We start from the raw sequence: 113866 nt of genomic DNA, 5'->3' as shown, positions 1-113866 counted from the left end.
TGTTGATGATTACGCGGAACAAACACGGGAAAATAAGTCAGCCTGGCGCAGTATGGATGGTAAACAGGGTGGTGATCCCCATAAACTGGCTGAAGCACTGATACATTTGGCTGGACTGGATACACCTCCCGCGCGCTTCGCTGCTGGTGCTGATGCGGTTGAAACATTAGAAACTAAAGCCAGAGTGCTTCTTGCGCAAGCAGATGCATATAGGGAATTATCCTCCTCTCTTGGTCTCGATGAGTAATATGGTAGAAAAATAATCGTCGCGGTGTCGCCATTATTTACCGTAAGTACCTTAATCTTGTACGCAGAGATTTATTATCGCTGTGTACTAAGATCATTAGAATTACAGTTGATAAAATCGATTATATTTCAGAATCCTCCGTTAATCACGCGTTCATTCAATTGGTCAGGCAGGTCAATATCCCATATGCAACCGCTATCCTGAGTATTCAATTGTAATACCGGATGAGATTTTAGCAATTTACGAGCACCATCATGTCCTTGCAATTTAAGAAGTTCCAGTTTCATTTCTACTGGAAATCCAACCGGATGACCTGGTTTTTCATGGTAATACGGCCGCACGATTTGCCCTTCACATACGAGCCCTGCGACCATTTTATAGGTTTGCTGTGCAATACTGGGCAAGTCTGCAAGTGAAATTAACCAACCATTACAGGATTTATCTGCCTGTATTCCTTCCGCTATGGAGTCCCCCATACATAAGCTATTTACCATCACAAATGGGGCGTTTAATTTCTGGCAAATAGACTTTAACTGTTGTGATTCAGACCTGATAACCACGGTGACCTTCAGCCCTGTAAGCAGGGCGTTGGTAAGGCTGCGCTGAAAAATGGTTTCAGTAGTGCCAGGAATAAGTTCCAACAGTTTATGCCGCCCGGTCGCCTTATGGTATCGACGACTCAACCCTGCTGCCAGCAAAATTATTCCCGGGTTAACCATCAATATTGACCTTTTTTGCTTACTGTTTAGATTTCCCGGCAACGGATTCTGGTGTCACCGAACTGATGTATCACATAGTGAGTAAAACCGAATTTTTCAGGCGGTTCCGTGCATCATTTGGGATACAGCGATTCCAATTAAAAAAAACACTGAGTTAATTGAATATGCTTATTTATTTACAGGCAGGGGATTAAAGAAAAAATCATATCGTTGATTTGAATATTTTTCATGAAAGAAACTATGCAGTAATCAAAAAAATATCTTAAATAATTAAGGTATTCAAGATTTACATACATCTTGCAAATTTTTTCAAAATGTTAAAGAACCTTGGTCATATCACTCTTATGGATTAAATGCCCGGATAATAATCCCACCTGGGCATTCCTATAATTTTCAGTCTATTTTAAATTTGTTACTCAGTCTGACGGACATTAAACCATCCCGTCGTGGTATCAATGACATCCCAAAGTTTATGAGGGATTGCGAGCTGCGTTACATCGGAAGCAGATATATCGAGAGCAATCGGGCCTTTAGCTTCATCACTCACAAATTGAACCCAGTCAGGATTCAGCACCAATCCCTGACCGACTGCAGCCAGAGAGAGTCCTGTCTCTATGGCTGCCGCAGCGTGATCGGGTGTCTTGATTTGACCCGCTGCAATGAGTGGGATGCGATCTGCAAGATGGTCCCGCATTATTTCGATGATTTTGGGGCCCTTCGGCGCGTCCACCGGCCTCGCTTCTAATGCATTTCCCAGTGACACATGCAAGTAATCGATACCACTAATAATTAAGTTATCGACAAGTTTTAATGATTCCCCGATACGCAAACCATCTTCAAGATGCGATTCATCTAATGTTATTCGGTATCCTAGCAGGAAAGGTGCAATGGCATGTTCGGCAATAATCTTACGAACTTCCGCTACGACGGCGAGGGGAAAGCGCATACGGTTTGCAAGAGAACCACCCCAGCGATCGTTTCGCTGATTGAAATGAGGTGAGAAGAAATTCTGAAGCAAGAAACCATGAGCACCGTGGAGCTCTACACCGTCAAAACCTGCTTCGATAGCACGGCGTGTTGCATCACCAAAGGCTTTTACAACCGCCTCGACTTCATGATCAGCAAGTTCACGCGGTGTAACGGAGGGGGCTGATGGACCAGCATCTCCAGGTACAGGGCTCGCCGCGACGATATCAGATACGAGTTCGGGACTGGTTTTCACGCCGGCGTGAAAGATCTGTAGGATCGCCGGTGCACCACCACTTTTCGCTGCAGAGGCAAGACGCTGTAAGCTTGGGATAAATTTGTCATCGTAGGCAGCAAACTCACCGGTAAATCCGATGCCATTTTCCTGAACGTGCGTGCAACCGGTAATTACTAGTCCTACATCTTTCACGCGTAAGCGGTAATAGGCTTCCTCTTCGTCAGAAACCGTGCCGTCGTCATTTCCAGACCAGGTGGTCATAGGAGCCATGACAATGCGGTTTCGTAAAGTAATACCTTTACCGAGAGAATATTGTTCAAGAAGTACTTTTTTGTTCATTTAATCGACCTTCATAATTAATAGCCACAGAAGCTTACCCTCCGTTAAAAAGGGAAATTAAAGCCAGGCTCTACTCAGATTATTAGCAATGTAAATTCACTGATTCAGGTTTCGTTAAATGAGCCTTCAGAATTGTCAGAGGCTCAAGTGACGAAATATTTGCGTTATAACTCTCGAAGAGCTTGAGCACTGGAATCGACATATCGTTCGCGTTGAAGTGACCCAAACCGACCATAGGGATATTCATCCGGTGCAGGTGCACTCACGGCATCCAACTGACTGGCCAATTCAGGAGAAAGCTGAAGTTCTGCGGCGGCGAGATTATCGTAGAGCTGCTCAATTGTGCGAGCTCCGATTATTGTTGAAGAAACTGCTGGCCTGCTGTTGATCCAGCTCAGTGCGACCTGGCTCGGGGTCGCACCGATTTGGTCAGCAATCAGTCGCACTGTATCAAGCGTGGCCCAATTTCTTTCCGACTCAGCAAACTTTTGCCCGATATACTTGAACATTGGATTGCCATTGGTATACCTCATACCTGATTGAGGTTCAGCGTGGCGAATATATTTACCGCTCAAAAAACCTCCTGCTAAAGGCGACCAGGGTAATAACCCTATCTCGTTATATACAGCAGCAGGAACGAGTTCGTATTCAATCTCACGGCACAGCAGGCTGTATTGTTGCTGAAGCGTGATAGGCATTTGAAGCCCCATTGCTTTTGCTGTTGAAAGCACGAGCTGAAGTTGCCAGCCTGTAAAGTTGGAAAGCCCGATATAGTGAATTTTCCCCGCACGTACGGCCGCATCGAGAAAAGAGAGGGTCTCTTCGACTGGAGTCAGAGGATCCCATCCATGCATCTGATAAAGGTCAATCGTTTCGACACCCAGACGGTTTAGCGACGTGTTAAGGGCTCGGTTAAGGTGGGCACGAGATGAGCCGGCATCATTGACATCCTGGCCGGTTCCGAATCGGGCCTTTGTCGCGACTACCAGGCGGCTCGTTTTGTCCGGGCGATTTGCACGCCAACGTCCGAGAAGCGTTTCTGATGTACCTCCACCGTAGACATCGGCAGTATCAATCATGTTGCCGCCCGCATCAAGAAACGCATCTAGGATAGCGAATGCTTCATCTTCTGGTGTTTCTGTGCCAAATCCCATGGTACCAAGGGTCAAATTCGAGACCGAAAGACCCGAGTTACCAAGTTTGCGATATTTCATAGTCATATTGCTCCGAAATTTGAGTGCAAAAAAAGACACCGAAAGGTCAGTGAAATCGGGATTAGCTGCTTGCTAGCTGACTCTTGAAAAAGGGAGCAAGTTTTTTAGCTGCTTCCGCTGCACCCGCTCCATCGTACAGGTCCATGTGTGTCGCACCGGGGATGATAAACAGTTCCTTTTGCGTCGATGCGGCGATGGCATTAAGTTTTTGGCTGTGCCACAGAGACCCAGCCTTGCTACCGGCTACCATTAGGAGTGGCTGAGTAATGTAGACATCTGCCCCTTCAAAGCCGGTAAATGACGCGAGTGTACTGATGCTTGTCATCAGCATCTGATTAGTCGAAGTTGGGTATCTTCCCCGGGCCGTAAGATAGTAGTCAGCGGCTTCCTGAAGATCACGAGGCGCGGTCGTGTCGCTGAGTTTAGGTACGTAGTTGACATAGACTGGTGCGCCACCCGCGGCTTCGGCCGAACGTTGCTTAGCGACAGCCTCCAGAGTAGGGATGAGTTCAGACTCAGCCGTTTTGCCTTCCCAGCCTTTTCGGGTTGCGGCGCCCACATCTACTGCACTTACCGTTGCCAGCGCCTTGATTCGGCGTTCGGACATGGAGGCTTTCACTGTTATTCCGCTGCCGGCACAGACTCCTAACGCACCGATGCGATCGCTGTCAACGTAAGGTAATGTGGTCAGATAATCGATAGCGCTGTAAAAATCGACGACGCGTTTCATGGGGTCATCAACAAACCGTGGTAAACCGCCGCTTGCACCCTGATGGGAAGCATCGAAGGCCAGAGTTACGAATCCTTCTGCGGCCAGTTTGAGTGCATAAAGTCCTGCGGTCTGTTCCTTCACTCCGCCCCCGGGATGAATCACAACGATCGCGGCATATTTTCTGTCTTCGCTAAACGCTTTTGGAAGATAGACATTGCCTGACATCATGATTTCATTGTTTTTGAACATCACACTCCGGATGGTAATTCCATCCACTTGTGTGCTTATCCCGGATATACGTGGTGTAGGATCAAGTGTGGCTAATGCATTACCCGCCATCAATAGCCCGGCAGAGGCTACTGAACCTGTAAGGATGAAGTTACGGCGACTGAGTCCACCTGCTGGCTTATTCATTTAATGATCCTTCTTTCACCTGATGCTGTTACCGCCACTTAAAGGGGAGATTCAAGTGTTCATCATAATCTCTTTCGCATTAAGAAATTAGAGGTTTAATTTTGCATAGGCTTAGAAGGGTATTTTCTTAATCATGCCCAGTGAACTGAGTCGTCAGTTCGCTGGGTTTAAGAGGGGGAGGTCAGGCGCGATAGCGCAGTGCTTCCAGTACCAGGGCAAAGGCGGGTGAATGCTGGCGGCGGTTTGGGTAGTAAAGATGATAAGCGGTGCGCGGTGGAGACCAGTCGGCGAGAACCTGTATCAACTGACCCTCTTCTAGCGCAGTGTCCACAACATCTTTTGGCAGATAGGCAAGACCCAGTCCATCCAGGGCGGCCTGCCGCATCATACCTACGCTGCTGAATGTACCTCTTCCTTCGATACGGATTTTAAGCTCAACTCCCTGCTTATAGAATTCCCATGTATAGAAGCCTCCATGAGTCGGAAGTCGTAACTTAATACAACTATGGTCACTTAAGTCACGTGGGGTAACTGGAATTTCTTTATCTGCGAAATAGGAAGGTGACCCCACTACGGCAAAATTAAAGTTTGGTGCAATCGGAACCGAGATCATGTCTTTATCTACCTGCTCACCCAGCCGGACTCCCGCGTCGTATCGTTCAGCAACAATATCCTTCAATCCGTACTCACTGATAATTTCAATATTAATATCCGGATAGTCCAGAAGTAACATTTTGAGTTTTGGCCAAAGAATGGTCTCTGCAGCATGCTCGACGGCAGTAATCCGTACGATGCCAGCGGGTTTATCTCGCATCCCGCTGAGTGCGGCGATCTCATTCTCAATTTCGTCAAAATGCGGGCCGATACGGTTTAGTAAATGTTCACCGGCCTCCGTCACGGAAACACTCCGGGTCGTGCGGGTAAGTAACCGTAGACCCAGTTGTGCCTCAAGAGTGCGTACGGTGTAGCTCAGCGCTGACTGGGAGATGCCGAGCTTTGCTGCGGCCTTAGTAAAGCTTTGCTCGCGAGCTACGGCTATAAATGCCTGATAATCTTTCACATTTTTACGACGCATTGATTATCCTAATTCAAAAAACCATGCAGATAATATTACTATAACGGGTATCGGCTCTGTTAAATGAAAATTGAGGCAAACAAACTTAGCACTCATACACTTGTAACTGACAACAAGTCGCTACTGAAAGGATCAGCTTTACGTGCCAACAAACGGATGAGCAAACAATTGTTGTACAGCAAGACGACAAACTGAATTCACCAGTCAATAAGCGCTGTGCGGTATCGTTTTCAGCCATATGCGTTTTCAGTTCCTGTTCGACCTCCACATTCTGTTCGGTGAAGTAGGTTTTGTAGGTAGAGCCGCATAAGCAACCGCGCTATGGAACGAATGCTTGCCGAGACCGATGAACGTAACTTTTTTGCATAATGATCCCCTTCAGAAAGAAAAACACCCTGTTAGCGTAACGCTCGCAGGGTGGGGGGCCCCATCTCATTAAACCGGGTGGGCACATTTTTATCAGACATGAAAAAGGCGACCGAAGTCGCCCGGCATTACACTTCTCAGACAAATCAGAACTGGTAAACAACACCGACCGCAGTGACGTCATCGGTACTAATACCGGCTTCACGGGTAAAGCTGTTTTCATCAACCAGGTTAACCATGTAGTCAACAAACACATTGATGTTTTTGTTGAAGTAATAAGTCGCACCGAAGTCGACAAACTTGATCAAATCCTGGTCGCCGTAATTTTGACCGGAAGCAGAACGACCCAGATTTTTACCTTTGTTCACGTTATAAGCAACAAATGGTTGCAGGCCGAAATCAAACTGGTAGCTGGCATACAATTCTATGATTTGAGATTTGTTGGCGTAACCGTACGCACTGTCATCAGAGATTGAACCGAAGCGTGAAGCATTATAAGACTGGGTATACATCGCCGCTAAATAAACGCCATTCGCATCATATTTAACCGCACCCGAATAGGCTTCAGCGCGTTTACCATTACCCATAATGCCGGACGTACGGCTATTTTGTTCGATGGTACGGTTCGAGCTGCTCATTGCACCGACAACACTGACGCCTGCGCCGATATCATAGGTGGCAGACATGCCATAGCCGTCACCATTCTGGCGCAGTACGCTACGAACACCAGGCTCACCGCCGCCATCATTTTTACCCTGATACTGAATTGCAATATCCAGGCCGTCGATCAGGCCATAAAAACCGCTCTCACGGTAAGTCGCGACTCCGTTTGTACGGCTGAACATGAACTGGTCCGAACCGTAGGTCATGGCGTCAAACTCAGGCTGCATATCGGTAAAGCCCAAGGAATCATACAGCACACCACGGTTACGACCGTAGTCGAATGAGCCGTAATCGCCGAACTTCAGGCCAGCGAATCCGTAACGGGTTCTTGGCGTGGAACTCTGGCTTTCTGGGTTGTTGGCATCAAACTGGGACTGCCACTGACCATAACCAGTCAGGTTGTCAGAGATTTGTGTTTCACCACGAAAACCCAGACGAACGTATGTCTGATCGCCATCCATGCCCGGATCCTGAGAGAAATAATGCTCGCCGGAAATCAAACCGGTGATATTCAGTTTGCTGCCGTCTTTATTGTAAACTTCCGCTGCGTGTGCTGTACCAGCAAGCAATGCAGATGACATCGCTAAAAATATTAATTTATGCTTCATCATAATAACCCTCAATGTTTTGATATATAGCCGCTGCATATTTATTGAGCCTTGGGCAAAATAAAATCTCGGACCTTTACTATCACTACTGATCCCTTTATTGGTTATTTCTCAAGGCAGCGATTACGCTGCGCATTTGATGTATCACTTTTAAAAGCAGGGTGTAAATAAATGTTTTGATTTGTCAGCACAGATTGATAAATAAATCGCAGGTTAACTCAAATAGCACATATTGATAATAAAAGTTTGGAGGCAATCGGTTAGTTTGATTTGCTTCATTATTATTGGATTTTCATTGGCGTATTTTATTTTAATTATATGCTTTTCATATGGCCGAATATTTTGGTATTCGGTCTTTTTTCATTTTTTGAATATTTCAGGATAAGAAAAACTTATACTTTTTCAGGCGAAAACAGTGTCGATTAAACGCATTAGTGTTTGATTTTCTATGGGCAATCATTTATTTGTGCATTTTACCTGATTTTTGGTTGAGGATATCAACTTAGATGTCTTAGGCTCGCACGAGAAATAAAATTGTTGAATTTAATTCGAAACTGTCAAAAATGTTATCTGCGCGTCACGTTGAGGACAGGTGGGGGGGGTATAATAATAGAATTACGTTGTAATAAATACGGACGGCATTAGATTAATTTAGAGTGGTCAATGTATATTAGCGCATTATCGAAGGGGTTTAGTCTAATCAGACTAAATAATGAGTAACAGGAGCCAGGAATGAGTAGTCAGAATGATATTACCCTCAGGAAAGAGGGTGGCTCGGCATACAGTCGACGCTCTCTTTTAAAGTCCAGTGCATCATTAGCCGCTCTCCCTCTTTTGGCGATGGCGTCGTCAAGTGTGCTCGCCGCCGGAAGTCAACAAATAACGGGCCAAAATGTGCTTAGTACGGACGACGAGAAAACTGAGGCATTCATCAAGAGCATGGCAGACCTCATGGCTCATTCAACTCGTACGCCGATTCTCAGGTGGCCGAATGAATACAATATGGAATATGAGGAAATTTTCTTCCCTGCTATGGATGGCGTAACGATTGAAGGATGGTTCATTCCTGCCAATTCGGACAAATTGCTTATTATGAATCATCCCATGCCGTGCAACCGATATGGTTACCCTGGGCATATGGATCCGTGGAAGAATTTTGGCGGCTTTGAAGTAAACTTTTTACCTGAATACAAGATATTACATGATGCTGGCTACAACATTATTACCTACGACATGCGTAACCATGGGCGTAGTGGTACAGGCAGCGGCGGTATTGTTGGCCATGGCGTGCTTGAATATCGCGATGTGATCGGATCGCTTCGCTACGCTAAATCCCGGTCTGATACCAAGGACATGAAGACAGCTCTCTATAGCAGATGCCTCGGAGCAAACTCAACAATTGTGGGAATGCACAAACACCCCGAGGAGTTTAAACAAATCAAAGCAATGATTGCCTTGCAACCTTCGTTACCTGCAGTTTTCGTGGCAAAGGCAGTCGAAAACCTAGAAATTACAGATGGATACGAAAGGCTTGACGCAGCATTTTACAAAAAAACCGGTTACCATCTTGTGCAAGTCTTTCCAATGGAATATGCAAAATCTGTCACAGTTCCAACTCTGGTAGCACAAGTTCGTCGTGACTTTACGACGAAGGTATCGAGTGTGCAGGAAATCTATGATCTGATGTCATCCAGTGACAAGAAAATGTTTTGGATCGAAGGTACGGATCAACGTTTCGAGGGCTACAACTATTTTGGCAGAAATCCTCAACTCGTGCTCGACTGGTTTTCAAGCCATATGGACGCCGTCTGACAGGCTCGGATCCCGCTTTTTAACGCAAGTTCAGTTCAACGTTTCTCTGTTAATTGAGTCTGGTACTTATGGCGGTGCTACCATGAGTACACATAATGCAGGAAGGACAAAAGTCTGAAAGATGGGTTTTAGTATTTAAAAATCGAAATAGTTAATTCAGTTAATTCAATATATTTATGAACAGAGGTATCAAATGAGTATTAGTAAATTGGCTGTGGCGTTTCTAATTCTTGCTGGTAGTTGTCAAAATGTTATTGCTGCTGATTTAAAACAGTCCTGTGAAGGGAAACAGCGTATCGGCGTAGTATCCGCGCAGGGGGCAACGACTCTTTCCACACTCGAAAATGTACTTTCACAAAAAGCATCGAAGGCAGGAGCCGAGTGTTACAAGATTATCGCAGCAGGGGGGAATAATAGGCTGTCTGGTGTGGCGGTCATTTATAAGTAATGCATTACCTTTTTTTAAAAATTTGAAAATGTCAGTCATTCTCCAATTTTTACCCTGGTTTATTATTTTGGGGAATGCTGTGCCATCCATATCTTTAAACCTTTTCCTGATGGTAATTAAAAGGGGGGATTCGAGGAAGTTATGGCTAAAAAAAATGATGTTGTTCACGTCGAGATCATTACGGATATATTGACATGGATCGATATTAATATCTGCGTACCTTTAAAAATAAATGATGTGGCAGAAAAGGCTGGTTATTCAAAGTGGCATTTCCAACGAATTTTTCATCGGGTAACTCAGCGAACGCTTGCTAATTATATCAGGGATCGTAAGCTTGAGTTAGCTGCATGGGATTTAAGTAATACAAATGATGATATTTCTTATATATCATATAAATATGGATTTGATTCACAACAGTCTTTTACCCGAACTTTTTCGAGGAAATATAATATACCTCCATCGGCATATCGAAAATATAATCTTTCCAGATCAATTCCTGAAGAAATTTCAATTTGACTCATACTGTAATGAGGTGCATACAGATCTCCTGGCTGACAAAATAGTCTTGAACAGCATAATGTAGCCAAGTATGCCTGGGAGTAGGGTATGATGCATCGACTTCGCCGCCTGGGAACTCAATACCTTCCACACGTTATTGAAATTTTTCTTCGAAGTCAGAATGTTGTCGGTTTTTGTATCGCGGTTCTGTATCCGGCGTGTTTTTTATGATGGTATATTATCCTTTGGCGAAACTCTAAGAGTGAAACCAAAGGTGTTAATGCCCTTTTCACTTCTTGCGAATACCTCCCCCCCGTGCATAATCGCAATTGCTTTAACGATAGCAAGTCCTAGGCCGTGGTGCATATCACTGTCTTTGCGTGAAGCATCAACGCGATAGAAACGTTCGAAGAGACGGGAAAGATGCCTGGTGGCAATCGTATCCCCGACATTCATGACGGCGACATGAACAAAACCATATTGGGCATTTATACTTACAGTGACGGTGGTGGAGGGAATCGCGTGACGCGCACTATTTTCAAGCAGATTGGCCAAGGCGCGATGAAAAAGGCGGCGGTCGACAATGGTTTGCACGTTACCTACAATATCCAGCTTAAGTTCGCGATCATGGAATGATGGTTCTACATATTCAGCCGTTTTCAGGGCTTCTTCCCGAAGAGATGTATTACTCAGTTCAGCCGCGCTTTTCCCAGCCTGCGCATGGGATAGGAACAACATATCATTTACAATTGACGTCATGCGAGCCAGTTCTTCAAGGTTAGATTGTAGTAGTTCCTCCAGTTCATGGACACTGCGTTCACGTGCAAGAGCTAGTTGAGTCTGGCCAAGTAGGTTGGTGAGAGGTGTGCGTAACTCATGTGCAACATCGGCATTGAAACTCTCTAATTGCTGCCAGGCGATTTCCTGACGTTCGAGTACGCCATTAAAAGCATAAGCAAGAGACTGTAACTCTGAGGGAAGCGCCGATGAATTAAGCCGCTGACCTACATTCCCTGGAATCAGAAAGTTTGCCTGCCTGCTCAGATCACGGGCGGGACTCATGCCGATGCGAGATATGGCATAACTCAATATTGCCACCAAAATCAATCCCGCTAATGAGATCAAAATAAGTGCGTGGGAGAATTCGCTCAGTGTACTGAAGTAAGGTGTTGAATCGATTGCGACGACAAAACGAATCTCTGGGCGATTGCCAAGAGACTTCAATGTTTCCACATATAAATAAAGCGGGCAATGCTTCTCTTCGCCTGGCATGGTCGAAAAACCATCCTTTAAACGTTCACTTCTTAAATCAGCCAGTAAAGAACCTCCGATTTGGTAATGACTATCGTCACTTATAATCGAATATTTAACCTTATGTCCTTCATTATCGCTGAGTGTCTTAAGTTTTTCTTGAATTAAGTGCCAGTTCGCCTGCGATCCCTGAGTCTCAATATAGGGTGCTACAAGAGAGTTTCGAAATAGCAATTCATTATGCATTTGATTTTCAAGTGAGGAAGAAAGCGAAGCTCTTTGAAAAAGTGCAAGAGTAGATAATATTATCACCATTAGTAAAACAAACATTAGCGCTAAACGGCTTGAAATAGAATGTTTCATCGGATTTTAAACCTTGAGCTTAATTGCGATATGTCCGTTTCTCTAACACATATCCCATTCCGCGGACGGTGTGAAGAAGTTTGATGGTATAGGGGGTATCAATCTTAGTTCTCAGCCTTTTGATGGCAACTTCTACCACGTTGGCATCGCTATCAAAATTCATGTCCCATACCTGTTCTGCGATCATCATTTTTGAAAGGATTTCTCCATGGTGGCGAGCCAGTAAGCTTAAAAGCGCAAATTCTTTAGCAGTCAGATCGATGCGATCATCGCCACGTACTACCCTGCGTGCTAAAAGATCTATATGAAGGTCGTCAATATCAAACTGTGCAGTGTCACCATTTTCGTTTGCGCGACGCCGTACTAAAACTTGAATCCTTGCAACCAGTTCAATCAGGGAAAAAGGTTTCGGCAAATAGTCATCAGCACCACGACGCAATCCCTTGACTCGCTCATCTACAGAGCTGCGCGCTGACAGCATTAGCACGGGCGTTTTTTTAATGGCACGAAGTCCTTCTAAAACACCGTATCCATCAAGATCAGGAAGCATCACATCTAAAATAATAGCATCATAGTCATATTCGACAGCAAGATAGAGGCCTTGTTTCCCATTGGGTGCCACGTCAACAGTATAGCTCATTTCACATAGAGCACGGCTAATGTAAGAAGAGGTTTTCTCTTCATCCTCAACCAACAATAATCTCATGGTGACCTCCGTTATTCAGGGGTTGTTGTTTACAACAATACTAGTCAGTATATTAACTGGGTTTAAGCATTAAAATAAAAGAGAACGATATCTCGTTGTCTATTAAATTTATATAACTGACTCTAAGTGAAAAATTAAGTCATCACTTTTTAAAGTCTACCATCTTACGATACGGTATTGCTGCTACTAAAACTAAAGTTGTTTAATTAGGCAATAAATTTATCATATCAGGCAAGTTATAATTTGATACAAAGAGACATATTAGTCATTTGAAAAATGGGATTTTTTTTCCTTTACCCTTTTGAAGGGAAAATCCAGGTTGCCGGGGCACATAATGGTGATCTGATGCGTAAAGTCTCACTCTTCTCACTGAGGCCACTGGGTTATTGCAGAAAGAGGATATAGCCGGTGGTGTCGTTTACATGGATGACATACATCCATCCACCCAAGATATGACGGTTCATGCCTGCGTACTGGGTTTAACTAATTCTTTACTGGAGCATTTCGCATGACTAAATCACCCATTGAGCAAAATGAAGCGAATGATGTAGCAGGGTTGGATCGCCGGGAATTTATCAAAGTCGGTTTGGTTATGACAGCGGCAGCTTTATCGCCGGGGAGCGCAGCAGGTACAGCAATTGGTACCGCAAACATTGACATTAAGAGAATTCTCGTTATCAACGCGCACCAAAAATATCCGGGCATCAGTGAGGGAAGACTTAATCGTTCATTGGTTAATTTAATTAAAGAAGAAATGGTGAAGAAAGGTTATGAGGTCCAGGAAACAAATATCGAGCAAGGTTATAATGTTAACGACGAAGTCAAAAAGCATATTTGGGCAGATATCATTATAACCCAGTCTCCGGTCTTTTGGTTCGGAATGCCTTGGATCTACAAAAAATATGTTGATGAAGTTTTTACTGCCGGGATGCTACAGAAAAGTTTTATATCAGGAGATGGGAGGATCGCCGATGACTCTAGCCGACAGTACGGTTCGGGCGGAAAATTACAGGGTAAGAAATACGTGCTGTCTTTGACAATGAATAGTCCAAAACAGGCGTTTGATGACAAAAATCAAAAGCTGCATGCAGGTTTATCCGTTGACGACGTGTTTCATTCAACAACGGCTGTTTATAAATTCTGTGGCGTTGATGTTCTACCGATATTTGGGTCTTACGATGTAATACAGTCCCCGCAGGTGAATAATGACATGGAGCGCCTAAAAAAGTACCTAGCTTATCTATAATAGACTATATGGGAATTGCTGCTTATCAGATTATTTATTTGATTATAAGAAAGTAAACTTTGAAATCGAATTAACTGACGGCTTGTAAACGTGGTCGTCCCGAATTATAGGTGAGTAATATGATAGAGCTGACACGTCGTAAATTAGTCCTTGGTACTCTGAGTACGATACTGTTAACTACAGTGTCACGAAGCTTTGCTGCTGAGATGGTTTCTGCAATCGGTAAGGCAGATTTTATGAGTCATGTCGATCCAGAACTGCGAGCCGCAGCGATGGAGCTCATGCCGCTGACAGAAACGTTATCCAAAATGTCGACGTCAACGCTCGGCCAAATTAGGGCATCTCTGGATAAATTGTCGCCAGCTCAGGATCCATCAGTAAAGGTTACTAAACGTATTGTGCCGGGAATTCGCAATCAGCCCGAAGTGGTGGTTTATGTCATCAATGATAAGCCTGGCACTCGCCGACCGGCTATATTACACACCCATGGCGGGGGATTTGTCCTAGGTACAGTTGCACAAGATGTGCATCGATTGCAGGCGATGTCGATTGCTCTTGATTGTGTGATCGTTTCAGTCGAATACAGACTGGCCCCGGAGGTTACCTATGTGGGTTCTGTTGAAGACAACTATGCTGCGCTTAAGTGGGTGTTCGATAATGCGGATGTGTTGGGTGTCGATACCCGTAAGGTGGCCGTAATGGGCGAAAGTGCGGGCGGTGGTCATGCTGCGCTGCTCGCCATCAAAGCCCGCGATCGTGGAGAGTTTCCATTAGCATTTCAGCTACTCGTCTATCCAATGCTGGATGATCGGACTGGAAGTGTCGGTAAGGTACCCTCTCACATCGGTCGCATCATCTGGACCCCGGCGGCAAACAGATTTGGCTGGGCTTCTTTTCTCGGCGTTCAACCGGGCACTGCGACAGTTCCCCGCGCTGCAGTTCCTGCACGAACTGATGATTTCACCCGCCTGCCTCCCGCTTATATATGTGTAGGTTCGGTCGATCTTTTTGTTGAGGAAAACATCAGTTATGCGGGCAAATTGATAGACGCCGGTGTGCCAGCAGAGCTATTGGTCGTCCCCGGCGGGTTTCATGGCTTCGATTTAAGTTCACCCGAAGCGCATATTGTAAAAACTTTTAATAACGCTAAATTGGCGGCTTTGCGTAAAGCATTCTCGATAGCTTAGCGACACGCTTAACGTCAGTCGAACTGAAGTTCACCCAGGGAGTGTCGTATCTTGCGGCATACTCTCGATTAAACCGGGATATGCTCTCTTGTCAGACTTCATTATTGATAAAAATCCCGGTTAGGAAAAGTAAATTAGTGTCAGGGAATTATGAGTCTGTTCTCGATAAGTGCTCTTTCTGGAAAATAAAAAACCAAATCTGCCCTGTTAATATCTATTCTGACAAAAATGTTATCGTGACGTCATGCTGAAGTCAGGTGTCGGGAGTTAATATGTTTATTACCGGGATTACTCTTGCCCGGCATACTTAAACAAGGTGGGTAACGATAATGATTAAGATATCAATGATGGTATTAATGCTTTCTACAGTAGCAACAAACAGTTTTGCTGCCAATAAAGTGAACAATTTTGAAGGATCAAATCGAATTGGAGTCGTATCCGCTAGCGGTGCTACAACGCTTTCTGAGCTGGAAAGTAAGTTGTCAGAAAAAGCAGTACAAGCCGGTGGGGGGTCTTACAAAATTATTTCTGCCGGAGGTGCAAACAAGTTACATGGAGTAGCATTGGTTTATAAATGATGGCTCTTGTAAAGTATGTGCAGGGCGATATTAATCGGCCCTGTACATATAGCTAGAATGACTTTCACATTGAATTTAGTGGGGGGGGGGTAATACATTTAATATTGTAAAGGGAGATGTTATGCCAGATTCTTGCGCAATGTTTTCCTGGATTAAGGTTCTATTAATTTCACCGATCATGCTCTTTTGGATAATGATATTATTAATCATATCAGTGCAGTGTCATTACTGAACGTTGCGTTCATAAACAATAAGTCTGGCAGTAATAAACTCATGATAGTCCTTAGCTGAGATTAAAACTATCTGCGCATCATGTTGAGATAAGTAACTGTCCCTTAAAGGGGCCACTATCAATGTGGCCGCTCCAGCACGAAGAGGAATAAGTCATCATGAACCTTAAAATCGTCTTATTCATCGGCGGCGCGATGGTTGGTGTTATCGGGTTACCGATATTCCTGAGTAATGCTAACAATAATAACCGGAGCGTGGCCACTTTGCCGCTGATGCCCGAAGTCGGGGTAGTCACTCTTAAGACCAGATCTGTCACGTTGACCACAGAACTGCCTGGACGCACTGCTGCATTTCGTTCGGCCGATGTGCGACCGCAGGTCAGCGGTATCCTGCAGCATCGTCTGTTCACCGAGGGCGACGTCGTCCGGGCCGGTCAGCCGCTCTATCAGGTCGACGCAGCGCTGTACCGTGTTGACTATAATCGCAGCACTGCGGCGCTGGCACGTGCTAAAGCACAATGGCGCGCTGCGTCACAACTGGTGCAGCGTTATCGCCCGCTGGCGGAGCGCAACGTCATCAGTCGCCAGGCCTATGATGATGCCCTTGCGACCATGGACCAGGCTGATGCCGATGTAAAATCAGCTGAGGCGGTGCTTGAAGGGGCGCGTATCAACCTGGTGTATACCAAAGTATTGTCGCCCATCGACGGTATTATCGGACGCTCTTCGGTAACTGAAGGGGCATTGCTCACTGCGCAGCAGGCGCTGGCTATTGCGTCAGTTCAGCAGATTGATCCGATGTATGTCGACGTCACCCAGTCCAGCGTACAACTGCTGCGTTTGCAAAAAAGCCTGGCGGAAGGCGTGTTCAAGCGCGGTGATGGCGAGGTCAGCGCAGAGGTTACGCTGACGCTGGAAGACGGTAGCCGGTATGAGCAGACTGGCAAACTGCAGTTCGCTGATATTACCGTGGATCAAACGACAGGCTCCATGCTACTGCGCGCGGTGTTCCCCAATCCTGACCGAAAACTGCTGCCCGGCATGTTCGTGCGTGCGCGGCTGGTGGATGGAGTAGCACGTGACGGCTTATTGGTTCCGCAGCGCGGCATTACCCGCGACCCGCGTGGCGAGCCCACGGCGTTGGTGGTGAACGGTAACAATCAGGTGGAACTACGCGTGCTCAAGACCGACCGAACCGTTGGTGACCAGTGGCTGGTCACCAACGGTTTGGCGGAGGGAGATCAGGTGATTGTGGAGGGAGTACAGCAGGTTCGCCCAGGTGTCAGGGTTAATGCCAGGGAATGGGGCAGCCCCAATGGCTCCCATGCTGACCGCAGCATAGACGAGAAGGTAATGCCCCATGGCTAGATTTTTTATCGATCGACCGGTTTTTGCGTGGGTCATTGCCATTGTTATGATGCTGTGCGGCGCATTGTCGATAGCCAGTCTGCCAGTGGCCCAGTACCCGAGTATTGCCCCTCCTGCCATTGGCATCCAGGTCAACTATCCCGGGGCATCGGCGAAAACGCTGCAGGATACGGTGGTGCAGGTTATCGAGCAGCAGATGAATGGCTTGGACCAACTGCAGTATATCTCTTCCGAGAGTAATGCCGATGGCAATATGACGATCACCCTGACCTTTGCACAAGGAACTGACCCCGACACGGCGCAGGTGCAGGTGCAAAACAAGCTATCGCTGGTGCAGCCGCTGCTGCCGAGAGAGGTGCAGCAGCAGGGGATACATGTTACCAAGGCGACGGCCAATTTCATGATGGTACTGGGGTTTATCTCCACTGACGGCTCAATGAACCGGGCCGATATTGCGGATTATGTGGCGTCGTTCGTACAGGATACAATAAGCCGTACCCCGGGGGTGGGGGATTTTCAGCTCTTCGGCGCGCCTTATGCCATGCGCATTTGGCTTGACCCGGACAAACTGTTGAATTATAGCCTGACCGTCACCGATGTTTCGGCGGCGATCGAGGAACAAAACGTCGAGATTTCCTCCGGACAACTCGGCGGTTTGCCTGCTGAGAACGGACAAGAACTTAACGCCACCGTGATAGGGCCATCGCGCCTGCAAACGCCGGAAGAGTTTGGACGAATTTTGCTCAAGAGCAATCAGAACGGCTCCCGCGTGCTGCTGGCCGACGTTGCAACTATCGAGCTGGGCGCGCAGAACTACGCAATTGATAGTTGGTATAATGGTCAGACCGCGGTCGGTCTTGCCATCCGTCTGGCCACCGATGCGAACGCGCTGGAAACCGCCGCCGCAGTGCGCGCCACAGTTGACACGCTCAGGCCATTTTTTCCACCTGGGCTGGAGGTTGTCTATCCGTACGACACCTCTCCGTTTGTGCTCCTGTCGATCAAAAGTGTTGTGCAAACCCTGTTCGAGGCGATCGTTCTGGTGTTTCTGGTAATGTGGTTGTTTCTGCAAAATATTCGCGCCACGCTTATCCCAACGCTGGCCGTGCCTGTGGTACTGCTTGGCACCTTCGGCGTGCTGGCGGCCTTCGGTTATTCCATCAATACGTTGACCATGTTTGGTATGGTTCTGGCAATCGGGCTGTTAGTTGATGACGCCATTGTTGTGGTGGAAAACGTCGATCGCATCATGCGCGAGGAGGGACTGTCGCCCAAACAGGCCACCCGCAAATCGATGGATCAAATTACCAGCGCACTGATCGGCATTGTCTTAGTGCTATCGGCGGTGTTTGTACCCATGGCTTTTTTTGGCGGCTCCACCGGGGTTATCTACAGGCAATTTTCTATTACCATTGTTTCGTCGATGGTGCTCTCAGTGCTGGTGGCCAACGTCTTTACCCCGGCCTTGTGCGCAACGTTGCTTAAACCAGCGGCGTTTGGTGAGCATGCCGCTAAACAGGGATTTTTTGGCGGCTTCAATCACCATTTTGACCGTGCCAGCCGAGTCTATGTGGGCATCGTGACGCGTGGCCTCGGACGGCCCAGACGCCTGATTATTATCTACCTGGCGCTGGTGGTTGCTGCCGGCTGGCTGTATACCCGTATCCCGACCTCGTTTCTGCCGGAGGAGGACCAAGGTTTGCTGTTCGCCCAGATCCTTGCTCCGGCCGGTGCCACGGCACAGCGGACCCAGGAAACACTCGATCGTGCTACTCGCTATCTACTTGAGGAAGAACAGGACAGTGTCAGGTCAGTGTTCGGCATTTCCGGCTTCAACTTTGGTGGCCGGGGCCAGAACGCCGCACTGATGTTTATCCGACTGCATGACTGGAGTGACCGTGCCAAAGCTGAGCAGAAGGTTGCGGCCTTAGCTGTCCGACTGAACGCCCGCTTTGCGCGGGACTTCCGCGATACACGCATTATCGTGGTATCCCCACCTGCCGTGCGGGAACTTGGCAATGTTTCGGGATTTAATTTCCAGTTGATGGATCGTGCCGGACTAGGCCATGCCCAACTGCTGGCTGCCCGCGATCATTTCCTGGCCGAGGCGCGGCAAAGCCCCCTGTTGACCAACGTTCGGTCAAACGGCCTCGAGGACGCGTCGCAATACCAACTGCTGATCGATCGTGAAAAAGCGCGGGTGTTGGGGGTATCCATCGCCGAAGCCAACCGTACCCTGTCGGTTGCCTGGGGTTCGTCTTACGTGAACGATTTTATCGATCGCGATCGCGTCAAGCGCGTCTATATTCAGGGCGCTGCGTCGTCGCGTATGCAACCACAGGACCTGGATAAATGGTATGTGCGCAACGCTGCCGGGGGGATGGTGCCGTTCTCGGCCTTTGCCTCGGCGCAGTGGAGCTTCGGTGCGCAAAAGCTGAACCGCTATAACGGTGTGCCTTCATTTAATCTGCAGGGGGGAGCCGCTACAGGATACAGTTCCGGTGACGCCATGGCAGAAATGGAGCGTATCGCAGCCGCTATGCCTGAGGGGATTGGTTTTGAATGGACCGGACTGTCATTTGAGGAGCGGCTTTCCGGCGCTCAGGCTCCTGCGCTGTATATTATTTCGCTGATCGTAGTATTCCTTTGTTTGGCGGCCCTGTATGAAAGTTGGAGCATTCCGACGGCAGTGATGATGGTCGTCCCCCTTGGGGTGATAGGCGCGCTGTCGGCCACGCTGCTGCGGGGTCTGTCCAACGATGCCTATTTCCAGGTAGGGTTGCTGACCACTGTTGGCCTGGCGGCCAAGAACGCTATCCTCATCGTGGAGTTTGCCAAGACGTCTTTTGAATCCGGTGCATCCCCTGTTGAGGCCGCCATCCATGCCGCCCGGCAACGGTTAAGGCCGATCCTGATGACCTCATTGGCATTTATTCTGGGCGTAGTGCCGCTGGTGATTGCTAACGGTGCCGGAGCAGCCAGCCAGAACGCTATTGGAACCGGCGTTCTGGGCGGCATGTTGACCAGTACTTTCCTGGCGATATTTTTTGTGCCGGCTTTTTTTGTCTTCATGCTGCAATTATTCAAAGTGCAACGCACAGGCGAACGGCAAGATAAATAAGATTTTTCGATAGGAGAGTGTGAATAATCTTTTTAGTGATTTCGACCGTATTTCTTATGGGGATGTTTGTATGTTTCTATTTTTTTACTCATCTTATTCTTATCAAGCTTTGAATATTAACTTGATATGATTTTTTCAATTCAACTTAAGAAAAACAACCTGGAGATAATCACTTTAGGCAAAATTAGCATCAAAACAGGCAATGTTTTTTTCAAGCGAGGGGGCAATAATGAAGCTTGATATAGCTATACATAGAAACCGTCCCCCTGATTTTCTGTAGAAAATCTATTTATATATCAGGTGGTTAAAATGATAGAGCAGGGATAGGAACGAGATGTACGAAACCTTGGAAGGGAGGCGCTTCTTTAGGGGGCAGTTTTCAACGTTATCATTTCGTTACCTGCATTATAACTTCTGGAGAAATTTATGAATGAAGACAAATCAAAGCGGGCGTTGAGTCGCCGAGCTTTTCTCTCTCATACCGCACTTGTCAGTGCTGGTATAGCCGTGAGCTCTTTGCCCTGGGGAGCTGTGGCATCGTCTTCGGTAACTTCTACCCTGGCTCAAAACAACGCCAGTAATCAGGTCGTTGATAAGATGACAAAACGCCAGCTTGGTAATCTTACCGTTTCAGCACTCGGTGCGGGTTGCATGAGCATTAGTGCGAACTATGGTCCTGCTGCCGATAAAAATCAAGGGATCCGCACGCTCCGTGAGGCTTATGACAAAGGGGTAACGTTCTTTGATACTGCCGAGGTTTATGGTCCGCATACCAGCGAAGAATTGGTCGGCGAAGCATTATATGAAGTACGCGACAAGGTTATTATTGCCAGCAAATTCGGATTTGATATTGAAGCCGGCGGTCTTAACAGTCAGCCGGCACATATACGCAAAGTTATCGAAGGTTCCTTAAAACGCCTTAGAACAGATCATATAGATCTTTATTACCAGCACCGTGTTGATCCCAATGTGCCAATTGAAGATGTTGCGGGTACGATTAAAGATTTAATTAAAGAAGGGAAGGTATTGCATTTTGGGCTTTCTGAGGCCAGCGCGGCAACGATTCGTCGTGCGCATGCTGTTCAGCCCGTGTCTGCTGTACAAACTGAATATTCAATGATGAGCCGCGAACCGGAACATAATGGTGTGCTGCAAACTTGTGAAGAATTGGGGATCGGGTTTGTACCTTGGGGACCCGTCGGCATGGGTTATCTTACGGGCTCAATGAATGCGCAAACTCACCTCGATCCGAAAACTGATTTACGTTCAACTTTTGAACGCTTTACACCCGGTAACCTGGCGGCAAACCAACCTTTGATTGATTATTTACGTGCACTTGGCAAGAAAAAGAATGCCACTCCGCCACAAATTGCGCTGGCTTGGTTACTCGCCCGCAAACCATGGATTGTACCTATCCCAGGTACACGCAACGTGGATCATCTTCATGAGAATCTGGGAGCGCTGAACATCCATTTCACCCCATCTGAAATGAGTGAAATCGATGTGGCTTTATCTAAACTCACCATACATGGTGGACGTATGAACAAAATGCAGATGGGTTTTGTCGACCATAGCTCGTAAGTGAGACAGGGCATTACCTCATGGTGTGTTACGGATGAGGATATGTTCAAACGCTAGTCAAAAAATTTTGTGCTTAAGATAAAACCTCACAAGTTTAATTGAGTCATTCATTTTCGGTGTGGTTTTATCTTTTCTTAAACCTATTACCAATACTGTTGGAAATTTAAATGTTTAAAAAGAACCTTTTGCTCACGCTGACCGTATGCGCATTGATCTTTGCATCCGCAGCACAGAGTGCTGAAGTAACACCTCACGCCTACGTGATTGCAAATTATGATATTAAAGACCACACCATATATCAAAAGTATATGGACGTGGCAGGTCCGTTGGTACAAAAGTACGATGGAAAGGTGACTGTATTTAATGAGAGTGTAAAAGCGAAAGAAGGGCGACCGCATTCATTATTTGCAATAGCAGAGTTCCCGAGTATTGAGGATGCCGAACGTTTCTACAATTCACCCGAGTATACTGAGGCGAAAAAATTTAGAATCGCCTCAACCGAGGGCTGGGTCATCATTACTAAATGATAATGGGCCGTCTGTTGAAAATAAATAATTAACAGTTATTTTGAAAAATCAGGACCTGAATCAGGTCGTTTAAAAGAGGTTTTTATGGCCGGAATCAGTATCTGGAAGCTTGTTATCATCGCAGGTATCGTCATTATGCTCTTTGGTACCAAAAGGCTTAGAAGTTTGGGAGGTGACCTCGGTGCGAGCATTCGGGATTTTAAAAAATCTTTCGCAAGTGAAAATAATAGTTCTGAATCAGTTGAAGAATTAAAGGCCCCCGTTCTGAGCCTGAATGGTAATGATAAGGTAGATCCAGAACGTCAGAAATAAGGCCCGGGCGGTTGAATTATTGACGTCTTCCCGCTTCATCTATAGCCATGATAATTGAATTGGGCTCCATCACTCAGAATATTAATATATCAATATTTCCTGGCAGGATATCATTATGCAGAGTCTGGATCTCACTGTTATTGATCAAGCCCGGGAATGGGTCAAGACTGGACCTATATGGCTCTGTACTGTCTTAAGCACCTACGGCTCCTCTCCACGGTCACCAGGTGCGATGATGGTCGCGGATACCCGGGGAAACTATTGTGGATCGCTATCCGGTGGCTGTGTTGAGGAAGATTTTCTGGCCAGGTTGGCCAGCGGGGATTACAGGAAAAGCAGCCAGGTTGTCCGGTATGGCGATGGTGGCTTAACCCCTAATCGCGCCTTACCCTGTGGGGGGATATTAGATATTTTGATAGAATATCTTTCACCCGATGGGGGTAACAGCTCAGCCTATCTCAATCAATTGGGGTCGGCTCTGAAAGAAGGCCATTCACTTTCTAAAGAAATCCACCTACCGGAGCCCTGTTGTAGCCTTGCACCGACTGCGTATCGGAGCAGTACTCAGGTTGAGTATGATAACGACCGTATTGTAATGATCGTTGCTGCCCCGCCAAGGTTAGTCATTGCCGGTTTGTCTGCCGTTGCTATTTATTGTGCAAACTTTGCCGTTTCACTTGGTTTTGAAACCATCGTTTGTGAAAACCGACCGGACGCGCTACAGAATTTTGCTGACAGTCTGGTTGACGGGGTCATGTTGAGAGCAGAGTTTCCAGCCAACTTTATTGAGAAAGGGGGATGCCATGCTAATACCGCCGTGGTGGCACTGACTCACGATCCGCGCATGGATGATTTAACGTTGATGGAAGCTGTCTTTACCGAAGCATTTTATCTTGGTGCAATGGGGTCGGAACGTAACAGCAGCAGAAGGCTGGAGCGGCTTAAAAATATTGGCGGGCTCAACGAGGAGGATATTCGCCGGATCCACGCTCCCATAGGGATGCAGATTGGGAGTAAAACGCCGGCGGAAATCGCTTTGGCGGTAATGGCCGACGTAGTTCATGTGAAGAACAGCCAAAGAAAAGCGTGAAAGAGCTTGAGTCGCCCTTTCACGCTAGTGTCAGAGTAGCTTATCCATGGTCAAGGGCAAATCCCGAACGCGTTTGCCCGTGGCGTGAAAAACAGCATTGCTGATGGCTGCTGCCACGCCAACGATCCCCACTTCCCCCACGGCTTTTCCCCCTAATGCGCTGGCCTGGTAATCTGGAACCCCTACGCTGATGACTTGAATATCAGGCACGTCCGCATTAACGGGTACCACATACTCTGCCAGGCTGGCGTTTGTGATACGTCCGTCCCTTGGATCGTGCATGCCTTCTTCCAGCAGGGCCTGCCCGAGACCCATGACCATTCCACCTATCCATTGGCTTTCCGCCAATTTAGGGTTGTAGACCCGGCCACAGTCAAAAGCACCCAACATACGTTTTACCCGGACGGTCCCAAAATCTTCATCAACGGCCACTTCCACAAATTGTGCGCTCCAGCTATGGGAAGAGGTGTCAAATGCCCCAGGCATCTGGATCTGGGTAAAAGTATGAGCTGCATCATAGCGTTCCTGTTCAGTAGCGCCGGGCTTGTAGGTGTTTTCCTTTACGTCCATTGATTCATGACCGGTAAGCGCTATCAGTTGACTGAAACTTATGCCTTTTCCCGGACGTCGCAATAAAGAAATCTGTCCGTCACCGATCGTCACATTACTTCGTTGTGCTTGATAAAGAGGGGAGTCAGGCTGTGAAATTGCGAGCGTGATCAGCCTTTCCTTAACCGCAACGGCCGTTTTATGCACTGCACCGGTCAACACGTTAGCTAACTGCGAGCCGCCTGCAACCGGAGAGCGGGGGAGCCTGGTATCGCCAAGACGAACAGTGATCTGGTGCGAGGAAACTCCCAGAACCTCCGCGGCCGTCTGGGCCAGGATGGTATAAGTTCCGGTGCCGATGTCAGTACCACCGCTTTCCACTACAATCTCGCCGTTTACGTGAAGTATTATACGAGCCTCGGCAGGTGAACGTATGACCGGGTAGGTACCCGCAGCCATTCCCCAACCGATAAGCTCCCTTCCTCTACGCATTGACCGAGGTGCTGCAGTTCGTTTACTCCAGCCAAAAGCATCTGCGCCGGCTGCATAAGCTTCCCGAAGTTGACGTGTGCTCCACGGCGTTTTGGATTTATAGTCGTGATTAGCCCAGTTAAGCAAGCGCAACGCCAGCGGATCCATGTTCAGTTCATAGGCCAGTTCGTCCATGGCGATTTCCAGGGCGAATGCGCTGGGATTTTCACCTGGAGCACGCATCCAGCCGGGATTGACTGTGTTTACCGGAATAATGCTGTGCCGGGCCCAGACGTTGTCGCAAGCATACATAATCGGTGTAACGTTGTTTGTCGGTTCAAGATGAACGTCATCAATGGACGTCTCATTCCAGCCATTATGTACGATTGAGACTAAACGACCATCTTTATGGGCACCCAGCGAGAGTTCTTGGCGCGTCCGTGGCCGCCCGCCATAGCCGGTGAACGTTTGCTGACGGGTCAGTGATACTTTTATCGGGCGATCAAGTTCGCGTGAGGCCAGACAAGCTAGGGCGACGTGGGCATGAGGTGACACCTTGGATCCAAATCCTCCGCCAGTGAAAGGGGAAATGATTCGAACCTTTTCAATACCGAGCCCCATCCATTCTGAAATTACCTGTCGCGCGCCGCCAACCCACTGAGTGGGTTCCCAGACAGTTATCTCTCCATTCTTCCAGGAAGCAATGCAGGCATGAGGTTCAATGGGAGTATTGTATTCACGGGGTGTGGTATAGACACCTTTGATAACCACTGGCGCAGTGCTCAGAGCTTGTTCTGCATTGCCCCACGCTACATTCAATGCATCAATCAACTGCGGCTTGGTTCTGGGATCTTCAGGTTGCAAAATGGCCGGTGTGGCGTGATAAAAGATTTTGACAAGGCTCGCAGCATACGTGGCTTGTTCAAATGTTTCGGCGATGACAATTGCGACATGTTGCCCGTTAAACTTAATCTGCTCATCCTGTAATGGAGTATATGCCTCGGTTGCGGCCCCCCCTTTGAGGAAGACTTTGGCCGGATTGAGTTTCAACTTGTCCAAATGAGAGTAGACGGCCACCACGCCGGGAGAAAGTCGGGCGGCTTTGGTGTCTACTCCGGTAATGGTACCGCTGGCAATCGTGGATTGTACTATCACCCCGTAGGCCATATTTTCCTGATTATGTTCTATTGCATAGCGCGCCTGACCCTGGATCTTCAGCAGGCCATCCGCACGTTCTCTCCCTATACCCAGTGCCTGATATTTGATTTCACGTGACAGGGGGGCTGTCGGAATCCCAGGGCGAGCTTCCGCAGCGCTTGCCGGTCTCAGCCGAAGACCAGTACCTACAACTGCGCTCATAATTGCACTGGCTTTGAGAAGAGTTCGGCGCGATTTGTTGAATGTGTTTTTACTGTTCATGCCACTCCTCCTGCGGTCAGCAGGGCGCGGGAGATAACTCGTGGGGCAAGGGTAATTTTAAATCCGTTATCTGTCCGGGCGGTGGCATCTTTAGTGATAAGGGTTGCTGCCTGACGCAGGGTTTGTTCGTCAAATATTTGTCCTTTCAATGCTTGCTCGACCACGGTTGCCCGCCACGGTACAGTCGCTACACCGCCCAAGGCAATACGGATATCACGCACTGTTTTTCCATCAACCTCCAGTTCAACACCGACAGCGGCACTGGCGGCGGCGAATTCATATGAGGCGCGGTCACGGACTTTAAGATAATGAGAGTGCTGGATTGCGGGCGTCAGAGGAATTTCCACTGCGACGATGAGCTCTCCTGCTCTCAGATCATGCTCCAGGTCTGGTCTCTCCACAGGCAGCAGGAAAAAATCGCTGATTTTCACTGTACGAGTGGCTCCGTCCTGGTTTTGCAGTATGACGTTTGCGTCGAAGGCAGTCAGCGCGACGGCAAAATCACCTGGATAAATGGCAATACATTGTTCACTGGTGCCAAGAATTGCGTGATTACGGTTATTACCGTTCATTGCCGAACAACCTGACCCAGGGGTTCGCTTATTGCATGATGTATAGGCTGTGGGATCACGAAAGTAGCTGCAACGGGTACGTTGCATCAAATTGCCTCCGATGGTGGCCATATTCCTCAGTTGAGCAGAAGCTGCGCGCCAGAGGCTTTCAGACAGGACCGGGGCACTGTTTTTTATCTGAGGGTTATTGGCAACCTGGCTCATTTTTGCCAGAGCGCCAATGCGTATGCTTTGTGAATTTACCACTATGTCGGAAAGGCCGTTCAGGAAAGTAATATCGATGAGTTCTGCCGGTTGTTCGACACCGCATTTCATCAAGTCAATCTGAGTTGTTCCTCCAGCCAGAAAACGGGCACCGTTTCTGATCTGGGCACCAGTAGCGGCATCAATGCTGTTGGCACGGATATAGTCGAAATCATTCATACAGTATTCTCCTTCTCAGACATACTACTGGCTGCTTCTCGCACAGCTGCGACGATGTGAGAATACGCGCCACATCGACAGATATTGCCGCTCATGTATTCTCGGATTTCATCGTCAGAGCTTGCATGTCCTTCTTCGATACAAGCAACAGCCGACATGATTTGCCCCGGCGTACAGTATCCGCACTGAAATGCATCATGTTTTAGAAATGCTTGCTGCACTGCATGCAACGTGCCGTCGGGTTTCGCCAGGCCCTCAACCGTTGTAATAGCTTTTCCCCCGGCCTGAAGAGCAAGGGTTAAGCAACTGATCACGCGGGTACCTTCTACGTGAACAGTACAGGCACCGCATTGCCCAAAATCACATCCTTTTTTCGTTCCCCTGAGTTCTGTGGACTCCCGCAGGACATCCAGTAGAGTTGTGCGGGGATCGATTCTGAAGTGCATTTCTTTACCGTTAATTTTGAGTTGTAAAGGATAGGAACCAGGCATCTTTGTGCTCCTTTTGCAGGTGATTAACTAAGCAACACGGGTTCTTTACCGAGAGATGTTGCTCACATTGCTTGTACTAATTTTAAAAAAGTTAACAAAAGAATGGGGATGTTTGTTAACCCGAAATAAGAGGTGTCTTTGCAACAATTTAGGCCGGGGACCAGCTAAACATACCGTCAATGGCCGTTACTCTTAGACGTAGAGTGCAGTACTTACTGCAATGTTTTTACACTGCAGCGAGCAAAAACATCTGTCGCGTAAAAAGAAAAGTAATTGGGCTATATTTTTTTTATTAATATAATCGATATATACGGTGCTATTTTTTGATTGCAAGCCCAGGCAGTGGAATGTCAATTATGAAAAAATACACTGTCACAAATTGGTGCTCGCCCCATCCGATACTTATGACTCTCTCCTTCAGGGTCTTCATATCCGAATGAGATGCCAAATAGCAGCCGGAAATCCGAAGACACGTCGAGTTTTTTTCGTACGGTGTCTGAAAAGAAACCCAAAATTGTTTGGGGAACGCCGGCGAGACCTTGAGAAGTCAGTGAGAGAAGGAAATTTTGTGCGTACATGCCAATATCAGCTGCCACACGCACGTTATCCCCCACGGTTGGCATAAAAAGAAAGGCAACATGTGGTGCATTGAAAAAACTCAGATTTCTTCGGAAAGCAAGATCCCGGCCTTCTTTATCATCGCGAGTAATACCCATCGCTTCATAATAGACTTTGCCCTGATCCGCGCGACGTTCACCATAGATGCCATGAAAGGCAGAGGTATCAAATGAGAAATCTGGCGTGTAGTGCTCATCATCCGCATCAGCCAGCATTGCCCGGCTGAGGGCAGCTTTCGTGTTTCCTGAAACAATGTGTACCCGCCACGGCTGGGTATTGCAGTTAGAGGGGGCAAGCTGAGCATCGGCTAATATGTCATGCAAGACGGAGTCTTTGACTGGTGTTGGCAGGAAAGCTCGTGAAGAATGGCGTAAACGAACTACATCTTTAAATAACATCGACATTATTTGGCTCCTTAAGTGCCAGGGTCTTCAGACGTTCGGTATTTTTGTGGCTGCACCAGGCAAAATGTGAACGTCACCGGACTTTACGGTTTATAACCGCATGAGAAAGAGTATCTAATTAATCGTTATCTCTTTCACAGATACTGCTTAACCAAAAAATAGGTTCCTGCTAAAAGTACTGGTTTCAGTTTATAGAGTCTTCGTTTATATATAACCTAAGAGTTACCTATACTTCTTGTCTCATTTGATGTAAAAATTGCCTAAAATGACATTTCTGGTTTGAATAGTAATGTTAAGTAAGGTGTGTTGACTTTTATTGAATTACTGTCGTTAAATAAAATATGTGTATGATATGTAAAATTAATATAATGGCTGGTGAGTAGATGTTAATTTCGCTTGTTAAGCTATGCACAGAGTTTTTGTAATTACATCTTTAGCCCCGCATCACTATATCTATTAAATAGGAAATTTTGATGTAATTCAAAACAAAACGTTAGACCGGATTATATCCACATAGTCACTCCATAAGCCAATAGCTGCTCGATGAATTCACCGAATGGTGATAGACCGCCTGCAGTCCAATGCAAAGTTGAATTGGTTCAGGTTTAAGAATTAGTGCCAACGGAGAACTACCCTCCTATTTTTAGCATCAGGCGTCGTCCGATAAATTTTGGAGCCATTTGTAATGTGCTGAGAATATTAGAAAAATACCTTCATCTGAACCAGAAGAAAGATGTATGTCACTAAAACCGTATAACCATGTAAATAAAGAAGTGCTTAGGCGTTAAAATTTACAAGGGAATAATTATTTTAATGTGTGCCAGGAGTTATTATGCCATTTATGAAATATAAAATCGGAATATTTACTAAAAAAATTCGCGAGAAGCCCTGATTATACCAGTGATATCATCATTAATAATATGTGTAGTGGTGTTTTTTTTGAATTTAGTGTTTTTCCCAAGTAAGTAGTCTGTAAATTCAGGGGTGAATAATTTAGGGTGGTTATTTGATAGTGTACAACTTATAATGCTTGATTTTATATTTTGGCATCTTAAAACTCTAACGCTAAACGCTAATTTTCGGTGGTGGTTTAATTGGGGGCTAATCGTCTGGATCATATCGGCGGCATTTGATTTGATGGATGAATTCATCATTCATCATTCATCATTCATCATTCAGCCTCAGTGGGTGGGATAGTTCATTGAGGACTTTACTAAGTTGTTGGGCATGCTAGGAGTCTCCTTTGGCATTTATTCTCTTGTGCAATATATCAATGATAAATATGCTAACGCCAGTATTGATTCATTCCGTGACGAGCTGACCCTGTTGTCGAATCTACGCTATTTTAGAAGTGTTACAGTTGAATTGCAAAAGGTAAATTATTGTTTGCTATTAATTGATATTGATTTATTTAAAAACATCAATGACAATTATGGCCACGATATTGGAGATGAAGTCCTCAAGTGCTTCGGAAAACTACTAAGTGATCTCCATAGTGATAATGTGATGGCGGCAAGAATTGGCGGTGATGAGTTCGCAGTAATATTGCACTCCCCATTAATAAAAGATGCAGGGTTAATCGCCGAAAAAATATTAATCTCTACTAGAGAGTTACTGATTATGGACTATATTCACTTCACAGTAAGTATTGGAGTAGGTTACAAAAAAGAAAAGGAAACAATAGATGACCTAATCAAACGCGTAGATGTTGCCCTTTATTAGGCTAAGTCTTGTGGCAGAGATAGAATTGAATGGGTAATACGTTAGCTAATGTTTAAATTTATCAATATAGTATTTCATGTGCCTTTGTAATTGTAATGAATTTAGTTGATATTTAATTTTTCACAGTATTGATTTAGTGAGATTTTGATATGTGTAAGCGTAGGTTGATTTCATTCAGAATGATCTCAAGGTCAATGTCTCGCGTGATAAATTTTTCCCTGAGGTACTATTTAATCCCGGATTTGTTAACCATGTGAACAAAGATTTAGCACTCATTGTCATGAATTCTTCAGAACGGTGTTTTTCATTTTAATTTGTTTATTTATCTCCATCTATTTGGTTGTGGATAAGGTATTTAAATCAATCAAAGATTTATTTTTTTAATTATTATTCTGGCATTGATGTAAATGTTAACGTTAAGAGAACCTACATTACTTGGCTAGGACTTTACTTATATTGCTTTAAATCCAGATGTAGCAGTTCTACGAGGGTATATACGCGGAATACATTTCGGTGGCGGGTTTCCAGCGGGATATGCTGATGGTTAACGATGACGTGTCTGATACTGTCAAACAGCCGTTCAAGACCGCGCTTTTTCTGCGGATCCGGCACGATATAAAAAACGTAAATCCAGTCTTTACGGGTCCGGGCCAGTAAATGGCTGGCGATGATCGACTGATAACGGGCTCTGGTTTTCAGGCGTCGCTCGGTCTCAATGGCGATCACCGTGCCGCCGGGGAGGGTAATCAGTCCGTCTGGGCGGTGACTGACCTGGTAACGACTGAGGAAGGTCGTGCGATCGCCATTTATCCACCCGGATGCACCTTTTTGCTCAAGGATGATCCGGGCTGCCTGATTATCAAGGTGATGCTCCAACGTCCAGCCGGTGATTTTTGATGGCTCAAACCGTGCCGGAAAAAGTGCATCGTCGGGGGTTAACACTACGGCCAGTCCGTCACTGGTAATGCCCCATAATGAAATTTTCATCGTGCGCGATACCAGGACATGCTTTTGTATCAAGCCCATACCCTCGACTTTTGAAAGCAGGGAATACAGCGATTTATGATCCCGGAAGCCGAACAGCAGTATCAGCGTTTTAAAGTCACTGTACGTTTCCTCTTTTAGAAAATTCAGTAGTCGTTGTATTTTTTCGCGGTGTCGCGTCTGGCGTTCACAGTATGCGGTGATCAGCATCATTCCCCCTTTAAAAATCCAGCAATGACGGGTTTTCTTCTTTATCGGTATTCGGTGTTGTCGTATTTTTTTCATCCGTATCAAAAAAAAGATCGGATTGAGTTGCTGTGATATCCGGTGTTGATGCGGGTCCGGGGTAAGTTTCCTCCTCGCTAAAATCCAGGGTAATGTTTACCGTTGCGGCGGTGGCGGCAATCGCGGGCGACACGGCACAGATCTCCAGTTCGCGTTTTTTCACCCTGATGGGCGAAATCAGAGAGGCAGACGGGAGTGTTTTTGTCGTGAAGATGAAGCTGACAAAATCGGGTAGATTCAGGATCATATTGCTGTCGGTAAAGAAACGCTCGGCCTGCCTGATGGTGCGTTCACTGTCGATAGTTTCTGTCAGCACGGCGCCGGTTTTCGCTTTGCGGACCTCATCATCGACTAATATGGTGCCGGACATCCTTGCCACCCATTCTGCGGTATCCGGGTCCATGACGCGATATACCAGTTTGAATTTGGCGTTTTCAACGACCGCGCCGACAACGGCGTCACCTTTCAAATCTGCCGGGCAGTCTTTTAAATCGGCAATCGACTGATGATCCATAATAATGTGAACACCTTTATCGCGTGCCGCGCCTAAACCTTCCAGCGCGGGCCTGGATAAATGGTATTTCAGTTCGGAAAGATAAATAGCAATGGGGCGGGGTACTTTTTTCACCCGCTCGCGCCTTTCTGCCAGCTGGTACAGGCGAACCAGCAGCATGCGCTGCGCGGTAATGATTTTGCTGTTGCGCATTGAGCCAATCACATAACAGCAACCGCCTTCCTCAAATATCGTATTAAGCGAAAATCCGGTGGGGGCATTAATGGCATTGAGCAGGGCCAGCTCTTCGATTTTCCCAAAAAAGGCTTTTATCTTATCTGCAATACCCTGAACGTAGTCTCCGTTATACACATCCCGAATGGTTGAGGCAGTATTTCGGGTGACAAATTGTGCGGCTATCCGGGCCGCCTTCCGGTCATCAATGCGATAGAAGTCCGACTCCTGACCTTTCTCTGCCAGACTGAAACCGGCAACAAAAAGCTCTTCCAGTTCATCGGCGGTGATCTCTTCAATCAGGTTAAACTGGTATTGGGTTTTTCGCAGGTCAATCAGGGCAAAAGGTTTAGCGGCATCCTCACAAGCTTTGCGGTAAAGGTGGGGTGCCCATTCATCATCCTTGGGGTCCATCACAAATACCCCTTCACCGGCCAGAATACTTTGATAAAGTAATATCCCGGTGGCAACGCCCTTACCGGCGCCGGTGGTGCCGATAATATCCGCGTGTTGTTTTTGCCAGTCTTTTAACGGCAAATACATCGGGTGAATATCGCGGTCAATGCCGATAAATAACCCTTTGTTCAGGTCGATATAATCCAGCGGGTCATAATGCAGCGTTTCCGGCAGCAGTGATTTCACCGTGCGGACATCGGTGCGTAATTCCCGTTCAAGCGTGGTTTTTCTGACGAGGCGCTTCTTTATTTTGTCTAATTCAGGGGTTAATACCCTGCGCAGCAGAATATGCAAAATAAAACCCGTTACGGTAAAGGCAATCAGCACAGGCCATGCCCGAACGGGAATGCTGGCGACTACACGGCCTTTATAAAGCCACTGGAAAATCCAGATAAGTGCCGGGGCCATGGTACCGGAAAGAAAACACAGTAGGGAAAAAGCGATAATCAGCTTTTGCCACAACGGGGCTTTTTGCCTTTCATCGCTTTTCATCGACGCGAAAAACGGCATCGTCAGCCCCGATAACAGCGCCAGCATCAGCTGATGCTGTTGCATAAAAACCATGAAGCTCAGCGCGCCATTCACTATCGGCGACAGTGAAACGGCCAGCTTATTCAAAATCACGATGCCTCCTTCGTCAGCGGTTCGCCCCATGACATCGCCCCATCAGTTCGCCCCACGGTGTCGGGCGAAAAGGCGGGGCGAACGTCCGGGGTAAAGAAGGTGGCCGCATTGCGGCCATGTACCGGGAAGCATGCTTCCCGGTACGACACAGCGTGCGGCAGTACATGCGGGCTGGACGCCCTTATTGCCTGTCGCATGGGGGTAATGTCGCGGCTGGACGCCGCACCAAAACCCCCAACGTCAACGGCGGCACACCGTCGCCCGCTACGCGCGACCACCCCCTTTAAGACGGTCGCTTTCGCCTTTTTCTTCCCTTTGCTCGTTCCTCGCAGCGGGAATAAAAGGGAAGCTGACCTTTAAAGAGGGTGGTCGCGCCACGCTACCGGCTTTTGGCCGGAGACTTAGCCGCGACGGTGTGCGGGGCGATGCCCCCCAAATAAACCGCTGTCGTGGTCGACAGCTTTTCGCTCGCTGGGGCGGCGAAATTTATTCGGCGCCCCCCGGCCGGCAAAATCCGCGTGGGCGCGGCTGTTTGCCGGTGAGGCGCGGCGCCTGAACTATTTTCGCTCCTTAACCCGCGAAAATAATTCTGTCCGCTGCCTCATTTTTACGGCCGCATTTCTTCACTCCTTAATCCGCGAAAAATGTGGGGCCTTAAAAACATGAAAACCGGCACGCCTTAAGCCTGATTCGGCTGAAATATTTTGGCGCTATAGGGGACCTGCGAATAAAATTAATGCAGGGATTAATAGTGGCTCTCGCGGATTTCCCTGATGATGTCGGAATAACACTGACGACTTTCTTTAATACTGGTTTCATCAAGCGTAAATCCTCGCCGGTTAGCTTCTTCTGTCAGCGTTATTCTGTCGGTGCCGTTCAGCGTTTGCAGTAATTGCAATAACCGGCAGACAACCCGGTAGTGATAAATTTCATAATAAAGGCCGCATCCGTGCATTGCCTCATTTTCAATGTGCTCAATAACACAGCCTGCGCTCATGGAATCCCCGCGCTGATGTGTCCAGGGATGCTGAATAAAACCCGGTTTGGTCATAAAGATAACCTCCGCTAATTAACCACGCACGCGGCCAAATTTACTGATAATCTGGCTGATAATTACCGGGTCTGCCGAATCACACTCAAGTAAGAACGATTTTCTGACATCGGCAGTATGGTCCGGCAAAAAACCGTGCTTGTTCTTTTTGATGATATTAAAGAATGCACGTTCGGCCGAATGGCATTCATTGCCGCCGCCGTTCCCGGTGGCTTTACCGTACATGCATATCACCACTTCACAGGCGTCAGCGGCCATGACGGAAGTTGAATATGGCACCATAATGCAGAGTAATAATGCGGAGAATATTGCTTTTTTCATTTCGGTCACCTTCATATTTAAACGTGTGTTGCGTAATTCGATAAGTTATTTATTGAAGCCCTTTGCTGAATACACCTCTCATGTCTTTGAGATGAAGGGGTTTAAAATAAACATCACTCATGCGGCGTATGTCACCGTGAATATCAATGCTGACTATCACATCAACGCTCTTAAGCACCTTGCGTAACAGCACGTTGAAAGGCATGTTCCGGCAGTCGGGGTTTTCATAGCAGCGGTCAATTAACCCTTCAATACATTCTTCCGGGCTGCCCGCATGCAGGGAAGTCATTAATCCCTCATGCCCGGAACCGACGATTTTCAGTGCATCCCAGGCTTCCCGACCGCGAATTTCAGCCAGTAATATCCGGTCAGGGTTCATACGATAATTGGCGCGTATCAGTCTGCCGGGCGTGACAATGGCATTATCCCCGGCGTCCGCCGGATAAAAGAGATGGACATAATTGGTGTGGTGATAGAACCGGATTTCGGGATTATCCTCAATGGTGGTCAGCCTGAGGTGCCGGGGAATCGAGTGCAGCAGCGTTTTCATATAGGTTGTTTTACCGGATCCGGTTTCACCGACGATAAAAATCGTCTTGCCGTATTCCACCGCTTTTTCCATAAAGCGGGAAATATCCCCACCTTGAAAATAGCGGGTCAGTTCACCATCTTTGCCTTCCGTTCGCTCCTGACCGCTTACCCGGTTATAAAATCCCGCATCAATCCATGACTGATGTGTTTTCTGCCCGAATGAGGGTTTGCGCAGCGTAATAGACACGGTATTGCGCTCACAGGCCGGGGGAATAATGGCCTGAATGCGCTCGCCTGTCTCAAGCGTGGCGGAAAGGATCGGCGAGGTGTCGTCGATATTATCGTCCTGCCACGACGCCAGCGCTCTGGCAAAGGCGTAACACTGACGCAGCGTAACCGGGGCTTCGTGTCTTCGCCATTCCCCCCGGATTTTGGTATGCAGTTCACCCGGCCGGTTAACGGCAATTTCCGTCAGGCCGTCCTGCGCAATAAAATCACCAAACAGCTGGTTTTTCATAAAATCCAGCGACAGGTTTTCAGCGTTCATACCACCTCTTTTTCAGTCGTAGCTGCCAGACGGATGAGAAATCAATGTCGGTGCCGGTCATGATCCCGATGACATCACCCTGATTCAGGTACAGGGTGGGCGGGATATTGATGCTGCTGTCCAGCGTCGTTTTCGCCATTTCCGCCGTGGCGGCGCGGGTGTTTTCGGTGTAGTCGGTATTGCGGTCTTTCCCCGGGGCAGCATCCGACGCCGCAGCAGCCACGTCCTGCACGGTACTGAGCATCAGGGCATTGCCGAAGCGCTCCCAGAAATGCTCGTCGATCCAACCTGAGATCCCCGCCTCGCCGAGCGGGCCGCTGGCCTGCGTATCAGTAAGCGGGATTTGCAGGCTGCCGGGCTCAGGCGTACGCAGCTCAGTCCACAGCACAAACATCCGGCTGCGTCCGTGTTGCAGCGCCCCGGTGCGGTAGATGCCACGGGCGACCGTTCCCGCCGGGATCAGCGTCACATGGTTGCTGGCGCTGTAAACATCTTCACTGACCAGGCAGGAAATATGCCCCCCGACATCGGACACGAAGCGCCACATCATCGAACACGGGATATAGCGGTCCACCGGGATATAGAGATCAGGATCGAGGCCCAACCGTCTGACGCCGGTGACACGGGCGACGCCCGGATTGTCGTTGTTAGCCGTTTCCGGCGCGGCAGTATCCGTGCAGCGAAGGCTGCCATCCTTTCCCTTGGTCAGTACTGACGGGCAGGATGTGTACGTCGTGGATGATGACCCACTGTCGGATGTTTCTGCGTGGCTGCGCGTTTCACCCGGGGACTTGCGTGCAGTATCGCCCGGCATTATTCGGGCGTTGTTCACCCCGTCAGCCAGCGCGGCTGCCTTGTTCAAGGCGGGTGGGGCCGGTGGCTGCGTTGGTGCGGGAGTAACGGTCTGGCTGACAGGGTCTGTTCCGTCCTGTGTGTGTGGCCCGAACAGGCCAAACGGGTTACTGTCCATGCCCAGATTTTGACGCTCATGCAGCGTCTTCCCTGAAGAGGGCTGCGGCGCGGTGTCGGCTTCTTTCTCATTACCCCCTTTCAATGCACTGAAAAGACGATCGCCGCCGGATGCCAGGACGATCACCAGAGGCAGACTCAGCAGGCTGACGATCAGCGTGCGGCGACCGGATACCTTACGAAAACGAGTCACTTCCGGCTGGCCGGGGGGGGTTCTTTGCTCCGGCTCCTGATACGCCATTGCCGCACGGGCGCGTTCGCGGGCTTCCGCTTCCCGCTCTGCGGTGGTTTTTTCCGGTTCGTCCGGGACAGGTTTATCGGTCATTTAGCCTCCAGCGTAACGGACGGTGAAACAGTGTCGCTGCGGGTTATCGGGATGCGCCCGAATCCGTCGTTTTCGATCCCCACCACCGAAGTGCCGTAACGCAACACCAGTTGTGGCGCTGCCGGCACCACCATCACGATGTAGTTACCCTGCTTAACCGTCCGGGGCGTGACTGCCTGCTCCCGTCCGTTAACCACCCGGAAAACGGAAGGCAGGGCTCTGATGGGGGAAAATCCCAGCCAGGTGAAGCGGCCATCGTCCCAGGCAAAATCCGGTGCGATGGAGGCCGAACCGGCGGCGACCCGTTTGGTGTAGCGCCAGTTGCGTGGCATGCTCGCCTGTCCGAATGCCGCCGTTATCTGCTGCTTCTCCTGTCTTTCCCGCTGCTGCGCCTGACGCGCGGCGCTGGCGGCGGCGGATTGCTGGAGAACCTCGGCCGGATAGTGGTAGCGGATAACGAACGCCTGCGCGGGGGAATCGTGGTCCAGCACGTTCAGCTCCAGGCTGTAATCACGCTTTGAGGTCACCACAAACAGGTTGGTCTTCCAGTCCTTTGCCGTGGGCAGGAACACCTGGCTGACGTTGTTGCCGCTGGCGTCCGTCACCGGCTGGGTGATGGGGTTCGGGCTGACGCCCACCCGGTTATCACTTTTCGTTACCGTCCAGCCTTTTGGAAAACCGGCTTGCGCATCAATCACAGCTTCATCGTCGTCAAACAGCAGCGTGGTGACGTAGCCAGGGCGGGTGTTCACCACGGTGGCGTTCTGGCTGTTATACGATACGTTCTGCATCCGGCTGTCATAGCCGCTGCCGCGCGGGGTGGCGACGCTCCATGTCGCGCATGACACCATTAAGCCCGTCAGGAGCAGGATGTTTTTCAGCATCATTCGCTCCTCAGTTCTTTATCGCGCTGGTAGCTGGTGACGATAAAGCCCAGCGGGTTCACTTCACGCTGGCTGTCCGTCAGTTGCTGATGCGGGACATAACGGTAAGTGAGGCGGATATTCCAGAAGTCCGTTTTCACTGAATTATCAGAAATACGGCGGAGAGTGCGCTTAATACGCAGTGTTGCCAGACTATCCGGTCCGGTAGCAGGCGCATGCACATTAGAAATAATGTCGATATAGACGACATATTCGGCTTTATTAAAAATAACGTCCGGAGCCTGGTCGCCGTTAAACCCCTCCAGATAATCCCGGTTCACGCTGTCGCTGTTAAATAACTGTACGTCGTCATAATCACGCTGGAGGGAGAAATAATTATACCCTTCGCGGAGTCTGACATAGTGTGCCGCCAGTGAATGGGCCAGTGCTTTTTCAGACGCCATATCCCGCTCTTTAATGCGGGTCATATACTCATAACGACCGGTTTGTTTATCCACCGACCACAATTCAATGTCAGTGGTTTTCAGCGGCAGCAGAATAAGAATGGCCGTAATTGCCAGTGCAGCCAGAATCAGCCCGGCAGCGGCCACCCGCCAGGCGGTTTTGCGGGAACGCTCTTCCTTTTCCAGCAGGATGGATTCAAAAGAGCGCGAGACATTAATGATGTGCCGAATATCAGACATGGTGAGTGAGCTCCTGAATTATGGCGGGGGAATTCACCGGCTGGGGATCGCCGGACACCGGCGGGAGGTCGCCCTGATGCTGAGCGCAGCCCGTAAGCGCGCACAGCACCAGAAGCAAGATGCTGAATTTCATGGAAGCCTCTTATCGGATAAATGCAGGAAGGCCGCACCGCTGGCAGAGGCCATGGCGTGACGGAGAAAAGAAATTAGCGGTCGGGAGGATTAACGGTGACGCTGCTGATTCTGGCGTTTCATGCTTTCGATGGCGGTGGCACGTTTCTGCCAGGCGTTCACGGCTTTGCCCGCACCTGCGGCAATGAACCTGCCGGTTGTCGCGGCTGCTGCCATGCCACCTTTTGAGGTCAGTCGGCCCCCGGCCTGTATGCCGGGTCTGGCGGCGTCGGCAGATTTGCTCACCAGCCCGCTCAGTCCGCTCATGGCTGCACCCTGTAACACGGCCTGAACGGCGGCACCGCTCAGCGCAGTGGCTATTTTCGCTGAAAAATACACCACGACGCCTGCGGCAATCCCGGCCAGCAAACATTGCGCCGCCAGGGTCACCATATTGCTTTCAGCAGACGTTGCTGTGGCGGCATCCAGTATTGTATTCAGGTAGTTGATGGCGATCCGGACAGACAGGGCAGAGAACATGATCGTTAAGATTGCGGTAAATAGTGTTTTCAGCCAGTTATCAAACATGGGTTTAAGAAAACCGTACAGCAGGCAGAAAATAAAGAGTGGGGCGGTGGTGGTCATTAACAGAATGGTGATTTCGGCGAGCAGGTTGACAAAGGTTGCAGCCAGTAACAGAACGATTGCACCGCCCCAGACCAGCACCTCGGCAAAGCCGCCATTCACTTTGACGTAGGTGGCGGTATCGAGATTAAACAGCGTTTGCCCCAGCGCTTGTGCCTTTTCCCACACCGTGTCGAGCAGCGCCCAGACATTATCATCGCCACTGATGCCGTCCTTAAGCCCTTCAATGGCCGCAATGATGGTATCCAGCCAGCCATCGCGGTTTAAAACGAAGGTGGTGATCAGCAACATGCGGCCCACATCCCAGACAACATCTTCAACCGGTGTCTGGAGTTTGCCGCCAAGCGTCTGATAACCGCGATACGTAATAAATAGGGTGAAGGAACTGACGATAATCGCACTGATTAGGGTGCCGTAGGTAGAAGACTGACCTTCTAACACGGCGTTAAGTCCATCCATGATGTTTTTGTCCATACCAACAAAAATACCACCGGACATGGTGCCTCTCATTAGTCAGGAACAGACAGGGGATAAAACAGGGAGGGATCCCTGTTTTTGTTGGTGGGAATATTACTGAGTGACGGATTTTCTTTTTTGGGCTTCCTGCTGAAACAGCGTCTCGAATTTTTTCCTGATGCCGGGTTTGCCGGTCTGGGCAAACATGAGTGCTGCCCGGTGCGCAAACTCGCAGTTGTCGCTTGCCTCGCCATCCTTGAGGCATTGCGTATAGACCTTATAGGTTTCATCGGGATGTCCTTTATACCAGGCTTCTGATTTCGTCTCTTTACAACCGGATAAGACGAGAATGCCTGACATGACGCATAAGGTTAATACGGGTTTTAACATGTTAACCTCCCTATAGAGAGTTCAGATCGGCAACGGGCGCAGTTAATTGCTGTTGCTCAAAGGCTTTCTGTTTTTGCTGTTCCAGCAGCGTTGTTCGCTGTTCAGCCTGTTTGACTGACATTTCCCATTGGCTAGTCAGCGCATTTAATTGTACGCTTTTGGCCGCGATGGCGTTAGCCAGGTCCTGCGACTCTTTGGAATCCTGCGCATTAGCAATACGGTCTGATAAATCTGATATATCACCGAGCGTGCCTGTGATCTTGTTTTCAACCTCAGATGTATTTTCTATCGCTACGGCCTGATTCAGGATCATCTGTTTGCAGCTGTCCAGATAGCGTTGTGAAGCGCTGGAGGGGTTACAGGTATCGAACGATTTATATTTGTTATACAAGCTATTCAGTTCCGACGAATATGACCCGTTTTGGTTGCTCAGCAGGTCATCGAGTGAAATACCGTGCTGACGAAGATTATCAATATCGGTTTTCAGGCTTTTGGCCTCGCGGAGAAATGCCTGAACGTCCCGCACGCCCGTTGCTGTGGCTAATTGCTGCTTGTAGGCATCCAGTTCACTTCTGTAATGGGTGACGGTTTCCTGCCACTGCTGGAGTTTCTGGATCCACTGATTCATGGATTCGGTATTCTGTACGGCGTCGAATACCGGTATTCCGGCGCTCATCGCCTGGGTGGAAATAAACAGCGACAACGCCAGTATGATATCTCTGAACCGCATTTTCATTACCTCCGTCATGAATATTACAGGGCTTGTTCAAGGAAGGCGGCTTTCCAGTCATCAGGCTGCAGTCCTTCCTGATACAGGGTGTCGAACAGTTTCAGGTTGTCTTCGCTCCCGCTCAGCATTTTGGTAAGTTTCCCGAGGCCCGCTAAATCCATTTTCGCCATCGCCACAAAAGGCCGGTTTTCACCTGCTCGTAACGGCGTTTTCAGGACCACCATGTAGCGCTCATCCGGATCGAGGTTTCTGACGATGTCGTACACGCTTTCCGGCACTTTCATCTTTTCCACGTAATCCGCCCGGCTGGCCTTCGGGTTGGCAAGAAAAATCTGCGTGCTGCACTGCTCAATAATCGCCGGGGCAATTGGATGTTTGACGATTTCGTCAGGCGACTGCGTGGCGGGGATGAAGATGCCGTTCAGCTTGCGGATCACTTTCAGCATATTGAGCGAGAAGCGGGAAAATTCGACATCGGCCAGCCATTTCCAGAACTCGTCCATGAACATCACCAGACGGCGACCATCCAGCAGGCTGGTGACGCGGTAAAGCAGATAAAACGTGATGGGGCCGCGAATATCTTCATCATCGAGAAATTCCGTACCGTCGATACCTACGTTATCAATGTTGCTGATGTTGAAGGTGTCCTCCTCATTGTCGAATACCCAGCCGAACTCGCCGCCCTGTGCCCACTGTTTAAGGCGAATACGTAGCCCGTTGATACGGGCGTCAGGGGTTGGCGGCTCCGGCAGGACTTCCAGCAGCCGGGTGATCCCGAACTTGCGGTATTCCGGCGGGTAGTCGAGCATGATGGTATCTACGGCGGCACTGATCCGCTCCTCATCGCGCGGATCGAGCGGCTTGCCGTTGCGGCCGCACAGCATGCGCACCAGTCGTTTGATAAAGCTGATATTCCGCCGGGTCGGCGCAAGCTTAAACGGGTTAAACCCGGTGGGAGTGCCGGTACGGATACGGAAGTAGCGTCCGCCCATCTGGCGTATCGCCATCTCCGCCGCCCGGTCCTTGTCGAAATACACGGTGGTCAGCTGCTTAAGGAGGGCTGATTCAGAGAACGTCGCCGGATTGCGGTACTTCTGCATCAGTTGCTGCATCATGGTCATCAGCATCGTTTTCCCTGAGCCGGTTTTACCGATAATCGCCGTGTTACCCGGCGTTTTTGCGTTGAAGCCATCCCGCCCGCTCTGGCTGTCGTGCAGGTTCAGGTAATACCCGCCACCGCCAGGGGATTTGAGGATGGCGATGGCATCGCCCCAGGGATTGCCGTTTCGTTTATGAGGATGAAAATTGTGCAGGCTCGCCAGGTCGGCAAAGTTCTGGCTGCTGACGGCCACCAGACGAGGGCGCAGCGTATAGTTACCCGGCAGTTGCGCCATGTACGCGGCGGGCAGCGACAGCGTGGACAGCGTCGTCATGATGCCGAGGTCGGCGAAAGGCTGTGCCAGCGCGTTGGCATCCTTCACCACCTGCTCGGGGCTGTCTGAAGATACCAGCAGGGAAAAGTGGTATTTCCCGCAGGAGACATGCCCGGACTGGAGCAGGTCGCGCAGGACAATCAGCTCTTCACGCTGCGAAATGGCGTCGTCATCCGCCGAACTCAGGCGCTTTTCCGCCAGGCGAATATGCTTCTGCGCCTCATCGCGGGCCATGCAGGTGAAGGACTGTGTCAGCACATACTCACTTTCGGCATACAGCAGCGCGTCCAGCAGGCCGGTCGCGGTTTCAGGCGAGTAATCTTTGATTTCCAGACTGCGAAAAAAGCGGGAGCCGCCGACCGTCTGGCACTCGGCAGTGTCGGTGGTAAAAAAGACATCCGGCGTACTTAATGTTTCATAAAACGGCGCACGCGTGACCGCCACCTTTTGCCACTGGCCGGTGAGCAGGCGGTGATACAAGGAAAGCTGGGTGGAATACACCCGCCGGTTTTCTTCATACATCCCTAGCGGCGTCGCCGTATAGCGGGACAGCGCCGATGCCAGTGCCTCCCGGTATTCCAGCATCACTTTCAGGGCATCATCCAGCGCCGCTTTGCGTTTACCGGACGGCTGCGCCTTCATGGCCTTTTTCTCCAGTGGAGAGAAGGGCGCGTAGCAGAGGGTGAAAAACAGCCGGTGCCGCCAGAACGGTTTTTCGCTGATCGGCTGGTAATACAGCCGGGTCACTTCATCAGAAAAGGGAATGCCTGAATTCGCGTCAAAGACATCGTGGTACTTTTCCCGGATACGGTGAAGATAAAAAGTAACCGGCAGGCCTTCATACGCACGAATAACGTTATTGAGATGCGACGCCATTAACGTCAGGTGATGTTCGTCCTCGCATTCAAAAACGGTGCCCTCCAGCTCCCAGCTGGCAACCAAATCACCCTGGCGGTTTCTGATGACGTGCGGGTGAATATGGGAGGAATACGGAATGTATTTATCCAGCGTAACGCGCTCGTTTAACTTCATTTTTTCAATAAGCTCCGAGACGTCGACGGCGTCATAGCGGTTTGCCAGCAGGGCATTGGCACCAAAATGTTTATTGGTGCCAAACCGGCCACGGGTTTTAAAGGCCAGCCAGAGCAGCCCGAAATAGTGAATATCGGTTCTGGCCTTTGCCTTCATCTCCAGCCAGGCGGGAATAAGCAGTAATATCAGGTAATAGCTGACATAGACCGCCAGCAGGACGATGGCCCCGCTGACCATCACGAACGGCACGAGGGGAATGCCGGCTATGGCGGCAGGCCGCGTCAGCGCTTTGTTCAGCGTAGCCATTGTCACCTCCCTTATGACGCCCAGTAGGCACCGAAACCTGACGCACCGACGATAAGGATGGCGCCAATGATGACGTTGCGCATGTCATGCAGGCTCTTGCCGTCAAACAAGACTTTGTATCCCACCCACATGGTGGCGAGCGTGATGGTAACGGCGGCCAGCCCGAGCAGGCCGGTGGAGGTGTTGCTCAGCGTCTCATTGGCTTTATTAAACCCGCTGTCTGCTGCCAGCGCCGGGCTTGTCATTAACAAGGAAGAGAGTACGGGCCTGTCATTCTGTCTTCGTTTCATCATTGTTCCTCCTGGGAGCCGGGGATGGGTAACGCGCCGCGTATCAAGGCGTTGGGGTAGCGCAGGGATGACAGTACTGGCATGGCGTTATCAGTAAGCTCACCACGCAAGACGGCGGTGGGGTAATGGATTGCCGGCACGAGCTTTTCGGTGGGAGGCCGCTGCCGGTCTTCCCGCGTTGACGGTACGGCGTAGCCGATGCGCTGGATGTAGCTGGTCTGGTTAAACGCGGATTCCGGCTGTTGGCCGGTCGTGACATTTCCCGAGTAGTAGCAGCTGAGCGCACGCTTCAGGGAACCCCCGCGCCGGTAGCAGTCGGTGAGGATGCGCTCAAAGATGGACAGGTTGGTACAAGGGGCAAGAAGGTCACGGGCGGTCACGCCGTAATGACGGAAATTGGTGCTGGTGATTTGCATCAGCCCGACCGAATAACGTCGGCCCTGTACCGCCAGCCGTCCGGTGAGGCTGACGGCCTCATCCTTGCTTGTGGGGAAATGTGAAGTCACGCCTTTGCCATCGGGCAGGATTTCAGCGATGGCATACGGATTCAAACCAGATTCGACCCGCGCCACATCAAGCGCCGTGGACGGGTGAACGCTGGCGGCGCACTGCATCGACAGCGTAAGAAAGGCTGTGGTGGATAGCATGGTGGCCTCTTAACAGTCAGCCCGGGGGGGGTATACCAAGCCCCTGCCGGAGGAAGGTCAAAAGCGGATTAAGCAGAGGTGGTATCCTGCGAAATGCCGCTATCTTCTCTGGGTTCAAGCAGCACCAACTTGCCGGAGACAGCAATACCGGGTGTCAGCATGATATTCAGGCCAGACTTACCGTTATGAGCGAACGCCACGCCAACCCTGGTCCAATACGTGTTTATTTCGCCCTGTGCATCGGGTTGACTTTCTTGGGTGACAAATACGTGATAAATGGGTTTTCGCATGAGGCCTCCTCTACTAAAAACAACGATGAGTTAAATAAATGTCACATCCCAATTCTGCATTCCGGCTTTAACGGGTCAGCGAGAACATTCAGCGGCACCCTGAATTGTAGTTTCGTGACAGCCCGAACCTTATTTTTAAAGAGCAATATTCGTCCCGGACGAATTAACGTCCATCTGGTGAGCCATTAATTAACGGCGCATACAGGGTGCAATATTAAAAAAGGCTTCGATATAAAAAATTAAAAACAGAATAAAGAGAGTTGATAAAAGAAAAAGATGGATGTATCAGGCGGGGGGATTCTTTATGTTGCCAGGGTAATAAAATAAATTAACGGATATTTGACTGATAGGGGAATATAAAAACGCGCGGGGAAGAGAAAATCACCGCGCGTAACCGGCATAATGATTAGCGCCTGCGACGTTCAAGAATGGACTGGCAATCCGTGCATGTTGTCACCCCGGGCAGTGTCTGCCGCCTTTTCTCTGGAATAGGTTTCCCACAGAATTGACAGTGAAGTAATGAAGGCGTTACAGCGGGTTTGAAACGGCTTTGTTCAATCATATCTTCCAGCCGCTGTTCATTAAACTCCTGATCGCGGTCGATCTCATCCGGCATGAGACGTCTCCCTGTCAGTTGCTTCACGTTCGAAAAGCTTGATACGGTTCCAGACGACAGTGAGCGAGGGGTTATCGGGCTGGGCGGACAATTTTTCAGTGACCTGCATCATCGCCTCCAGTGCCTCGGCTGATTCTAAATTAACTACCCTGCATTTTTGCCATTGCCCCCAGATCCTGGCATCGGTCTCTTCATCCGGGATGATTGTCCGGCCATGAGGGATGGTGATATCCAGCAACCTACGACGCAGGCTGACCTCATTGGATGTGAGACCAAAATAGTGAGTTAGCAGCGCAATCGACCCACCCAGCCGGATGGCGTGGTTGATACGTTGTTGCTGCAGAACCTCCTCACGGGATTTCGCTAGAAGCAGGCGTAATGCGTCGTGATGAACCGTCACAGCCAAAAATGGCGCAGACTCACGACTAATGATAAACAGCTCGTCTAGTGACAATTGGTTGAGGGCATTCATTTCGTCGAAAGTGAATCCGAGCGATTCACAGTGACGGATGTTGCCATCCTTCAATGCATGCAGGGCATCGGTTAATACGGCGTAATTCAGTGACGGGATAATCATTATATTTTCTCCCTTCAGCCTATTGAGCGGCGGACTAATTTAATATTGATCCATTCGTCAATTTCCGATTCGAGCCAGGCCACACTGGCCGGGCCAATTTTTATTGAACGGGGAAAGGTACCGTCCTTCATATACAGATAGATTTGAGAGCGCTTCAGGCCCGTTTTATCTTCAACCTGTTTAAGACGTAATAACTGATGAGATGTCATAACTTCCTCCAATACAGTATTAATAAACTCTGGAGGTAACAAAAAAGCATGAGGAGAGCTGGAAGGTAAAGTTTATGAACCCGTATTAAGAGCTAGATGATCCGTAATACGGGTTTTTAGGTTGGATAGAGGAGCGCCAATTTATTTTGAAATGTGGGTGTAAATGGGGGATCCGCGTTCCAGTGCGGTTTTAAGTGTATCACCGCTTAACCGATCGGTAATACCATCTGCGATAGCCCATTGTTCGAAAATCGACAGTAATTTGTATGGCTGCCTGATCAAAGGACTAATTTCTTCATTGTGTTTGCAGGATAACCACAACAGACGTGATAAGGGGGTGGATATACGTGTAGAGGGAGAGGAAATCTCATTCCTCTTTACTGATAGATTAATTAATTTTTCAAGTTCGTCATGTCTGATGACAAAACAAGCATCTTTGGGTAATTCATGGATCGGGAAAAATGCGCACTCATTGTAATTTTTTATATAAGATTTCGATAGGGTCTGATTAACGTCAGGCGCAACATCTTTAGGTAATTTCATTATTTGTTGCTTAATCCTTTCCTTCAATATTATTTTTTCAAAAAGTTGAAAGGTCTCCCCTGACAAGCTAACTGAAATCCCATAATTAATATCATTTATACCCGGTGAAGGTTGCGGGATACCTAGGGAGAATGCAAGTAGTTGCTGCAAAAGAATATATTCAAAACCTTCTAAATGTGTGTCAATTATTTTGTTTCTTGGGAGTTTGAATTCCCCTATAGTACTGACAATTAAATTCCTGTCATTGATAAAGCATTGTTTATGAAGAAAACATAATCTATTTAGAAAGGATTTTTCTAGTGGAGTAACCTTTATTTTTTTGTTGGATGTTTGTACTTTACGTAATGCAATGGAAGATTGAAAGTAAATTGATAAGCAAATGGTACCATATAGAGCGTGGCGATATATATCACAATCTTTAATCTTATGGTTCGATGTTCTATTCGCTATTTCTATTGCTTCTCGTATCGTTACCCATTCGGGAGGGCAATTTTTAGTATTAATGAGACGGTTATTTTTTGACATACAATTTCTCCTTTCCCGTAACTATATTATTAATGAATTTTTTAATTCCTTGTAGATTTTTCATGGTTGATTTGAATTTATTATAATTTATTGATTTTTTTTAAATTGATGTTGATTGACGAATGAAAGAGTGAGTGTTTTTTCTGGCGAAGGGAGAAATAAGGTAATTTGAGCAAAAGCGGGGTGTCAAGAATAAGTCATTGCGGTGATTTATTTCAGTTGGGCTTGTGTTTATTATCGCAAGTACCCAGGTATGATGTTTATCAGGGTATTTGTATGTAAGATTGGCTTCATGTACGTATGCTAATTCATTAGTATGTAAAAGAGCTAGGTTTATGTAACCACAATGTAAATACATATAACAGTATTTCGGCATCCTGATATATTCTACTAATAGCTAATTTAGCTTACATGTCACAAGCGCATGGCGATTGCCTGTTATGACGCATTTGTTGCCTTTTATGATTATTTTACTAACTATTTACTAGGTTTATCTAATTTTTTTCATGATAAATAATTGATTTAATTAATAAAATTCGTACCTATTTGAATGTTAGGGTTTAAAGAGGTCCCTAAAACAATAAGGACCTTTTAATAGCAATCAATCCTGACACATCAGGATGCTTCATAATTTTGTGAATAAATATATGGTGGAATATATCGCTCACGATTTATGTCTAGGTAATCCGACCACCACTGCATCATCGCTTTACGTGCATCGAGATATTCTGCTTTATGGATGTAAGCCGCTCGAACGCTATTGCGTTCTTGGTGACTCATCTGCCGTTCAACCGCATCCTGTGCCCACAGGCCAGACTCCATCAGGGCACTACAGGCCATTGCCCGAAACCCGTGGCCGCAGATTTCATCTTTTGTGTCATAGCCCATCAGGCGTAGCGCCTTGTTGACAGTGTTTTCACACATCGGTTTATACGGATTGTGATCGCCGGGGAATACCAGCACCTGATGACCGGATATTTCCCGTATCTGTTTCAGGATGGTGATGGCCTGACGGGAGAGTGGAACGATATGTGGAGTACGCATTTTTGCACCTCGCCCGGAGTAGCGGACACCGGGGATGGTGTCGCGAGTGGCAGGAATGGTCCAGATTCTATTTTTGAAATCGATCTCGGACCAACGGGCGAAACGCAGTTCGCTGGAGCGGATGAAAAGGTGCAGGGTGAGTGATACTGCCAGGCGGGTTAACTCTCGTCCTTGCTGGTAGTCCTCAATGCGAATCAACAGTTCCGGCAGTCGCTCCAGCGGAAGGGCAGGGTAGTGGCGTTTAATGGGAGGGGCGATGATACCGTCCAGATTTGCTGCCGGATTGTGCTCTATCAACTCCTGATGTACGGCATGACGCATGATGTTGCACATATGCTGCCTGGTACGTGCTGCGACTTCCAGCAGACCTTTTTTCTCAATCCCTTTCAGCAGGTCGATGAAATGGCGGGTTTTCAGTTCTGTGACCGGCAGGTGTCCAATTATCGGGAAGATATGGTTGTTCATGCTGGCAAGCAGACGGGTTGCGTGGTTCTCTGACCATGTCCGGTTGCTGTTATGCCACTCCAGTGCCACATGTTTGAAAGTTTTTTCTGGCGAGAAAGTAGCTCTTTCAGCAGAGCGCTGTTGTGCTGGATTGATATTATGCGCCAGCAGTTTACGGATACCATCACGCTGTTGACGAGCATCAGCCAAAGACACGTCAGGGTAGGCGCCTAAGCCAAGGCGAGATTCTTTTCTATTGATACGATATTTGAGATACCAGAGACGTGAACCGCCTGGATTAACCAACAGGTACAGACCATGGGAATCGGAAACTTTGAAGGATTTAGCGGATGGTTTTAAGCTGCGAATTTTTGAGTCGTTAAGAGACATTTGGGGGTCACTCCGTCATCGAACCAACATGACCCCAAATCTGACCACCAAATTCTCCCGATGCGGAGGGAAAACTAAAAATGCATCGGGAAGATTTTTCGCGCTAACTTATTGAATCTAAATCACATAAGGATTCGCAAAGAGGCATGAAAACAAGAATTTGGCTCCTCTGACTGGACTCGAACCAGTGACATACGGATTAACAGTCCGCCGTTCTACCGACTGAACTACAGAGGAATCGTGTGAACGGGGCGCATATTATCGATGTCCCCATGAGTTGTCAAAGGGTGAAAAGCCTTAATCCGTTCGTTTGCTGACAATTTCAGCAATTCATCGATAATGGCTGATTTCCAGGCACGCCTGCACCGCAAAAGTGCAGATTTACCCCTTATGGGGCATATGGCAATCTTCTGGTTAGGCCAAAAAAGGGCTTCAGGTATAGGTTTACGCGGTTTTAACGTGGTTTTTAAAATTGGCAAGCATCTTGCAACTCCTCCGACTACTTAACGCCAGCGTGGCAGTGGATCTCTACCGGAGGCAAAAATGAACTTCAGACGACTGAAGTACTTCGTGAAAATCGTCGATATCGGCAGCCTGACTCAGGCGGCTGAAGTGTTGCATATTGCACAGCCTGCACTCAGCCAGCAGGTCGCGACTCTTGAAGGTGAGCTTGATCAGCAGTTGCTTATCCGCACTAAGCGTGGCGTAACCCCAACCGAAGCCGGTAAGGTGCTGTATACCCATGCGCGCACCATCTTACGTCAGTGCGAGCAGGCTCAGTTGGCGGTCCACAACGTAGGGCAGACGCTCAGCGGCACCGTCTCTATTGGCCTGGCGCCGGGAACGGCGGCATCATCGATAACCATGCCGCTGCTGCAGGCGGTGCGCAATGAGCTGCCGGAAGTGCTGGTGTACCTGCATGAAAATAGTGGAACCGTACTGAACGACAAGCTGCTAAACGGCCAGTTAGACATGGCGGTTCTGTACGATCGTGCGCCGCTGGCGGGCATTGTGAGCCAGCCGCTGCTAAAAGAAGACCTTTATCTGGTGGGAACCCGTGATTGCCCAGGACAGAGCGTTGACCTGACCGCAGTGGCGGAAATGAATCTGTTCTTACCCCGCGACTACAGCGCCGTTCGCGCCCGCGTCGACGAAGCGTTTTCATTGCGCCGGTTAACGGCCAAAATTATCGGTGAGATTGATTCTATCTCTACGCTGACCGCAGCGATTGCCAGCGGCATGGGCGTGACGGTTCTGCCTGAATCGGCAGCGCGTTCGCTGTGTAGCGCGGCAAACGGCTGGATGGCGCGGATCACCACACCATCGATGAGCCTGCCGCTTTCTTTAAATATTTCTGCGCGTGGACAATTAACGCCGCAGGCGCAGGCGGTGAAAGAAATTCTGATGTCGTTGGTGAGCCGTCCTATGCTCGACAACCGGGAATTGCTGCTGGTGAGCTAAGCTTATATTCCATTCAGATATAACTTGCTGGTTTTTATTATTTGTTCACCCGGTCAACAGACTTTAACAATAGTGCAATGTCTGCTTGAACCGGAGGGAAGCGTGAACTTCCAGCAACTGAAAATAATACGTGAAGCGGCGCGACAGGATTACAACCTGACCGAAGTCGCCAATATGCTTTACACATCACAGTCTGGCGTAAGCCGGCATATTCGCGAGCTTGAAGAAGAGCTAGGGATTGAGATCTTTATTCGTCGCGGAAAGCGCTTATTAGGCATGACCGAGCCGGGCAAAGCCCTGCTGGTGATTGCCGAGCGTATTCTCAATGAGGCCAGCAACGTCCGCCGCCTGGCCGATCTCTTTACTAACGATGCCTCCGGTGTGCTAACTATTGCCACTACGCACACCCAGGCACGTTACAGCCTGCCGCCAGTGATTAAGGCATTTCGCGAGATTTTCCCCGACGTGCGTCTGGAACTGATTCAGGGCACGCCGCAGGAAATTGACGTGCTGCTACACAGCGGCGGTGCTGATATTGGTATCGCCAGCGAACGTTTGAGCAATGACGCCACGCTGGTGGCGTTCCCATGGTTCCGCTGGCACCACAGCCTACTGGTTCCCAAAGATCATCCGCTCACCCATACCACGCCGCTGACGCTGGAAGCAATTGCCCGTTGGCCGCTGATTACCTATCGGCAGGGCATTACCGGCCGTTCGCGCATTGATGAAGCGTTTAATCGCAAAGGCCTGACGCCGGATATTGTGCTCAGCGCGCAGGATTCCGACGTTATCAAAACCTACGTTGATCTGGGTTTAGGGATTGGGCTGGTGGCGGAACAGTCGGGAGATTCGCAAGAATCAGACAGTCTAGTACGGCTGGACACCCACCACCTGTTTGACGCCAATACGGTATGGCTTGGCCTAAAGCGCGGGCAGCTGCAACGAAACTATGTTTGGCGCTTTATCGAGCTTTGCAATGCCGGGCTATCGCTTGAAGAAATTAAGTCCCAGGCGATGGCGTTGGAAGAAACTGTGCTGGATTACCAAATATAAGATGTGGCCAAGGACTGGCTGACGTTAAGGCATCACCATCAGGTTTCAATGGCGCTGAATGCTAAAAAGCAAAAAGCCCGCTCGAAAGCAGGCTTTTCTAAATATGGCTCCTCTGACTGGACTCGAACCAGTGACATACGGATTAACAGTCCGCCGTTCTACCGACTGAACTACAGAGGAATCGTGTGAACGAGGCGAATACTACTGGGCCTCGATATTTGTGTCAACACTAAATTTAACTTGCTGATTCAATTGGCTGAAATTAGCTCAGCTTGTTGTTTTAGTGTACTGTCGATGGATTTTCATCCGGTTGGCTATTATCGCGTAACCGCTGCAGCGGATCTTGACGATAGAAGCCGCAGAAACGCTGCCAGAGAGCAGGGAAGCGCGGCGCGAAAAGTTCGGGTGCGCTGAAAAAATACTCAGAGAGCACGGCAAAACATTCCGCCGGGTCAGTGGCGGCATAGGCGTCAATGCTGGCCGCATTTTCTCCTACTAAATCAATCTCATCTTGAATGTTATTCATTGCCGCGTGCAGGTCATGCTCCCAGCCTGCCACGTCGCGTAATGGAATGAACGGGACGCCGCTGGCGCGATCGCCGTTACGAGTATCCAGTTTATGTGCCACTTCATGAACGATCAGATTAAAACCGGAAGCATCGAATGAATCTTGAATATCCAGCCAGTTCAAAACGATAGGGCCTTGTTGCCAGCTTTGACCGGACTGCACGACCCGCTGGCTATGAACCAGACCAATGTCATCTTCCCATTCATCATCAACCACGAAAGGTGCTGGATAGATCAGTATTTCATGGAAACCATCGAGCCATTCGAAACCCAGCTCCAAAACGGGCAGACAAAACAGCAAAGCAATGCGCGCCTCTGTTACTGGTTCAACGGCCAATCCCTGCAAAAACACCAGTCGTTTTTGTTGTAGAAAACGCTCGGCAAGCTGTACCAGCTTTACCTGTTCGTCGTTAGACAGCGGAGCTAACAGCGGTATTGCCAAGGCTTGCGCCCACGGCAAATCTGTTACATCGGCGGTATCGCTTGCTTTCCAGGGCCATTTAATCATCGTTTTGCTCGCAAACTCGTCACTTGAACGCAATTGAAGAGACTGGGTCTGTTAAAATGCCAAATAACTTGGCATGATGGCAACCATCAAAACGGAGAGATGCCGGAGCGGCTGAACGGACTAGTCTCGAAAACTAGAGTAGGGGCAACTCTACCGGGGGTTCAAATCCCCCTCTCTCCGCCAATTTCAACAAGTTACATCCCCTGTTTCCATCGACTATTTCCTTACCAAAACGTTCGTAGAATATTTTCGTAACTGCGGTACGTCACTTCATTCTGTACGCAATTGTGATATTGAACACAGGAATACTCCACGTTTACCGTATTCATGTCATAGAACCCTTGGTTATGTACGTTTTCTCTGCGATGTACGCTGTCATCTGGTTTATTTTTAAACAAAATAACGATGTCGATTCCCTAACTAACATGAGTAAATGCTGAGTTACGAATTTTTCACGGAAATTTTGTCGTGTTTTATAATTGTGCTGATTGCTAATGACCAGGTACCGCTATGCATATCTTACCGCCTATTCGTCCAGAGTTGAGTATTCAGCGTTTGACCGCGCTGCTTGAACCGATTGCCGAGAAGATGAAAGTTGTGCCCCGAAAACGTATAACATGGACGCATAAAAACCGGCAGCAACTGTATCTTTTTCTTGGCGGCGAACTCTCGATTTTACGTGCCTCTGATGGGCTGTTGATTGTTACCGTTTACGAACCGCATCTGTTTGGGATTGCCGAAATGATCCAGCCGGTCCGCGGTCATCTGCTGCGTGCTGAAACGGAATCGACCATACTGCGCGTTGATGCCCAAACGGCGATGGACACTTTTCGCGAGCACGGCGCATGGGAAGATGTGGTCACATTGCTGTCGTATCATACCGCCTATCTTTTCTATCGCGATGCCCTGCTGGTACAACAGAAAACCTATGCGGTTATCCGCAGCCATTTACAAGAAATGAGCCTGCTTTCAGAAGATACGCGCATGCGGGTATCTATTCTTGATTATATCCAAGAACGTACTCATTTATCGCGCAGCAGCGTTCTTAACGTATTGTCAGCACTGAAAAATGGCAATTATATTAATTTTAAACGCGGCGGTTATCTGGTTGAATTAAATCAGTTGCCCGAGCGATTTTAGCAATAAGCGGTTGTCCAAAATTAAACAACAAAATGATTATCAGCGGCGTTTTTATCTCTTATGGTAGATCCACTTTATCTAATTCATTTATTTAATGACGGGTCGAAATAGGATTGTTATGAAGAAGACGCTTATTACGTTAATTATCGTTAATGCTTTTACCGCAACAACGGCATTTGCTGCCGCAGAGGCCGGAACATGGTACGCGGGTTCTAAATTTGGTTGGTCTCATTACAATGACACCAATTCTCACCACGATGCTGATTTCGATGGTGATAATGTTGGCGGCGGTATTTTTACCGGATACCAAATTAACAACTGGCTGGCTGTTGAAGGCGGATATGATTATTTAGGTAATATGGGCGTCAATGGAAACCATGGCGCTCCGGGTACAAAAATGAAAAGCCAGGGGCTTCAGGCTTCATTGAAAGCCAGCTATGGCCTGAACAGCGACTGGGATCTGTATGGTCGTGTCGGGGTGATGGGCTATCGTGCAGAGTCTGATATTAAAGGCCATAACAACTTCGATACCGGCATTCGCCCAGTACTGGCAGTTGGTACCGAGTACGCCTTTAACAACAACTGGGCGGGACGTCTTGAATACCAGTGGGTTAGTAACGTCGGTAACGCCAATCAGATTGGTGTCAGCAGCGATGTTAGTTCTGTGATGGCTGGCATCAGTTACCGCTTTGGCCAATAAAGCACATTGTTGAAAAAAGCTCCCTCATTTATCGTGAGGGGGCTTTTTTTTATCCCCGAAGAAGAGGCTTTAGCGAGGTATTTACCTGCTGTAGTCCAGCGAAATTATGTTCTTTGAAATAAAAGTTATTCACCATCCGAAATTGATCAAGCTTAGACAGGGACATATAAACCTGGTGTGCTTGGCTGTGAGCGTCAAAAATCTCCGCGGGTTTCACATCTAATAAGTATTCAGATTTCAGGCTGAGTGTCAGATTATCAATAATCTGCTTGTTTTCCTGGTGCAATGCGGCCATTTCAGCCGGTTTTACCGATGATTTTACATTGGCAATAACGGGGATAGTGGCTGAATCTATGTGGGTTAATTGGGTTGGGGGCGCGGTGTTACAGGCACTAAGCGTTGCGATAGCGAGCAGCGTAAAAGATAATTTGTACATGGTATTTCCTGATGAAAATTACGCTGTCTATTATCTTTCTTGCCAATGCTTGCGCGAGTGTTGATTGATTTAAATATAAATTTCGAATGGGGGGAATAACTAACGGTTCCTTCCCCATTTGGGAAAGAAACCGTTATGACAACATTAACGCTGAGGGCATCCAGCGCACTGTGAGTTTTGGATCTGCTGGAAGAAGTCGTTGCCTTTATCGTCCACTAGCACGAAGGCCGGGAAGTTTTCGACTTCAATTTTCCAGATGGCTTCCATTCCCAGTTCAGGGTAGGCCACACACTCTAGACTCTTAATGCTGGATTGCGCCAAGACGGCTGCCGGGCCGCCGATGCTGCCGAGGTAGAATCCGCCGTGTTTATGACAGGCGTCGGTGACCTGCTGGCTCCGGTTACCTTTCGCCAGCATGACCATGCTTGCGCCGTGAGACTGGAGCAGATCAACGTAGGAATCCATACGGCCTGCAGTGGTTGGGCCTAATGAACCGGAGGCATAGCCTTCTGGCGTTTTTGCCGGCCCCGCGTAGTAGATCGGGTGATCTTTCACGTATTGCGGCAGTTCTTCACCGTTATCCAGCAGCTCTTTAAGCTTGGCGTGGGCGATATCACGCGCAACGATAATTGTCCCGTTCAGCGACAGGCGGGTTGAAACCGGATGTGCGGAGAGCTGAGCCTGAATCTCGCTCATCGGCTGATTCAAGTTGATGCTGACCGCATTGCCTTCACCTTGCTGACGCAGGGATTCCGGAATGTACTGTGCTGGATTGTGCTCGAGTTTTTCGATCCAAATGCCATCGCGGTTGATTTTTGCTTTGATATTACGGTCTGCGGAGCACGATACGCCCATGCCGATTGGGCAGGATGCGCCGTGACGCGGCAGACGGATAATGCGGATATCGTGAGCAAAATACTTACCGCCAAACTGCGCGCCAAGGCCGAGATTTTGCGCCTCGATCATCAGTTCCTGTTCCAGTTTCACATCGCGGAACGCTTGGCCGTGCTCATTACCTTCGGTTGGCAGACCGTCGTAATAGCGTGTAGAAGCCAGTTTCACCGTTTTCAGCGTCACTTCTGCAGAGGTGCCGCCAATAACAAATGCGATATGGTAAGGAGGGCAGGCCGCGGTACCAAGGGTGCGCATTTTCTCTACCAGATAGTTTTTCAATTTAGCCGGGGTGATCAGCGCTTTGGTTTCCTGGTAGAGATAGGTTTTGTTCGCTGAGCCGCCGCCTTTGGCGATGCACAGGAATTTGTACTCGTCGCCGTCAACGCTGTAGAGGTCAATTTGCGCCGGTAGGTTGGTGCCGGTGTTGACCTCTTTGTACATATCCAGCGCGGCGTTTTGGGAATAGCGCAGGTTGTCGGAGATATAGGTGTTGTACACGCCCTGTGACAGCGCGGCTTCATCGCCGCCGCCGGTCCAAACGCGCTGGCCTTTTTTGCCCATGATGATGGCGGTGCCGGTATCCTGACAGGTTGGCAGCACGCCTTTGGCGGCTATTTCTGAGTTACGCAGGAACTGCAGGGCAACATACTTATCGTTTTCGCTGGCTTCCGGGTCGCTTAAGATTGCCGCCACCTGTTTCTGGTGGGATGGGCGCAGCATGAAAGCGGCATCGTGAAACGCCTGTTGAGCGAGCAGGGTCAGCGCTGCAGGCTCAACTTTTAATACATCTTGGCCGTCAAACTGGGCCACGGAGACGTGCTCACGGCTTAACAGATAATATTCGGTGTCGTCATGGGACAGCGGGAAGGGGTTCTGGTAGAAAAACGGTTTGTTCGACATAGCTCTTCACTCCACAAAAATAAAACCGCCGGAAGTTGCCCTCCGACGGTTATGAATCAGAACATCATGGACATCCACGGATAGCCGATAAGCAGCAGGGCCGCGAGGAAGATGGCCCCAAAGATGGTGCCAAGGCGCCAGTAATCTTTGGTTGGCAGATAGCCGCTGCCGTAGTAGATCGGGCTTGGGCCGGTACCGTACGGGGTGATAATCCCCATGATGCCTAGCGAGGTCACCATCAGCAGCACGAAGACTTCCATGTTAATGCCTGGGATGGTCGAGGCGATGGTCAGCATCGCTGGCAGCAGCGCGGTGGTGTGTGCGGTGGTGCTGGCAAACAGGTAGTGCAGCAGGTAGAACGCCAGCAGCAGAACGATGGTCGCCACGTTTGGCGAGATTCCGCTCATCAGCATGCCGCCTTCTTTACCCAGCCAGGCGATAAAGCCGGTGGAAGAGAGACCATCCGCCAGCGCCACCAGGGTGGCAAACCAGACGAAGGTGTTCCAAGCCGCTTTGTTGCCGGTGATATCGTTCCACTCCAGCACGCCGGTCCACAGCATCAGACTGACGATTAACAGAGCAGCCAGCGCCGGTTCAATCCACGCGGCGGCGAAGATCCACATCATCAGTGCGCAGCAAACAAACACCAGCAGCAGGATCTCGTTGCGTGACAGTTTGCCCAGTTTTTCCAGTTCACGTGCAGCCCACAGCGGCACTTCGTCGTTGATTTTAACTTCCGGCGGGTAGAACCAGTAAGCCAGCAGCGGCATGGTGAGGATCAACAGGATACCCAGCGGCAGGAAGGCGATAAACCAGGTGCCCCAAGAGATGTTGATGCCGACAATGCTTTTCACCAGCGCCAGCGCCAGCAGGTTAGGCGCAAGGGCGGAGAGGAACATCGAGCTGGTAATACAGGCAGCGGTAATCGCGACCCACATCAGATAAGAACCAATTTTGCGTGAGCTTGGATCGTTTGGTTTCGAGCCGTACAGCGGTGGCAGGTTAGCGATAATCGGGTAGATGGTCCCGCCGCTACGTGCGGTGTTGGACGGGGTAAACGGCGCTAACAACAGATCAGCGAAGGTAATCGCATAGCCCAGCGTCAGGCTGCGGCGGCCTAAGTATTTCACCAAGATCAGCGCCAGACGGCGGCCGAAGCGGGTTTTGTCGTAGCCGGCGGCAAACATGAAGGCACCGAAAATCAGCCATACGGTAGAGTTACCGAAGCCGCTCACCGCCCATTTAAAGGAAGCGCCCGCCAGCTTGAATTTCGGATCGGCTAACTGATCTGGGCTAAACAGCACCCACTGGCTGCACAGGGCGATAGCCACCACCCCGGTCAAACCGATAACGGCGCCCGGCAGCGGTTCGAAGATAAGGCCGACAATGACGCCAACGAAAATAGCGAAGTAGTACCAGGCATAAGGAGGAAGCCCGTCAGGAACCGGGACGAAGAGCAGCAGCACGGCCACGATAACGGGCAGTGCCATCATCAGAAGGCGTTTTTTGTTTCCATCCTTCTGTTTACTCACCGGAGTCGGCGAGTGCGATGTCGCAGATTTCTCGTTCATATTACGCTTCTATAAGTAGTTAATAATTCGGTTTGCTAAAACGCCGCTGTGCTTTTTTTAGTTTTTTTACTTTATTTTGGTTTCAAAAGTCAGGGTGGCGTTTTTATATAAAAGTCTTCATCGCTATTTTATTTAGCGCTGATTGCAAAAATTCTTATATTTATATAATGCTCTTTTAGAGGCCAATGCAATTGATCGTGATCAAAAAAAATCAGAAGCGGTGTTATTTTTAAACATCATTAAATAACCCTATTTGATTATGGGTTATTGGCGAGGTGATGTCTATTTCGCGATCTATTTAATGGCTGTTTTCTGTATTGCAATGTATATGTATTTAATTGATTTTGTTGAATTAAATTTATTGACGTGACTGGTTTTACCACTTCATGGCAAGTTGCAAATAGATTGCATTTTATTAAATTATTGTGAATAAAAATGAGCTAATTAATAACGCTATAGGAGTAGCTGTGTTATTAGAGGGATTAAATAGTTTTATAACTAACGTAATGACTTTAGTAACTAAAATTATCGCTATATTAATAGCATGATATCGGCAGAACAAATAACTCAAATACAGTCCGATCCGAATTCTTGAATTTAATTTTAAAGTTTGGAGTTTCCAATTATGAAAAGTGATCATCGCGTATTCAGCTCCGTCACATTACCCAATGGCACCGAGCTTAAAAACCGTTTGTTTATGGCGCCAATGACAACCTGCGCTGGCTACTACGACGGTTCCGTCAGCAGCGAGCTGGTGGAGTACTACCGTGCCCGCGCCGGAAGCATCGGCACCATCATTGTAGAATGTTGTTTTGTTGATGATTTAGGTCTGGCGTTCCCAGGTGCTCTGGGCATCGACAACGACGACAAAATCGCGGGTCTGGCAAAAATCGCCGCCGCAATCAAATCCAAAGGTTCAAAAGCGCTGCTGCAAATTTATCATGGCGGCCGCATGGTTGATCCTAAGCTTATCGGTGGCCGTACACCGGTAGGCCCTAGCGCCGTTGCTGCCCCGCGTGATGGTGCGGCGACACCGGTGGCCCTCACCACCGAAGAAGTCGAAGGCATGGTTGGCAAATTCGGTGATGCGGTACGCCGTGCGATTCAGGCAGGCTTTGATGGCGTGGAGATCCACGGCGCCAACACTTACCTGATCCAACAGTTCTACTCCCCTAACTCCAACCAGCGTGACGACGAATGGGGCGGCAGCCGCGATAACCGCGCTAAATTCCCGCTGGCGGTGCTGGACATCACCCATAAAATGGTGCGCCAGTACGCTGACGACGCGTTCATCATCGGCTACCGTTTCTCTCCGGAAGAGATGGAGGTCCCCGGCATCCGTTTTGACGATACGGTCTATCTGCTGGAAAAACTGGCGGCACGTGGGTTGGATTACCTGCACTTCTCCGTAGGCGCAACCCTGCGTCCGTCCATTGTCGATACCACCGATCCGACTCCGCTGATTGAGAAATACGTGGCAATGCGTTCTGAAACGCTGGCACAGGTGCCGGTGATGGGCGTGGGCGGCGTGGTCAATGAAAGCGACGTGGAGACCGCGATGGCGCACGGCTATGACTTCGTTGCTGTCGGCCGCGCCTGCATTGCGTATCCAGATTGGGCCGACCGTATTGCCGATGCCCAAGCGCTGGAGCTGTTTATCGACAGCACCCAACGTGAAGCGTTGAACATCCCGGAACCGCTGTGGCGCTTCTCGCTGGTAGAAGCGATGATCCGCGATATGAGCATGTCGGTGTCCAAATTTAAACCCGGCGTGTTCGTTGAAACCGTTCAGGACGAAGCCGGCGAGCTGGTGATTAACGTCAGCCTCGAAACTGACCGCATTGCCGATATTGAACTGACCGGCGGCGTCGATCAGGACGTTGAGTTCGTCACCAGTTTTGAAGAGATCCGTTCACGCATTCTTGATGCCAACACCCCGCACGTTGATGCCATTTCTGGCGCAACCAGCCAGAGCGAAGCGGTTAAAAAAGCCGTGTCGAAAGCGATGATGAAATCAGGCAAGGCGCTTTTGGCGGAAGAGGGTGGCGATGTTGCCGCTCCTCAAGCCTACGACGTTGTGGTTGTTGGTAGCGGTGGCGCAGGTCTGGCGGCGGCGATTCAAGCGCACGACGACGGCGCTCGCGTGCTGATTGTTGAGAAAATGCCAACCATCGGCGGTAACACCATTAAAGCCTCTGCGGGGATGAATGCCGCTGAAACGCGCTTCCAGCGGGTAAAAGGCATTGAGGATAGCAAAGAGCTGTTTTATGCCGAGACGCTGAAAGGCGGGCACAATAAAAACAACCCAGCGCTGCTGCGTCGCTTTGTGGAAACCGCACCACAGGCCATCGAATGGCTGGCCGACCGCGGCATTATGCTCAATGACATCACCACTACTGGTGGGATGAGTATTGACCGTACGCACCGTCCAAAAGACGGCTCGGCTGTGGGGGGCTATCTGATTAGTGGTTTGGTGCGTAACGTGACCAAACGTCAGATTGATGTGATGCTGGATACCGCAGTGGTCGATATCGTGATGGAGGGTGGCGAAGTCTCTGCCGTTCGTCTGTTGACCGATGAGAAAGAAACTCTGACCATCCAGACGCGCTGCATTATCGTGGCAACCGGTGGTTTTAGCGCCAACAGTGAGATGGTGGTGAAATATCGCCCGGATCTCGCGGGCTTTGTGACCACTAACCACAAAGGGGCGACCGGTGGTGGCATCGCGCTACTGGAACGTATCGGCGCGGGCACGGTCGATATGGGCGAAATTCAAATTCACCCAACCGTCGAGCAGAAAACCTCTTATCTGGTGTCTGAATCGATTCGCGGTGGCGGGGCCATTTTGGTTAACCAGAACGGTAATCGCTTCTTCAATGAAATGTCGACCCGCGATAAAGTTTCCGCCGCTATCATTGCGCTGCCGGAGCACTATGCTTACATCGTGTTCGACGAGCATGTCCGTTCGAAAAACAAAGCGGCAGATGAATACATTGCCAAAGGCCTCGTGACCAGCGCCAGTACGCCAAGTGCGTTGGCGGCGAAACTGGGACTTGATGAAACCGCCTTCCTAGCGACGCTTGCCCGCTACAATGTGGCCGTCGAAAAACAGGACGACGAAGAGTTCGGTCGTACCACCGCACTGCGCGCGCCGCTGAATGAAGGCCCGTATCACGCGATTCAGATAGCGCCGGGCGTTCACCACACCATGGGTGGTGTGACTATCAATACCGATACCTGTGTCTTGAATGCGCAAAAACAGGCCATTCCGGGTGCATATGCGGCAGGTGAAGTGGTTGGCGGTATTCACGGTGGTAACCGTATTGGCGGGAATGCCGTGGCTGATATTATTATCTTTGGTACGCTTGCTGGTCATCAGGCCGCACAGCGCGCACAACAGATACCTTGGGCCATGCTTGAATCTGCATAATTAAGCCCCGTACCCCGGCTTCAATCATTGAAGCCGGGTTATTACCATCAATTACAGGGGGAATGAATGTCAGACACTACAAGGGTTTACAGTTATTCCGCCGTTCTGATGGGCTCTCCCATTCTGCTTAAGCTTTTTTCCCACGATGAAGCGCTCGCTTCCCGCGTTTTCCGCCTTATCAAACAGTATGAAGACCTGCTAACCGTTAACCGTGCCCAGTCACAGGTGATGGATATCAACCATGCCGCCGGCAAGCATTCGGTCAGCGTAAGTGGCCCGGTTTATGCCTTAATCAAATGTGCGAAAGCGGCAAGTACATTGCCAGATAGCGCGTTTAACTTGGCGATTGGTCCGCTGGTCAAACGTTGGCGCATTGGTTTTCGCGGCGATACCGTTCCCCCCGCGCAGGATATCGCGCGTCTGCTGGCGTTGACAAACCCGAACCAAGTGGTACTCAACGATGCAGAGCAGAGCGTTTATCTGGCGCTGCCGGAAATGGAAATCGATCTTGGTGCGATTGCGAAGGGCTATATCGCCGATCGGGTACGCGATTATCTGCATCAGGAAGGCGTCGCTCAGGGGCTCATTAATCTTGGGGGAAACGTACAGACGCTGGGATCGCCGGAAGGCGGCTGGTCAATTGGCCTGAAAAAACCGTTTTCTACGTCTGGTTCAATGATTGGCTCGCTGGAGATCGCCAATAAATCGGTGGTGACTTCCGGCGTCTATGAGCGCTTTTTTGAGCACAATGGCCAGATTTATCACCATATTCTCGATCCCCGTACCGGGTACCCGTTGAACAACGAACTCGATAGCGTGACGATTATCAGCGAAGATTCTATTGATGGCGATATCTGGACGACGCTGATGTACGGGATGGGTGTCGAAAAAGGCTGCGCTGCACTACGTAAACGCCCTGATATCGAAGCCATTTTTGTGACTAAAGCGAAAGAGGTGGTGTTGTCATCAAGCCACCACTATCGCTTTACTCTGCTGGATAACGATTACCGTCTTACTGGCAGTACTGTTTAAGCAGGGCGTATTGTTCCGGCTGTAGGCGGTAGCGATAAACGGGGCGGCCGGTGGCGCCGTAGTGAATGCTAGTGAACAAGATATTCACCTGGGCCAACCAGATGAGGTATTTGCGGCATGAGACGCGGGATATATTGACCGCCTGCGCCAGATCGTCGGTGGAGAACTCGGTGTCTGGATGCGCATCTATCCACTGGCACAACGTGCGCAAAGTCTGCGGGGTCAAGCCTTTGGGCAGACGCTTGGTGTCCGCCAGCTCCGGTGTTCCGCCGTGCAGCAGTCGGTCAACGTCGGCCTGCTCGTAGTAAGAGTGGCTGCCCATCAGTTGTTTTTTCTCACGCCAGCTTAACAGCGCCTCTTCAAAACGCGGGAACTGGAACGGTTTGATGAGATAGTCCACGACGCCATAGCGCATTGCGGTTTGCACAGTAGCAGCGTCAGAAGCGGAGGAGATCATGATAACGTCGATTGCGCGACCGGAATTGCGGACGATGGGCAGAAGATCCAGACCGCTGTCCTGCTGCATATAAACATCTAATAAGATGAGATCGATAGGCTGGGCGCGATCCATCACGTTGTCTTTAGCCTGCTGCAGCGTCGAGGCGATACCTGTGCAGACGAAACCGTCAACGCGCTCGATGTAACAGCGGTTAAGGTCGGCCACCATGGCATCATCATCGACAATCAAAACATTAATCACGCGGTGTTCCTCTCGAATCCCAGGGAATATTGACAAAAAATTGTGTAAACACGCCAGGCTCTGACTCGACGGAAAGGATGCCGCCAAGATTCTCCGTTTGTTGGCGGGCCAAGAATAGACCCACGCCGCGGTTTTCGCCTTTGGTTGAAAAGCCTTTATTAAAGATAGCGTCTATTTGCTCAGGCTCGATACCCGGGCCATCGTCGCTGACTTCGCCGCTGAGCCAGCCGTTTTGATAGTGTAACAGCAGGCCAATTTCGCCTTCCCCCTGAGGAGCCATGGCATCCAACGCGTTCTCGATCAAATTACCGAGCACGGTAACGAGAACCGCAACTTGGATTTCGTTCGGATTGTCGGGGATAAGGCTCTCTTCGGCCAGCGTCAGGTTGACGCCCAAAGAGCTTGCGCGGTTGATTTTGCCCAACAGGAAACCGGCAATAATCGGCGATTTGATTTTACGCTGCAGCAAACCGATGTCGGTTTGATAGTTCTGCGCGGTTTGCAAAATGTACTCTTCGAGTTTGTCGTAGCGCTTCATATGCAGTAAGCCCAAAATGACGTGCAGCTTATTCATAAACTCGTGGGAGTGGCTACGCAGGGCGTCGATATAATTGACCAGCCCGTCCATCCGCTGCATCAACTGACTGATTTCAGTCTTATCGCGGAAGGTGCTGATTGCGCCAATCACCCGTTTATTATTCATCACCGGAACGGTGTTACACAGCAGCAGGCGACCGTTACAGCCTATTTCTCGGTCGGCAATGGCTTGGCCACTGGCGAGCACTTCTTTGAGATTCACCAGCAGCGGGGCGTGCCGTGGAACGTCCGAACCGTTGTCATGGGTGGATAAGAGAAACTCACGGGCGGCTTGGTTTATCAGCGTAACCCGACCTTTATCGTCAACGGCAATAACCCCTTCGCGTAGCGACTGCAGCATGGCTTGGCGCTGTTCAAACAGGCTGGAGATCTCGTGCGGTTCGAGACCAAACAGAATATTTTTCAAGACGCGTACGAGTCCCCAAATACCCAATGTCCCAACGATGGCGCTAAACAATACGAACCAGATGGCATTCCAGCGCGCGCGGCTCAACTGCTCATCAACCTTTTGCAGCGAGATACCAACAATCACCACGCCAATTTGTTGGCTGCGGTCGTTGTAAATGGGGGTGAAAACGCGTAGAGCTTCGGCCAGAACGCCGTGGTTAATCGATAGATTTTCCTGACCTTTTAACGCAGGTTGCAGATCGACGCCGATAAAGTGTTGTCCGATGAGCTTGGTGTTGGGGTGAGAGTATCGCACGGCATCCATGTTGGTCACGACCGCATAGAGCAGGCCGTTGCGCTTTTGTACTGCGGTGGCGATTGGCTCAATAATATTTTGATCGGGCGGGAAACTTAGCCCTCGCTTGATTTCAGGCGAATCTGCCAAGGTACGCGCAATCGCAAAGGCGGTATCTTCCACGCCGGCACGAGTCGCTTTAGTGATTTGGATAAAGTAGAAGGCGTAGACCACCAGCAGCACGGAAAAAATGACGCTACAAACCATCAGCGTGACCAACGTACTGAGCTTCATTGGGCGCTTTAGGTGTGGCTGAGAGGGTGGCTTGTTGCGCATTAAAACCTTCATTTATCAATGGCGAAAATACATTATCGCCGATGTGACCGAATACATAAATACCCGTCATACTTCAAGTTACCGCTGCGCGGGCTGAACAATTTATTTAGCTTAAAGCGGCTGCGTCCTTACAAAAGCTCACCTCTCTTTGTGACCTTACTCTCAGAGCGACTCATACAAAACACTTTAGTATTACTGAAGAACCCATAATAAGGAGTCCGTTTATGAGCAGTAAGCTTACTGGTTCAGTCATGGAAAGACGTTGTTCGACGACGGCTGAAATTGATCGTTTGTCTACCCGCGATATGCTAAGCGTTATCAATCAAGAAGATAAATGCATAGCTGAATCCATTACCCCTTGTCTTGATGATATTACCCGCCTGGTTGATACCGCGGTGTCGACCCTAAGCCAAGGGGGCCGCGTGGTGCTGGCGGGCGCTGGGGCCTCCGGACGCAACGCCATTATTACCGCGAATGAATATGCGCCAGACGAAAAGCATCCGCTGGTTGGGTTGATTGCCGGTGGCGCGCTGGCAATGCTGCATAGCATGGATGAGGCGGCGCAGGACTACGATCGCGGAATACTCGATCTTCAGGCAATAGGGTTCACGCAAAAAGATATGCTGGTGGCGCTGACAGTAGGTGGTAAAACGCCGTGGCTATGGGGCGCTCTGCGACACGCTTGGTCTGTGGGCGCGCCGCGTGCGGTAATCACCCGCTTTGCACAAAGTGAAGCGACAGAGTTGGCGGACATTGTTATCGCCCCGCAAAGTGGGCCTGAGGCCGTTGCCGGTTATGGCAATCCTAAAGCGATTGCGGCGCAAAAGATGGTGCTGTCGATGTTGACGACCGCGCTGGCTATTCGCAGCGGGCGGGTTTACAGCAATATGCGTGTGGATATCCGTGGGACGAATACGCACATGGTTGAACGGCAGATTGCTATCGTGATGGCAGCAGGTAACTGTACGCGTGCGGCAGCCAAAGCTGCGCTGGAAAGCTGCGATCATCACTGCAAAACGGCGATTTTGATGGTGTTAACCGGCATGGATGCGTGGAAAGCGCATGAACTGCTGGCACAGAACAACGGCTTTGTTCGGGTTGCGCTGCAAGAAGCACCGTAGTTGTTCGCAGACAAAAAAAGCCCGCTATGCGGGCTTTTCTACGCCAGTCGATCAGAACTGATAAACGAGGCCGATAGCGAGGATATCGTCAGTGGCGATGTTGTTATCGCTGTAGAATTCTACGTCATCGTCCAGCATATTGATTTTGTAATCAATGTAGGTGGACATGTTTTTGTTGAAGTAGTAGGTTGCGCCGACATCAATGTAGTTCACCAGCGCTTTGTCGGTGTACTCAATGTTATGACGACCTTGGTAGCCGCCCATGTCTTTGCCTTTAGAATAAACCCACGCTAAAGATGGGCGCAGGCCAAACTCAAACTGATACTGCGCCACGGCTTCGAAGTTCTGCGTCTTGTTGGCAATGCCGGCATCGCCATAGCGGGTCATGTTGTTGGTTTCGGCGTACATCATCGCCAAGTAGATGTCATTGGCATCGTATTTGGTACCGATAGTCCAAGCCTCTGCGGTATCACCACCAGCGTATTTGCTGTAGCGATTATTAACGCCGCCAGCAACCACCTGATCGTTAGTACGATCAGAGTTTGAATACGCTGCACCTACGCTTAAACCAGCTAGTTGATCAGTAAAGTCATACGTGGTGGACATCGCGAAGCCGTCGCCATTGCCTTTCGCCATATTGCCGCCAGCGCCGTTTGCGGTGCCTTCGCCGGAGCCGCCGTCTTCATTTTTGCCCTGGTACTGCAGCGCAAAGCTCAGGCCATCCACCATGCCGAAGAAATCGCTGTTACGGTAGGTAGCGATACCGTTAGCACGACCGGTGAAATAGACGTCGGTCTGGGTGTAGCTGTCGCCGCCGAACTCAGGCAGCATATCTGTCCAAGCTTCGATGTCGTAGATGGCGCCGTAGTTACGGCCATAATCGAATGAACCAGCGTCGCCAAATTTCAGACCGGCGAAGCCAAGACGGGTCCAAGAGTTACCTTTGACACTTTCAGGGGTATCCGCTTGAATATTGTATTCCCAACGGCCATAACCGATCAGTTGGTCATTGATTTGGGTTTCGCCCTTGAAGCCCATACGCGCGTAGGACTGATCGCCGTTATCACCGCTGTGGTCTGAGAAATAGTGCAGGCCAACCACTTTACCGTAGAGATCTAACTTATTGCCGTCTTTGTTATAAACTTCAGCCGCATTCGCAGTTCCAGCCATAAGTAAAGCGGGGATTAACACTGCCAGTGCTTTTGTTTTCATTATATTTTCCTTTGCGTAATAAAGCATATGAATAAAAGTAACGTCATCCGCGTTACGATGGGAATATTATAGTGATGGTTCAAATTATTTTAAGGTATAAATGTAATTAAATCATATTAAATATTTCAAATCATTTCCAATATATGTCAATTAATATAAATAGCTTCTTGTTATTAAAAATCAATATGTTAATCAATAGTAAGTATTTGTTTTTTAAATAATTTATTTAAAATCATTGGAGGGGTTTATTGTCGTAGGTATGGGCGAAAAAAATCCGATTATACTGACATATAATCGGAAAGGTTATAAACATAACAATGATGTATAACAAAAGGCTAATAACGGAGGCTATTGTGGCATGCTTTTTATAATAATGAAATTCTGTGCCGAAAGGCTTTTATTTATGATATCAATTGTATTAATGGAAAAATATTTAAGGCTTTATGAATATTCTGGTCGTAGTCGCTTGAAATAAAAATAGCGCCACTTATCGGTTGGCGTTTAAAGAGCTGGGTGCATCGCGGGTTGCACTGCGCACACCATCGCAGCAAGGGCAGTAAAATTGCCGAAGATCAAGTGAGCGGTACTTCGTTGCGCAAACCCACGCTGTGAGGCTATCCCGGACAAATTTAATTGCTATAATGTGATGCTCGTCACACCATTTTTTTTGTGACGATTTTGTTATTCGTCTTCGCTGTGTGATGAGAGTGTTTTATGGAAGAAAGGATGGAGCGCAGCCCTGGCGGTAAACTGGCGTTATGGGTCTTTTACGCGTTTTGCGGTTATTTCGCTTGGGCGATGGTGCGTTATGTTTGGGTCATCAGCGCGGTGCAAAGCATCCCAGGAGCAACAATTGACGGTGAAATTGGCTCCACCAGCGGCAAATGGTTGGGGGCGTTGCTGGGTTTCCTGTTGCTGAGTATCGTGGGCGCATTGTTGGGCGGGATCGCATGGTACACGCGTCCGCGTACTGCTGAGCAGGAAGAGAGCTTGTAATGTTGCTATGCTGAGGGTCGGTTAACTCACTCAGGCATTGATGGAATGGATCTGACGGCATGGCAGCAGGATATTGAACACTGGTTTGCAAAACACTACACCGGCGGTGATGCTTCGCATGATATTGCTCATTTCCGCCGGGTATGGCATTGCGCACGGCAGATTGCCGACGGTCAGCCGGTCTCTCTGACCGTCATCCTCTTTGCCAGCTACTTTCACGATCTGGTCAGCTTGCCGAAAAATCATCCTGACCGCGCGCGTTCCTCACAATTATCCGCCCAGCAGACGCTCTCTATCTTGTCGCGAGACTTCCCGCGGTTCCCCGCCGAGCATCACGCCGCCGTTGCCCATGCCATCGAAGCGCACAGTTTTAGCGCCCAAATTACACCGCAAACTCTCGAAGCGAAAATTGTCCAAGATGCCGACAGGCTCGAAGCGTTGGGTGCAATTGGCTTGGCCCGCGTTTTTGCTGTATCAGGTGCGATGAATGCCGCGCTGTTTGATGCCAATGACCCTTTTGCTGATCGCCGCGCGCTGGATGATAAAGCCTATGCCCTCGATCATTTCCAGACCAAACTGTTGCGGTTACCGGCAACCATGCAAACCGTTAAAGGGCGAGAGATGGCACAGCGTAATGCCGATTTTCTCGTGCACTTTATGGCCAAACTAAGCGCCGAATTAGCCGGTGATCCGGACTCGCTGGATGTCGATATCATCAGACGATTCGCGGCGCAAGACCTGCCTAAATTATGCTAATCTCAGGCTTATTTTTCTGTATCTGGTCAATTTTATGCAACAGCGAGTCTTATTAAACGAGGCAACGGCAAATGATGAGCCGGATGCTCAGGCGCTGCTCCAGCATATTCTGGAGATTTACGATCTTAAGACAGTTGTCGCCGAACTTGCCGCCGCTGGGGAACAGCACTGGAGTCCGGCCATCGTCAAACGCGTCGTCGCGCTCAAGCGAGCCAATACGCGGTTAAGCGAAAACGAGTGTGCCCATCTGGCGGCGCTGCTGCCGAAACCACCGGTTAATCATCCGCATTATGCCTTCCGTTTTGTCGATCTTTTTGCCGGGATTGGTGGGATCCGTAGCGGTTTTGAGGCCATCGGCGGACAGTGCGTTTTTACCAGTGAGTGGAACAAACACGCGGTGCGTACCTATAAAGCCAACTGGTACTGCGATCCGCACGAGCACCAATTTAACGCCGATATTCGCGACGTAACCAAAAGCCATCATCCGGATATCAGCGACAGCGAGGCGAGGGCGCATATTCTAGCGTCTATTCCCCAGCATGACGTACTGCTGGCAGGCTTTCCCTGCCAGCCGTTTTCGCTAGCAGGGGTGTCTAAGAAGAATGCGATGGGGCGCGCGCACGGTTTTGCCTGTGACACTCAAGGAACGCTGTTTTTTGATGTCGTGCGGATTATTGACGCCACCCGACCGCCGATCTTCGTGCTGGAAAACGTCAAAAATTTAAAGAGCCACGATAACGGTAAAACGTTTCGTATCATCATGCAGACGTTAGATGAGCTGGGCTATGAGGTGTCAGATGCCAAGACGATGGGGGCTGATGACCCTAAAATCATCGACGGGCAAAACTTCCTTCCCCAACACCGTGAACGTATTGTTCTGGTGGGCTTCCGTCGAGATTTAGGGCTGCATGAGGGCTTTACGCTACGCGATATTCCTGCATTGTATCCTGAACGCCGACCGACTTTTGGCGAGCTTTTGGAGCCGATGGTGGATGCCAAATTTATCCTCACGCCGGTACTGTGGAAATATTTGTATCGCTACGCCCGTAAGCATCAGGAAAAAGGAAACGGTTTTGGCTATGGGATGGTTGATCCCACCCGCGCCAATAGTGTCGCGAGAACGCTGTCGGCCCGTTATTACAAAGATGGTGCTGAAATTCTCATTGATCGAGGCTGGAACTTCGCGCTGGGGGAAAAAGATTTTGACGATCCGCAAAATCAGCAGCATCGCCCACGCCGCTTAACACCGCGGGAATGTGCACGCCTGATGGGATTCGAGTCGCCGCAGGGTTATCGCTGGCGTATTCCGGTATCGGATACCCAAGCTTATCGCCAGTTTGGCAATTCCGTTATCGTGCCGGTGTTTGCTGCAGTAGCACGCCTGTTGGAATCGCGCATTTTGCAGGCCGTTGCGCTGCGTGATGTGGTAAAAGCCGATGGCCGACATGCACGATAAGGCCACCGGCAGTAAAAATCTGCGCGCACGGCGCGCAGACAGGTTATCAAGGCTGAATGTTACTTCTGCGATGGGCAAGCAACCGCAGAGCTTTTCGCCGGGAATAGGTATTTACCAAGCGTCACCAGTACCACCGCGGCAATAATAATCGCCAGCGCCAGCCATTCAACGGCAGAGAGGCTTTCACCGTTGAAGCTGGTGCCCAACAGTACGGCAACCACCGGGTTCACGTAGGCATAACTGGTGGCAACTGCTGGCGTGACGTTGCGGATAAGATACATGTAAGCATTAATAGCGATAATAGAGCCAAATACCGCCAGGTAACCGACGGCCAGAAAACCTTTTAAGTCTGGCATGGTGGTCATACGCTCGCCGCTAAATAGCGACGCTATCATCAGCACGATTCCAGCCGCCAGCATTTCAATGGCTCCGGCCATCATCCCTGTCGGCAACGTTATCCGCGAACCGTACACCGAACCAAACGCCCAGCTCAGGGAACCGATTAAAATCATCAATGCGCCCCATGGATTACCGCTTAAATTGCCCCCGCTGTTGAGCAGGACAATACCGGCAAGACCAATCGCAATACCTAGCCACTCTAACTTACGGGTCGCAATGCCAAAAAAACGGCTAAAGCACAGCGTAAACAGCGGCACGGTGGCAACCATCACGGCGGCAATGCCGGAAGGCACGTGCTGATGCTCAGCGACCGTGACCATGCCATTACCAATAGCCAATAGCAGAACACCAATCAGCGCGGCATTTAACAGTGGTTTAGGAGCCGGTAGACGGTGCCCCGTCGCCAGCAGAAAAATGAACAGCACCATACCCGCTGAAAGAAATCGCACGCCCGCCATCATCAGCGGCGGCCAACTGGCTACCCCAATGCTGATGGCAAAGTAGGTCGAACCCCAGATGATATACAGCGCAAAGAGCGCACCTACCAGCGGTAACAGTTGTTTAAAACGCATACTTCCTCGCGGGAAAAAAATAGCAAGCAGGCAGATAGTAAACGCCAAAACTACCGTGCTGGCGAGTGCTTTAATTAAGGGCTTGATGTTGTGTTTATGTTATAAATATGTATCCCTTACGCCCGGCTCTTTTTTGCTTCATACTTTGTTATCAATACAAAAATGAAGGATGTCACTTGTGGCGGGAAGTAGCTTATTAACCTTGTTAGATGATATTGCCACCTTGCTGGACGATATCTCCATGATGGGCAAACTGGCGGCGAAGAAAACCGCTGGTGTACTGGGCGATGATTTATCGCTGAATGCTCAGCAGGTCTCGGGTGTACGGGCGAACCGCGAACTGCCGGTGGTCTGGAGCGTGGCGAAAGGTTCGATGCTGAATAAGGTCATCCTTGTCCCGCTGGCGCTGCTGATTAGCGCCTTTATCCCTTGGGCGGTGACGCCACTGCTGATGATTGGCGGCGCCTATCTGTGCTTTGAAGGCGTGGAGAAGGTAGTACATACGCTGCACGAGCGTAAGCACAAAGTCAGCGACGAAGCCCGGCAGCAGCGTCTGGACGCGATTGCGCAGCAGGATCCTAGTGTCTATGAAAAAGATAAAATAAAAGGGGCTATCCGCACGGATTTCATTCTATCGGCAGAAATTGTTGCGATCACGCTGGGGATTGTTGCTGATGCACCGCTGTTAAATCAGGTGCTGATTTTATCCGGCATCGCGGTACTGGTGACGGTGGGCGTGTATGGCCTCGTGGGTGTTATCGTGAAGCTTGATGACATGGGCTACTGGCTGGTAGAAAAGCGCAGTGCGCTCGCTCGTGGCTTAGGGAAAGCGCTGTTGGTTGTTGCGCCGTGGTTGATGAAAATACTCTCAGTGGTCGGCACGCTGGCGATGTTCTTGGTTGGCGGTGGCATCGTGGTTCACGGCGTTGGTCCTGTGCATCACGCGATAGAAGCCTTTGCGGCCGAGCAGGCTTCATGGGTGGCGCTGCTGTTGCCAACGCTTGCTAATTTAGTACTAGGTTTCGCTATCGGCGCCGTGGTGCTGGGGGTAGTGAAAGGGGTATCGCATCTGCGGTCTGATAAGGTATAAAAAGTGCTGCCTTGGTACGCAAAGCGCTCAGGAATCGGCTATGGTGAAACAGTTTCACCCTGATACCGGAGGCAGTAATGGTCTTTTTGGTCAGTGATGAAGTCCGGCCCAAAAATGGTGGGCCGAGAATGGTCGTAACGGGATATGCCAGCGGGATGATCGAATGCCGCTGGTATGATGGTTTTGGCGTCAAGCGAGAGGCTTTTCGCGAAGATGAGTTGATCCCCGGTGACATTCATAAACAAGAAAAGGCGTAATGACCGCGTCTACGCCCGGCATATGCCGGGCGCTTTATATGCGTCTACTTATTGAACGGAATCTTTCAGGTTTTTAGTCGTAGCGTGAAGTCGTGGAGCATCATGAATTATCAGCAAGCAGAGAATGTGGGTAACGATAGCGTTGTAGCGAGAAGTAACCGATACGGGGGGCAAAAGTGCATCCCTTAACGGTAAAGACCAACGCCTCCCCTCCGGGCATGTGGGCGAGGCTGACGAAACGCATACGGCCAGAACGGGTGGTGAATATCTGCTTTCTGGTGGTGATGTTTTTTTCGACACTTCTTACTTGGCGTGAAATTATCGTACTGGAAGATGCCTACATCTCCAGCCAGCGCAACAATCTGAAAAACGTTGCCAACGATATGGATGCGCAGCTTCAGTTCAACACCGATAGGCTACTGTTTTTCCGCAACGGAATGCAGTCGGCACTGCAAATCCCGCTGGCTTTTGAGATTCTGCGCAACGCTGAACAGCAGTTCGAGCGTCAGCGTACCTTGCCGGATTGGAGCATTTCCCTCAACAACAACCGAACTCTGCCGTTGCACGGCGTGTCGGATGAATTTGTCGCACACACTAATCTGCTCTCGCGTGATAACGCGCTGCTGAGCAATGAGTTTATGGCGAGCATTGAGCTTGGGTATCTGTTGCGGCTCTCGTCGCTGACTCGCCAGCATCTTGCCCGTTTTGAAACGCATATGATTTACGTCTCCCGAGCGGGCTTCTATCTCAGTACCGAAGACGAGCAGCGTGGCAGTACTACAGAATACTTTTACAAGCTGGCGACCAGCCCATGGTTTACGGCGCAGTCACAGCGCAACAATCCCGATCGCGGCGTCAAATGGATGACCACCTTCAACGAGGATAAACCGCCCGTTGCACAAATGGTCATTGCCGCGGTGCCGTTAGACCTCCAGCAGTACTGGTATGGTGTGTTGGCTATCCAACTGTCGGTCAACGAAATGACTCAGTTCCTCATCCAGTCCGTTGAAGGCGAAGACGACGGGGAATACCAACTCTACGATCGTCGCATGAATCTGATTGCGTCCTCCGAGCAGTTGCTATCGCGGCGTGTTCAGCTGTCGCAGGAGGTCCAAGCACAGCTTGCGCACGCGTATGAAGGTGACAATGAAGGCAGTGTGCGGCAGGTTTCGCAGTTTATTAGCTGGGAAAAGCTGCGTAATTTTGACGGCGTACTGCTGCGTATTCATAGCCTCAATGATGGCATCCGTGGCGATTTTGGCAGCATCAGTATTGCCCTCACGCTCCTGTGGGTGCTGTTTACTTCGATGCTGTTACTCTCATGGGGGGTCATTCGGCGCATGGTACGTAACATGTCATCACTGCAAGAGTCACTGCAGTGGCGAGCTTGGCATGACATGTTGACGCGTCTTTATAACCGCGCGGCCTTGTTTGAGCGCGCGGCTAAAGCCCTAGATGCCTGCCAACAAAAGGGTCAACCCTTGGCGGTGATACAGCTCGATCTCGACCACTTTAAAGGTATTAACGATAAGTACGGGCATCAGGCGGGGGACAGGGTGCTGGTGTATATCGGACGGGTGATTATGAATAAAATCCGCAAGGAGGATATTGCCGGGCGCGTGGGCGGTGAAGAGTTCTGTATTGTGCTGCCGTCAACCTCGTTGGAGGAAGGCCGTCAGATCGCCGAACGTATTCGTGAGAGCATCAATAGCCGGGAAATTTTGGTCGGTAAAAAGCAGACCATCCGCGTCAGCGCGTCGTTAGGCGTGTGCTGTAGCGAAGAACTTTATCGCTATGACTTCGAGCACCTGCAATCTATCGCGGATAGCCGTTTGTATCAGGCGAAGAACAATGGCCGAAATCGTGTTTGTTCCGAAGATTAAGGCAAAAAGCCAGCGTCACGTGACATAGCACATAAATTTTACTTATGGTTAAAATGATTCCTAAGATAAATCTTAAAGAAATTGGGTCGAATAATCGTGTGTAAAAACATCAACTCACTGATTTTAAAAGCAGTTGTTGATAGAGGGATAAAAGAAGGATGTTTGGTCATACTTATTTATTAGGTGAATAATTCTTGTCATTGGAAATAAACGAAGATAATGTTTCATCCACGTCAGGTTTCCTGATGTAACGAATATTTCAATGCTTCTTGCTCTGGCAAGGTTGATCCCGACGCGTAGGCGCCGGGATTTTTTTATTCCTCTAGCGCGTTACTTCCGTGATGCTGAAATCGTGAATATCAAGCTCAAAGGCCTCGGCAAGCTCGTGCCAAGTATGGTATTCCCGACCATCGACGCTCACATGATGCGGGTCATCCGTCGCGCGGTGAATTTCGCTTTCGCTGATCTCATTGATGGCCGCCAGTAGCGCATCAACATTTACCCCCCGGGGGTTAGTGTTCATCTTCATCATCGATACCTTTTTTACGCTCCCTGTATAAGTATACATCTATCGAACAATGCTGCTCATTTTTTAACCAAAAAGGTGACGGTGAGCGTTGCCTGGATAAGCGCAGGCGTTATCCGTCACAGGAGGCAATGGCCGATGGTGTTTGCGCTTATCCAGCCTATGAACACAAATCTGCATTAGATATAGATAGTTACGCAGTATTCCGCTGCCAGGGTTTGGTTTTTGTTCTACACTGGGCTAAACAAATCAGGAGATGATGTTTATGCAAGTTAACGATCGCGTGACGGTCAAGACCGATGGGGGGCCGCGTCGCTCCGGTGTTGTTCTGGCTATTGAGCAGTTCAGTGAAGGAACGATGTATCTGGTGGCGCTAGAAGATTACCCGCTGGGGATCTGGTTCTTCAATGAATCGGGTCATCCTGATGGGATTTTCGTGGAAGGGGCTGAATAGTATTGTGACACCTGGCGGTAGACGTACCGCCAGTTTCCCTGTCCTGTAGGTCCTAACGCATATTGACATAAATACCTGAAGTCACGTTCTCTGCCAAACGCACGACGTGGTAGATAACCTGTTTGTTATGCGTTTTGATTTTTCTTTTAATATTACCCTTATGTGATGATACCGTTTTGGCTTTAATATTCATTTGATCGGAAATTTGAATCGTTCCTTGCCCTGACATCCACATTTTAAGCATGCTAGATTCCGTACGACTTAATGACAATGTGGAGACGTTAGTTTGCTTTGCATCCGCTGTTTCTTTTTTCAGATAATCCCTAAGAATAGTATCTAGTGTCTCGGGTTTTATCGATTTAGAGCTAATTAGCAGATTACTCCGCACCATCAAATATTCATCAAAATGTATATTGGCAATAGCCATAAAAACAATGAACAAAGTCCTGGGATGTTGATTAATGATCTGCTTGATATGCAGACTGCTTTGCACATCATGAATGAAGCAGTCCTCATTAATGAACACGACAGAGGGTTGTCGGGCGGTACAGATCTCTGCTAGCCCATCCACGTCGTCTACATTGTCAATGTCTCGCTTCTTTACCCCACGACTGGCTAGATATCCGGTTAACCCTAGCCGCGTGTAACTGCATATATCCATAATAATCGTTGACATGGCATACCCTCACTCAATGCGTAACGATAATTAACCCATTACCCTCAAACTTCATCGTCGTGACGAACTTAGTAAAATAAAAAAGAAAATGAAGCCTGTCAGGCGGCATCAACTATCCCGTAAAGTTACGTATAATTTGCCAGGAATCTTCTCAAAGTAAAGTAAATGTTATGTTCTGTGAATAACCTAAAAACAAATAACCCGCGCCAGCGATATGCTGGTTGATGTTTTATCGTTTCTATTTTAGGAATTTCCTCATAATAACTCGGGTGGCATTATGGAGAATTTATGCGTGGTAACTCACTGATAATATCTGCTAATAGATCGAAGATTTCACTAAATAAGTGTTCGCAGAAGGGGGCGATCAAAGGCATTAATGCGGCCATCAGCAAAATGCCGACGGTCAGCGTGATGGGAAAGCCGATCACGAATATCGACAGTTGCGGGGTCATACGGTTGAGCATACCCAGCGCCAGGTTAACCGTAAGCAGCAGGGTGATAATCGGCAGCGCAAGCATCAATCCGTTGAGGAAAATCATGCCGCCTGCGCGGGTGAGCGCTAAAAATGCATTGCTGTTTATCGGCTCGCCGCCGATGGGCAGGGTGTGAAAAGTGTCGACTAGCAGCGAAATCAGCCATAAATGGCCGTTAAAAACCAAAAATAGCAGCAGCGCCAGCATATCCATAATACGCGCCAGCACCGGCATGTTGAGGTTGCTGCCCGGATCGACAAACGTGGCGAATGACAGGCCCATTTGCAGGCCGATAATCTCACCGCTGGTCCTTACCGCCGCAAAAGCAAACTGCATGGTGAAGCCCAGTGCAATCCCGATAAGAATTTGCTGCAGCGCGAGCCACAATGCGCCGGCGGAGAATAACGGCACTTCAACCACCGGCAGCGAGGGCGCAATGACAATCGTGATGAGAAAGCCTAAACCCAGCTTAACCCGTTTGGGTACCGACTTTTCGCTGAGAATGGGCGCGGTAGAGATAAGCGCCAGCACCCGCAAAAGCGGCCAGAAGTAGAGGCTGAGCCAGGAGATCCACTGGTCGCTGGTCACGTGCATCATGGGGCTTAACCGATGATGTAGGGAAGGTTACTGAATAACGTGCGCACATAGTCTAACAGCAGGTTGAGCATCCATGGACCTGCGACAATGATGGCAATAAAAACGGCAATAATTTTAGGAATGAACGACAGGGTCATTTCGTTTATCTGCGTGGCGGCCTGCAGAATACTGATGATCAAACCGGTCACCAGCGACACCAGCAACAGCGGGGCGGCCAGCGCCAGCGCGACTTTCATCGCTTCGGTGCCCATCATCATGACGGATTCAGGGGTCATGGTTACTCCTTAACTGTAAAAACTTTGCGCCAGCGACCCAACCAGCAGCTGCCAACCATCGACCAAGACAAACAGCATCAACTTGAACGGTAGCGCGATGGTCGCGGGCGGCACCATCATCATCCCGAGCGCCATCAGCACACTGGCTATCACAAGGTCGATAATCAGGAATGGGATAAAAATCGTAAAACCTATCTGGAATGCGGTTTTCAGCTCGCTGGTCACATAGGCTGGTAGCAGAATGCGCATGGGTACCGCTTCAGGTCCCTGGATTGGCGCGCTGTTGGCGAGTCTGGCGAACAGCGCGAGGTCGGCTTCACGCGTTTGACGCAGCATAAATTCGCGCAGCGGCTCGGCACCTTTTTCCATCGCTTCCTGCATGGAGATTTTGTCTTCGCTAAAGGGCTGATAGGCGTCGGTGTAAATTTTATCGATAACCGGCGACATGATGAAAAAGGTCAAAAACAGCGCCAGGCCAAGCAGAACCTGGTTTGGTGGGGCGGAAGGCGTGCCCAGCGCGCTGCGCAACAGGCCAAAAACGATGATGATGCGGGTAAAGCTGGTCATCATCAGCAAAATAGCCGGAATAAACGTCAGCGAGGTGATAAACACCAGCGTCTGGACAGGTAACGACCAGCTTTGGCCGCCGCCCGCCAGCGGTTGGCTGATTAAGCCGGGTAGCTCGGCAAAGGCGGAAGGGGAGAGCAATAACAGTCCACCCAGCGCAAGGGAACATAAACGACGCATCAGGATCTCCCAGGGCGCTTAAGCATAGTTTTCATCAGTGAAGCAAATTCTGGCACTGCCGCCGGTGGCTGATCGTTGACCGGAGCCGGGGGCAAGGTGTGCAGTAAGGTGACCTGTTGGGCCGTTACGCCAAGCACCAGCCGCGCATCTTCCACATTAACAATGACCACCCGTTCCCGATTGCCCAGTGAAGCGCTCGCGCTTACCGACAGACCGTTGACGGTGCGCCCTTTGATGGCGCCGGGCATTACGCGTTTGACGACCCACGCGGCGGCGAGGATCAGTACAATAATGCCCAGCAGTGCGCCGCTAACCTGAATAAGAGGCGAAGTCATAGGTTCATTGGCATGTGCCACGGTGACCGACTCACTGGTGTGAGCCGTCGAGGCGCTGGCTGCCGGGTGTACGGTGCTGGGCTGGGCTTTCATATCAACGGCTCAGGCGACGCATGCGTTCTGATGGCGTAATGATATCGGTAATGCGTACGCCGTATTTATCGGCCACCACCACGACTTCACCTTGGGCAATCAGATAACCGTTGATCAGAATATCCAGCGGTTCGCCCGCCAGACCGTCCAGCGCCACGACAGAACCCTGAGTGAGACGCAGCAGTTCTTTGATGGTCATCCGGGTGCGGCCCAGTTCCACGGTCAGTTTGACCGGGATATCCATGATCAGGTCGATATCCTGCAATGTGCCGCTAACATCGCCGCCCCCAAGCTGCTGGAACACCGCGTCGGCGGCGCTTTTACCGGGGATGGATTGTTGCTCGTTTAGCGCTTCAGCCCACAGGTCGTCCACGGATCCGCTGTTGTCATCGGGTGGAGTATTCATATCACTCATTTGGGCTGTTCCTCGTTCAGCGAATTCAAAATCGGGTTGATCAAATGTTCTACGCGCAGGGCATACTGACCGTTGACGGTACCGTACTGACTCGTCAGAACCGGGACGCCATCGACGTGGGCAATAATGCGGTCTGGCTTGTCAATCGGCAGAACGTCACCGGGCTTAAGTTTGAGAATTTGTGACAGTCTCAGCGAGATATCGGCGAAGTTGGCTACCAGTTCCAGTTCTGAGTGCTGCACCTGGCGCACCAGGTTTTCCCGCCAGTTCTGATCCTCATTGCGAGAGTTTTCCAGCGGTGGATTCACCAACAGCTCACGCAGCGGTTCAATCATGCTGAACGGCAGGCAGATATTGAACTCGCCGGTCAAGTTGCCGATTTCCACGTGGAACGGCGTATTGACCACGATGTCGTTCGGCGAGGTGGTGATATTGGTAAATTTCACCTGCATCTCGGAACGCACGTACTCCACCTCTAGTGGGTTAATCGCTTTCCATGCATCGCTATAGCCCTCAAGAGCCAACTTCAGCATGCGGTTGATGACGCGCTGCTCGGTATGGGTAAACTCGCGCCCCTCAACCTTGGTTGGGAAGCGGCCATCGCCACCGAACAAGTTATCGACCGCGATAAACACAAGGCTCGGTGAAAACACCACCAGGCCCGTGCCGCGCAGTGGCTTCAGATGGATCAGGTTGAGGTTGGTTGGCACCGGCAGGTTACGGGCAAACTCATGGTAGGGCTGAATACGAATCGCCCCCACGGTAATGTCCGGACTACGGCGCAGCAGGTTGAACAACCCCATACGGAAATGGCGAGCAAAACGCTCATTAATGATCTCCAGCGCCTGCAGACGTTCGCGAACCACGCGGCGCTGGGTATTGGGATCGTAGGGGCGAATATCATCTTCGCCCGCTGCACGTGCCAGCGGCTCGCTGGCGTTTTCGCTGTCGCCGTTGAGCAGCGCATCAATTTCGGCCTGAGAAAGAATACTGTCGCCCATAGCGCTATCGCAGGATAAAGGCGGTGTACAGAACATCGGTGATGTCCTGCTTAGGCTGACCGGCAATCAGCGGAGCGCTGAGTGTCGCTTTGATATCGGCGGCAAGCTGTTTTTTGCCATCGTCAGTCGCAAGCTTGGTGGCATCTTGACGTGACAGCAGCAGCAGCATCCGGCTGCGCACTTCTGGCAGATAATCATTTAAACGCGACCGATCGGCTTCACCTTTCATACGCAGCGTGACGCCCACATACAGCACGCGATCGGCATCACCGAGGTTAACCGTAAAGGTATCCAACGGGAAAAAGACCGGTGCGGCCGGTGGCGGCGCTTCTTTAGGCGCAGCGGCGGCGGTCTTGTTTTCAAAACGCCAGTAGCTGTAGCCCGCTGTTGCACAGGCGGCAAGCGTTACCAGCACCAGTAGCGGGATCCATATTGAGCGTTTACTTTTTTTAGTGATTGCGGTGTCAGTCATCTGAAACGGTCTTCCTTTTAGCGCCTATCCCTTCAGGCTCTTAGTACTTCTATCAAATGATTATCCCGCCTCCCGCCCTGGTCAAAGCGTGGAAAAGACGGGAATAATCATGTTACCTCGGGCGTTTAAGCAAAGATGTCTACTGCGTTGTCGCCGCGGGCCGATGATTGCAGGGCGGCAGGGACGCTTAGCACATCGCCATCGTCTTGGCCATCAGCCCCATTGCCGTCCGCTCGTGAGGCGAAAGATTGTTGGGAGGATGCCTGCTGTTGCTGCCCGGCAAAACCATCGCTGCTAATACTGCTTTGCCCCAGTTGAATGCCGTTGTCCTCAAGCTGGCTGCGCAGCATGGGTAAGGCGGCTTCCAGTGCGGCTCGTACGTGGCTGTGCGGCGAGGCCATCTGGATTTGCGCGAGGTTGTCTTCCACCTTGAGCGTGATGTGTACCTGGCCGAGTGATTCCGGATGCAGACGCAGCTCGGCGGTTTGCTGACCCTGGCGGGTAAACAGCGTGACGTGCTGGCTGACATTTTGCTGCCAGTCCGGGGTGCCGAGTTGACCGTGGATGTTTGCCGTGGCGGCAGCGGCAGAAGTGGCCGCTGGCGTCACGATTTGGGCGGTAGCCGGAGCAATCGCAGAGGTTGGTGCGGCTGGGCTTGGCGCACTTTCCGCTTCGGCTTTTTGTGCAGGGATCACAAAAGCCGAATCCGCGGAGAGGGCGCGGGCGTCGGTCTGCGGCTGCGATGCTGGCGCATCTTTTACATCGACAAAAGCTTGCATCGATGCGCCACTGCGGTTTTGCGAAGTGCTCAATGTGCTGAGGGTATCGGGCGCTTGCGTGGCAACGGACGTGCTGGCAACCGGCTGAACTTGCGGTGTCGTCGGCAGCATCGCCATGAGCGCGCTGAGGCTTTTCAGTTCATCATCACTGAGCTTATCCTTCACCGTTTTATCATCGCCGTCAGCCGTTTGCGTGCCGGTTTTGCCCGCTTTCAGCTCGCCCTGCAGGTGGGCGGCTAATGAACTCAGCAACGTTTGGGCATCGCTTGAGGTTGTCAGGTCGGCTTCGGTGCTGGCAGCGTCTTGTTGCATTAGCCATTGGGTAAGAGATTGCCCTTGGGTTTTCAGCGATTTCGGCGTGTCGGCATCACCGTTTGCCAGTAATGTCGACTTCTCCGCGCTGGTGCCAGGAAGTTGAGTTAAAGCACCCGCCAGCAGCGCCAGAAAATCCTCAGGGCTACCCACGGTTTTTGCAGCAGCGTCAGTGCCGGTTAGGTTTACATCACTGACGGCGAGGTTAGGCAGAGCGATCATTCAGGTTTCCTCAAGGTAGCGCGTTGGGCAAACTCATCCATCTTCTTCTGGTCCAAGCGGTTATCCGCCAACAACTGTGCGGAGGCCTGCCGGTCTTGCAGCGTTTGCCATGCCTGCAATCGCTGTTTTTTCTCTCGCCAGAAGTTCAGCGCCTGTTCCACCTTGTTATTCCACTGGATTAACTGCTGGCGGTGTTGGTCAATGGCCTTCTCAAGCGTTTGGATAAACTGCTGATAGTTTTGCCAGCGTAGACTGGCTATCCCCTGACTCATGTCGTTGTTCAGGTTGTTTTGGTATTCAAGCTGATAATCCATCAACATTTTCAGTTGTTCTTCCGCCTGCTGGCAGCCTCGTCGCATCTCGCCTAGCACGAGGGCGGCGTTATCGACATCGGTTTCTGCCAGTTCTTTAAGCGTTGCTAATGCACCATGCTGCGCCATATTTGTGATCCTCTTGCTTCACTATGACGTGGGGAAGATCAATTCCAGATTAAGGATTGACGATTCCCAGTCTGCTTTTTCAAGAATGCCTTGCTGTAAAAACGCTTCTAGCTGCGGCCAGAGCGTAATGGCCCTATCCAGCATCGGATCGCTGCCTTTGGCATAGGCGCCGACGCTTATCAGGTCACGGTTACGCTGGAAACTGGAGAGCAGCTGTTTAAATTGTCGAACCCGTGCGTAGTGCTCTTCGCTGATGAGCGCGGTCATCGCACGACTTATTGAGGCCTCGATATCAATTGCCGGATAGTGGCCGGCTTCAGCCAGCCGCCGCGAGAGTACGATATGACCATCTAGAATGGCGCGAGCGGAGTCGGCAATCGGGTCTTGCTGGTCATCGCCTTCGGTCAGCACCGTATAGAACGCGGTGATAGAGCCACCGCCGCTGATACCATTACCCGCGCGTTCCACCAGCGCCGGAAGTTTGGCGAACACCGACGGCGGATAGCCTTTGGTGGCCGGTGGCTCGCCGATGGCCAGCGCAATCTCACGTTGCGCCATCGCGTAACGCGTCAGGGAGTCCATAATCAGCAGCACATGCTGACCCCGGTCACGAAAATCTTCCGCCACGCGGGTGGCATAAGCGGCACCTTGCATACGCAGCAGCGGAGAAACATCGGCGGGCGCGGCGATAACAACCGACCGCGCGCGGCCTTCGACGCCAAGAATGTTCTCGATAAAATCTTTGACTTCACGACCACGTTCGCCGATAAGCCCGACGACGATGACATCGGCACGGGTGTAACGTGCCATCATGCCCAGCAGCACGCTTTTACCCACGCCGGAACCGGCAAACAGGCCCATACGCTGACCGCGTCCAACGGTGAGCAGGGCGTTGATTGGGCGCACGCCGGTATCTAGGACATGTTCGATAGCGGTTCGCTGCAGTGGGTTAAACGGCTGGGTTATCAGCGCGCCGGTTTCGGTAGTATCCGGTGCAGGTAAGCCATCAAGGGGTTTACCGCTGCCGTCCAACACGCGACCTAATAGCGCTGGGCCAAGCGGCAGCTGTTTACCGCTTTGTAGACCTTCCCCGGCGATGTTGCGGGCGTACACGCGCGCGCCGGGCAAAATGCCTTCCACTTCTTCCAGCGGCATCAAAAACAGACGCTGACCATTGAAGCCGACCACTTCGCTTTCCACTTCCTGCATTTCCGCGCCTTGCTGGCGTTCGATGATGCAGGTTGCCCCCAGCGGCAGCTGCAGACCAGTGGCCTCCAGAACCAAGCCGGTAGCGCGGACCAGACGCCCGTAACGACGGACCGTCGGAAGCTGCGCGATGCGCGCTTCAAAGTTATCGAGCGTGTTCAACCAGCGGGTCAGGCGAACGGTCATCAGCAGGCTCCCGGAGCCGCCAGGCGGCACAGTTCCTGCCAGCGGGTCGCTACGCTGGCGTCGAGATCGCCTTCGTCGGCGGAAACTTTGCAGCCACCTGGATGCAGGGTAGGGTCGCCGCGAAGCCGCCAGCCGTGCAGATCCAGCGTTGCACCGAGCATTTCCTCAACGCGCGGCAGATCTTCCGGGCTGACGCGGAGCTGCGGTTTGCCGGTGAACAGCGGTTCTTGTTGCAGCAGTGACTGGATCTGTTTAATCAGCGCGCTGTTGTCCGTCACCGGCACATGGCCGACGATTTGCCGCGCCGCTTCCAGCGCCATTTGTACTAAACGTGAAGCGATAACGCTGTCGAGCGTGTCCAGCGTGTGCTGAAACTCGCTGGCCAACTGCTGCATACGCGCATGAATGGGTGCCTGTTCTTGCTTTGCCTGCGCCAGACCTTGTTCAAGGCCCTGCGCCAACCCTTCTTGATAGCCCTGTTGTTGGCCCGCGGCATGGCCTTCACGCAGCCCGGCCTGGTAACCCTGCTCATGGGCCTGAATTTGCAGCTGCGCCAGCTGTTGTTGCTGTAGCTGTTCGGCGGAGATCTCTGCTTGCATCTCGTCCGGTTCATCGACGGTGAGCGGCGTAAACTCGGACACCGTCGGTGGGGCGAGATCGTCAGGCTGCCAGACTTTCCACGGCGTGGTATCAGACATAGGTATCGTCTCCGCTGCCAATCACCATCTCGCCGGTTTCGGCAAGTCGACGTACGATAAGCAGAATCGCTTTCTGTTCGTTTTCCACCTGAGACAGACGAACCGGGCCACGGTTGGCCAGATCGTCGCGCAGAATATCGGCTGCACGCTGGGACATATTGCGCAGGAATTTCTCGCGCAACGGCGGCTCGGAGCCTTTGAGGGCGATGAGCAGCGATTCGGAGTCCACTTCCTGCAGCAGGCGTTGGATGCTGCGATCGTCCACTTCGACCAGGTTTTCGAACAAGAACATCTCGTCGATAATTTTTTGCGCCAAATCGCCGTCGAATTCGCGTACGGCGGAGATAACCGCTTCTTCCTGCTGCGTTTTCATCAGGTTGATAATTTCTGCCGCCGTTCTCACGCCGCCCATTTTGCTGCGCTTGAGATTTTGGCCGTCGAGCAGGTTGTTCAACACTTCGGTCAACTCTGCCAGTGCGGCAGGCTGCACGCCGCCGAAGGTCGCGATACGCAGCATCACGTCGTGACGCAGACGCTCGTCGAACAGTGCCAGGATATCAGCGGCCTGACCGCGTTTAAGGTGCACAAGAATGGTGGCGATAATCTGCGGATGTTCGTCGCGGATAATATCGGCGGCGCTCTGCGGCTCCATAAAGTTGAGCGTCTCGATACCGCTGGTGGTTTCGCGGGTTTCGAGAATATCCTCCAGCAGACTGGAGGCGCGCTCTTCACCCAGCGCTTTGACCAGCACCGAACGCAGGTATTCATTGGCGTTGACGCTAAGGGCGGCGAACTGCTCGGCTTCCTGCTCAAACTCGGCCAACACATCGGTCAGCTGTTTGTTGGAGATCTGCTTCACGCCCGCCATCGCGGTGCTGAGCTGCTGAACTTCGCGAGTGCTGAGGTGCTTAAACACCTCAGCCGCACGATCTTCGCCAATCGTCATCAGCAAAATGACGCTTTTGTCGATTCCGGAAAGATTACTCATGATCGTTATTCATCCATTGGCGAATGACCAGCGCCACGACGCGCGGATCGTTATCAGACATCTCACGGATACGCTGGCTCATGACTTCAGCGCCAAGACGCTGGTTGGCACGGCGTTGCTGTGTCTGTTCATCTTTACTCAGGCGTACCTCAACGGCTTCCTGAATTTCCTGCTGTGCTTTGTTCTGCTCGACTGCCGCCTGAGCAATTTGCTCACGGCGCGCCAACTGCGGCTTGATAGCTTTACGCCACAGCAGCCACGCCACGATAAGGATCAGTAACCAACGGCCTGCGGACATCAACTGGTCGATAAACGCCTGTTGTTTCCAGAACGGCAGCTCGCCGCCGATATCATCGCTTTCGTTGAATGGCGAGTTGACCACGTTCAAGGTATCGCCACGAGTTGTGGAGAAGCCCATCGCTTCGCGGGTCAAATCTTCAATCTGCTTCATCTGGTCGTTGGTCAACGGCAGCGGTTTACCGTCCGGCAGATTGCGATAGTTGACCACCACGGCGACCGAAAGACGCTGGACATCGCCGACGTTCTTTTTGGTGTGCATGATGGTGCGATCAACTTCGTAGTTGCTGGTTTCGCTGCGCTGGCTGTTGCGTGGACCTGTAGTCGTCGTGGTTCGCGCGGTGTTGTTCTGACCGTTTGCTGCTTGATTCGCCGGTGGCGTGGCAATCGGTGCCGACGGTGCCGGTGCCGGGGTGTTTGATAATGCGCCAGGTACGCCGCCCGGATATGGGCTGCCGCTCTGGTCGCTCTCGCTGACCTGACGCGAACGAATTGCTGCCTGGGTGGCATCGCCGTTCGGACGGTACTGCTCGTCGGTCTGTTCTTTATTATCAAAGTTGACCTGCGCGGTGACCTGCGCATGAACGTTAGCATTGCCGACAATCGGCCCCAGAATGGCTTCAATACGGCGCTGAACGCGGGCTTCAACGTCGGCGGTGTATTTTAGCTGCGCATCGTTGAGGTCGCGGGCGTTGGTATTGGACTGGGTCAGCAGATGTCCGCCCTGATCGACCAAGGTGACGTTACCCGGCGGCAGACCCGCGACGGCGCTGGAGACCAGATGCACCACGGCGGAAATTTGCCCTTCATCGAGCGCGCGACCTGGTTCAAGGTTGACGGTAATAGAGGCCGACGGCGATTTTTGCTCGCGAACAAACAGCGACGGTTTTGGCATCGCTAAGTGCACGCGTGCACTTTTGACCGGACCGAGGGTTTCAATGGTGCGCGACAGTTCACCTTCCAACGCACGCTGATAGTTCACCTGCTCGCTGAACTGGCTGATGCCAAATTTTTCCTGATCTAACAGTTCAAAGCCCACGGTGCCGCCTTTCGGCAGACCCAGTTGAGCCAAGCGCAGGCGCAGTTCGTGAACTTTATCCGCAGGGACTTCCAGCGCGCCGCCGTTATCGGCGAAACGGTAGGGAATGTTCATCTGAGTTAGTTGCGTGACAATCGCGCCGCCGTCTTGGTCGGAGAGATTGCTAAACAACGTGCGATAGTCCGGGGATTTAGCCCACAGAACCATCGCCACGAGGATGGCTACCGCGGCGGCGCTCGCCACCATGAGCGGAATTTTTGGATTGGCGCGCAGGCGATTGACCCATTCAAGGGTTTTATTTTGTGTGGCCGTAGCACTGGCGCTCATTGCGCACCTCGTTGATTCTGATCGATGGCGTTAAACATGAACGAAAACAAAGCAGACTCCCAGGTCAGAACACATAAAGACAGCCATGCCATTATTTGACGCTTTGTAATTTTTGATGGGCCAAATAACCCATTTTTATAGCGCTATTTAGCGCCTTTATCTTATTGACAAACTGCTAAGCTCGTTCGCAGGTTAAATCAATCTGGGAGTCAAGATGGCGATTCAGGGTATTGAGGGCGTCTTGTCGCAACTGCAAGCGACGGCATCAATGGCGCGTAATCAGAGCGTGGATACGCAGCCGACGATAAGCTTTGCCGGGCAACTGCATGCGGCATTGGATCGCGTGAGTGAGATACAAACCAGCGCCAGAACGCAGGCGGAGAAGTTTTCGCTGGGGGAACCGGGCATTGCGTTAAACGATGTGATGACCGACCTGCAAAAAGGATCGGTGTCGCTGCAGATGGGTATCCAGGTGCGCAACAAGCTGGTGAGTGCCTATCAAGAAGTCATGGGGATGCAGGTCTAACCCGTTTTACGCGAGCCGTTACAGATTCTGTCCAGTCGAACGGCATGGCTAGTGGAAAACTTGGGTCCGCTACATCATACTGATTTCACTTGCTTGGTGGAGGAGGGTGTGTGAACCAGGATTTCCAAGACATAAAGAATGAGTTCGATAAATATGGGCCGACGGCGGGCGAAGAGGTCGCTTTGGCAATGTATGCATCCCTCGCTAAAAGGCTGACGCCTTATTTTTTTAACCAGGAAGGGATTAATAAGCGAAGGTTAATCACCAAGCTTGAAGAGGGGGAAAAGGAAGTCGGAACCCTCACAAAGTACGATTGGCTTGATGCATTCAATCGAAACAAACAAGAAGGTCGCTAAGGCGGCCTTTTTTATTGCCTGTCATTTACTGTGAAACGGTAAGATATTTAACGCTATAATGTTTCTGTTTTTTTCTCCCGAAACAGGATGAATAATGAAGAAATTAGCCATTGTGGTGGCGTTGCTGACGCTGGCAGGTTGTGCGCGGATTGATGACTACTCAACCGTGGTGAAGGCACCGGCCCCAGAAGGGCTGACCGGTTACTGGCAGACGATGGGACCGCAGCGTGCGCTGGTGAGTCCAGAGGTGATTGGCAGCCTGATTGTCACGCGTGCGGGCGATACCCTCGATTGTCGACAGTGGCAGCGGGTGATTGCACTACCTGGTAAGCTGACTCTGCGCGATAAAGACGTGTATAACGTGACCCAAAATCTGGACGTTTACGCCGTCGAGCGCGATGGCGCTACGCTGAAGTATGATGGAATGACGCTGCATCGTGTTGAGCGTCCAACGGTTGAATGCGCGGCGGCGCTGGCGAAAACGCCGTTAGCCTCGGTACTGCCATAATCGTGATGTCGCTCCGGCGCGCAGTTGGCCGGAGCGTACCACTTTAATGGTTATGGTCGACATTATCCTGCGGTACCAGTACAAATCCACCTTGATTGGCATAGGTGTTCATCACCGATTTTTGAATCGAGGATTGGCTGACCAGTTTAGCCAGTTCGTCCATTCGCGCTTGCAGCAGACGCTTGACGGTATTTTCATTATCCAGCACGGTACGCAGCAGCGGACGAAGCTGTTCCTGAATCGGGTCGTTGGGCTGACTGTCTTGGGTTAATTGAGCAATCTTCTGCACCGCATTAACGTAGTCCATCTCACTGGCAATCAGTTCATCCCACAATCCCTCCGTGGCGAGTCGCAGCATCATATTGCTTTTTTCAACCAGCTGTTGGTACGACAGGTAAAGATGCGGTGCGTGGCTCATTAGACGGCGTCCTGAATCAAATTAGGCGAAAGTAAGGATTCCTTCCAGGCATCGGCGATATTGCGCATAAGGCCTTCGACCTCTTCAACCGCGCTACTATCATTGCGTAAATTGGCCTGCAGCAGACGCCTGACCATATAGGCGTAGAGCGCCAACATGTTTTGTGTCAGCTCATCCTTGCTGTCTTCATCAAGGCCAACCTTCAAACCGTTCTCGATGATATTAATGGCTTTCGACAGAGAAAGACCTTTCCCCTGCAGATTGCCGTCTTGCATAAACAGGCGGGCACGAATCAACGCGCTGAGCGCGCCATCAAACAGCATGGTGACAAGCTGTTGCTGGCTGGCGCTCATTACCGCGCTTTCTACTCCAATCTGTGCGTAGGCCTGTGAACCTTTTGCCCCGTACATACTGTCTCTCCCGATAGTGATGATTACTTAGAACTGTTGGTGGATTCGAACTGCTGGGTTAAGTAGCTGCTGGTGTTGTTCAGCGAAGACATCAGAACGTCCAACTGGGTAAACTGTGCTTTATAGCGCGCCACTTTGGCATCGATAATATCGCTGGCAGCGTTGTAGTCTTTGGTCAGTTTATTCAGCGTTTTGCTGACGCCATCTTTAGCTGCTTGAATAATCCCAGTACTCGAGAGCCAGCTGGTCAGGTTGCTGCCGATGGTGGTGGTGATCCCGGTTTTTTTACCGTCGCCGACGATAAGAGTACCGACGCCAGCAGAGTCTTTTTTCAACGCAGCGGCCAGTTTGTCGTCATCGATTTCGAGCTGACCGGTACTCGGGTCACTGGTAACCCCAATTTGTGCCAGCGTTTTATAAGACGATGAACTAAGCGTATTGCTCAGCATACTTTTCAACTGAGTCTGGATAGTACGCAGCGTGGAGTCACCAATCAGCGCGCCGTTATTAGAACTTTGCGCGTCGGCGCCTGGATCAACGGCGGTGTATTTGGTTAGGCTGCTGAAGGTGTCCTGCAGCGCGTTATAGGCTGTTACCCAAGCCTTAACCGCGTCCTTTGCTTTCGTGTTGTCTTGGGTAATGGTCAGCGTTTGGTTACCACTAGTGACATCGTTCAGGTTCAGCGTGATATCTTCCAGCGCATCGCTGATGGTGTTGCTGCTGTTTTCAATTGCCACGTTGTTGACGGTCAGTTCAGCATTTTGTGCCTTGACGCTCTCTTTCATACCGCTGCTGGTACCGTCGTAGCCCATAAAGCTCTGTAGGGCGCTGTCACCGCTGACGCTCAGCGTCATCGCGTTATCTTTACCGGTGTCATTAGAGGTAATGGACAGACGGTACTCGCCGTTGCCAACGTTAATGATGCTGGCACTGACGCCCGCTTTGGCGTTGTTGATGGCGTCGCGAATACCGGCTAATGAAGAATTTGCCGCGCTGATATCGATGGTCACCGGCTTTTTATCGCCGCCTTGCTGAATGGTCAGGACGCTGTCGCTGGTGGCGATGGCGGCTTTACTGTCAGAACGAGTGGTGTTCGATGTCAGAGTCTGCGCCTGTGCCAACTGGGTAATAGCAATAGTGTATTTCCCCGCAATCGCGCTGCCGGTGGTGGTGGCGCTAAATGCGGTGCTGCTGCTGGTAGTGGTGGTGGCTGTAAACAGATCGGCTTTGCCCAGCGCGGTATTGGCGGTCTGGAACGCTTCCAGAGCACTTTTCATGGTGCCGTAGCCGCTGAGCTTGGCGGTGTAAGACGTCTGCTGCTTTGTAATAGGTGTCAGCGTGGCTTTTTCTGCTGCGGTAAGACTGTCAAGAATGTCGCCAAGCTTCAGGCCCGATCCGATCCCCAATGAAGAAATGCTTGCCATTTTTATTCCTTAATATGTCGACACGTAAAACGAATATCTGGGTTATCGGCCTGAATTAGACAAAGTTTACCCTTAATCGCTTTTTTTTAATGGCAGGAATAAGGGGCACAGGAAAGAGTAATTCGGCGGCTAAAAAAATTCGGGAATACTAAAAAAAATTCTAAAGGTTGTTTTGCGGCAGACGATAACAAGTTTGACGGCGATTGAGCCGACGGGTGAAAACCCAATACGTAATCAACGACTTGAAATATAGGATAACGAATCATGGCACAAGTCATTAATACCAACAGCCTCTCGCTGATCACTCAGAACAACATCAACAAGAACCAGTCTGCTCTGTCCAGTTCTATCGAGCGTCTGTCTTCTGGCTTGCGTATCAACAGCGCGAAGGATGACGCAGCGGGTCAGGCGATTGCCAACCGTTTTACCTCCAACATCAAAGGTCTGACTCAGGCGGCTCGTAACGCTAACGACGGTATCTCTCTGGCGCAGACCACTGAAGGTGCACTGTCTGAAATCAACAACAACTTACAGCGTGTTCGTGAACTGACCGTTCAGGCAACGACCGGTACTAACTCCGATTCTGATCTGTCTTCTATCCAGGACGAAATCAAATCCCGCCTGTCTGAAATTGACCGTGTATCCGGTCAGACTCAGTTCAACGGCGTGAACGTACTGGCAAAAGACGGCACCATGAAAATTCAGGTTGGTGCAAACGATGGGCAGACTATCTCTATTGACCTGAAGAAAATTGACTCTGATACATTGGGTCTAAACGGTTTTAATGTGAATGGTACAGGTACTATTGCCAATAAAGCTGCAACAATTAGTGATTTAACTGCCGCTAAGATGGATGCTGCGACTAATACCATCACTACGACAAACAATGCGTTAACAGCATCTCAAGCGCTTAGCCAGCTTAAGGATGGCGATACCGTCACTATCGCTGCCGATGCCGCACAAACTAAAACTACTTATACATATAATGCAGCAGCAGGTAACTTCTCGTTCACTAACGCTTCAAACAACACTTCTGCGCTTGCTGGCACAGTCGCAAGCACGCTGCTTCCGCCGGCGGGTCAAACGTCGAATGGTGTTTATAAAGCGGCAAGCGGTGAAGTTAACTTTGATGTTGATGCAAATGGTAAAATCACTATCGGAGGCCAGGATGCATTCCTGACTACTGATGGTAACCTGACAACGAACGATGCTGGCGGCGCAACTGCAGCAACTCTTGATGGTTTGTTCAAAAAAGCAGGGGATGGTCAGTCCATTGGCTTTGATAAAACCGCATCCGTTACTATGGGGGGCACAACTTATAACTTCAAAACAGGTGCTGACGCGGCTGCTGCGACTGCTAATGCCGGCGTATCTTTCACTGATACGGCTAGCAAAGAAACTGTTCTGAATAAAGTCGCAACGGCTAAGCAAGCAGCTGCCACTGCAGTTGATGGCGATACCGCAGCTACTATTACATACAAATCAGGTGTTCAGTCTTATCAGGCAGTGTTTGCTGCAGGTGATGGTACTGCAAGTGCAAAAACTTCAGGTGGCGCGGCACTTGGCGCCGCAACGGCAACATACACCGATTCTGATGGTGAAATGACTACTGTTGGTTCATACACCACAAAATACTCTATTGATGCGAATAATGGTAAGGTGACCGTTGATTCTGGAACAGGTACCGGTAAATACGCACCAAAAGTTGGTGCTGAAGTTTACGTTAGTGCTAATGGTACGTTGACTACAGAGTCAACAAGCGAAGGGACCGTAACTAAAGATCCGCTGGCGGCACTTGATGCAGCTATCAGCTCCATCGATAAATTCCGTTCTTCTCTGGGTGCTATCCAGAACCGTCTGGATTCTGCGGTAACCAACCTGAACAACACCACCACCAACCTGTCTGAAGCGCAGTCCCGTATTCAGGACGCTGACTATGCGACCGAAGTGTCGAACATGTCTAAAGCGCAGATCATTCAGCAGGCTGGTAACTCCGTGCTGGCAAAAGCTAACCAGGTTCCACAGCAGGTTCTGTCTCTGCTGCAGGGCTAATCTCCCTAAACCTGACCAAACCCCGCCTCGGCGGGGTTTTTTGTTAAGCAAATTTCACTTACTCCGCAAATAACCCCCTCTTTGTCCCACTGTTCCATCGATTAAAATGTCTGTAGAAACGGATAATCGTGCCGATAACTCATATTAATGCAGGGCTGTTTATCGTGAATTCAATGTATACCGCTGAAGGTGTAATGGATAAACACTCGCTATGGCAACGCTATGTGCCGCTGGTGCGTCACGAAGCGCTGCGCCTTCAGGTGCGTTTGCCGGCGAGCGTGGAACTGGACGATCTGCTCCAGGCGGGCGGTATCGGCTTATTGAATGCTGTTGAACGCTATGACGCTCTGCAAGGAACGGCATTTACCACTTACGCAGTGCAACGCATCCGTGGGGCGATGCTGGACGAACTACGCAGCCGCGATTGGGTGCCGCGTAGCGTTCGGCGGAACGCGCGTGAAGTTGCGCAAACACTGGGTCAACTTGAGCAAGAGCTGGGACGAAACGCGACAGAAACTGAAGTCGCGCAGCGATTGGGGATCGCGATTGAGGAATACCGTCAGGTGCTGCTGGATACCAATAACAGCCAGCTTTTCTCCTACGATGAGTGGCGAGAAGAGTACGGCGACAGTATCGAGCTGGTGACGGAAGAGAATCAACACGAAAACCCGCTGCATCAACTGCTGGAAGGTTCGCTACGCGAACGCGTGATGGAGGCCATTGAAGCCTTACCGGAGCGCGAAAAGTTGGTGCTCACCCTTTATTACCAAGAAGAGCTGAATCTCAAAGAGATTGGCGCGGTATTGGAAGTGGGGGAGTCGCGCGTCAGTCAGCTCCACAGCCAAGCTATCAAGCGCCTGCGCATCAAACTGGGTAAGTTGTAGGTTGGAATAACGTCAACGTTGGACCAAAAATGCCGCATTATGAAATGAAAACCCGGAGTTATCATGATGATGCAGGTAAAAAGACGGCCATTAAGCCGCTATCTGAAAGACTTCAAACACAGCCAAACGCACTGCGCACATTGTCATAAACTGCTGGATCGCATCACGCTGGTTCGTGAGGGAGAGATAGTGAATAAAATCGCTATTTCTCGCTTGGACACGCTGATGGATGAAACCTCGTGGCAGCAGGAACGTAGCGCATGGTCAGCCCTGTGCCGTTTTTGCGGCGACCTGCACTGCAAAGAGCAAAGTGCCTTCTTCAATATTATCGGCTTTAAAAAATACCTCCTTGAACAAACGGATATGAGCGCCGGCACGGTGCGCGAATATGTGGTGCGTCTGCGACGTTTGGGCAATCACCTCAATGAGCATCAGGTTGCGCGCTCGCTGCTGGGTGAACGTCACGCCGACGAACAGCTGGAACAGTGGCTGCCGACGGTAAGCACCAACAATTATCGTATCGCGTTACGTAAATATCTCCGCTTTCATCGCCAAATAGCGCATAGCGACGAGCAAAACTTCGCGGACTGTGAAACCTCTGATATATATTAAATTGGAATAAGATGTATCTCATGGGTGTTTGTCATCGCTGACGAACGGTTTACACTAGCAAAAAAGTGAAGCTTTTCGGGGGTATAATGAAGCTGAAGTTTCTGGGTCGTCAGGCGCTGATGGGCGTAATGGCCGTTGCGTTGGTTGCAGGTGCAAGCGCGCAGGCGTTTGCCGCTGAGAATTTGTTAAGCCAAGTCAAAGAGCGCGGTACGCTGCGCGTTGGGCTGGAAGGCACCTATCCTCCGTTCAGTTTCCAGGGCGAAGATGGCAAGTTGACCGGTTTTGAAGTGGAGTTCGCCAATGAACTGGCTGAACACCTCGGTGTGAAGGCCGACCTGAAACCGACCAAATGGGACGGGATGCTCGCCTCGCTGGATTCCAAACGTATCGACGTGGTGATTAACCAGGTGACTATTTCGCCGGAACGCCAGAAAAAGTATGACTTCTCCACACCGTATACCATTTCCGGTATTCAGGCGCTGGTGAAAAAGGGCAGTGAAGACACCATCAAGACCGCCGCTGACCTGAAAGGCAAGAAGGTTGGCGTGGGTCTGGGGACCAACTACGAAGAGTGGTTGCGTCAGAACGTGCAGGGTGTGGATATCCGCACCTACGATGATGACCCAACCAAATACCAGGATCTGCGTGTAGGTCGTATCAACGCCATTTTGGTTGACCGTCTGGCCGCGCTGGATCTGGTGAAGAAAACCAACAATACGTTGGCGGTTGCCGGTGACGCGTTCTCTCGTCAGGAATCTGGCGTTGCGCTGCGTAAAGGCAACGAAGACCTGCTGAAAGCGGTTGATAGCGCTATTGACGCCATGCATAAAGACGGTAGCCTGAAGGCGCTGTCGGAAAAATGGTTTGGTGCTGACGTTACGCAATAACGGTAGTCATTGAAAAAAGGCGCTGATGCAGCGCCTTTTTTCATTTCCGGCGCATAATAAAAACGAGACTAAGGAGATATTATGTCACTGCAAAATTTAACCCGTTTTCCCCGTCTGGAATTTATTGGCACGCCAACGCCGCTGGAATACCTGCCGCGTTTTTCCGACTATATCGGTCGCGATATCTTTATCAAGCGCGATGACGTTACGCCGCTGGCAATGGGCGGCAACAAGCTGCGTAAGCTGGAGTTTTTAGCCGCCGATGCGCTGCGAGAAGGGGCCGACACGCTGGTAACCGCTGGGGCTATCCAGTCCAACCACGTGCGCCAGACGGCGGCAGTCGCCGCGAAGCTTGGGCTGAACTGCGTGGCGCTGCTGGAAAATCCGATGGGTACCAAGGCGGAAAACTATCTCAGTAACGGTAACCGCCTGTTGCTTGATTTGTTCAACGTGCAGGTCGAAATGTGTGATGCGCTGACTGACCCTAACGCGCAGCTGGCTGAGTTGGCAACGCGCATCGAAGCTCAGGGTTTTCGTCCCTACGTTATCCCGGTGGGTGGTTCGAATGCGCTCGGCGCGCTGGGTTATGTCGAAAGCGCGCTGGAAATTGCTCAGCAATGTGAAGGCGCGGTATCCATTTCATCGGTAGTTGTCGCCTCTGGCAGCGCAGGCACCCACGCGGGTCTGGCGGTTGGGCTTGAGCATCTGATGCCAGAAGCCGAGCTTATCGGTGTGACGGTTTCGCGAAGCATCGCGGATCAGTTGCCGAAAGTGGTGATGCTACAGCAGGAAATCGCCCAGCGCCTTGAACTCACGGCTAAGGCAGACATTACGCTGTGGGACGATTATTTTGCGCCGGGTTACGGCATTCCTAACGACGAAGGCATGGAAGCGGTGAAGCTGCTGGCGCGTCTGGAGGGGATTCTGCTCGATCCGGTGTACACCGGCAAAGCGATGGCCGGACTTATCGACGGCATCAGCCAGAAACGTTTCAAGGATGAAGGGCCAATTTTGTTTATCCATACCGGCGGCGCACCTGCGTTGTTCGCTTATCATCCTCACATTTAAGTAGAACGCGCCCATGCAAGAAAGTATTCAACTTATTATCGACTCCGCGCCATATTTGCTTAAAGGCGCCGTCTTTACGCTCCAACTGAGTATTGGCGGGATGTTCTTTGGCTTAGTGCTGGGGTTTATCCTCGCGCTGATGCGCATGTCGTCCATTGCGCCGGTGCGCTGGCTGGCACGCTGCTATATCTCGATTTTCCGCGGTACGCCGCTGATTGCGCAGCTGTTCATGATCTACTACGGCCTGCCGCAGTTTGGTATAGAACTGGATCCTATCCCGTCGGCAATGATTGGCTTGTCTTTGAACACCGCAGCCTATGCGGCGGAAACGCTGCGTGCGGCGATTTCGTCGATCGATAAAGGGCAGTGGGAAGCCGCCGCCAGTATCGGGATGACGCCATGGCAAACGCTGCGTCGCGCCATTTTACCGCAGGCCGCTCGCGTGGCACTGCCGCCGCTTTCGAACAGTTTTATTAGCCTCGTGAAGGACACGTCACTGGCCGCGACCATTCAGGTGCCTGAGTTGTTCCGTCAAGCCCAGCTGATTACCTCGCGGACGTTGGAAGTGTTCACCATGTATCTGGCTGCCTCGCTGATTTACTGGGTGATGGCAACGGTGCTGTCGGCGCTGCAGAACTATTTCGAAAACCAGCTTAACCGCCAGGAGCGAGACCCGAAATGAGTGCAATTGAAGTCAAAAACCTGGTGAAAAAATTCCATGGGCAAACGGTGCTTCACGGCATCAACCTGGAAGTAGAAGAAGGCGAGGTGGTGGCGATTATTGGGCCGAGTGGCTCGGGGAAAACGACGCTGCTTCGCAGTATCAATCTGCTGGAACAGCCAGAGAGCGGCACGATTCGGGTTGGCGATATCACCATTGATACGGCAAAACCCATTAGCCAACAAAAGGGGCTTATCCGCCGTTTACGCCAGCATGTCGGCTTTGTTTTCCAAAGCTTTAATCTTTTCCCGCACCGCACGGTGATGGAGAATATTATTGAAGGGCCGGTTATCGTCAAAGGCGAAGACAAGCCGGAAGTCATTGCCCGCGCTCGGGAATTGCTGGCCAAAGTCGGGCTGGTGGGGAAAGAAGATAGCTATCCGCGTCGTCTGTCGGGTGGGCAGCAGCAGCGCGTGGCGATAGCGCGCGCGCTGGCAATGCGTCCGGATGTTATCTTGTTCGATGAGCCGACGTCAGCGCTCGATCCTGAGTTGGTTGGTGAGGTGCTTAACGCCATCCGCGCGCTGGCGGTTGAAAAACGCACGTTGGTGATTGTGACCCACGAGATGAGCTTTGCCCGCGATGTAGCCGACCGGGCCATCTTTATGGATCAAGGGCGCATCGTCGAGCAGGGCGAAGCCAAAGCGCTGTTTGCCAATCCACAGCAAGCGCGCACCCGGCAGTTCCTCGAGAAATTCCTTATGCAGTAGCGTGACGCCGCGTCCCGTGTCATTACGCGGGGCGCGAATAAATCACTTAATTTCCATCGCAAATGATGCCCGAGAGATGTCATCCCTTTTTTCATTAGTAATTTTACTTAAGTCGGCCTAATCAATAGGCGGATATTCTGTTGCCGGTAAATCGACAAAAGCCTCTCTTTGCGGGATTATCGCGTGATGAGTGACGAAAATAGGGGGAATAGGGTTTATTTTTCCGATGCGTGATATTTTATACATATAAATAAGATTTATGTGTTAGTTTTCTGTATTCATAAAAATAATTGTTAATCAGGGGATTTCTCGGTTGTGATGAGAGACGATGATTTTTTCAGTTGGCGGCGGGAAATGCTGCATCTTTTCCAGGCGGCCTCGGCAAGCGACCAAATTTACCAACTGCTCCAGCAGCAAACAGAACGTCTGGAGTACGATTTCTTCGCTCTGTGCGTTCGTCATCCGGTGCCTTTCACCCGGCCTAAAGTTTCGGCATATAGCACCTACCCAGACGCGTGGATGTCGCAATATAAGGCGGCAAACTATATGGCTATCGACCCGGTGTTGAAGCCTGATAATTTCTCGTTGGGCTATTTACGCTGGGATGATGAGCTGTTCCGTGATGCTCCAGAACTGTGGGATGCTGCGCGTGGCCACGGCCTGCAAACGGGGGCCACTCAGTGCCTGATGCTGGCAAATCATGCCCACGGCTTCTTGTCGATTTCGCGTACCCGTACGACGCGTAACCCGCATGCTGAGGATGTTATTGCGCTGCGTTTACAGGTAATGCTGGAATTTAGTCTTCTGGCGTTATTACGGCTGGAAGATGAGATGGTCATGCCGCGGGAAATGAAATTCAGCAAGCGTGAATTAGAAATTCTGAAATGGACGGCAGAGGGAAAAACCTCGGCTGAGATCTCAATGATTCTGTCTATTTCGGAAAATACGGTGAATTTTCACCAGAAGAATATGCAGAAGAAATTCAATGCGCCAAATAAAACACAGATTGCCTGTTATGCAGCGGCGATTGGTGTGATCTGAGCGACACTGAGGTTCTGCGTGTCAGACCGCAAACCGGCTGTGAGCAGTGATGCTGACAGCCGGTTTATTATTATTGGCGGTAAGCTTGTTTAATTTGCTTAACGGTGCTGGAAAATACGGCAGCCTGAGCGTCATCTTCTAACTGCGCAATTTGCTTTTCCATCTTAATAATCACGCGGCCCGCATCAGCTTGGCCCATGGCCTGCAGCATAAGGGTCAGCAAAGATTTCAGGCAGGAAACTTCCTGCGCCAGATTTTGATTATTCTCAGCGGTGGAAAAATCAGGTGTGCTCATTTATTGCCTCGTACGATTTCTGCGCAATTTGCGCGATGCGGATTATGAAAGCGGCGCAGTATACCACAAGCCGGTGGAAAAAAAGGAGTGCTTGTTTTTTGCCCGTAATCCAGCCAGATATTGATTATTATTTAACGTTGTAGACACAGTTAGTTAGCAGGGCAATGTTTAATTATGGTTTTGTCACCGTTAATTATTGTTACATATTATGAGGCCTATTTAGCAGATATACGATTAAGTACGTGTTTATCCCGATTAAGTCCGTATGCGCATTAATTTTACCGTTATGTATCTTGTTGTTTTTGAGCGATTTACGGTTGTTGTATATGATTATTTCCAAAAACGAGACCGAAATCGAGACTCTGGCATTTTTAGACTTTCACAGTTGATATAAAACCCGGTACTATGGGGGAATTAAGCAGTAGTAGCGTTATCCCTATTCTGGAGATTATTCCTTTGATCAACGTTCTTCTTGTTGATGACCACGAACTGGTGCGCGCAGGGATACGACGCATTCTCGAAGATATTAAAGGTATTAGAGTGACCGGCGAAGCCAACTGTGGAGAAGACGCGGTGAAGTGGTGCCGTGCTAATCCCGTTGATGTCGTGCTTATGGATATGAACATGCCGGGAATCGGCGGCCTCGAGGCCACGCGCAAGATTGCGCGTTCCGCGGTCGATACCAAAGTCATTATGTTAACCGTACACACGGAAAACCCACTGCCAGCAAAAGTGATGCAGGCGGGCGCTGCGGGGTATCTCAGTAAAGGCGCCGCGCCGCAAGAGGTGGTCAATGCGATTCGCTCTGTGTTCTCCGGGCAGCGTTATATTGCCTCGGACATCGCTCAGCAAATGGCATTGAGTCAGATTGAACCTGAAAAGACGGAGTCTCCGTTTGCCAGTTTGTCTGAACGTGAATTGCAGATTATGCTGATGATCACTAAAGGTCAGAAAGTGAATGAGATCTCAGAGCAGTTGAGTCTGAGTCCCAAAACGGTCAATAGCTATCGTTATCGCATGTTCAGTAAGCTGAATATCCACGGTGATGTTGAGCTGACCCACTTGGCAATTCGCCATGGCCTGTGCAATGCGGAGTCGTTAGCAAGTCAGTGACTGATGTTTTTGATTCAAAAGCCTTTCTGAAAACCGTAACCAGCCAGCCCGGCGTTTATCGTATGTATGACGCCGGCGGCACGGTTATTTATGTTGGTAAAGCCAAAGATCTTAAAAAGCGCCTTGCCAGCTATTTTCGAACCAACGTGTCCTCTCGGAAAACGGAAGCGCTGGTCGCGCAAATTGCCCAAATTGATGTCACCGTTACCCACACGGAAACGGAAGCGCTGCTGCTTGAACACAACTACATCAAGCTGTACCAGCCGCGCTATAACGTATTGTTACGCGATGACAAGTCCTATCCCTTTATATTCCTGAGTTCCGACGCCCATCCGCGGCTGGCGACGCATCGCGGCGCTAAGCATGCGAAAGGGGAGTATTTTGGACCGTTCCCGAATGGCTACGCGGTGCGCGAAACCTTGGCGCTGCTCCAAAAAGTCTTCCCAATTCGCCAGTGTGAAAATAGCGTTTATCGTAACCGTTCACGTCCGTGCCTGCAGTACCAAATCGGTCGCTGCCTTGGCCCTTGTGTCGCGGGGCTGGTGAGTGAAGAAGAGTACGCGCAGCAGGTTGAGTACGTGCGGTTGTTCCTTTCCGGGAAAGACGATCAGGTATTGACGCAGCTTATTGCGCGGATGGAAAAAGCCAGCCAGGCGTTAGCGTTTGAAGAGGCCGCGCGTATCCGCGATCAAATTCAGGCCGTTCGCCGGGTCACGGAAAAACAGTTTGTCTCAAACAACGGCGACGATCTTGACGTTATCGGCGTGGCATTTGAAGCTGGCATGGCCTGCGTACACGTGCTGTTTATTCGTCAGGGCAAAGTGTTGGGTAGCCGCAGCTACTTTCCAAAAGTCCCCAGCGATACCGAACTGGGCGAAGTGGTTGAAACTTTTGTTGGCCAGTTTTATTTCCAGGGGAGCCAGATGCGTACCCTGCCGGGCGAAATTCTCCTCGACTTTGCGCTTACCGATAAAACCCTGCTTGCCGACTCCTTGTCCGAAATGGCCGGGCGACGTATTCAGGTGCAGACTAAACCGCGCGGTGACCGCGCGCGCTACCTGAAACTGGCGCGCACCAATGCGGTCACGGCGCTGTCGACAAAATTATCCCAGCGGTCCACGGTACATCAACGTCTTCAGGCGCTGGCCGCGGAGTTGAAACTTCCGGCGATAAAACGCATGGAATGCTTCGACATCAGTCATACCATGGGCGAACAGACCGTCGCCTCTTGCGTGGTCTTTGATGCCAATGGTCCGCTACGCGCCGAGTATCGTCGCTATAATATTACCGGCATCACGCCGGGCGATGACTACGCGGCAATGAATCAAGTTTTACGCCGCCGTTACGGCAAGGCGATTGAAGAAAGCAAAATACCCGATGTTATCCTGATTGATGGTGGGAAAGGGCAGTTAGGACAGGCAAAGACCGTCTTTGCCGAACTCAACGTTCCCTGGGATAAACATCACCCGTTGCTGCTTGGCGTCGCCAAAGGCAGCGACCGTAAAGCGGGGCTGGAAACGCTGTTCTTTGAGCCAGAAGGCGAAGGTTTCAATTTGCCGCCTGACTCACCGGCACTGCATGTGATTCAACACATTCGCGACGAATCGCACGATCACGCCATTTCTGGGCATCGTAAAAAGCGCGCGAAGGTGAAAAGCACCAGTACCCTTGAGACTATTGAAGGGGTAGGGCCAAAGCGGCGTCAGATGTTGCTCAAATATATGGGCGGCCTGCAGGGTTTGCAGCAGGCGACCATCGATGATATCGCTAAAGTACCCGGAATATCGCTTGGGTTAGCAGAAAAGATCTTCTACTCGTTGAAACATTAGGGGCTCTGTAGCAACATAGGGCTAATATTTACTAACAACAGATAGTTACCACGCCATGCAATATAATATCCCTACATTGCTTACGTTGTTCCGCGTCATCCTGATTCCGTTTTTCGTGCTGGCGTTCTACCTTCCCGTGCCATGGGCGCCGTTTGCCTGTGCGCTGATCTTCTTCGTGGCTGCCGTCACCGACTGGTTTGACGGCTATCTGGCGCGTCGCTGGAATCAGAGTACGCGCTTTGGGGCGTTCCTTGATCCGGTGGCCGATAAAGTGATGGTGGCGATTGCGATGGTGCTGGTGGCCGAGCACTACCACACTTGGTGGGTGACGTTGCCTGCCGCAACCATGATTGCCCGTGAAATTATCATCTCTGCACTGCGCGAATGGATGGCCGAGTTGGGCAAACGCAGCAGCGTTGCTGTTTCGTGGATCGGCAAAGTGAAAACGACCGCTCAGATGACCGCGCTGGTGTGGATGCTGTGGCGTCCAAACATGTGGGTAGAGTGGGCAGGAATTGCATTGTTCCTCGTCGCAGCGGTACTAACACTGTGGTCGATGCTGCAATATCTGAACGCGGCGCGCGGTGATTTGCTTCAAGAGTGATCGTTTCGCCGTTATTTTCAGCAAACAACACCAAGTTGCGAAAAATACCGTTGACTCATCGCGTCAGATAAGTAGAATGCAACGCATCGAACGGCAGCACTGATTGCCAGACGATAGCAAAATCAAGTGGTTAGTAAACAAACTTGATAATGCGGGAATAGCTCAGTTGGTAGAGCACGACCTTGCCAAGGTCGGGGTCGCGAGTTCGAGTCTCGTTTCCCGCTCCAAATTAAAACATCGGCAGTTGCGGGTGTTAAAGCTTCAAAGGCGCGTTAGCAAAGCGGTTATGTAGCGGATTGCAAATCCGTCTAGTCCGGTTCGACTCCGGAACGCGCCTCCACTTTTCCCTAGCCCGGATGGTGAAATCGGTAGACACAAGGGATTTAAAATCCCTCGGCGTTCGCGCTGTGTGGGTTCAAGTCCCACTCCGGGCACCATGGGAATAAAGCAGAATAATCAAAGCAATAAGCAGTGTCGTGAAACCACCTACGGGTGGTTTTTTTGTTTTTGTCTCATGACTTCGCCATTGTTTCGCCATTCGGCATCGCCATTGAAAGAGGGCATTACTGCCCCCCGACTACTGGAACTACAGAAATTTTCCGGTTGTATCTGGCGGTCTGTGACGCATTTTTATGACCGGCAATTTCCTGCTTCTCGTTCAATGAACCGCTAAGGTCTGAGATACCCTTGGCCTTGAGATCGTGAAAGGTGAAATTGAAATCCATCTCTGGATATTTCTCACAGGCAATTTTTTTGGCCTTCATCCAGTGAGCATTAAAGGCATCTCTTGTGAATCTAGAACCTGATAGCTGGTGGAGAACAAAAATGCTACTGATGCCAGAACGCAGAGGTAGCGCCTCAGCCAACGAGATAATTGAATGAAGACGCTCGGTCCAGGCTTTGATCTGCGGAACAGATGTCTTGCTCTGTACAATGAGTATTCCCTCTTCAAGAATTTGCGCCTTCTTCAAGTCTAAAATGTCCCCCTGCCTAGCGCAGCATAGATACGCTAACTCCATTCCTATTTTCACCAAGTCGGGTGCCACATTCAGTAGGGCTTTATACTCGGTATCAGTGACATATCGCGTACGTGCCTTCTCTTTGAACTGCTTCACTCCTTGGCAGGGGTTCATCTTCACCTTGCCGCGTTCGTAAGCCCATCTGAAAACTCTAGATATAAACGCTTTCTCGCGATTAGCCTGAACTCGACTCTTTACACCACGTTTATCCATGTACTTTCTGATGTGTTCAGGCTTAATGTTATCTGGTTTCATTTTCCCAAAAACAACATTCACCTTCGCCCCATACTTTCGATAATCTTTGCGTGTTTCCATTGCCAGTTCATGGAAATCACCAGAATTAAAGAACTCTTCAGTTAGTGCCAGAAAACTAGTACCAACCTTGAGATCGTTGATGAAGTTTTCGTAAGCAGACCAAACCTGCGATTTGGTTAGATCCGCATTGCATAGCCTTATTGTTCGTCCATCTGGCGAGCGAAATTCATATGCTGATTTACCCCGGCGTACTCGTGGAGGCATCCAGTTATCTTCTGCATTTTTGCGGACTCTAGGCATCACATATCCTTGAAGTTAGGTTCTTCTTCCTCTGAGTTAATCATCACCAGTTTTAATCCGACAGGGTTCGAAACGTGATCCCATGTAGTTCCTGGCCTTCCGTCTTTTCGTGGGATGAAAAACACGCCGCTATCCTTCAACGCTTTGCATTGGAGTGAAGGGCGGCGGTAACCAGTTAACTGATAGAGGTCCTCAGGGGTTAGAAAACGTTGGCTATGTACGCTCATTGAAAGTTCTCCACTTGAACCGGCTGCACCCGGTGTTTAATTCTGCTTTTTTTTTTCTGCTTTGCGCCGCTCCCGCAGCTCTCTCATCAACGACAGCAGCTTGGGCGTCATGCCGCCGTCACGCTCTAACTTCCAAATCATCTGGTCGAGTTCTTCGTCTGGTACCAGTGCAGGGTCTGTTAAGTTGGTTGTCATGCTGCACGCTCCTGTTGAATTCCCATGCGCTGGCAGGCGGTCTGGTAAATTGGTTTCTCTTTTTCGATGCCGATGAATGAGCGACCAGCTTCCTGACATGCCAATCCTGCGGTACCGCTGCCCATAGTGAAATCCAGCACCGTATCACCCGGATTGCTGTAGGTTTCGATGATGTATTTCACCAGCGCCAGCGGCTTCTGGGTCGGGTGATAATTCCCTTTCTGCTTATCGCTCGAGAAGAATTGAACATCCCGTGGGTACCGTTGAGTTGAGTCGTATTCTGAAAGGTTCTGCGCCTTACCATAGCATTCAGAATTAACCGTTTTGCGCTTGCTGGTCTTGCGAACGTGGCCATCAGTCATTTTCGGGTTATACGTTGGCTGGTGGCGGTAAAACACCTGGATATTTTCGTGAGCGCGAAGGGGTTGTTTCTTTGCGTTCAGGAAACCGGTAGCGTTGCCCTTTTCCCATATCCACTCGCTGCGCCAGTCGACCAGATTGCTGCTAACCAGAATGGATGTGAAGGGCTGCGCCGAAAACAGCACGATGGCGGCGTTTGGCTTTGCGATGCGGTAAAGCTCGGACCACATGGTTTCAAGGTCCAGAACGGAGTCCCACCTGCACTGTGTTGTGCCGTATGGAATGTCAGCACATACCAAATCGACGGTACCGCTGGCTATTGCCGGAAACACGTCAAAGCAGTCTGCGTTATGCAGGATGATGCTCATTGTCCTTCTCCTTCGATAACTTGGATGCCAGCGGAGCGGAGCGCTTTCTTCACGAGGCGCTTATCCAACACTGGAACCTCTCGCGCCAAATCGTCGTGCTCATACCAGAATGTTGGTGGCAGCTTCACGGTGACGGTGCGGGACTCCAGCGCAGGGGGCACGGTGTAGAGACTTTCTATCACCACGCCATTCTCTGGCGAAAAACCAGCAGCAACAAAGTCAGGCATTTTGCTGGCTGGGGCATACGTCCATTGCGCATCATTGTCATTCCAGCGCCAACGCAACGCTACCGGCTCGGAGGTCGCTTTCTCCAGTGCCTCTACCAGCTCAGTGTTGCGCTGCTTTGCCTCTTCAAGTTGCTTGAATAACTCCTCCCAACTCACTGAGTTATCAAGGACCAGTTTTGTGACACGTTCCTCGCGTGACTTGTAGTGTTCCAGTGCCCCAAATAGGCGATCGGTATATTGCTCAACCTCAACCGCCATTTGCCGCAGCTCGTCACTAGGTGCGTAAGCAATGAGTCTTGATAGGCGATGCAGATTTGCGTTTTTTTGTACGCTAACCAGTGCGGTGATATCGTTCATTGGGCGCGCTCCTGTTTCAAATTAATGCCGCCAAACTCATTCATGAGTACCGCCCGCACTCGCTCCACGATTTCATCGTAATTGGTGATATTGGCGGGTTTATCCGTAAGCCCTTCCGAACCCATCAGCTCAAGGCAACGCTCAAAGGCTGGCTTATTCAGGCTGTCAGGAAGCCAGAAATAGAACGCCCCGCCAGGCATCTTCTCTCGTTCAATTCGCCGCTCTTCAGCAAGACGCTTGATGCGGTTCATAGACTGGCTATCGCTTAGTGGCAGCCCTAATGAACGCTGACGGCCAGTCGTACAAATCTGGGTGCTGCTGCGCAACCAGAGCCAGTCGTTTTTGCATAGGCTCACTACTTTTCCATCACCGAAATAGTTGTGGGTAACGCGAACCGGAAGTTGTTTCAGGACCGCATGCCAGATAGCGCGGAGAATAAATCCATTCGATAGCTTACTCATGCTCGGCTCCTTGGCGTAACTTGGCGGCGATTGCTTCAGCACGTTCGGCTGTCAGGTTGTAGCTGCACTGCATATTCACGGAGCAACCATCTTTATCGGCAAGTAATCGGCAGGTAGCCGCCACTTCGTCAGCGCCCTGAGCCCGCACTTCAGCCAGGAAGGCGTCGGTGACTGGGGTTTCCATTGCAGACCTCAGCACATCGGCATACCAATCGACATAGCGGTAATCCAGCATTCCGTCAGTTTGTTCAATCCACATGTCATCAGCGGTAGCGAACTCAGCCGCTTTTTTCAGCGCCACATTCTCAGCGACAACCTTCTCCACCTTCAACTCCAGATTGTGAATAGTCGCGTTTGCTGCTGTGAACTCGCGACGGGATTCAGTAAGTGCTACGTGGCTTACATTTAACTGAGTTGCCAGATCGCTAATCAGTTGCGCCATAGCGCGCACATCAACAGATCCGCATGAAGCTTTCAGATCTAAAGTGGCATCATGACCGCGCTTGACCAACTCACTGATATGATTGTTCATCTTTACCCCCGCTTACCCGCATAAGTAATTGATTAGTTTGATAACTAAAAGGATCGTCGATTTGACCTATCTCTTAGCCATCACTGATTCATAAAACATTTGCCATTCATGCCGACCGAAATTAGCCTTCGAGTTACAACTGGAACAAAGGCAAATCAGGTTCTCCTGCCGGCAGTCTTGCTTGTCGTAATTGATGTGATGAGTAGTGAGCCTTTCGTCAGTTCCGTCACACCCTGGGTTTTGGCAAATAAACCCGTCACGTTCGATCACCTTTTTGCTCGTTTCCCGGAAGTCCCACGGATATGGCAAGCGCGATAAGCCACCAGACCAGTTAGGGTTTCCGTCGCCCCTCATGAGAGATGACCGCATTTCGTTGGAGCACAACTTAGAGCAACACTTCATGCGCTTCGCATGGCTTCTGAAAACAGAGAACGGAGATCCGCAAACGCAGCATGATTTCGTTTCACGATTTTGCTCTCGGTTAACCGTCTTTCCTCTCTGTGAGATGCCAACGCACTGAAGAGAGCAAAATCGCGAGGAAGAATTGACCCGCTTAACCTGGTATTGCTTGCCACATACGGCGCAAACCTTTTCGATTTTCCCACCCTTCCAGTTCGGGTTTTTATCACCGGAAACAATCAATCCAGCAGCATTGGTCTTCTCGCTCATAGCTCCTCAATCTCCCACCCACCGCCGAGCTTTTTAGGTTTTGGATAAGCAACCTGAAAGACGAACGGATAGCTGTCTGCTGCAACCTTCATCTTGACTCTCGCATCGTCGGTAAAGACCGCCTTACTCCCCTTAACGTCCACCATCAACAGTTGGCCATCAGCCAACATCACGGCAAAATCGACGGTCAGGAAACAGTTATCAGCCAGACGCAGCTTGATACCCTCAAACCGGTACCAGGCGACTTCCCCGCCGCGCTTACGTATCTCAAGCAGTTGGCAGTATTCGGCTTCGGTCTTGTTCATTTGCCCTGTTTTCAACCGGCCAAGAGCCTGTATTGCCTTACGCATAACTTACCTCTCAGGTAATTAAAATACACATTCGAATTAATTTCAATAGATTTGAGATTATTTTATTACCCATTCGGTAACAGTAAAGACCTAAAAAAAGGCGCTTTCGCGCTGCTAGTGCTTATGGCCTATCCCCTGAATCCTGGCGGGATCGTATTCTCAGGCTCAGACAAGGCGTTCACGTCACGCTGTTGCGGCTTGATAGGTTTAGCCCTTGATGCCTGAACGCTCCGTGCTAGCTTCTGCTCCCACTGCTCATGATGAAAAGCTTTGCCTTCTGCCTTCCAGTACGTGATGAACTCCGCCAGCTCGAACGGCGTCACATCCGTCTTGAGGTTGATTCCCCATAGAGCGGCTTTTCTGGTGAGGTCGGCATCAGGCTTCCAATCTTCTACCATCGGAAATTTGCCAAATGCTCCGATTCCACCTGGCGGGGCATAGCCGTCAATCACGATATTGTTTGCAGAAGGATCAGCATCGTCCCCCTTCAGGTTATCCACAGGATGATTTTGCTCGTCGCCTATGTGTGGGGTTTTATCTTTTATATCTTCTCTTCTCTTCTCTTCTCTGGTCCGCTTTTTGTCCGCTTCTGATGCGGACTTTTTGACGACATTTCGCTTTTCACGCTTACGGTCAGCGTCCTGTGCCCGACGCTTTGCAGACTGCCCGTTATGGGCTTCAAAGCGCGGCATTACTAGGCTTTCATCGTCTTCTTCAAGCCATCCAACGGCCATCATTGCACGAGCAAACCCGGGAAAGCCGATCAGGTCATCGAGAGTTTCCGCACTGTATCCGTCAAGAAAACCGTCAACAGAGTGGACATCGAAAAGACACCAAGCGGAATGTAGTCCGCCAACAATCCGCAATCTGTCCGCTTTCAATGCGGACGCCATGCGGACAACTTTTGGATGCGTATGCAAATCGGCACGCATCTTGATCCAGTCACCGGCCATAAGCCCCCCCATCTAATTTATAGAGAGTAAGGTTTCCAGTAAAAACAGCACCGGTATCTAGATAAAGCTGATTGCCGTATAGGATTGGAGACCGAACGGGGGTATGACCAAAAACAAATAGATCGGCACCATGAATATGGTTTGTTTCCCCATCCATGGATAAGCTAAAACGTTCACGATTCCAGATAACCAGCTCCTGGCCTACTTCCTTGCCGTATTCATATTCATCGCTCGGGTAGTCAGCATGGCAGATGACAAACTTCTTCCCCCCCTTCGAAATCTCGATGATGAGCGGTAACTCGGCCGCTTTCGGAACAAGTGACTTTGCCAGTACCTCTTTGTCTGGGTCTAGGTAGAAGAACCAGCCCCCACCGTTCGCCATCCAGTGGCTCAAGCTCCCATATTCCGCCAGGCCATCGACCATCATTTGCTCGTGGTTGCCTCGCACAGCTAGGAACCAGGGCTGGTTAATCAGATCTAGGCATTCGACGTTCTCCACACCGCGGTCGATGAGATCGCCGACAGAGACAAGCAGATCTTGCGCGGGGTCGAAACCAACCTCCTCCAGGCGGTTCATTAGGTTGGTGTAGCAGCCGTGCAGGTCACCAACAGCCCAAACATGCCGCCAGTTATCCCCATTTATTTTTTGATAATGCTTCATGCAGCCTCCCGAGCTCTTTTTGCAGCCTTCAATTTTTCAGACCGCAACTGTGCCTGGCGCCGCGCGCGTTCGTTGTTGCACTGGACGCACTCACCGCTAATGGTGTAGCGCTCGCTATCATGACCGTGTACGCATTTCTTCCCGGTATAGAAGCGCGTTAATCCAAGATCGATAGCCTCGCGCTGTGTAATTCGCTTCATCGGCCCACCTCTTTGTTATTTGTCTTTGGTAATTTTGCATCAAGACACAAAAAGATCAACCACAAATGAATAATTGTTACCTTTGAGGTGTGAATAGAAATGCAGATGCCGCCATGAGGCGGCAGAGGGGTAATTCAGAGGGGTTCAGGAGTAGAAAAATACGGCGAGTTCGGTTTTGTTTTTAATCCAATTCCGAGCTTTGCAGGCATTAAAAAGGCCATTCATCAATCGCTTACCAGGCATCTTGCGCTTACCTGTCAGGTGAGTTTGTATGTAGTGGCTTGTCGTTCCGGCGTCTTGCGCGAACTCATCACGCTCATCAGGAGTCAGATCAAGCCAGTTCCGTTTAAAGTCGAATTTAGTTTCTTCGCTCATAGCTATTGCCTGATATTCATTTCAGATAACCAATATTCACCTAAAAGGTAACAAAAAGCAAGTTTTGTTACCCTAGAGGTTCATTTACCTGTGAGGTAAAATTGCTTTAAATTTAATAACTAAATGATTCACCAAGAGAGATATTTTTACCCGATATGAAAAGCATCCAGGATATTCGCTGCGAAAACCTGAAAGACTTAATTAACACCGAATTCGGTGGCACCCAGTCTCGCCTGGCGGAAAGGATGGAAACTCAGTCCAACTTAGTTAATCGCTGGGTAAATGGTAAAAAGGCAATTGGTGATTCATCTGCGCGCAAAATTGAGAAAGCTGCTCGCAAGCCTACAAACTGGCTGGACGTTGACCATAGACTGGTTAACCTTGAGGAAGTCGCAAGTATTGATTACGGCGATGCCCGCCAGATAGTGGCCAGCAACCTGAAGCAGTGGATGCTGAACAACGAAGAGCTATCTTCTCAGCAACGCCTGGCGGATGCATGCGGCGTTAGTCAGCCAACCATCGCGCGCATCCTGCGCAATGATGTATCGGCGAACGTGGCTCACCTCGAAGTGATTGCCGCGGCATTTGGTAGAAAACCATACGAGCTAATGATCCCCCAGTTGGGCAAAGCAACTATCAACTATGACCATGAACGCTTCGCATTGTTACCCCAGGGTGAGAAAGAGAAGATCGAAAGTTTCATTGATTTTGTGATAGCCCAGCACGAAAAGGACGACCAATAAAGTCATTATAATTCAGTAATTAAGCCGCCATTGCGCGGCTTTTTTATTGCCATCACCTTTACCTCTCGGGTAATTTTTTAAAGTCATATCTATTGACAACAAATCACATGTGAATAATTATTACCTCATCGGTAACACATTGAGGTAACGATTATGCAATGGCAGTTCATCAATGGTTGGTACTGCGTTACAGCATGCGGGGTTATGAGCTGGAAGTTTCGTGACCTGCAGGAAGGCATTGAGTGGGCATTCGTGACGAAAGAAGCGAATGAAGTCGCTGACGAAATTTGGGGGAAGTGAAAGTGAGTGAATCGAAAGAATTAGTTTTGGTGACACTGCCAGCCGCGGCAGACCTTGAGGCGGCATTCATTAGTGATGATTACATCACAAACCTAATTGCTGACATTCGCCAGAAAGCTTCATCTGTCGTTGGCGACGTAAACACGGTTAAAGGTCGTGGCGTTTATATCAGCATGGCCTCAACCGTTCGCCGCACAAAAACAGTAATTGATGATGCGGGTAAGGCGTTGGTTGCTGAAATGAAAAAACGGCCGGCACTCGTAGATGCAAGTCGCAAAAAGGTGCGCGATGAATTGGATGCACTGGCCGTGGAAATCCGTCGCCCCGCCACTGAGTGGGAAGCAGAGCAAGAACGAATCAAGGCTGAAGAACTGGCACGGATAAAAGCTGAAGAAGAACGAGTGAAATTCGAAGCTGACTACGAAGTTGGCTTGCTGATGAACGAAGCATTCGACCGTGACCAGGCAGATAAAAAAGCTGAAGCGGAGCGCCAGCGTATTGCTCACGAAGAAGAATTGAAGCGTCAGGCAGCTGAGCAGGCCAGGCGTGAAGCAGAAGAAAACGCCGCGCGTGAACGCGTAGAAGCTGCGCGCCGAGAAGCGGAATTAAAGCTAAAGGCAGAGAACGCTGAACGCGATCGCATTGCCGCTGTGCAAAAAGCAGAGGACGAGAAGAAAGCTGCTGCTGAGCTCGCCGAACGTGAAAAGCAGGAAGCTATCGCAGCGGAGAAACGCAAAGCACAGGAAGCAGCAGAAAAGGCGCGTCGTGAAGAAGAGGAAAAAGAAGCAGCACGACTGGCGGAAGAAAAACGCATCGCTGAGGAAACTGCAGCCCGTGCAGCCGACGTCGAACATCGTCGCACGATTAACGCGTCAGCAGTACAGGCGCTGATTGATCAGGGAATACCTGAAGACTGGGCAAAGGCATGTGTTATCGCCATTGCTCGCGGAAAAGTGCCAGCTACAACAATCAAATACTGAGGTGTTTTATGAATATCAAACAATTCAACAACCTGAAAAACATCATCGCGTTATTTGGTTCTGATTATCAGCTGTCTTCAGAGTTGTACGAGCGTCATGTTGAGCTTATCGACGCAGTTTGCGGGTCTGACCTTGATGACACCTTTGAGCGCTCACTACTCCGCGCCGGTGTTCGACCAGAAATACTTGAAGCCGCACGTGAAAGCTGCGAGTTCGATGAGGTCATGTCTTCATTCAAACGTGAGCTTACCGGCATTATCGCGCGCCTTGACCTGGCTGACAAAATCGACAGTGCGAGGGACGCGGCATGAAACCGGGGATTTATTTCGATATCAGCAACGAGGATTACCACGCCGGTGACGGCGTGAGTAAGTCGCAGCTGGATATGGTTGCTCTAAGTCCGTCACTTCTGCAGTGGCAAAAATCGGCGCCAGTAGATACCGAAAAGCTGAAGGCTCTGGATATGGGTACCGCCCTGCACTGCCTGCTGCTGGAGCCGGAAGAATTCGATAAGCGCTTCATTGTGTCTCCACAGTTCAACCGCCGTACTACCGCCGGAAAAGAGGAAGAAGCCGCTTTCCTCCGCGACGTTGATGGAATGGGAATGACGGTTATGGATGCTGAGCAGGGCCGTAAGTTGCAGCTGATGCGCGATAGCACAATGGCACACCCCGCTGCGCGCTGGTTGCTGGAAGCGGAAGGTTTCTGCGAAGCATCGCACTATTGGACGGATCCGGAGACTGGCGAGCTGTGCCGCATTAGACCGGACAAGCGGCTGAAGAATCACCCGGTAATTCTTGATGTGAAAAAAGTGGCCGACATGGAGCGATTCTCGCGCCACATAGATGAGTTCCGTTACCACGTCCAGGACGCTATGTACCGCGAAGGTGCACAGCATACAACCGGGGAGCCACACGGATTCTTCTTCCTGGCGGTGAGCGAAACCATCGACTGCG

At 50.3% G+C, this 113866-nt stretch carries 115 protein-coding genes, 6 tRNA genes and 3 pseudogenes (2 of these 124 running past the window's edge); 51 read left to right on the top strand and 73 right to left on the bottom strand.

Annotation, left to right across the window (positions count from 1 at the left end; genetic code table 11):
• Positions 1-247, top strand: the end of a protein-coding gene (locus tag AB4K05_RS18960) for an SDR family oxidoreductase (RefSeq protein ID WP_368481437.1). Its footprint begins 593 nt before the window's first position; 247 of the gene's 840 nt are visible here — the last part of the coding sequence; its start codon lies off the left edge, out of view; its stop codon occupies positions 245-247.
• 128 nt (positions 248-375) lie between these two features.
• On the opposite strand, the gene AB4K05_RS18955 is transcribed toward AB4K05_RS18960, so the two are convergent.
• The 6 genes from AB4K05_RS18955 to ompC (AB4K05_RS18930) form a co-directional block, all read right to left on the bottom strand.
• Positions 376-966, bottom strand: a complete 591-nt coding sequence (locus tag AB4K05_RS18955) for an NTP transferase domain-containing protein (RefSeq protein WP_117341851.1) — start codon at positions 964-966, stop codon at positions 376-378.
• Positions 967-1378: 412 nt separating this feature from the next.
• Entirely contained in the window at positions 1379-2509 is a 1131-nt protein-coding gene (locus AB4K05_RS18950; RefSeq protein ID WP_117341852.1) for an NADH-dependent flavin oxidoreductase, read from the bottom strand.
• A gap of 164 nt (positions 2510-2673) precedes the next feature.
• Entirely contained in the window at positions 2674-3723 is a 1050-nt protein-coding gene (locus tag AB4K05_RS18945) for an aldo/keto reductase (RefSeq protein ID WP_117341853.1), read from the bottom strand.
• A 61-nt stretch (positions 3724-3784) separates the two neighbouring features.
• Entirely contained in the window at positions 3785-4849 is a 1065-nt protein-coding gene (locus tag AB4K05_RS18940; RefSeq protein ID WP_223240192.1) for an alpha/beta hydrolase, read from the bottom strand.
• Positions 4850-5030: 181 nt separating this feature from the next.
• Entirely contained in the window at positions 5031-5924 is an 894-nt protein-coding gene (locus tag AB4K05_RS18935; RefSeq protein WP_117341854.1) for a LysR family transcriptional regulator, read from the bottom strand.
• A gap of 512 nt (positions 5925-6436) precedes the next feature.
• The gene (gene ompC / locus AB4K05_RS18930) at positions 6437-7561 is read right to left on the bottom strand and encodes a porin OmpC (RefSeq protein ID WP_117341855.1); all 1125 of its coding nucleotides are present in this window, start codon (positions 7559-7561) and stop codon (positions 6437-6439) included.
• Between the two features lie 732 nt (positions 7562-8293).
• Between ompC (AB4K05_RS18930) and AB4K05_RS18925 the strand changes: the two genes are divergently transcribed.
• The 3 genes from AB4K05_RS18925 (at position 8294) to AB4K05_RS18915 (ending at position 10337) form a co-directional block, all read left to right on the top strand.
• Positions 8294-9373, top strand: a complete 1080-nt coding sequence (locus tag AB4K05_RS18925) for an alpha/beta hydrolase family protein (protein WP_368481436.1) — start codon at positions 8294-8296, stop codon at positions 9371-9373.
• Between the two features lie 193 nt (positions 9374-9566).
• Positions 9567-9821: a YdgH/BhsA/McbA-like domain containing protein gene (locus tag AB4K05_RS18920; protein ID WP_117341857.1), complete on the top strand. Its 255-nt coding sequence runs from the start codon at positions 9567-9569 to the stop codon at positions 9819-9821.
• Between the two features lie 141 nt (positions 9822-9962).
• Positions 9963-10337, top strand: coding sequence for a helix-turn-helix domain-containing protein (locus AB4K05_RS18915; protein ID WP_117341858.1), 375 nt, complete (start codon positions 9963-9965; stop codon positions 10335-10337).
• Between the two features lie 207 nt (positions 10338-10544).
• Here the strand turns inward: AB4K05_RS18915 and AB4K05_RS18910 are convergent, their stop codons facing one another.
• Both AB4K05_RS18910 and AB4K05_RS18905 read right to left on the bottom strand, forming a co-directional pair.
• Positions 10545-11933 carry a heavy metal sensor histidine kinase gene (locus AB4K05_RS18910; RefSeq protein WP_368481435.1) on the bottom strand — a complete coding sequence of 463 codons (1389 nt, stop codon included), beginning with the start codon at positions 11931-11933 and terminating at the stop codon, positions 10545-10547.
• A gap of 19 nt (positions 11934-11952) precedes the next feature.
• On the bottom strand, positions 11953-12639 hold the full coding sequence (locus tag AB4K05_RS18905) for a heavy metal response regulator transcription factor (protein ID WP_117341860.1): 687 nt from the start codon (positions 12637-12639) through the stop codon (positions 11953-11955).
• Positions 12640-13147: 508 nt separating this feature from the next.
• Here AB4K05_RS18905 and AB4K05_RS18900 point away from each other — a divergent pair.
• The 9 genes and pseudogenes from AB4K05_RS18900 to AB4K05_RS18860 all read left to right on the top strand — a co-directional run bounded on the left by AB4K05_RS18900 (position 13148) and on the right by AB4K05_RS18860 (position 23879).
• A complete protein-coding gene (locus AB4K05_RS18900) occupies positions 13148-13885 on the top strand; it encodes an NAD(P)H-dependent oxidoreductase (RefSeq protein ID WP_223240193.1) in 738 nt (245 codons plus the stop codon).
• A 119-nt stretch (positions 13886-14004) separates the two neighbouring features.
• Positions 14005-15072, top strand: coding sequence for an alpha/beta hydrolase (locus AB4K05_RS18895; protein ID WP_117341861.1), 1068 nt, complete (start codon positions 14005-14007; stop codon positions 15070-15072).
• A gap of 329 nt (positions 15073-15401) precedes the next feature.
• Positions 15402-15650: a YdgH/BhsA/McbA-like domain containing protein gene (locus AB4K05_RS18890; RefSeq protein WP_117341862.1), complete on the top strand. Its 249-nt coding sequence runs from the start codon at positions 15402-15404 to the stop codon at positions 15648-15650.
• Between the two features lie 389 nt (positions 15651-16039).
• Positions 16040-17248: an efflux RND transporter periplasmic adaptor subunit gene (locus AB4K05_RS18885; RefSeq protein WP_368481434.1), complete on the top strand. Its 1209-nt coding sequence runs from the start codon at positions 16040-16042 to the stop codon at positions 17246-17248.
• A complete protein-coding gene (locus tag AB4K05_RS18880) occupies positions 17241-20369 on the top strand; it encodes an efflux RND transporter permease subunit (protein ID WP_117341864.1) in 3129 nt (1042 codons plus the stop codon). The genes AB4K05_RS18885 and AB4K05_RS18880 overlap by 8 nt, the downstream gene beginning before the upstream one ends.
• Positions 20370-20966: 597 nt before the next feature.
• Positions 20967-21950: an aldo/keto reductase gene (locus AB4K05_RS18875; RefSeq protein WP_161959005.1), complete on the top strand. Its 984-nt coding sequence runs from the start codon at positions 20967-20969 to the stop codon at positions 21948-21950.
• Positions 21951-22117: 167 nt separating this feature from the next.
• On the top strand, positions 22118-22477 hold the full coding sequence (locus tag AB4K05_RS18870; protein WP_117341866.1) for a DUF1330 domain-containing protein: 360 nt from the start codon (positions 22118-22120) through the stop codon (positions 22475-22477).
• Between the two features lie 84 nt (positions 22478-22561).
• Positions 22562-22699: pseudogene (tatA, locus tag AB4K05_RS18865) on the top strand (twin-arginine translocase TatA/TatE family subunit); the annotation flags it as partial.
• 205 nt (positions 22700-22904) lie between these two features.
• Positions 22905-23879, top strand: a complete 975-nt coding sequence (locus tag AB4K05_RS18860) for an XdhC family protein (protein ID WP_368481433.1) — start codon at positions 22905-22907, stop codon at positions 23877-23879.
• A 30-nt stretch (positions 23880-23909) separates the two neighbouring features.
• On the opposite strand, the gene AB4K05_RS18855 is transcribed toward AB4K05_RS18860, so the two are convergent.
• The 4 genes and pseudogenes from AB4K05_RS18855 to AB4K05_RS18840 all read right to left on the bottom strand — a co-directional run bounded on the left by AB4K05_RS18855 (position 23910) and on the right by AB4K05_RS18840 (position 28826).
• Positions 23910-26318 (bottom strand): xanthine dehydrogenase family protein molybdopterin-binding subunit, encoded by a 2409-nt coding sequence (locus AB4K05_RS18855; protein WP_117341869.1) that lies wholly within the window; start codon positions 26316-26318, stop codon positions 23910-23912.
• On the bottom strand, positions 26315-27313 hold the full coding sequence (locus AB4K05_RS18850) for a xanthine dehydrogenase family protein subunit M (protein ID WP_117341870.1): 999 nt from the start codon (positions 27311-27313) through the stop codon (positions 26315-26317). Before AB4K05_RS18850 ends, AB4K05_RS18855 begins: the two co-directional genes overlap by 4 nt.
• A pseudogene (locus AB4K05_RS18845) lies at positions 27310-27789 on the bottom strand ((2Fe-2S)-binding protein); the annotation flags it as partial. The gene AB4K05_RS18850 and the pseudogene AB4K05_RS18845, both read right to left, overlap by 4 nt.
• Before the next feature lie 365 nt (positions 27790-28154).
• The gene (locus tag AB4K05_RS18840) at positions 28155-28826 is read right to left on the bottom strand and encodes a nitroreductase (protein ID WP_117341872.1); all 672 of its coding nucleotides are present in this window, start codon (positions 28824-28826) and stop codon (positions 28155-28157) included.
• 1227 nt (positions 28827-30053) lie between these two features.
• On the opposite strand from AB4K05_RS18840, the gene AB4K05_RS18835 reads away from it, so the two are divergent.
• Complete coding sequence (locus AB4K05_RS18835) at positions 30054-30548, top strand: GGDEF domain-containing protein (protein ID WP_368481448.1); 495 nt, start codon at positions 30054-30056, stop codon at positions 30546-30548.
• Positions 30549-30995: 447 nt separating this feature from the next.
• On the opposite strand, the gene mobC is transcribed toward AB4K05_RS18835, so the two are convergent.
• From mobC to AB4K05_RS18730, 21 genes are all read right to left on the bottom strand, one after another.
• Entirely contained in the window at positions 30996-31742 is a 747-nt protein-coding gene (gene mobC / locus AB4K05_RS18830; RefSeq protein ID WP_117341873.1) for a MobC family replication-relaxation protein, read from the bottom strand.
• Positions 31743-31752: 10 nt separating this feature from the next.
• A complete protein-coding gene (locus tag AB4K05_RS18825) occupies positions 31753-33624 on the bottom strand; it encodes a type IV secretory system conjugative DNA transfer family protein (RefSeq protein WP_117341874.1) in 1872 nt (623 codons plus the stop codon).
• 745 nt (positions 33625-34369) lie between these two features.
• Positions 34370-34675: a hypothetical protein gene (locus AB4K05_RS18820; protein ID WP_117341876.1), complete on the bottom strand. Its 306-nt coding sequence runs from the start codon at positions 34673-34675 to the stop codon at positions 34370-34372.
• 18 nt (positions 34676-34693) lie between these two features.
• Complete coding sequence (locus tag AB4K05_RS18815) at positions 34694-34996, bottom strand: conjugal transfer protein (RefSeq protein WP_117341877.1); 303 nt, start codon at positions 34994-34996, stop codon at positions 34694-34696.
• 49 nt (positions 34997-35045) lie between these two features.
• Positions 35046-36074, bottom strand: a complete 1029-nt coding sequence (gene virB11 / locus AB4K05_RS18810; protein WP_117341878.1) for a P-type DNA transfer ATPase VirB11 — start codon at positions 36072-36074, stop codon at positions 35046-35048.
• The gene (gene virB10, locus AB4K05_RS18805) at positions 36064-37368 is read right to left on the bottom strand and encodes a VirB10/TraB/TrbI family type IV secretion system protein (protein ID WP_368481432.1); all 1305 of its coding nucleotides are present in this window, start codon (positions 37366-37368) and stop codon (positions 36064-36066) included. Before virB10 ends, virB11 begins: the two co-directional genes overlap by 11 nt.
• Positions 37365-38252, bottom strand: a complete 888-nt coding sequence (virB9, locus tag AB4K05_RS18800) for a P-type conjugative transfer protein VirB9 (protein ID WP_117341880.1) — start codon at positions 38250-38252, stop codon at positions 37365-37367. Before virB9 ends, virB10 begins: the two co-directional genes overlap by 4 nt.
• Complete coding sequence (locus tag AB4K05_RS18795; protein ID WP_117341881.1) at positions 38252-38935, bottom strand: virB8 family protein; 684 nt, start codon at positions 38933-38935, stop codon at positions 38252-38254. Before AB4K05_RS18795 ends, virB9 begins: the two co-directional genes overlap by 1 nt.
• Positions 38936-39157: 222 nt before the next feature.
• Complete coding sequence (locus AB4K05_RS18790) at positions 39158-40189, bottom strand: type IV secretion system protein (protein ID WP_117341882.1); 1032 nt, start codon at positions 40187-40189, stop codon at positions 39158-39160.
• A gap of 72 nt (positions 40190-40261) precedes the next feature.
• Positions 40262-40537 (bottom strand): EexN family lipoprotein, encoded by a 276-nt coding sequence (locus AB4K05_RS18785; RefSeq protein WP_117341883.1) that lies wholly within the window; start codon positions 40535-40537, stop codon positions 40262-40264.
• 10 nt (positions 40538-40547) lie between these two features.
• The gene (locus tag AB4K05_RS18780; RefSeq protein WP_117341983.1) at positions 40548-41267 is read right to left on the bottom strand and encodes a type IV secretion system protein; all 720 of its coding nucleotides are present in this window, start codon (positions 41265-41267) and stop codon (positions 40548-40550) included.
• Between the two features lie 23 nt (positions 41268-41290).
• Positions 41291-44038 carry a VirB3 family type IV secretion system protein gene (locus AB4K05_RS18775; RefSeq protein WP_368481431.1) on the bottom strand — a complete coding sequence of 916 codons (2748 nt, stop codon included), beginning with the start codon at positions 44036-44038 and terminating at the stop codon, positions 41291-41293.
• 11 nt (positions 44039-44049) lie between these two features.
• On the bottom strand, positions 44050-44328 hold the full coding sequence (locus AB4K05_RS18770) for a TrbC/VirB2 family protein (protein ID WP_117341984.1): 279 nt from the start codon (positions 44326-44328) through the stop codon (positions 44050-44052).
• A complete protein-coding gene (locus AB4K05_RS18765) occupies positions 44328-44975 on the bottom strand; it encodes a lytic transglycosylase domain-containing protein (protein ID WP_117341885.1) in 648 nt (215 codons plus the stop codon). Before AB4K05_RS18765 ends, AB4K05_RS18770 begins: the two co-directional genes overlap by 1 nt.
• A gap of 68 nt (positions 44976-45043) precedes the next feature.
• Positions 45044-45265: a hypothetical protein gene (locus AB4K05_RS18760; RefSeq protein WP_117341886.1), complete on the bottom strand. Its 222-nt coding sequence runs from the start codon at positions 45263-45265 to the stop codon at positions 45044-45046.
• Between the two features lie 406 nt (positions 45266-45671).
• Entirely contained in the window at positions 45672-45881 is a 210-nt protein-coding gene (locus AB4K05_RS18755; protein ID WP_050944182.1) for a TraR/DksA family transcriptional regulator, read from the bottom strand.
• Positions 45871-46458, bottom strand: a complete 588-nt coding sequence (locus AB4K05_RS18750) for a DUF2857 domain-containing protein (protein ID WP_117341888.1) — start codon at positions 46456-46458, stop codon at positions 45871-45873. Before AB4K05_RS18750 ends, AB4K05_RS18755 begins: the two co-directional genes overlap by 11 nt.
• A 14-nt stretch (positions 46459-46472) precedes the next feature.
• Positions 46473-46667, bottom strand: a complete 195-nt coding sequence (locus tag AB4K05_RS18745; protein WP_117341889.1) for an AlpA family transcriptional regulator — start codon at positions 46665-46667, stop codon at positions 46473-46475.
• Between the two features lie 141 nt (positions 46668-46808).
• Positions 46809-47735, bottom strand: a complete 927-nt coding sequence (locus tag AB4K05_RS18740; RefSeq protein WP_117341890.1) for a hypothetical protein — start codon at positions 47733-47735, stop codon at positions 46809-46811.
• Between the two features lie 615 nt (positions 47736-48350).
• Complete coding sequence (locus tag AB4K05_RS18735; RefSeq protein ID WP_368481430.1) at positions 48351-49613, bottom strand: tyrosine-type recombinase/integrase; 1263 nt, start codon at positions 49611-49613, stop codon at positions 48351-48353.
• A 161-nt stretch (positions 49614-49774) separates the two neighbouring features.
• A tRNA-Asn gene (locus tag AB4K05_RS18730) sits at positions 49775-49850 on the bottom strand.
• 306 nt (positions 49851-50156) lie between these two features.
• Here AB4K05_RS18730 and nac point away from each other — a divergent pair.
• Both nac and cbl read left to right on the top strand, forming a co-directional pair.
• Positions 50157-51074 (top strand): nitrogen assimilation transcriptional regulator NAC, encoded by a 918-nt coding sequence (nac, locus tag AB4K05_RS18725; RefSeq protein WP_368481429.1) that lies wholly within the window; start codon positions 50157-50159, stop codon positions 51072-51074.
• 102 nt (positions 51075-51176) lie between these two features.
• Entirely contained in the window at positions 51177-52127 is a 951-nt protein-coding gene (gene cbl, locus AB4K05_RS18720) for an HTH-type transcriptional regulator Cbl (RefSeq protein WP_368481428.1), read from the top strand.
• Positions 52128-52231: 104 nt separating this feature from the next.
• On the opposite strand, the gene AB4K05_RS18715 is transcribed toward cbl, so the two are convergent.
• Positions 52232-52307 (bottom strand) — tRNA-Asn (locus tag AB4K05_RS18715).
• A gap of 100 nt (positions 52308-52407) precedes the next feature.
• Positions 52408-53202 (bottom strand): DgsA anti-repressor MtfA, encoded by a 795-nt coding sequence (mtfA, locus tag AB4K05_RS18710; protein ID WP_368481427.1) that lies wholly within the window; start codon positions 53200-53202, stop codon positions 52408-52410.
• A gap of 93 nt (positions 53203-53295) precedes the next feature.
• Here mtfA and AB4K05_RS18705 point away from each other — a divergent pair.
• The 3 genes from AB4K05_RS18705 to AB4K05_RS18695 all read left to right on the top strand — a co-directional run bounded on the left by AB4K05_RS18705 (position 53296) and on the right by AB4K05_RS18695 (position 55042).
• Positions 53296-53385 (top strand) — tRNA-Ser (locus tag AB4K05_RS18705).
• A gap of 327 nt (positions 53386-53712) precedes the next feature.
• Entirely contained in the window at positions 53713-54342 is a 630-nt protein-coding gene (locus tag AB4K05_RS18700; RefSeq protein WP_368481426.1) for a helix-turn-helix domain-containing protein, read from the top strand.
• A 118-nt stretch (positions 54343-54460) separates the two neighbouring features.
• Complete coding sequence (locus tag AB4K05_RS18695; protein ID WP_368481425.1) at positions 54461-55042, top strand: outer membrane beta-barrel protein; 582 nt, start codon at positions 54461-54463, stop codon at positions 55040-55042.
• Positions 55043-55091: 49 nt separating this feature from the next.
• Here AB4K05_RS18695 and AB4K05_RS18690 read toward each other — a convergent pair whose 3' ends face one another.
• The 3 genes from AB4K05_RS18690 to AB4K05_RS18680 all read right to left on the bottom strand — a co-directional run bounded on the left by AB4K05_RS18690 (position 55092) and on the right by AB4K05_RS18680 (position 58843).
• Positions 55092-55478 carry a hypothetical protein gene (locus tag AB4K05_RS18690; protein ID WP_368481424.1) on the bottom strand — a complete coding sequence of 129 codons (387 nt, stop codon included), beginning with the start codon at positions 55476-55478 and terminating at the stop codon, positions 55092-55094.
• Between the two features lie 144 nt (positions 55479-55622).
• Positions 55623-57272, bottom strand: a complete 1650-nt coding sequence (gene fumA / locus AB4K05_RS18685) for a class I fumarate hydratase FumA (RefSeq protein ID WP_368481423.1) — start codon at positions 57270-57272, stop codon at positions 55623-55625.
• A 56-nt stretch (positions 57273-57328) separates the two neighbouring features.
• Positions 57329-58843: an anion permease gene (locus tag AB4K05_RS18680; RefSeq protein ID WP_368481422.1), complete on the bottom strand. Its 1515-nt coding sequence runs from the start codon at positions 58841-58843 to the stop codon at positions 57329-57331.
• 625 nt (positions 58844-59468) lie between these two features.
• Here AB4K05_RS18680 and AB4K05_RS18675 point away from each other — a divergent pair.
• Positions 59469-62273, top strand: a complete 2805-nt coding sequence (locus tag AB4K05_RS18675) for a flavocytochrome c (protein ID WP_368481421.1) — start codon at positions 59469-59471, stop codon at positions 62271-62273.
• A 66-nt stretch (positions 62274-62339) separates the two neighbouring features.
• A complete protein-coding gene (locus tag AB4K05_RS18670; protein WP_368481420.1) occupies positions 62340-63305 on the top strand; it encodes an FAD:protein FMN transferase in 966 nt (321 codons plus the stop codon).
• On the opposite strand, the gene dcuR is transcribed toward AB4K05_RS18670, so the two are convergent.
• Both dcuR and AB4K05_RS18660 read right to left on the bottom strand, forming a co-directional pair.
• Positions 63286-64005, bottom strand: coding sequence for a two-component system response regulator DcuR (gene dcuR / locus AB4K05_RS18665; protein WP_368481419.1), 720 nt, complete (start codon positions 64003-64005; stop codon positions 63286-63288). The two genes, AB4K05_RS18670 and dcuR, sit on opposite strands and share 20 nt — an antisense overlap.
• Positions 63998-65620: a sensor histidine kinase gene (locus AB4K05_RS18660; RefSeq protein WP_368481418.1), complete on the bottom strand. Its 1623-nt coding sequence runs from the start codon at positions 65618-65620 to the stop codon at positions 63998-64000. The genes dcuR and AB4K05_RS18660 overlap by 8 nt, the downstream gene beginning before the upstream one ends.
• Positions 65621-65844: 224 nt before the next feature.
• Between AB4K05_RS18660 and AB4K05_RS18655 the strand changes: the two genes are divergently transcribed.
• Positions 65845-66741, top strand: a complete 897-nt coding sequence (locus AB4K05_RS18655; RefSeq protein WP_368481417.1) for an N-acetylmuramic acid 6-phosphate etherase — start codon at positions 65845-65847, stop codon at positions 66739-66741.
• 51 nt (positions 66742-66792) lie between these two features.
• Here the strand turns inward: AB4K05_RS18655 and ompC (AB4K05_RS18650) are convergent, their stop codons facing one another.
• Positions 66793-67953, bottom strand: coding sequence for a porin OmpC (gene ompC / locus AB4K05_RS18650; RefSeq protein WP_368481416.1), 1161 nt, complete (start codon positions 67951-67953; stop codon positions 66793-66795).
• 714 nt (positions 67954-68667) lie between these two features.
• Here ompC (AB4K05_RS18650) and drpB point away from each other — a divergent pair.
• Genes drpB through AB4K05_RS18635 form a run of 3 tightly spaced genes read left to right on the top strand, consistent with a single transcriptional unit; the run spans position 68668 to position 71161 of the window.
• Entirely contained in the window at positions 68668-68949 is a 282-nt protein-coding gene (gene drpB, locus AB4K05_RS18645) for a cell division protein DrpB (RefSeq protein ID WP_368481415.1), read from the top strand.
• 45 nt (positions 68950-68994) lie between these two features.
• Positions 68995-69705: a phosphohydrolase gene (locus tag AB4K05_RS18640; RefSeq protein WP_368481414.1), complete on the top strand. Its 711-nt coding sequence runs from the start codon at positions 68995-68997 to the stop codon at positions 69703-69705.
• 34 nt (positions 69706-69739) lie between these two features.
• Positions 69740-71161, top strand: a complete 1422-nt coding sequence (locus tag AB4K05_RS18635) for a DNA cytosine methyltransferase (RefSeq protein ID WP_368481413.1) — start codon at positions 69740-69742, stop codon at positions 71159-71161.
• A gap of 59 nt (positions 71162-71220) precedes the next feature.
• On the opposite strand, the gene yedA is transcribed toward AB4K05_RS18635, so the two are convergent.
• Positions 71221-72132, bottom strand: coding sequence for a drug/metabolite exporter YedA (gene yedA / locus AB4K05_RS18630; protein ID WP_368481412.1), 912 nt, complete (start codon positions 72130-72132; stop codon positions 71221-71223).
• A 178-nt stretch (positions 72133-72310) separates the two neighbouring features.
• Between yedA and AB4K05_RS18625 the strand changes: the two genes are divergently transcribed.
• The 3 genes from AB4K05_RS18625 (at position 72311) to dgcQ (ending at position 75362) form a co-directional block, all read left to right on the top strand.
• Positions 72311-73222, top strand: coding sequence for a DUF808 family protein (locus AB4K05_RS18625; protein ID WP_368481411.1), 912 nt, complete (start codon positions 72311-72313; stop codon positions 73220-73222).
• A gap of 77 nt (positions 73223-73299) precedes the next feature.
• A complete protein-coding gene (locus AB4K05_RS18620; RefSeq protein WP_368481410.1) occupies positions 73300-73479 on the top strand; it encodes a YodC family protein in 180 nt (59 codons plus the stop codon).
• 218 nt (positions 73480-73697) lie between these two features.
• Positions 73698-75362, top strand: a complete 1665-nt coding sequence (gene dgcQ, locus AB4K05_RS18615) for a cellulose biosynthesis regulator diguanylate cyclase DgcQ (protein WP_368481447.1) — start codon at positions 73698-73700, stop codon at positions 75360-75362.
• A 322-nt stretch (positions 75363-75684) separates the two neighbouring features.
• On the opposite strand, the gene AB4K05_RS18610 is transcribed toward dgcQ, so the two are convergent.
• Entirely contained in the window at positions 75685-75894 is a 210-nt protein-coding gene (locus AB4K05_RS18610; RefSeq protein ID WP_368481409.1) for a YodD family protein, read from the bottom strand.
• Between the two features lie 259 nt (positions 75895-76153).
• On the opposite strand from AB4K05_RS18610, the gene dsrB reads away from it, so the two are divergent.
• Positions 76154-76342 (top strand): protein DsrB, encoded by a 189-nt coding sequence (gene dsrB, locus AB4K05_RS18605; RefSeq protein ID WP_368481408.1) that lies wholly within the window; start codon positions 76154-76156, stop codon positions 76340-76342.
• A 52-nt stretch (positions 76343-76394) separates the two neighbouring features.
• On the opposite strand, the gene rcsA is transcribed toward dsrB, so the two are convergent.
• The 14 genes from rcsA to fliF form a co-directional block, all read right to left on the bottom strand.
• A complete protein-coding gene (gene rcsA, locus AB4K05_RS18600; protein ID WP_368481407.1) occupies positions 76395-77018 on the bottom strand; it encodes a transcriptional regulator RcsA in 624 nt (207 codons plus the stop codon).
• 275 nt (positions 77019-77293) lie between these two features.
• Positions 77294-78088: a flagellar biosynthetic protein FliR gene (fliR, locus tag AB4K05_RS18595; protein ID WP_368481406.1), complete on the bottom strand. Its 795-nt coding sequence runs from the start codon at positions 78086-78088 to the stop codon at positions 77294-77296.
• A 5-nt stretch (positions 78089-78093) separates the two neighbouring features.
• On the bottom strand, positions 78094-78363 hold the full coding sequence (fliQ, locus tag AB4K05_RS18590) for a flagellar biosynthesis protein FliQ (RefSeq protein WP_062778154.1): 270 nt from the start codon (positions 78361-78363) through the stop codon (positions 78094-78096).
• A 9-nt stretch (positions 78364-78372) separates the two neighbouring features.
• Complete coding sequence (gene fliP / locus AB4K05_RS18585; protein ID WP_368481405.1) at positions 78373-79110, bottom strand: flagellar type III secretion system pore protein FliP; 738 nt, start codon at positions 79108-79110, stop codon at positions 78373-78375.
• Positions 79110-79445: a flagellar biosynthetic protein FliO gene (fliO, locus tag AB4K05_RS18580; RefSeq protein ID WP_368481446.1), complete on the bottom strand. Its 336-nt coding sequence runs from the start codon at positions 79443-79445 to the stop codon at positions 79110-79112. Before fliO ends, fliP begins: the two co-directional genes overlap by 1 nt.
• 94 nt (positions 79446-79539) lie before the next feature.
• Complete coding sequence (gene fliN, locus AB4K05_RS18575; protein WP_368481404.1) at positions 79540-79953, bottom strand: flagellar motor switch protein FliN; 414 nt, start codon at positions 79951-79953, stop codon at positions 79540-79542.
• Complete coding sequence (fliM, locus tag AB4K05_RS18570; protein ID WP_368481445.1) at positions 79950-80954, bottom strand: flagellar motor switch protein FliM; 1005 nt, start codon at positions 80952-80954, stop codon at positions 79950-79952. The genes fliN and fliM overlap by 4 nt, the downstream gene beginning before the upstream one ends.
• Positions 80955-80958: 4 nt before the next feature.
• The gene (fliL, locus tag AB4K05_RS18565; protein ID WP_368481403.1) at positions 80959-81426 is read right to left on the bottom strand and encodes a flagellar basal body-associated protein FliL; all 468 of its coding nucleotides are present in this window, start codon (positions 81424-81426) and stop codon (positions 80959-80961) included.
• Between the two features lie 125 nt (positions 81427-81551).
• Entirely contained in the window at positions 81552-82739 is a 1188-nt protein-coding gene (locus AB4K05_RS18560) for a flagellar hook-length control protein FliK (RefSeq protein WP_368481402.1), read from the bottom strand.
• The gene (gene fliJ, locus AB4K05_RS18555) at positions 82736-83179 is read right to left on the bottom strand and encodes a flagellar export protein FliJ (RefSeq protein ID WP_368481401.1); all 444 of its coding nucleotides are present in this window, start codon (positions 83177-83179) and stop codon (positions 82736-82738) included. Before fliJ ends, AB4K05_RS18560 begins: the two co-directional genes overlap by 4 nt.
• A 21-nt stretch (positions 83180-83200) precedes the next feature.
• Positions 83201-84571: a flagellar protein export ATPase FliI gene (gene fliI / locus AB4K05_RS18550; protein WP_368481400.1), complete on the bottom strand. Its 1371-nt coding sequence runs from the start codon at positions 84569-84571 to the stop codon at positions 83201-83203.
• Positions 84571-85269: a flagellar assembly protein FliH gene (gene fliH, locus AB4K05_RS18545; protein ID WP_368481399.1), complete on the bottom strand. Its 699-nt coding sequence runs from the start codon at positions 85267-85269 to the stop codon at positions 84571-84573. Before fliH ends, fliI begins: the two co-directional genes overlap by 1 nt.
• Positions 85262-86257, bottom strand: a complete 996-nt coding sequence (fliG, locus tag AB4K05_RS18540) for a flagellar motor switch protein FliG (RefSeq protein WP_368481398.1) — start codon at positions 86255-86257, stop codon at positions 85262-85264. The genes fliH and fliG overlap by 8 nt, the downstream gene beginning before the upstream one ends.
• Positions 86250-87920, bottom strand: coding sequence for a flagellar basal-body MS-ring/collar protein FliF (gene fliF / locus AB4K05_RS18535; RefSeq protein ID WP_368481397.1), 1671 nt, complete (start codon positions 87918-87920; stop codon positions 86250-86252). The genes fliG and fliF overlap by 8 nt, the downstream gene beginning before the upstream one ends.
• Positions 87921-88134: 214 nt before the next feature.
• On the opposite strand from fliF, the gene fliE reads away from it, so the two are divergent.
• The 3 genes from fliE to yedD all read left to right on the top strand — a co-directional run bounded on the left by fliE (position 88135) and on the right by yedD (position 89310).
• A complete protein-coding gene (fliE, locus tag AB4K05_RS18530) occupies positions 88135-88446 on the top strand; it encodes a flagellar hook-basal body complex protein FliE (RefSeq protein ID WP_368481396.1) in 312 nt (103 codons plus the stop codon).
• A gap of 110 nt (positions 88447-88556) precedes the next feature.
• Positions 88557-88802: a hypothetical protein gene (locus AB4K05_RS18525; protein ID WP_368481395.1), complete on the top strand. Its 246-nt coding sequence runs from the start codon at positions 88557-88559 to the stop codon at positions 88800-88802.
• 94 nt (positions 88803-88896) lie between these two features.
• Complete coding sequence (yedD, locus tag AB4K05_RS18520; RefSeq protein ID WP_368481394.1) at positions 88897-89310, top strand: lipoprotein YedD; 414 nt, start codon at positions 88897-88899, stop codon at positions 89308-89310.
• A gap of 43 nt (positions 89311-89353) precedes the next feature.
• Here yedD and fliT read toward each other — a convergent pair whose 3' ends face one another.
• The 3 genes from fliT to fliD are packed head-to-tail and all read right to left on the bottom strand — an operon-like array spanning position 89354 to position 91562.
• Positions 89354-89728: a flagella biosynthesis regulatory protein FliT gene (gene fliT, locus AB4K05_RS18515; protein WP_368481393.1), complete on the bottom strand. Its 375-nt coding sequence runs from the start codon at positions 89726-89728 to the stop codon at positions 89354-89356.
• Positions 89728-90138, bottom strand: coding sequence for a flagellar export chaperone FliS (gene fliS / locus AB4K05_RS18510; protein ID WP_368481392.1), 411 nt, complete (start codon positions 90136-90138; stop codon positions 89728-89730). Before fliS ends, fliT begins: the two co-directional genes overlap by 1 nt.
• A 23-nt stretch (positions 90139-90161) precedes the next feature.
• A complete protein-coding gene (fliD, locus tag AB4K05_RS18505) occupies positions 90162-91562 on the bottom strand; it encodes a flagellar filament capping protein FliD (protein ID WP_368481391.1) in 1401 nt (466 codons plus the stop codon).
• Positions 91563-91826: 264 nt separating this feature from the next.
• On the opposite strand from fliD, the gene AB4K05_RS18500 reads away from it, so the two are divergent.
• The 8 genes from AB4K05_RS18500 to sdiA all read left to right on the top strand — a co-directional run bounded on the left by AB4K05_RS18500 (position 91827) and on the right by sdiA (position 99537).
• On the top strand, positions 91827-93614 hold the full coding sequence (locus AB4K05_RS18500) for a FliC/FljB family flagellin (RefSeq protein ID WP_368481390.1): 1788 nt from the start codon (positions 91827-91829) through the stop codon (positions 93612-93614).
• 164 nt (positions 93615-93778) lie between these two features.
• The gene (locus tag AB4K05_RS18495; RefSeq protein ID WP_368481389.1) at positions 93779-94498 is read left to right on the top strand and encodes an RNA polymerase sigma factor FliA; all 720 of its coding nucleotides are present in this window, start codon (positions 93779-93781) and stop codon (positions 94496-94498) included.
• Positions 94499-94558: 60 nt separating this feature from the next.
• Entirely contained in the window at positions 94559-95110 is a 552-nt protein-coding gene (gene fliZ, locus AB4K05_RS18490; protein ID WP_368481444.1) for a flagella biosynthesis regulatory protein FliZ, read from the top strand.
• Positions 95111-95196: 86 nt separating this feature from the next.
• Positions 95197-95997: a cystine ABC transporter substrate-binding protein gene (tcyJ, locus tag AB4K05_RS18485; protein WP_368481388.1), complete on the top strand. Its 801-nt coding sequence runs from the start codon at positions 95197-95199 to the stop codon at positions 95995-95997.
• Between the two features lie 81 nt (positions 95998-96078).
• On the top strand, positions 96079-97065 hold the full coding sequence (dcyD, locus tag AB4K05_RS18480; protein ID WP_368481387.1) for a D-cysteine desulfhydrase: 987 nt from the start codon (positions 96079-96081) through the stop codon (positions 97063-97065).
• 13 nt (positions 97066-97078) lie between these two features.
• Complete coding sequence (tcyL, locus tag AB4K05_RS18475; RefSeq protein WP_368481386.1) at positions 97079-97747, top strand: cystine ABC transporter permease; 669 nt, start codon at positions 97079-97081, stop codon at positions 97745-97747.
• A complete protein-coding gene (gene tcyN, locus AB4K05_RS18470) occupies positions 97744-98496 on the top strand; it encodes an L-cystine ABC transporter ATP-binding protein TcyN (protein WP_368481385.1) in 753 nt (250 codons plus the stop codon). Before tcyL ends, tcyN begins: the two co-directional genes overlap by 4 nt.
• Before the next feature lie 318 nt (positions 98497-98814).
• On the top strand, positions 98815-99537 hold the full coding sequence (sdiA, locus tag AB4K05_RS18465) for a transcriptional regulator SdiA (RefSeq protein ID WP_368481443.1): 723 nt from the start codon (positions 98815-98817) through the stop codon (positions 99535-99537).
• A 70-nt stretch (positions 99538-99607) separates the two neighbouring features.
• Here the strand turns inward: sdiA and AB4K05_RS18460 are convergent, their stop codons facing one another.
• Complete coding sequence (locus tag AB4K05_RS18460) at positions 99608-99832, bottom strand: DUF2594 family protein (protein ID WP_052283513.1); 225 nt, start codon at positions 99830-99832, stop codon at positions 99608-99610.
• Between the two features lie 456 nt (positions 99833-100288).
• On the opposite strand from AB4K05_RS18460, the gene uvrY reads away from it, so the two are divergent.
• From uvrY to AB4K05_RS18430, 6 genes are all read left to right on the top strand, one after another.
• A complete protein-coding gene (gene uvrY / locus AB4K05_RS18455) occupies positions 100289-100945 on the top strand; it encodes a UvrY/SirA/GacA family response regulator transcription factor (protein WP_035894107.1) in 657 nt (218 codons plus the stop codon).
• Positions 100942-102774, top strand: coding sequence for an excinuclease ABC subunit UvrC (gene uvrC / locus AB4K05_RS18450; RefSeq protein ID WP_368481384.1), 1833 nt, complete (start codon positions 100942-100944; stop codon positions 102772-102774). The genes uvrY and uvrC overlap by 4 nt, the downstream gene beginning before the upstream one ends.
• A 55-nt stretch (positions 102775-102829) precedes the next feature.
• Positions 102830-103378, top strand: a complete 549-nt coding sequence (gene pgsA / locus AB4K05_RS18445) for a CDP-diacylglycerol--glycerol-3-phosphate 3-phosphatidyltransferase (RefSeq protein ID WP_368481383.1) — start codon at positions 102830-102832, stop codon at positions 103376-103378.
• A gap of 151 nt (positions 103379-103529) precedes the next feature.
• Positions 103530-103605 (top strand) — tRNA-Gly (locus tag AB4K05_RS18440).
• A gap of 39 nt (positions 103606-103644) precedes the next feature.
• A tRNA-Cys gene (locus AB4K05_RS18435) sits at positions 103645-103718 on the top strand.
• Positions 103719-103728: 10 nt separating this feature from the next.
• Positions 103729-103815: transfer RNA gene (locus AB4K05_RS18430), tRNA-Leu, on the top strand.
• Between the two features lie 126 nt (positions 103816-103941).
• Here AB4K05_RS18430 and AB4K05_RS18425 read toward each other — a convergent pair.
• From AB4K05_RS18425 to AB4K05_RS18370, 12 genes and pseudogenes are all read right to left on the bottom strand, one after another.
• The gene (locus tag AB4K05_RS18425; protein WP_368481382.1) at positions 103942-104952 is read right to left on the bottom strand and encodes a tyrosine-type recombinase/integrase; all 1011 of its coding nucleotides are present in this window, start codon (positions 104950-104952) and stop codon (positions 103942-103944) included.
• Positions 104952-105179 carry a DUF4224 domain-containing protein gene (locus tag AB4K05_RS18420; protein ID WP_368481381.1) on the bottom strand — a complete coding sequence of 76 codons (228 nt, stop codon included), beginning with the start codon at positions 105177-105179 and terminating at the stop codon, positions 104952-104954. The genes AB4K05_RS18425 and AB4K05_RS18420 overlap by 1 nt, the downstream gene beginning before the upstream one ends.
• Positions 105180-105215: 36 nt before the next feature.
• Positions 105216-105374, bottom strand: a complete 159-nt coding sequence (locus tag AB4K05_RS18415; protein ID WP_368481380.1) for a hypothetical protein — start codon at positions 105372-105374, stop codon at positions 105216-105218.
• Positions 105371-106102, bottom strand: coding sequence for a site-specific DNA-methyltransferase (locus AB4K05_RS18410; RefSeq protein ID WP_368481379.1), 732 nt, complete (start codon positions 106100-106102; stop codon positions 105371-105373). The genes AB4K05_RS18415 and AB4K05_RS18410 overlap by 4 nt, the downstream gene beginning before the upstream one ends.
• 308 nt (positions 106103-106410) lie before the next feature.
• Positions 106411-106545: pseudogene (locus tag AB4K05_RS18405) on the bottom strand (ead/Ea22-like family protein); the annotation flags it as partial.
• Between the two features lie 137 nt (positions 106546-106682).
• On the bottom strand, positions 106683-107147 hold the full coding sequence (locus AB4K05_RS18400; RefSeq protein WP_368481378.1) for a hypothetical protein: 465 nt from the start codon (positions 107145-107147) through the stop codon (positions 106683-106685).
• Entirely contained in the window at positions 107140-107679 is a 540-nt protein-coding gene (locus AB4K05_RS18395) for a hypothetical protein (protein ID WP_368481377.1), read from the bottom strand. Before AB4K05_RS18395 ends, AB4K05_RS18400 begins: the two co-directional genes overlap by 8 nt.
• Before the next feature lie 665 nt (positions 107680-108344).
• Complete coding sequence (locus AB4K05_RS18390) at positions 108345-108698, bottom strand: DUF1064 domain-containing protein (RefSeq protein WP_368481376.1); 354 nt, start codon at positions 108696-108698, stop codon at positions 108345-108347.
• 128 nt (positions 108699-108826) lie between these two features.
• Positions 108827-109651 carry a DnaT-like ssDNA-binding domain-containing protein gene (locus AB4K05_RS18385; RefSeq protein WP_368481375.1) on the bottom strand — a complete coding sequence of 275 codons (825 nt, stop codon included), beginning with the start codon at positions 109649-109651 and terminating at the stop codon, positions 108827-108829.
• On the bottom strand, positions 109641-110312 hold the full coding sequence (locus tag AB4K05_RS18380) for a metallophosphoesterase (RefSeq protein ID WP_368481374.1): 672 nt from the start codon (positions 110310-110312) through the stop codon (positions 109641-109643). The genes AB4K05_RS18385 and AB4K05_RS18380 overlap by 11 nt, the downstream gene beginning before the upstream one ends.
• Entirely contained in the window at positions 110309-110512 is a 204-nt protein-coding gene (locus AB4K05_RS18375) for a hypothetical protein (protein WP_368481373.1), read from the bottom strand. Before AB4K05_RS18375 ends, AB4K05_RS18380 begins: the two co-directional genes overlap by 4 nt.
• 144 nt (positions 110513-110656) lie before the next feature.
• Entirely contained in the window at positions 110657-110887 is a 231-nt protein-coding gene (locus AB4K05_RS18370) for a hypothetical protein (RefSeq protein ID WP_368481372.1), read from the bottom strand.
• A 155-nt stretch (positions 110888-111042) separates the two neighbouring features.
• Between AB4K05_RS18370 and AB4K05_RS18365 the strand changes: the two genes are divergently transcribed.
• The 5 genes from AB4K05_RS18365 to AB4K05_RS18345 all read left to right on the top strand — a co-directional run.
• Positions 111043-111630 carry a helix-turn-helix domain-containing protein gene (locus AB4K05_RS18365; RefSeq protein WP_368481371.1) on the top strand — a complete coding sequence of 196 codons (588 nt, stop codon included), beginning with the start codon at positions 111043-111045 and terminating at the stop codon, positions 111628-111630.
• A 153-nt stretch (positions 111631-111783) separates the two neighbouring features.
• Positions 111784-111930, top strand: coding sequence for a hypothetical protein (locus AB4K05_RS18360; protein WP_368481370.1), 147 nt, complete (start codon positions 111784-111786; stop codon positions 111928-111930).
• A 2-nt stretch (positions 111931-111932) separates the two neighbouring features.
• Complete coding sequence (locus AB4K05_RS18355) at positions 111933-112910, top strand: hypothetical protein (protein WP_368481369.1); 978 nt, start codon at positions 111933-111935, stop codon at positions 112908-112910.
• A gap of 8 nt (positions 112911-112918) precedes the next feature.
• Positions 112919-113221 (top strand): hypothetical protein, encoded by a 303-nt coding sequence (locus tag AB4K05_RS18350; RefSeq protein WP_368481368.1) that lies wholly within the window; start codon positions 112919-112921, stop codon positions 113219-113221.
• On the top strand, positions 113218-113866 hold the 5' portion of the coding sequence (locus AB4K05_RS18345) for a PD-(D/E)XK nuclease-like domain-containing protein (RefSeq protein ID WP_368481367.1). It continues 173 nt past the right edge of the window; only the first 649 of its 822 coding nucleotides appear in the window; the start codon lies at positions 113218-113220; its stop codon lies off the right edge, out of view. Before AB4K05_RS18350 ends, AB4K05_RS18345 begins: the two co-directional genes overlap by 4 nt.

Origin of the sequence: Kluyvera sp. STS39-E (assembly GCF_040932435.1) — a bacterium.
Classification (GTDB): Bacteria; Pseudomonadota; Gammaproteobacteria; order Enterobacterales; family Enterobacteriaceae; genus Kluyvera.
This window is presented reverse-complemented; position numbering and strand designations above follow the sequence as displayed.

Bases quoted from the DNA above. Each gene is read 5' to 3' on its own strand.
- sdiA (WP_368481443.1), top strand. From the start codon at position 98,815: ATGAGAGACGATGATTTTTTCAGTTGGCGGCGGGAAATGCTGCATCTT.
- AB4K05_RS18910 (WP_368481435.1), bottom strand. From the start codon at position 11,933: ATGAAACATTCTATTTCAAGCCGTTTAGCGCTAATGTTTGTTTTACTA.
- AB4K05_RS18875 (WP_161959005.1), top strand. From the start codon at position 20,967: ATGACAAAACGCCAGCTTGGTAATCTTACCGTTTCAGCACTCGGTGCG.
- dgcQ (WP_368481447.1), top strand. From the start codon at position 73,698: ATGTGGGCGAGGCTGACGAAACGCATACGGCCAGAACGGGTGGTGAAT.
- AB4K05_RS18870 (WP_117341866.1), top strand. From the start codon at position 22,118: ATGTTTAAAAAGAACCTTTTGCTCACGCTGACCGTATGCGCATTGATC.
- fliJ (WP_368481401.1), bottom strand. From the start codon at position 83,179: ATGGCGCAGCATGGTGCATTAGCAACGCTTAAAGAACTGGCAGAAACC.
- AB4K05_RS18360 (WP_368481370.1), top strand. From the start codon at position 111,784: ATGCAATGGCAGTTCATCAATGGTTGGTACTGCGTTACAGCATGCGGG.
- AB4K05_RS18365 (WP_368481371.1), top strand. From the start codon at position 111,043: ATGAAAAGCATCCAGGATATTCGCTGCGAAAACCTGAAAGACTTAATT.
- AB4K05_RS18400 (WP_368481378.1), bottom strand. From the start codon at position 107,147: ATGAGTAAGCTATCGAATGGATTTATTCTCCGCGCTATCTGGCATGCG.
- AB4K05_RS18940 (WP_223240192.1), bottom strand. From the start codon at position 4,849: ATGAATAAGCCAGCAGGTGGACTCAGTCGCCGTAACTTCATCCTTACA.
- fliQ (WP_062778154.1), bottom strand. From the start codon at position 78,363: ATGACCCCTGAATCCGTCATGATGATGGGCACCGAAGCGATGAAAGTC.
- AB4K05_RS18745 (WP_117341889.1), bottom strand. From the start codon at position 46,667: ATGACATCTCATCAGTTATTACGTCTTAAACAGGTTGAAGATAAAACG.
- AB4K05_RS18690 (WP_368481424.1), bottom strand. From the start codon at position 55,478: ATGTACAAATTATCTTTTACGCTGCTCGCTATCGCAACGCTTAGTGCC.
- AB4K05_RS18380 (WP_368481374.1), bottom strand. From the start codon at position 110,312: ATGAAGCATTATCAAAAAATAAATGGGGATAACTGGCGGCATGTTTGG.
- AB4K05_RS18500 (WP_368481390.1), top strand. From the start codon at position 91,827: ATGGCACAAGTCATTAATACCAACAGCCTCTCGCTGATCACTCAGAAC.
- AB4K05_RS18750 (WP_117341888.1), bottom strand. From the start codon at position 46,458: ATGATTATCCCGTCACTGAATTACGCCGTATTAACCGATGCCCTGCAT.
- AB4K05_RS18890 (WP_117341862.1), top strand. From the start codon at position 15,402: ATGATTAAGATATCAATGATGGTATTAATGCTTTCTACAGTAGCAACA.
- AB4K05_RS18760 (WP_117341886.1), bottom strand. From the start codon at position 45,265: ATGCGAAAACCCATTTATCACGTATTTGTCACCCAAGAAAGTCAACCC.
- fliT (WP_368481393.1), bottom strand. From the start codon at position 89,728: ATGAGCCACGCACCGCATCTTTACCTGTCGTACCAACAGCTGGTTGAA.
- AB4K05_RS18835 (WP_368481448.1), top strand. From the start codon at position 30,054: ATGCTAGGAGTCTCCTTTGGCATTTATTCTCTTGTGCAATATATCAAT.
- AB4K05_RS18820 (WP_117341876.1), bottom strand. From the start codon at position 34,675: ATGACCAAACCGGGTTTTATTCAGCATCCCTGGACACATCAGCGCGGG.
- fumA (WP_368481423.1), bottom strand. From the start codon at position 57,272: ATGTCGAACAAACCGTTTTTCTACCAGAACCCCTTCCCGCTGTCCCAT.
- AB4K05_RS18375 (WP_368481373.1), bottom strand. From the start codon at position 110,512: ATGAAGCGAATTACACAGCGCGAGGCTATCGATCTTGGATTAACGCGC.
- AB4K05_RS18755 (WP_050944182.1), bottom strand. From the start codon at position 45,881: ATGCCGGATGAGATCGACCGCGATCAGGAGTTTAATGAACAGCGGCTG.
- AB4K05_RS18795 (WP_117341881.1), bottom strand. From the start codon at position 38,935: ATGTCTGATATTCGGCACATCATTAATGTCTCGCGCTCTTTTGAATCC.
- AB4K05_RS18425 (WP_368481382.1), bottom strand. From the start codon at position 104,952: ATGCCTAGAGTCCGCAAAAATGCAGAAGATAACTGGATGCCTCCACGA.
- drpB (WP_368481415.1), top strand. From the start codon at position 68,668: ATGGAAGAAAGGATGGAGCGCAGCCCTGGCGGTAAACTGGCGTTATGG.
- AB4K05_RS18700 (WP_368481426.1), top strand. From the start codon at position 53,713: ATGCATATCTTACCGCCTATTCGTCCAGAGTTGAGTATTCAGCGTTTG.
- fliG (WP_368481398.1), bottom strand. From the start codon at position 86,257: ATGAGTAATCTTTCCGGAATCGACAAAAGCGTCATTTTGCTGATGACG.
- AB4K05_RS18815 (WP_117341877.1), bottom strand. From the start codon at position 34,996: ATGAAAAAAGCAATATTCTCCGCATTATTACTCTGCATTATGGTGCCA.
- AB4K05_RS18420 (WP_368481381.1), bottom strand. From the start codon at position 105,179: ATGAGCGTACATAGCCAACGTTTTCTAACCCCTGAGGACCTCTATCAG.
- AB4K05_RS18785 (WP_117341883.1), bottom strand. From the start codon at position 40,537: ATGTTAAAACCCGTATTAACCTTATGCGTCATGTCAGGCATTCTCGTC.
- pgsA (WP_368481383.1), top strand. From the start codon at position 102,830: ATGCAATATAATATCCCTACATTGCTTACGTTGTTCCGCGTCATCCTG.
- fliH (WP_368481399.1), bottom strand. From the start codon at position 85,269: ATGTCTGATACCACGCCGTGGAAAGTCTGGCAGCCTGACGATCTCGCC.
- mtfA (WP_368481427.1), bottom strand. From the start codon at position 53,202: ATGATTAAATGGCCCTGGAAAGCAAGCGATACCGCCGATGTAACAGAT.
- AB4K05_RS18850 (WP_117341870.1), bottom strand. From the start codon at position 27,313: ATGAATGATTTCGACTATATCCGTGCCAACAGCATTGATGCCGCTACT.
- fliM (WP_368481445.1), bottom strand. From the start codon at position 80,954: ATGGGCGACAGTATTCTTTCTCAGGCCGAAATTGATGCGCTGCTCAAC.
- AB4K05_RS18855 (WP_117341869.1), bottom strand. From the start codon at position 26,318: ATGAACAGTAAAAACACATTCAACAAATCGCGCCGAACTCTTCTCAAA.
- AB4K05_RS18915 (WP_117341858.1), top strand. From the start codon at position 9,963: ATGGCTAAAAAAAATGATGTTGTTCACGTCGAGATCATTACGGATATA.
- AB4K05_RS18925 (WP_368481436.1), top strand. From the start codon at position 8,294: ATGAGTAGTCAGAATGATATTACCCTCAGGAAAGAGGGTGGCTCGGCA.
- AB4K05_RS18635 (WP_368481413.1), top strand. From the start codon at position 69,740: ATGCAACAGCGAGTCTTATTAAACGAGGCAACGGCAAATGATGAGCCG.
- tcyN (WP_368481385.1), top strand. From the start codon at position 97,744: ATGAGTGCAATTGAAGTCAAAAACCTGGTGAAAAAATTCCATGGGCAA.
- ompC (WP_117341855.1), bottom strand. From the start codon at position 7,561: ATGAAGCATAAATTAATATTTTTAGCGATGTCATCTGCATTGCTTGCT.
- AB4K05_RS18670 (WP_368481420.1), top strand. From the start codon at position 62,340: ATGTCAGACACTACAAGGGTTTACAGTTATTCCGCCGTTCTGATGGGC.
- virB10 (WP_368481432.1), bottom strand. From the start codon at position 37,368: ATGACCGATAAACCTGTCCCGGACGAACCGGAAAAAACCACCGCAGAG.
- nac (WP_368481429.1), top strand. From the start codon at position 50,157: ATGAACTTCAGACGACTGAAGTACTTCGTGAAAATCGTCGATATCGGC.
- AB4K05_RS18640 (WP_368481414.1), top strand. From the start codon at position 68,995: ATGGATCTGACGGCATGGCAGCAGGATATTGAACACTGGTTTGCAAAA.
- tcyL (WP_368481386.1), top strand. From the start codon at position 97,079: ATGCAAGAAAGTATTCAACTTATTATCGACTCCGCGCCATATTTGCTT.
- AB4K05_RS18885 (WP_368481434.1), top strand. From the start codon at position 16,040: ATGAACCTTAAAATCGTCTTATTCATCGGCGGCGCGATGGTTGGTGTT.
- fliS (WP_368481392.1), bottom strand. From the start codon at position 90,138: ATGTACGGGGCAAAAGGTTCACAGGCCTACGCACAGATTGGAGTAGAA.
- virB9 (WP_117341880.1), bottom strand. From the start codon at position 38,252: ATGCTGAAAAACATCCTGCTCCTGACGGGCTTAATGGTGTCATGCGCG.
- yedD (WP_368481394.1), top strand. From the start codon at position 88,897: ATGAAGAAATTAGCCATTGTGGTGGCGTTGCTGACGCTGGCAGGTTGT.
- AB4K05_RS18655 (WP_368481417.1), top strand. From the start codon at position 65,845: ATGAGCAGTAAGCTTACTGGTTCAGTCATGGAAAGACGTTGTTCGACG.
- yedA (WP_368481412.1), bottom strand. From the start codon at position 72,132: ATGCGTTTTAAACAACTGTTACCGCTGGTAGGTGCGCTCTTTGCGCTG.
- AB4K05_RS18675 (WP_368481421.1), top strand. From the start codon at position 59,469: ATGAAAAGTGATCATCGCGTATTCAGCTCCGTCACATTACCCAATGGC.
- AB4K05_RS18895 (WP_117341861.1), top strand. From the start codon at position 14,005: ATGATAGAGCTGACACGTCGTAAATTAGTCCTTGGTACTCTGAGTACG.
- fliP (WP_368481405.1), bottom strand. From the start codon at position 79,110: ATGCGTCGTTTATGTTCCCTTGCGCTGGGTGGACTGTTATTGCTCTCC.
- AB4K05_RS18735 (WP_368481430.1), bottom strand. From the start codon at position 49,613: ATGTCTCTTAACGACTCAAAAATTCGCAGCTTAAAACCATCCGCTAAA.
- AB4K05_RS18740 (WP_117341890.1), bottom strand. From the start codon at position 47,735: ATGTCAAAAAATAACCGTCTCATTAATACTAAAAATTGCCCTCCCGAA.
- fliL (WP_368481403.1), bottom strand. From the start codon at position 81,426: ATGACTGACACCGCAATCACTAAAAAAAGTAAACGCTCAATATGGATC.
- AB4K05_RS18790 (WP_117341882.1), bottom strand. From the start codon at position 40,189: ATGTCCGGTGGTATTTTTGTTGGTATGGACAAAAACATCATGGATGGA.
- mobC (WP_117341873.1), bottom strand. From the start codon at position 31,742: ATGCTGATCACCGCATACTGTGAACGCCAGACGCGACACCGCGAAAAA.
- fliF (WP_368481397.1), bottom strand. From the start codon at position 87,920: ATGAGCGCCAGTGCTACGGCCACACAAAATAAAACCCTTGAATGGGTC.
- dcyD (WP_368481387.1), top strand. From the start codon at position 96,079: ATGTCACTGCAAAATTTAACCCGTTTTCCCCGTCTGGAATTTATTGGC.
- fliD (WP_368481391.1), bottom strand. From the start codon at position 91,562: ATGGCAAGCATTTCTTCATTGGGGATCGGATCGGGCCTGAAGCTTGGC.
- ompC (WP_368481416.1), bottom strand. From the start codon at position 67,953: ATGAAAACAAAAGCACTGGCAGTGTTAATCCCCGCTTTACTTATGGCT.
- AB4K05_RS18620 (WP_368481410.1), top strand. From the start codon at position 73,300: ATGGTCTTTTTGGTCAGTGATGAAGTCCGGCCCAAAAATGGTGGGCCG.
- AB4K05_RS18905 (WP_117341860.1), bottom strand. From the start codon at position 12,639: ATGAGATTATTGTTGGTTGAGGATGAAGAGAAAACCTCTTCTTACATT.
- AB4K05_RS18415 (WP_368481380.1), bottom strand. From the start codon at position 105,374: ATGACAACCAACTTAACAGACCCTGCACTGGTACCAGACGAAGAACTC.
- fliN (WP_368481404.1), bottom strand. From the start codon at position 79,953: ATGAGTGATATGAATACTCCACCCGATGACAACAGCGGATCCGTGGAC.
- fliE (WP_368481396.1), top strand. From the start codon at position 88,135: ATGGCGATTCAGGGTATTGAGGGCGTCTTGTCGCAACTGCAAGCGACG.
- AB4K05_RS18370 (WP_368481372.1), bottom strand. From the start codon at position 110,887: ATGAGCGAAGAAACTAAATTCGACTTTAAACGGAACTGGCTTGATCTG.
- AB4K05_RS18350 (WP_368481368.1), top strand. From the start codon at position 112,919: ATGAATATCAAACAATTCAACAACCTGAAAAACATCATCGCGTTATTT.
- AB4K05_RS18880 (WP_117341864.1), top strand. From the start codon at position 17,241: ATGGCTAGATTTTTTATCGATCGACCGGTTTTTGCGTGGGTCATTGCC.
- rcsA (WP_368481407.1), bottom strand. From the start codon at position 77,018: ATGTCAACGATTATTATGGATATATGCAGTTACACGCGGCTAGGGTTA.
- AB4K05_RS18950 (WP_117341852.1), bottom strand. From the start codon at position 2,509: ATGAACAAAAAAGTACTTCTTGAACAATATTCTCTCGGTAAAGGTATT.
- fliI (WP_368481400.1), bottom strand. From the start codon at position 84,571: ATGACCGTTCGCCTGACCCGCTGGTTGAACACGCTCGATAACTTTGAA.
- fliO (WP_368481446.1), bottom strand. From the start codon at position 79,445: ATGACTTCGCCTCTTATTCAGGTTAGCGGCGCACTGCTGGGCATTATT.
- AB4K05_RS18770 (WP_117341984.1), bottom strand. From the start codon at position 44,328: ATGAAACGAAGACAGAATGACAGGCCCGTACTCTCTTCCTTGTTAATG.
- AB4K05_RS18695 (WP_368481425.1), top strand. From the start codon at position 54,461: ATGAAGAAGACGCTTATTACGTTAATTATCGTTAATGCTTTTACCGCA.
- virB11 (WP_117341878.1), bottom strand. From the start codon at position 36,074: ATGAACGCTGAAAACCTGTCGCTGGATTTTATGAAAAACCAGCTGTTT.
- AB4K05_RS18680 (WP_368481422.1), bottom strand. From the start codon at position 58,843: ATGAACGAGAAATCTGCGACATCGCACTCGCCGACTCCGGTGAGTAAA.
- AB4K05_RS18765 (WP_117341885.1), bottom strand. From the start codon at position 44,975: ATGCTATCCACCACAGCCTTTCTTACGCTGTCGATGCAGTGCGCCGCC.
- AB4K05_RS18920 (WP_117341857.1), top strand. From the start codon at position 9,567: ATGAGTATTAGTAAATTGGCTGTGGCGTTTCTAATTCTTGCTGGTAGT.
- fliR (WP_368481406.1), bottom strand. From the start codon at position 78,088: ATGATGCACGTGACCAGCGACCAGTGGATCTCCTGGCTCAGCCTCTAC.
- dsrB (WP_368481408.1), top strand. From the start codon at position 76,154: ATGCAAGTTAACGATCGCGTGACGGTCAAGACCGATGGGGGGCCGCGT.
- AB4K05_RS18460 (WP_052283513.1), bottom strand. From the start codon at position 99,832: ATGAGCACACCTGATTTTTCCACCGCTGAGAATAATCAAAATCTGGCG.
- AB4K05_RS18780 (WP_117341983.1), bottom strand. From the start codon at position 41,267: ATGCGGTTCAGAGATATCATACTGGCGTTGTCGCTGTTTATTTCCACC.
- AB4K05_RS18660 (WP_368481418.1), bottom strand. From the start codon at position 65,620: ATGCGCAACAAGCCACCCTCTCAGCCACACCTAAAGCGCCCAATGAAG.
- AB4K05_RS18900 (WP_223240193.1), top strand. From the start codon at position 13,148: ATGACTAAATCACCCATTGAGCAAAATGAAGCGAATGATGTAGCAGGG.
- AB4K05_RS18935 (WP_117341854.1), bottom strand. From the start codon at position 5,924: ATGCGTCGTAAAAATGTGAAAGATTATCAGGCATTTATAGCCGTAGCT.
- AB4K05_RS18860 (WP_368481433.1), top strand. From the start codon at position 22,905: ATGCAGAGTCTGGATCTCACTGTTATTGATCAAGCCCGGGAATGGGTC.
- AB4K05_RS18610 (WP_368481409.1), bottom strand. From the start codon at position 75,894: ATGATGAAGATGAACACTAACCCCCGGGGGGTAAATGTTGATGCGCTA.
- AB4K05_RS18390 (WP_368481376.1), bottom strand. From the start codon at position 108,698: ATGCGTAAGGCAATACAGGCTCTTGGCCGGTTGAAAACAGGGCAAATG.
- AB4K05_RS18395 (WP_368481377.1), bottom strand. From the start codon at position 107,679: ATGAACAATCATATCAGTGAGTTGGTCAAGCGCGGTCATGATGCCACT.
- AB4K05_RS18385 (WP_368481375.1), bottom strand. From the start codon at position 109,651: ATGGCCGGTGACTGGATCAAGATGCGTGCCGATTTGCATACGCATCCA.
- AB4K05_RS18945 (WP_117341853.1), bottom strand. From the start codon at position 3,723: ATGAAATATCGCAAACTTGGTAACTCGGGTCTTTCGGTCTCGAATTTG.
- tcyJ (WP_368481388.1), top strand. From the start codon at position 95,197: ATGAAGCTGAAGTTTCTGGGTCGTCAGGCGCTGATGGGCGTAATGGCC.
- AB4K05_RS18955 (WP_117341851.1), bottom strand. From the start codon at position 966: ATGGTTAACCCGGGAATAATTTTGCTGGCAGCAGGGTTGAGTCGTCGA.
- AB4K05_RS18840 (WP_117341872.1), bottom strand. From the start codon at position 28,826: ATGTCGATGTTATTTAAAGATGTAGTTCGTTTACGCCATTCTTCACGA.
- AB4K05_RS18775 (WP_368481431.1), bottom strand. From the start codon at position 44,038: ATGGCTACGCTGAACAAAGCGCTGACGCGGCCTGCCGCCATAGCCGGC.
- AB4K05_RS18410 (WP_368481379.1), bottom strand. From the start codon at position 106,102: ATGAGCATCATCCTGCATAACGCAGACTGCTTTGACGTGTTTCCGGCA.
- AB4K05_RS18560 (WP_368481402.1), bottom strand. From the start codon at position 82,739: ATGATCGCTCTGCCTAACCTCGCCGTCAGTGATGTAAACCTAACCGGC.